The sequence below is a fragment of the Erythrobacter sp. S43 genome (assembly GCF_057364955.1).
In genome coordinates this window covers 227357-335476 of record NZ_CP200285.1, presented here as the reverse complement: position 1 = coordinate 335476, position 108120 = coordinate 227357, and the positions used below count along the sequence as shown (strand labels likewise).

Annotated in this window: 128 protein-coding genes and 1 tRNA gene (2 of these 129 only partly in view); 90 read left to right on the top strand and 39 right to left on the bottom strand. The window is 58.6% G+C overall.

Annotated features, from left to right (window positions below):
* The 4 genes from smc to AC0V6K_RS01725 form a co-directional block, all read right to left on the bottom strand.
* On the bottom strand, positions 1–2588 hold the 5' portion of the coding sequence (smc, locus tag AC0V6K_RS01740) for a chromosome segregation protein SMC (protein ID WP_472624178.1). It extends 835 nt beyond the left edge of the window; 2588 of the gene's 3423 nt are visible here — the first part of the coding sequence; its start codon is at positions 2586–2588; its stop codon lies off the left edge, out of view.
* 24 nt (positions 2589–2612) lie between these two features.
* Positions 2613–3383, bottom strand: coding sequence for a thioredoxin domain-containing protein (locus tag AC0V6K_RS01735; protein ID WP_472624176.1), 771 nt, complete (start codon positions 3381–3383; stop codon positions 2613–2615).
* 153 nt (positions 3384–3536) lie between these two features.
* Entirely contained in the window at positions 3537–4244 is a 708-nt protein-coding gene (locus AC0V6K_RS01730) for a DsbA family protein (protein WP_472624174.1), read from the bottom strand.
* Positions 4245–4288: 44 nt separating this feature from the next.
* Complete coding sequence (locus AC0V6K_RS01725; RefSeq protein ID WP_472624172.1) at positions 4289–4855, bottom strand: DUF721 domain-containing protein; 567 nt, start codon at positions 4853–4855, stop codon at positions 4289–4291.
* Positions 4856–4869: 14 nt separating this feature from the next.
* Here AC0V6K_RS01725 and AC0V6K_RS01720 point away from each other — a divergent pair, with 14 nt between their 5' ends.
* A complete protein-coding gene (locus AC0V6K_RS01720) occupies positions 4870–5907 on the top strand; it encodes an A/G-specific adenine glycosylase (protein WP_472624170.1) in 1038 nt (345 codons plus the stop codon).
* On the opposite strand, the gene AC0V6K_RS01715 is transcribed toward AC0V6K_RS01720, so the two are convergent.
* Entirely contained in the window at positions 5904–6125 is a 222-nt protein-coding gene (locus AC0V6K_RS01715) for a hypothetical protein (protein WP_472624168.1), read from the bottom strand. The genes AC0V6K_RS01720 and AC0V6K_RS01715 overlap by 4 nt on opposite strands.
* A gap of 137 nt (positions 6126–6262) precedes the next feature.
* Here AC0V6K_RS01715 and AC0V6K_RS01710 point away from each other — a divergent pair, with 137 nt between their 5' ends.
* From AC0V6K_RS01710 to AC0V6K_RS01670, 9 genes are all read left to right on the top strand, one after another.
* A complete protein-coding gene (locus AC0V6K_RS01710; RefSeq protein ID WP_472624166.1) occupies positions 6263–7576 on the top strand; it encodes a serine hydrolase domain-containing protein in 1314 nt (437 codons plus the stop codon).
* A complete protein-coding gene (gene nudC / locus AC0V6K_RS01705; protein WP_472624164.1) occupies positions 7576–8460 on the top strand; it encodes an NAD(+) diphosphatase in 885 nt (294 codons plus the stop codon). Before AC0V6K_RS01710 ends, nudC begins: the two co-directional genes overlap by 1 nt.
* Positions 8457–9170: a DsbA family oxidoreductase gene (locus tag AC0V6K_RS01700; protein ID WP_486172535.1), complete on the top strand. Its 714-nt coding sequence runs from the start codon at positions 8457–8459 to the stop codon at positions 9168–9170. Before nudC ends, AC0V6K_RS01700 begins: the two co-directional genes overlap by 4 nt.
* 15 nt (positions 9171–9185) lie before the next feature.
* The gene (locus AC0V6K_RS01695) at positions 9186–10061 is read left to right on the top strand and encodes a DUF1295 domain-containing protein (RefSeq protein WP_472624160.1); all 876 of its coding nucleotides are present in this window, start codon (positions 9186–9188) and stop codon (positions 10059–10061) included.
* Between the two features lie 4 nt (positions 10062–10065).
* Positions 10066–10884 carry an SDR family NAD(P)-dependent oxidoreductase gene (locus tag AC0V6K_RS01690; RefSeq protein ID WP_472624158.1) on the top strand — a complete coding sequence of 273 codons (819 nt, stop codon included), beginning with the start codon at positions 10066–10068 and terminating at the stop codon, positions 10882–10884.
* 87 nt (positions 10885–10971) lie between these two features.
* Entirely contained in the window at positions 10972–11469 is a 498-nt protein-coding gene (locus tag AC0V6K_RS01685) for a c-type cytochrome (RefSeq protein ID WP_472624156.1), read from the top strand.
* A 20-nt stretch (positions 11470–11489) separates the two neighbouring features.
* Entirely contained in the window at positions 11490–11951 is a 462-nt protein-coding gene (locus AC0V6K_RS01680) for a cytochrome b/b6 domain-containing protein (RefSeq protein WP_472624154.1), read from the top strand.
* Entirely contained in the window at positions 11924–12154 is a 231-nt protein-coding gene (locus tag AC0V6K_RS01675; protein ID WP_472624152.1) for a hypothetical protein, read from the top strand. The genes AC0V6K_RS01680 and AC0V6K_RS01675 overlap by 28 nt, the downstream gene beginning before the upstream one ends.
* 147 nt (positions 12155–12301) lie before the next feature.
* Positions 12302–12760, top strand: coding sequence for a hypothetical protein (locus AC0V6K_RS01670; RefSeq protein WP_472624150.1), 459 nt, complete (start codon positions 12302–12304; stop codon positions 12758–12760).
* Here AC0V6K_RS01670 and AC0V6K_RS01665 read toward each other — a convergent pair.
* Together AC0V6K_RS01665 and mgtE are read right to left on the bottom strand one after the other, a co-directional pair.
* Positions 12757–13146, bottom strand: a complete 390-nt coding sequence (locus tag AC0V6K_RS01665) for a DUF1489 family protein (protein ID WP_472624148.1) — start codon at positions 13144–13146, stop codon at positions 12757–12759. The genes AC0V6K_RS01670 and AC0V6K_RS01665 overlap by 4 nt on opposite strands.
* 30 nt (positions 13147–13176) lie before the next feature.
* Positions 13177–14628, bottom strand: coding sequence for a magnesium transporter (gene mgtE, locus AC0V6K_RS01660; protein ID WP_472624146.1), 1452 nt, complete (start codon positions 14626–14628; stop codon positions 13177–13179).
* 113 nt (positions 14629–14741) lie between these two features.
* Here mgtE and AC0V6K_RS01655 point away from each other — a divergent pair, with 113 nt between their 5' ends.
* The 9 genes from AC0V6K_RS01655 (at position 14742) to AC0V6K_RS01615 (ending at position 22519) form a co-directional block, all read left to right on the top strand.
* A complete protein-coding gene (locus tag AC0V6K_RS01655) occupies positions 14742–15188 on the top strand; it encodes a peptidylprolyl isomerase (RefSeq protein WP_472624144.1) in 447 nt (148 codons plus the stop codon).
* Entirely contained in the window at positions 15181–15963 is a 783-nt protein-coding gene (locus AC0V6K_RS01650) for a hypothetical protein (protein WP_472624142.1), read from the top strand. The genes AC0V6K_RS01655 and AC0V6K_RS01650 overlap by 8 nt, the downstream gene beginning before the upstream one ends.
* A gap of 41 nt (positions 15964–16004) precedes the next feature.
* Positions 16005–17345: a tRNA (N6-isopentenyl adenosine(37)-C2)-methylthiotransferase MiaB gene (gene miaB / locus AC0V6K_RS01645; RefSeq protein WP_472624140.1), complete on the top strand. Its 1341-nt coding sequence runs from the start codon at positions 16005–16007 to the stop codon at positions 17343–17345.
* A 133-nt stretch (positions 17346–17478) separates the two neighbouring features.
* Positions 17479–18525, top strand: a complete 1047-nt coding sequence (locus tag AC0V6K_RS01640; RefSeq protein ID WP_472624138.1) for a PhoH family protein — start codon at positions 17479–17481, stop codon at positions 18523–18525.
* A 47-nt stretch (positions 18526–18572) separates the two neighbouring features.
* Positions 18573–19664, top strand: coding sequence for a hypothetical protein (locus tag AC0V6K_RS01635; RefSeq protein ID WP_472624136.1), 1092 nt, complete (start codon positions 18573–18575; stop codon positions 19662–19664).
* Between the two features lie 48 nt (positions 19665–19712).
* On the top strand, positions 19713–20105 hold the full coding sequence (locus tag AC0V6K_RS01630; RefSeq protein WP_472624134.1) for a hypothetical protein: 393 nt from the start codon (positions 19713–19715) through the stop codon (positions 20103–20105).
* Complete coding sequence (gene ybeY, locus AC0V6K_RS01625) at positions 20105–20605, top strand: rRNA maturation RNase YbeY (RefSeq protein WP_472624132.1); 501 nt, start codon at positions 20105–20107, stop codon at positions 20603–20605. Before AC0V6K_RS01630 ends, ybeY begins: the two co-directional genes overlap by 1 nt.
* 8 nt (positions 20606–20613) lie before the next feature.
* The gene (locus AC0V6K_RS01620) at positions 20614–21540 is read left to right on the top strand and encodes a hemolysin family protein (protein ID WP_472624130.1); all 927 of its coding nucleotides are present in this window, start codon (positions 20614–20616) and stop codon (positions 21538–21540) included.
* Between the two features lie 94 nt (positions 21541–21634).
* On the top strand, positions 21635–22519 hold the full coding sequence (locus AC0V6K_RS01615) for a LysR substrate-binding domain-containing protein (protein WP_472624128.1): 885 nt from the start codon (positions 21635–21637) through the stop codon (positions 22517–22519).
* A 3-nt stretch (positions 22520–22522) separates the two neighbouring features.
* Here the strand turns inward: AC0V6K_RS01615 and AC0V6K_RS01610 are convergent, their stop codons facing one another.
* The 7 genes from AC0V6K_RS01610 to AC0V6K_RS01580 all read right to left on the bottom strand — a co-directional run bounded on the left by AC0V6K_RS01610 (position 22523) and on the right by AC0V6K_RS01580 (position 26888).
* Positions 22523–23443, bottom strand: coding sequence for a lysophospholipid acyltransferase family protein (locus tag AC0V6K_RS01610; RefSeq protein ID WP_472624126.1), 921 nt, complete (start codon positions 23441–23443; stop codon positions 22523–22525).
* Positions 23436–23858 (bottom strand): Fur family transcriptional regulator, encoded by a 423-nt coding sequence (locus tag AC0V6K_RS01605; protein WP_472624124.1) that lies wholly within the window; start codon positions 23856–23858, stop codon positions 23436–23438. The genes AC0V6K_RS01610 and AC0V6K_RS01605 overlap by 8 nt, the downstream gene beginning before the upstream one ends.
* A gap of 128 nt (positions 23859–23986) precedes the next feature.
* Positions 23987–24424, bottom strand: coding sequence for a Ros/MucR family transcriptional regulator (locus tag AC0V6K_RS01600; RefSeq protein ID WP_472624122.1), 438 nt, complete (start codon positions 24422–24424; stop codon positions 23987–23989).
* 124 nt (positions 24425–24548) lie between these two features.
* Positions 24549–25016, bottom strand: a complete 468-nt coding sequence (locus tag AC0V6K_RS01595; RefSeq protein WP_472624120.1) for a GNAT family N-acetyltransferase — start codon at positions 25014–25016, stop codon at positions 24549–24551.
* Complete coding sequence (gene tsaB, locus AC0V6K_RS01590) at positions 25013–25633, bottom strand: tRNA (adenosine(37)-N6)-threonylcarbamoyltransferase complex dimerization subunit type 1 TsaB (RefSeq protein WP_472624118.1); 621 nt, start codon at positions 25631–25633, stop codon at positions 25013–25015. The genes AC0V6K_RS01595 and tsaB overlap by 4 nt, the downstream gene beginning before the upstream one ends.
* Positions 25634–25682: 49 nt before the next feature.
* Positions 25683–26291, bottom strand: coding sequence for a malonic semialdehyde reductase (locus AC0V6K_RS01585; protein ID WP_472624116.1), 609 nt, complete (start codon positions 26289–26291; stop codon positions 25683–25685).
* 15 nt (positions 26292–26306) lie between these two features.
* A complete protein-coding gene (locus AC0V6K_RS01580) occupies positions 26307–26888 on the bottom strand; it encodes a NifU family protein (protein ID WP_472624114.1) in 582 nt (193 codons plus the stop codon).
* A 110-nt stretch (positions 26889–26998) separates the two neighbouring features.
* Here AC0V6K_RS01580 and AC0V6K_RS01575 point away from each other — a divergent pair, with 110 nt between their 5' ends.
* The 6 genes from AC0V6K_RS01575 to AC0V6K_RS01550 all read left to right on the top strand — a co-directional run bounded on the left by AC0V6K_RS01575 (position 26999) and on the right by AC0V6K_RS01550 (position 36113).
* On the top strand, positions 26999–30058 hold the full coding sequence (locus tag AC0V6K_RS01575; protein WP_472624112.1) for a M16 family metallopeptidase: 3060 nt from the start codon (positions 26999–27001) through the stop codon (positions 30056–30058).
* A 157-nt stretch (positions 30059–30215) separates the two neighbouring features.
* On the top strand, positions 30216–31601 hold the full coding sequence (locus AC0V6K_RS01570; RefSeq protein WP_472624110.1) for a class II 3-deoxy-7-phosphoheptulonate synthase: 1386 nt from the start codon (positions 30216–30218) through the stop codon (positions 31599–31601).
* Between the two features lie 173 nt (positions 31602–31774).
* Positions 31775–32803, top strand: coding sequence for a GGDEF domain-containing protein (locus AC0V6K_RS01565; RefSeq protein WP_472624108.1), 1029 nt, complete (start codon positions 31775–31777; stop codon positions 32801–32803).
* Positions 32804–32904: 101 nt separating this feature from the next.
* Entirely contained in the window at positions 32905–34125 is a 1221-nt protein-coding gene (gene egtB, locus AC0V6K_RS01560; RefSeq protein ID WP_472624106.1) for an ergothioneine biosynthesis protein EgtB, read from the top strand.
* A gap of 4 nt (positions 34126–34129) precedes the next feature.
* Positions 34130–35116, top strand: coding sequence for an L-histidine N(alpha)-methyltransferase (gene egtD / locus AC0V6K_RS01555; protein ID WP_472624104.1), 987 nt, complete (start codon positions 34130–34132; stop codon positions 35114–35116).
* Positions 35117–35147: 31 nt separating this feature from the next.
* A complete protein-coding gene (locus tag AC0V6K_RS01550) occupies positions 35148–36113 on the top strand; it encodes an NAD(P)/FAD-dependent oxidoreductase (protein WP_472624102.1) in 966 nt (321 codons plus the stop codon).
* A gap of 21 nt (positions 36114–36134) precedes the next feature.
* On the opposite strand, the gene AC0V6K_RS01545 is transcribed toward AC0V6K_RS01550, so the two are convergent.
* The 3 genes from AC0V6K_RS01545 to yghU form a co-directional block, all read right to left on the bottom strand.
* A tRNA-Gln gene (locus tag AC0V6K_RS01545) sits at positions 36135–36209 on the bottom strand.
* 80 nt (positions 36210–36289) lie between these two features.
* A complete protein-coding gene (locus tag AC0V6K_RS01540; RefSeq protein ID WP_472624100.1) occupies positions 36290–37672 on the bottom strand; it encodes an MFS transporter in 1383 nt (460 codons plus the stop codon).
* A gap of 99 nt (positions 37673–37771) precedes the next feature.
* Positions 37772–38638 carry a glutathione-dependent disulfide-bond oxidoreductase gene (yghU, locus tag AC0V6K_RS01535; RefSeq protein WP_472624098.1) on the bottom strand — a complete coding sequence of 289 codons (867 nt, stop codon included), beginning with the start codon at positions 38636–38638 and terminating at the stop codon, positions 37772–37774.
* A gap of 434 nt (positions 38639–39072) precedes the next feature.
* Between yghU and AC0V6K_RS01530 the strand changes: the two genes are divergently transcribed.
* Positions 39073–41130: an NAD(+) synthase gene (locus AC0V6K_RS01530; protein ID WP_472626201.1), complete on the top strand. Its 2058-nt coding sequence runs from the start codon at positions 39073–39075 to the stop codon at positions 41128–41130.
* A gap of 161 nt (positions 41131–41291) precedes the next feature.
* Entirely contained in the window at positions 41292–41537 is a 246-nt protein-coding gene (locus AC0V6K_RS01525; RefSeq protein ID WP_486172534.1) for a hypothetical protein, read from the top strand.
* Between the two features lie 68 nt (positions 41538–41605).
* Here the strand turns inward: AC0V6K_RS01525 and AC0V6K_RS01520 are convergent, their stop codons facing one another.
* The 3 genes from AC0V6K_RS01520 to AC0V6K_RS01510 form a co-directional block, all read right to left on the bottom strand.
* Positions 41606–42034: a DoxX family protein gene (locus AC0V6K_RS01520; protein ID WP_472624094.1), complete on the bottom strand. Its 429-nt coding sequence runs from the start codon at positions 42032–42034 to the stop codon at positions 41606–41608.
* 48 nt (positions 42035–42082) lie between these two features.
* Entirely contained in the window at positions 42083–42673 is a 591-nt protein-coding gene (locus tag AC0V6K_RS01515; RefSeq protein ID WP_472624092.1) for an FMN-dependent NADH-azoreductase, read from the bottom strand.
* An 85-nt stretch (positions 42674–42758) separates the two neighbouring features.
* The gene (locus AC0V6K_RS01510; RefSeq protein ID WP_472626199.1) at positions 42759–43487 is read right to left on the bottom strand and encodes a pirin family protein; all 729 of its coding nucleotides are present in this window, start codon (positions 43485–43487) and stop codon (positions 42759–42761) included.
* Positions 43488–43646: 159 nt separating this feature from the next.
* Between AC0V6K_RS01510 and AC0V6K_RS01505 the strand changes: the two genes are divergently transcribed.
* The gene (locus tag AC0V6K_RS01505) at positions 43647–44555 is read left to right on the top strand and encodes a LysR family transcriptional regulator (RefSeq protein WP_472624090.1); all 909 of its coding nucleotides are present in this window, start codon (positions 43647–43649) and stop codon (positions 44553–44555) included.
* 2 nt (positions 44556–44557) lie between these two features.
* Here AC0V6K_RS01505 and AC0V6K_RS01500 read toward each other — a convergent pair whose 3' ends face one another.
* From AC0V6K_RS01500 to AC0V6K_RS01475, 6 genes are all read right to left on the bottom strand, one after another.
* Positions 44558–44941: a hypothetical protein gene (locus AC0V6K_RS01500; RefSeq protein WP_472624088.1), complete on the bottom strand. Its 384-nt coding sequence runs from the start codon at positions 44939–44941 to the stop codon at positions 44558–44560.
* Positions 44942–45018: 77 nt separating this feature from the next.
* On the bottom strand, positions 45019–45414 hold the full coding sequence (locus tag AC0V6K_RS01495; protein WP_472624086.1) for a hypothetical protein: 396 nt from the start codon (positions 45412–45414) through the stop codon (positions 45019–45021).
* 54 nt (positions 45415–45468) lie between these two features.
* Complete coding sequence (locus AC0V6K_RS01490) at positions 45469–46137, bottom strand: glutathione S-transferase (protein WP_472624084.1); 669 nt, start codon at positions 46135–46137, stop codon at positions 45469–45471.
* Positions 46130–47041 carry an oxygen-dependent tRNA uridine(34) hydroxylase TrhO gene (trhO, locus tag AC0V6K_RS01485; RefSeq protein ID WP_472624082.1) on the bottom strand — a complete coding sequence of 304 codons (912 nt, stop codon included), beginning with the start codon at positions 47039–47041 and terminating at the stop codon, positions 46130–46132. Before trhO ends, AC0V6K_RS01490 begins: the two co-directional genes overlap by 8 nt.
* A complete protein-coding gene (locus tag AC0V6K_RS01480; protein ID WP_472624080.1) occupies positions 47038–47760 on the bottom strand; it encodes a hypothetical protein in 723 nt (240 codons plus the stop codon). Before AC0V6K_RS01480 ends, trhO begins: the two co-directional genes overlap by 4 nt.
* Positions 47757–48362 (bottom strand): aminotransferase class IV, encoded by a 606-nt coding sequence (locus tag AC0V6K_RS01475; protein ID WP_472626197.1) that lies wholly within the window; start codon positions 48360–48362, stop codon positions 47757–47759. Before AC0V6K_RS01475 ends, AC0V6K_RS01480 begins: the two co-directional genes overlap by 4 nt.
* A 581-nt stretch (positions 48363–48943) precedes the next feature.
* Between AC0V6K_RS01475 and AC0V6K_RS01470 the strand changes: the two genes are divergently transcribed.
* Positions 48944–49648, top strand: a complete 705-nt coding sequence (locus AC0V6K_RS01470) for an SPOR domain-containing protein (RefSeq protein WP_472624078.1) — start codon at positions 48944–48946, stop codon at positions 49646–49648.
* Between the two features lie 446 nt (positions 49649–50094).
* Here AC0V6K_RS01470 and AC0V6K_RS01465 read toward each other — a convergent pair whose 3' ends face one another.
* Positions 50095–50676 (bottom strand): hypothetical protein, encoded by a 582-nt coding sequence (locus AC0V6K_RS01465; RefSeq protein ID WP_472624076.1) that lies wholly within the window; start codon positions 50674–50676, stop codon positions 50095–50097.
* 34 nt (positions 50677–50710) lie between these two features.
* Between AC0V6K_RS01465 and AC0V6K_RS01460 the strand changes: the two genes are divergently transcribed.
* The gene (locus AC0V6K_RS01460; protein WP_472624074.1) at positions 50711–51466 is read left to right on the top strand and encodes a TlyA family RNA methyltransferase; all 756 of its coding nucleotides are present in this window, start codon (positions 50711–50713) and stop codon (positions 51464–51466) included.
* Here the strand turns inward: AC0V6K_RS01460 and AC0V6K_RS01455 are convergent.
* Both AC0V6K_RS01455 and AC0V6K_RS01450 read right to left on the bottom strand, forming a co-directional pair.
* Complete coding sequence (locus AC0V6K_RS01455; protein WP_472624072.1) at positions 51463–52134, bottom strand: DUF6969 family protein; 672 nt, start codon at positions 52132–52134, stop codon at positions 51463–51465. The two genes, AC0V6K_RS01460 and AC0V6K_RS01455, sit on opposite strands and share 4 nt — an antisense overlap.
* A gap of 89 nt (positions 52135–52223) precedes the next feature.
* On the bottom strand, positions 52224–52487 hold the full coding sequence (locus AC0V6K_RS01450) for a hypothetical protein (protein ID WP_472624070.1): 264 nt from the start codon (positions 52485–52487) through the stop codon (positions 52224–52226).
* Positions 52488–52767: 280 nt separating this feature from the next.
* On the opposite strand from AC0V6K_RS01450, the gene AC0V6K_RS01445 reads away from it, so the two are divergent.
* The 6 genes from AC0V6K_RS01445 (at position 52768) to AC0V6K_RS01420 (ending at position 58545) form a co-directional block, all read left to right on the top strand.
* Entirely contained in the window at positions 52768–53349 is a 582-nt protein-coding gene (locus AC0V6K_RS01445; protein ID WP_486172533.1) for a TspO/MBR family protein, read from the top strand.
* A gap of 53 nt (positions 53350–53402) precedes the next feature.
* A complete protein-coding gene (locus tag AC0V6K_RS01440; protein WP_472624066.1) occupies positions 53403–53651 on the top strand; it encodes an accessory factor UbiK family protein in 249 nt (82 codons plus the stop codon).
* A gap of 89 nt (positions 53652–53740) precedes the next feature.
* Positions 53741–55738, top strand: a complete 1998-nt coding sequence (locus tag AC0V6K_RS01435) for a S9 family peptidase (RefSeq protein WP_472624064.1) — start codon at positions 53741–53743, stop codon at positions 55736–55738.
* Between the two features lie 10 nt (positions 55739–55748).
* On the top strand, positions 55749–56351 hold the full coding sequence (gene recO / locus AC0V6K_RS01430; protein WP_472624062.1) for a DNA repair protein RecO: 603 nt from the start codon (positions 55749–55751) through the stop codon (positions 56349–56351).
* Positions 56352–56361: 10 nt separating this feature from the next.
* Positions 56362–57423 carry a 3-isopropylmalate dehydrogenase gene (leuB, locus tag AC0V6K_RS01425; RefSeq protein WP_472624060.1) on the top strand — a complete coding sequence of 354 codons (1062 nt, stop codon included), beginning with the start codon at positions 56362–56364 and terminating at the stop codon, positions 57421–57423.
* A gap of 21 nt (positions 57424–57444) precedes the next feature.
* Complete coding sequence (locus tag AC0V6K_RS01420) at positions 57445–58545, top strand: glycosyltransferase (RefSeq protein ID WP_472624058.1); 1101 nt, start codon at positions 57445–57447, stop codon at positions 58543–58545.
* On the opposite strand, the gene AC0V6K_RS01415 is transcribed toward AC0V6K_RS01420, so the two are convergent.
* Genes AC0V6K_RS01415 through AC0V6K_RS01405 form a run of 3 tightly spaced genes read right to left on the bottom strand, consistent with a single transcriptional unit; the run spans position 58495 to position 60735 of the window.
* Positions 58495–58911 carry a hypothetical protein gene (locus AC0V6K_RS01415; protein WP_486172532.1) on the bottom strand — a complete coding sequence of 139 codons (417 nt, stop codon included), beginning with the start codon at positions 58909–58911 and terminating at the stop codon, positions 58495–58497. The two genes, AC0V6K_RS01420 and AC0V6K_RS01415, sit on opposite strands and share 51 nt — an antisense overlap.
* Positions 58912–58926: 15 nt before the next feature.
* Positions 58927–60273 carry a glycosyltransferase family 39 protein gene (locus AC0V6K_RS01410; protein WP_472624054.1) on the bottom strand — a complete coding sequence of 449 codons (1347 nt, stop codon included), beginning with the start codon at positions 60271–60273 and terminating at the stop codon, positions 58927–58929.
* Between the two features lie 45 nt (positions 60274–60318).
* The gene (locus AC0V6K_RS01405; protein WP_472624052.1) at positions 60319–60735 is read right to left on the bottom strand and encodes a hypothetical protein; all 417 of its coding nucleotides are present in this window, start codon (positions 60733–60735) and stop codon (positions 60319–60321) included.
* A 76-nt stretch (positions 60736–60811) separates the two neighbouring features.
* Here AC0V6K_RS01405 and AC0V6K_RS01400 point away from each other — a divergent pair, with 76 nt between their 5' ends.
* The 17 genes from AC0V6K_RS01400 (at position 60812) to AC0V6K_RS01320 (ending at position 76472) form a co-directional block, all read left to right on the top strand.
* Positions 60812–61360, top strand: a complete 549-nt coding sequence (locus AC0V6K_RS01400; protein WP_472624050.1) for a TetR/AcrR family transcriptional regulator — start codon at positions 60812–60814, stop codon at positions 61358–61360.
* 13 nt (positions 61361–61373) lie between these two features.
* Positions 61374–62591 (top strand): trans-sulfuration enzyme family protein, encoded by a 1218-nt coding sequence (locus tag AC0V6K_RS01395; protein WP_472624048.1) that lies wholly within the window; start codon positions 61374–61376, stop codon positions 62589–62591.
* A gap of 1 nt (position 62592) precedes the next feature.
* A complete protein-coding gene (locus tag AC0V6K_RS01390) occupies positions 62593–63552 on the top strand; it encodes a hypothetical protein (RefSeq protein WP_486172531.1) in 960 nt (319 codons plus the stop codon).
* Positions 63553–63572: 20 nt separating this feature from the next.
* Entirely contained in the window at positions 63573–64184 is a 612-nt protein-coding gene (locus AC0V6K_RS01385; RefSeq protein WP_472624044.1) for a GyrI-like domain-containing protein, read from the top strand.
* A complete protein-coding gene (locus AC0V6K_RS01380) occupies positions 64181–65608 on the top strand; it encodes a serine hydrolase domain-containing protein (RefSeq protein ID WP_472624042.1) in 1428 nt (475 codons plus the stop codon). Before AC0V6K_RS01385 ends, AC0V6K_RS01380 begins: the two co-directional genes overlap by 4 nt.
* Positions 65609–65621: 13 nt before the next feature.
* On the top strand, positions 65622–65960 hold the full coding sequence (locus AC0V6K_RS01375) for a hypothetical protein (RefSeq protein ID WP_472624040.1): 339 nt from the start codon (positions 65622–65624) through the stop codon (positions 65958–65960).
* Between the two features lie 75 nt (positions 65961–66035).
* A complete protein-coding gene (locus tag AC0V6K_RS01370; protein ID WP_472624038.1) occupies positions 66036–67553 on the top strand; it encodes a SulP family inorganic anion transporter in 1518 nt (505 codons plus the stop codon).
* Between the two features lie 58 nt (positions 67554–67611).
* Positions 67612–68295: a ferritin-like domain-containing protein gene (locus AC0V6K_RS01365; protein ID WP_472624036.1), complete on the top strand. Its 684-nt coding sequence runs from the start codon at positions 67612–67614 to the stop codon at positions 68293–68295.
* A 10-nt stretch (positions 68296–68305) separates the two neighbouring features.
* Complete coding sequence (locus tag AC0V6K_RS01360; protein ID WP_472624034.1) at positions 68306–68710, top strand: GtrA family protein; 405 nt, start codon at positions 68306–68308, stop codon at positions 68708–68710.
* 89 nt (positions 68711–68799) lie between these two features.
* Positions 68800–69402 carry a 2-hydroxychromene-2-carboxylate isomerase gene (locus AC0V6K_RS01355; RefSeq protein WP_472624032.1) on the top strand — a complete coding sequence of 201 codons (603 nt, stop codon included), beginning with the start codon at positions 68800–68802 and terminating at the stop codon, positions 69400–69402.
* Between the two features lie 68 nt (positions 69403–69470).
* The gene (locus AC0V6K_RS01350; RefSeq protein WP_472624030.1) at positions 69471–71519 is read left to right on the top strand and encodes a S9 family peptidase; all 2049 of its coding nucleotides are present in this window, start codon (positions 69471–69473) and stop codon (positions 71517–71519) included.
* 205 nt (positions 71520–71724) lie between these two features.
* The gene (apaG, locus tag AC0V6K_RS01345) at positions 71725–72132 is read left to right on the top strand and encodes a Co2+/Mg2+ efflux protein ApaG (RefSeq protein WP_472624028.1); all 408 of its coding nucleotides are present in this window, start codon (positions 71725–71727) and stop codon (positions 72130–72132) included.
* 69 nt (positions 72133–72201) lie between these two features.
* A complete protein-coding gene (locus AC0V6K_RS01340; RefSeq protein WP_472624026.1) occupies positions 72202–72993 on the top strand; it encodes a LysR family transcriptional regulator in 792 nt (263 codons plus the stop codon).
* Positions 72986–73498, top strand: a complete 513-nt coding sequence (locus AC0V6K_RS01335) for a GNAT family N-acetyltransferase (RefSeq protein ID WP_472624024.1) — start codon at positions 72986–72988, stop codon at positions 73496–73498. The genes AC0V6K_RS01340 and AC0V6K_RS01335 overlap by 8 nt, the downstream gene beginning before the upstream one ends.
* 213 nt (positions 73499–73711) lie before the next feature.
* Complete coding sequence (locus AC0V6K_RS01330; RefSeq protein ID WP_472624022.1) at positions 73712–75193, top strand: TadE/TadG family type IV pilus assembly protein; 1482 nt, start codon at positions 73712–73714, stop codon at positions 75191–75193.
* A gap of 8 nt (positions 75194–75201) precedes the next feature.
* The gene (locus tag AC0V6K_RS01325) at positions 75202–75822 is read left to right on the top strand and encodes a TadE/TadG family type IV pilus assembly protein (RefSeq protein WP_472624020.1); all 621 of its coding nucleotides are present in this window, start codon (positions 75202–75204) and stop codon (positions 75820–75822) included.
* An 11-nt stretch (positions 75823–75833) separates the two neighbouring features.
* A complete protein-coding gene (locus AC0V6K_RS01320) occupies positions 75834–76472 on the top strand; it encodes a TadE/TadG family type IV pilus assembly protein (RefSeq protein ID WP_472624018.1) in 639 nt (212 codons plus the stop codon).
* Here AC0V6K_RS01320 and AC0V6K_RS01315 read toward each other — a convergent pair.
* The gene (locus AC0V6K_RS01315) at positions 76469–77134 is read right to left on the bottom strand and encodes a hypothetical protein (RefSeq protein WP_472624016.1); all 666 of its coding nucleotides are present in this window, start codon (positions 77132–77134) and stop codon (positions 76469–76471) included. The genes AC0V6K_RS01320 and AC0V6K_RS01315 overlap by 4 nt on opposite strands.
* A 320-nt stretch (positions 77135–77454) precedes the next feature.
* Here AC0V6K_RS01315 and AC0V6K_RS01310 point away from each other — a divergent pair, with 320 nt between their 5' ends.
* The 30 genes from AC0V6K_RS01310 to AC0V6K_RS01165 all read left to right on the top strand — a co-directional run bounded on the left by AC0V6K_RS01310 (position 77455) and on the right by AC0V6K_RS01165 (position 97127).
* Positions 77455–77967 carry a hypothetical protein gene (locus AC0V6K_RS01310; RefSeq protein ID WP_472624014.1) on the top strand — a complete coding sequence of 171 codons (513 nt, stop codon included), beginning with the start codon at positions 77455–77457 and terminating at the stop codon, positions 77965–77967.
* Positions 77951–78994, top strand: a complete 1044-nt coding sequence (locus AC0V6K_RS01305) for a M48 family metalloprotease (RefSeq protein ID WP_486172530.1) — start codon at positions 77951–77953, stop codon at positions 78992–78994. The genes AC0V6K_RS01310 and AC0V6K_RS01305 overlap by 17 nt, the downstream gene beginning before the upstream one ends.
* Positions 78995–79316: 322 nt before the next feature.
* On the top strand, positions 79317–79688 hold the full coding sequence (rpsL, locus tag AC0V6K_RS01300; RefSeq protein WP_007164630.1) for a 30S ribosomal protein S12: 372 nt from the start codon (positions 79317–79319) through the stop codon (positions 79686–79688).
* Positions 79689–79827: 139 nt separating this feature from the next.
* Entirely contained in the window at positions 79828–80298 is a 471-nt protein-coding gene (gene rpsG / locus AC0V6K_RS01295) for a 30S ribosomal protein S7 (protein ID WP_472624010.1), read from the top strand.
* A 106-nt stretch (positions 80299–80404) separates the two neighbouring features.
* Complete coding sequence (fusA, locus tag AC0V6K_RS01290) at positions 80405–82540, top strand: elongation factor G (RefSeq protein ID WP_472624008.1); 2136 nt, start codon at positions 80405–80407, stop codon at positions 82538–82540.
* Between the two features lie 93 nt (positions 82541–82633).
* Positions 82634–83809 carry an elongation factor Tu gene (tuf, locus tag AC0V6K_RS01285; RefSeq protein WP_472624006.1) on the top strand — a complete coding sequence of 392 codons (1176 nt, stop codon included), beginning with the start codon at positions 82634–82636 and terminating at the stop codon, positions 83807–83809.
* A 310-nt stretch (positions 83810–84119) separates the two neighbouring features.
* Complete coding sequence (gene rpsJ, locus AC0V6K_RS01280; RefSeq protein WP_006831877.1) at positions 84120–84431, top strand: 30S ribosomal protein S10; 312 nt, start codon at positions 84120–84122, stop codon at positions 84429–84431.
* Positions 84432–84681: 250 nt separating this feature from the next.
* Entirely contained in the window at positions 84682–85488 is an 807-nt protein-coding gene (gene rplC, locus AC0V6K_RS01275) for a 50S ribosomal protein L3 (RefSeq protein WP_472624004.1), read from the top strand.
* Between the two features lie 3 nt (positions 85489–85491).
* Positions 85492–86115, top strand: coding sequence for a 50S ribosomal protein L4 (rplD, locus tag AC0V6K_RS01270; protein WP_472624002.1), 624 nt, complete (start codon positions 85492–85494; stop codon positions 86113–86115).
* On the top strand, positions 86108–86428 hold the full coding sequence (locus AC0V6K_RS01265) for a 50S ribosomal protein L23 (RefSeq protein WP_472624000.1): 321 nt from the start codon (positions 86108–86110) through the stop codon (positions 86426–86428). Before rplD ends, AC0V6K_RS01265 begins: the two co-directional genes overlap by 8 nt.
* On the top strand, positions 86428–87264 hold the full coding sequence (rplB, locus tag AC0V6K_RS01260) for a 50S ribosomal protein L2 (protein WP_472623998.1): 837 nt from the start codon (positions 86428–86430) through the stop codon (positions 87262–87264). Before AC0V6K_RS01265 ends, rplB begins: the two co-directional genes overlap by 1 nt.
* 6 nt (positions 87265–87270) lie before the next feature.
* Positions 87271–87546, top strand: a complete 276-nt coding sequence (rpsS, locus tag AC0V6K_RS01255) for a 30S ribosomal protein S19 (protein ID WP_472623996.1) — start codon at positions 87271–87273, stop codon at positions 87544–87546.
* Positions 87546–87923 carry a 50S ribosomal protein L22 gene (gene rplV / locus AC0V6K_RS01250; RefSeq protein WP_472623994.1) on the top strand — a complete coding sequence of 126 codons (378 nt, stop codon included), beginning with the start codon at positions 87546–87548 and terminating at the stop codon, positions 87921–87923. Before rpsS ends, rplV begins: the two co-directional genes overlap by 1 nt.
* 3 nt (positions 87924–87926) lie before the next feature.
* Positions 87927–88622 carry a 30S ribosomal protein S3 gene (gene rpsC / locus AC0V6K_RS01245; protein WP_472623992.1) on the top strand — a complete coding sequence of 232 codons (696 nt, stop codon included), beginning with the start codon at positions 87927–87929 and terminating at the stop codon, positions 88620–88622.
* A 29-nt stretch (positions 88623–88651) separates the two neighbouring features.
* Positions 88652–89086, top strand: coding sequence for a 50S ribosomal protein L16 (rplP, locus tag AC0V6K_RS01240; RefSeq protein WP_472623990.1), 435 nt, complete (start codon positions 88652–88654; stop codon positions 89084–89086).
* Positions 89086–89289: a 50S ribosomal protein L29 gene (gene rpmC, locus AC0V6K_RS01235; protein ID WP_472623988.1), complete on the top strand. Its 204-nt coding sequence runs from the start codon at positions 89086–89088 to the stop codon at positions 89287–89289. Before rplP ends, rpmC begins: the two co-directional genes overlap by 1 nt.
* Before the next feature lie 10 nt (positions 89290–89299).
* Complete coding sequence (gene rpsQ / locus AC0V6K_RS01230) at positions 89300–89602, top strand: 30S ribosomal protein S17 (RefSeq protein ID WP_011414553.1); 303 nt, start codon at positions 89300–89302, stop codon at positions 89600–89602.
* Positions 89603–89673: 71 nt separating this feature from the next.
* Entirely contained in the window at positions 89674–90042 is a 369-nt protein-coding gene (rplN, locus tag AC0V6K_RS01225; RefSeq protein ID WP_010411138.1) for a 50S ribosomal protein L14, read from the top strand.
* Positions 90043–90044: 2 nt separating this feature from the next.
* The gene (rplX, locus tag AC0V6K_RS01220; protein WP_472623986.1) at positions 90045–90362 is read left to right on the top strand and encodes a 50S ribosomal protein L24; all 318 of its coding nucleotides are present in this window, start codon (positions 90045–90047) and stop codon (positions 90360–90362) included.
* Positions 90355–90933, top strand: coding sequence for a 50S ribosomal protein L5 (rplE, locus tag AC0V6K_RS01215; RefSeq protein ID WP_472623984.1), 579 nt, complete (start codon positions 90355–90357; stop codon positions 90931–90933). The genes rplX and rplE overlap by 8 nt, the downstream gene beginning before the upstream one ends.
* A gap of 28 nt (positions 90934–90961) precedes the next feature.
* On the top strand, positions 90962–91267 hold the full coding sequence (gene rpsN / locus AC0V6K_RS01210) for a 30S ribosomal protein S14 (protein WP_472623982.1): 306 nt from the start codon (positions 90962–90964) through the stop codon (positions 91265–91267).
* Between the two features lie 11 nt (positions 91268–91278).
* Entirely contained in the window at positions 91279–91674 is a 396-nt protein-coding gene (gene rpsH / locus AC0V6K_RS01205; RefSeq protein ID WP_472623980.1) for a 30S ribosomal protein S8, read from the top strand.
* Positions 91674–92207 carry a 50S ribosomal protein L6 gene (gene rplF / locus AC0V6K_RS01200; RefSeq protein ID WP_472623978.1) on the top strand — a complete coding sequence of 178 codons (534 nt, stop codon included), beginning with the start codon at positions 91674–91676 and terminating at the stop codon, positions 92205–92207. Before rpsH ends, rplF begins: the two co-directional genes overlap by 1 nt.
* 1 nt (position 92208) lies before the next feature.
* The gene (rplR, locus tag AC0V6K_RS01195; RefSeq protein WP_472623976.1) at positions 92209–92553 is read left to right on the top strand and encodes a 50S ribosomal protein L18; all 345 of its coding nucleotides are present in this window, start codon (positions 92209–92211) and stop codon (positions 92551–92553) included.
* Entirely contained in the window at positions 92553–93356 is an 804-nt protein-coding gene (gene rpsE, locus AC0V6K_RS01190) for a 30S ribosomal protein S5 (RefSeq protein WP_472623974.1), read from the top strand. Before rplR ends, rpsE begins: the two co-directional genes overlap by 1 nt.
* A gap of 6 nt (positions 93357–93362) precedes the next feature.
* Entirely contained in the window at positions 93363–93539 is a 177-nt protein-coding gene (gene rpmD, locus AC0V6K_RS01185; protein ID WP_472623972.1) for a 50S ribosomal protein L30, read from the top strand.
* 72 nt (positions 93540–93611) lie between these two features.
* A complete protein-coding gene (gene rplO, locus AC0V6K_RS01180; RefSeq protein ID WP_472623970.1) occupies positions 93612–94115 on the top strand; it encodes a 50S ribosomal protein L15 in 504 nt (167 codons plus the stop codon).
* A gap of 114 nt (positions 94116–94229) precedes the next feature.
* Positions 94230–95594, top strand: coding sequence for a preprotein translocase subunit SecY (gene secY / locus AC0V6K_RS01175; protein ID WP_472623968.1), 1365 nt, complete (start codon positions 94230–94232; stop codon positions 95592–95594).
* Between the two features lie 72 nt (positions 95595–95666).
* Complete coding sequence (locus AC0V6K_RS01170; RefSeq protein WP_472623966.1) at positions 95667–96311, top strand: adenylate kinase; 645 nt, start codon at positions 95667–95669, stop codon at positions 96309–96311.
* Between the two features lie 81 nt (positions 96312–96392).
* A complete protein-coding gene (locus AC0V6K_RS01165) occupies positions 96393–97127 on the top strand; it encodes an SRPBCC family protein (protein WP_472623964.1) in 735 nt (244 codons plus the stop codon).
* Positions 97128–97222: 95 nt separating this feature from the next.
* Here AC0V6K_RS01165 and AC0V6K_RS01160 read toward each other — a convergent pair whose 3' ends face one another.
* On the bottom strand, positions 97223–97396 hold the full coding sequence (locus AC0V6K_RS01160) for a hypothetical protein (RefSeq protein WP_472623962.1): 174 nt from the start codon (positions 97394–97396) through the stop codon (positions 97223–97225).
* 33 nt (positions 97397–97429) lie between these two features.
* Here AC0V6K_RS01160 and rpsM point away from each other — a divergent pair, with 33 nt between their 5' ends.
* The 7 genes from rpsM to AC0V6K_RS01125 all read left to right on the top strand — a co-directional run bounded on the left by rpsM (position 97430) and on the right by AC0V6K_RS01125 (position 103185).
* Positions 97430–97798, top strand: coding sequence for a 30S ribosomal protein S13 (rpsM, locus tag AC0V6K_RS01155; RefSeq protein ID WP_067598475.1), 369 nt, complete (start codon positions 97430–97432; stop codon positions 97796–97798).
* A gap of 58 nt (positions 97799–97856) precedes the next feature.
* The gene (rpsK, locus tag AC0V6K_RS01150; protein WP_472623960.1) at positions 97857–98246 is read left to right on the top strand and encodes a 30S ribosomal protein S11; all 390 of its coding nucleotides are present in this window, start codon (positions 97857–97859) and stop codon (positions 98244–98246) included.
* A 119-nt stretch (positions 98247–98365) separates the two neighbouring features.
* Positions 98366–99421 (top strand): DNA-directed RNA polymerase subunit alpha, encoded by a 1056-nt coding sequence (locus AC0V6K_RS01145; RefSeq protein WP_472623958.1) that lies wholly within the window; start codon positions 98366–98368, stop codon positions 99419–99421.
* Positions 99422–99503: 82 nt separating this feature from the next.
* The gene (gene rplQ / locus AC0V6K_RS01140; protein WP_472623956.1) at positions 99504–99926 is read left to right on the top strand and encodes a 50S ribosomal protein L17; all 423 of its coding nucleotides are present in this window, start codon (positions 99504–99506) and stop codon (positions 99924–99926) included.
* An 86-nt stretch (positions 99927–100012) separates the two neighbouring features.
* On the top strand, positions 100013–101467 hold the full coding sequence (locus AC0V6K_RS01135; RefSeq protein WP_472623954.1) for a serine hydrolase domain-containing protein: 1455 nt from the start codon (positions 100013–100015) through the stop codon (positions 101465–101467).
* 153 nt (positions 101468–101620) lie between these two features.
* Complete coding sequence (locus AC0V6K_RS01130; protein WP_472623952.1) at positions 101621–102178, top strand: hypothetical protein; 558 nt, start codon at positions 101621–101623, stop codon at positions 102176–102178.
* A 215-nt stretch (positions 102179–102393) separates the two neighbouring features.
* On the top strand, positions 102394–103185 hold the full coding sequence (locus AC0V6K_RS01125; RefSeq protein ID WP_472623950.1) for a hypothetical protein: 792 nt from the start codon (positions 102394–102396) through the stop codon (positions 103183–103185).
* 9 nt (positions 103186–103194) lie between these two features.
* Here the strand turns inward: AC0V6K_RS01125 and AC0V6K_RS01120 are convergent, their stop codons facing one another.
* The 5 genes from AC0V6K_RS01120 to AC0V6K_RS01100 form a co-directional block, all read right to left on the bottom strand.
* Positions 103195–103872: a trimeric intracellular cation channel family protein gene (locus tag AC0V6K_RS01120; RefSeq protein WP_472623948.1), complete on the bottom strand. Its 678-nt coding sequence runs from the start codon at positions 103870–103872 to the stop codon at positions 103195–103197.
* Positions 103869–104555 carry a PepSY domain-containing protein gene (locus AC0V6K_RS01115; RefSeq protein WP_472623946.1) on the bottom strand — a complete coding sequence of 229 codons (687 nt, stop codon included), beginning with the start codon at positions 104553–104555 and terminating at the stop codon, positions 103869–103871. The genes AC0V6K_RS01120 and AC0V6K_RS01115 overlap by 4 nt, the downstream gene beginning before the upstream one ends.
* A 62-nt stretch (positions 104556–104617) precedes the next feature.
* Positions 104618–105985: an amidase family protein gene (locus AC0V6K_RS01110; RefSeq protein ID WP_472623944.1), complete on the bottom strand. Its 1368-nt coding sequence runs from the start codon at positions 105983–105985 to the stop codon at positions 104618–104620.
* A gap of 67 nt (positions 105986–106052) precedes the next feature.
* On the bottom strand, positions 106053–107420 hold the full coding sequence (locus tag AC0V6K_RS01105) for a serine hydrolase (RefSeq protein ID WP_472623942.1): 1368 nt from the start codon (positions 107418–107420) through the stop codon (positions 106053–106055).
* Positions 107421–107487: 67 nt separating this feature from the next.
* Positions 107488–108120 carry the 3' portion of an NAD-dependent epimerase/dehydratase family protein gene (locus AC0V6K_RS01100; protein WP_472623940.1) on the bottom strand. It continues 354 nt past the right edge of the window, so 633 of the gene's 987 nt are visible here — the last part of the coding sequence; its start codon lies beyond the right edge, outside the window — the gene reads right to left on this strand; the stop codon is at positions 107488–107490.

The window sequence follows — 108120 nt, the reverse complement described above, 5'->3', positions numbered from 1 at the left end:
GTTTCGCCAGCATCGGCCAGTCTGCGTTCAATCGCTTGCAGCGCTCTTTCACATTCCTCGCGCGCGGCCTGCGCTTTCTCGAGCTCTTCGGTCAGCCGCTTGCGCACCGCATCGCCTTGCTCGATTTCCTCGATCAGAGAGGCAGGCTTGGCGGCGATGATGTTGTGCTCTTCCTCGATTTCTTCGAGGCGCCGAGCGGTTTCGGCGAGGCGCTGAGCGGCTTCGCCTGAGCGAGCCTGCCAGTTGGAGCGGTCCCCCTTTTGCGCGGCCGCCCGCTCGCGCATCACGGCGAGGCTTTGATCGTGCGAGGCGAGTTCTGCCATGGCAGCCTGAACCGCGGCCTTTGTCGCTTCGTTCTTCGCCTTGGCGGCTTCGAGCGAAGCGCGACCGGCATCGGGAGCCGGGAGAGCCTCGCGCGCTGTTTTGGCGGTTGCCAGTTCGGCCTCGGCTGCGGTCACTTGCTCGGCAATATCGCCAGCGCTTTGTTCTAATTCAGCAAGCCGAGTGGCGAGACGCTCTTTGGCCGCTTCGGCCTGATCAAGGCTGCGCAAAGCTTGCCGCTCGGTCTCGATCGCACCCGCAATCGAGCGTTCTTTGGCTACCAGCTCGGTTTGCAGCGCGGACAATTCTTCGCGCGCACCGCGTTCCTGCGCTTCGGCAAGTTCGGCTGCGCCGCGCAGATCGGGCAGTTGGTTCTCTAAGTCTGCGAGACGGTTGGCCGCCTCCAGCCGCGCTGCCTCGGCAGAGCCTTCACCGCGTGCGATAAACCCGTCCCACCGGCGCAGCGCACCAATCTTGGTGACTAGCCACTCACCGGGGCCAAGCGCGCGGCCGTCATCCTCTTCGGCAACGTGGACCAGCGCGAGGCGGGCGCGGAGTTCTGCCGGGCAGTCGGTGACGTGGTCGAGCAGACTATTGCCAACCTGCGCGGGGGCATCGCCTCCGGTCCAGAACCGCCCGTCGGTTGGTGCGGCCGGTTTACCCAGCGGTGATTTTGCGTCGCGGCCCAGAGCAGCGGCGAGGGCGCGTTCATAACCCTTTGCCACGCGCACCTTGTCCAGCGCTTTGGGTAGGCCTTCGCCGCCTTTGGCACTCTTTGCGCGGGCATCGCGGTCACGCACTAGCGCATTGTATTCGCGCTCGATCCCCGCCAGTTCGGCCTTCGCGGCGGCAAAGGCGCTGGAGGCGTCATCGCGGGCTTGTTGCAGATCGGTCTTGCGCGTTTGTTCGGCTTCAAGAGCTTCGCGCAGCCGCGCCAACTCGCTTGCTGCTTCGTTAGCGGCTTCGCGTGCGGCGATCACATCGTTTTCGGGATCACTTGTGCCCTTTAATTCGGTCTGAGCAGCTGCGATCCGGTCGCGTTCAGCGGTGACACGGGCGAGGCGGGTTTCGGCCTGTTCGATTGCCGCTTCGGCCACGCGCCATTCGGCTTCAACGCCTGCATGGTCAGCGGTGGCTTTGGCGAGATCGAGTTCGGCGGTGCGGCTTGCTCGCTCGGCCTGCTCGCTGCGATTGGCGATATCGGGACGCGCGGCTTCGGCAAGGCGCAGCGCCTCTTCGCTCTTGGTCAGTTCGGTTTCGAGCCGCTTGAGCGCCTCTGCCGCGTCGGAAGTCAGGCGGTCAGCCGCCACGCGGTCTTCTTCCAGACGAGTGCGCTGGCGAGAAAGATCGGCAAGGCGCGTTTCGGCCGACTCCAACTTCTCAGACAAGGCCGCCATGCGGTGACCATGCGCGCTCGCATCGTCGCGGCGGTCGGCGAGTTCATCGCGGGCATCGGCGAGTTTCTGCGCTGCCTCGGCCTGCTCCTTCTGGATTGCTTCGACCGCTTTTTGCGCTTCGACCACGGCTGCTTCCGCGCCTTCGGCCGCAGTGCGTGCCTCTTTCGCGGCATAGGCGGCGTCGCGCCAGCGGGCGAACAGAACGCGCGCCTCGGCCAGTTGGATCTTTTCGGTTAGCTTGGTGTAGCGCTCGGCCTGCTTGGCCTGACGCTTCAACGATGAAATCTGCGAGTCCAGACCCGCCATCAGGTCTTCAAGCCGGGCGAGGTTTGCTTCGGTAGAGCGCAGCTTGCTCTCGGCATCTTTGCGCCGGACATGCAGACCAGAAATCCCCGCCGCTTCCTCCAGCATCTTGCGACGCTCGGCGGGCTTGGCTGCGATCACCTGAGCGATTTTGCCTTGGCTCACAAGGGCAGGGGAGTGCGCACCGGTTGCCGCATCGGCGAAGGTCAGCGCGACATCTTTGGCGCGCACATCGCTGCCATTGACACGGTAGGCGCTGCCCGCTCCGCGCTCGATCCGGCGAGTGACGACGAGCTCTTCGCCCTCATCATCGGCGGCGTGCAGCACCACCTCGGCGAAGCCGCGTTCTGGCCGCGTTGATGTACCGGCGAAGATGACATCTTCCATCCCGCCCGATCGCATCGACTTGGCAGAGGTTTCCCCCATGACCCAGCGGATTGCTTCGAGCAGGTTGGATTTGCCGCACCCATTGGGGCCCACGACCCCGGTTAGCCCGGGTTCGATGCGCAGTTCAGCAGGCTCTACAAAGCTCTTAAATCCACTGAGCTTGAGCTTGCTGATCTCCATGGGTGTGGCGTGGCCTCCGGTCGCTTATTCGCTGCGTGCGCCGGCGCGCTGCAAAATAGGCTCGATCTGCTCCCATTGGCGCTCTTCCAGCACCTTGCCATTCAGGAAGAAAGTGGGCGTCGCTTGCACGTTCAGCTCTTTGGCCTGTGTGTCCGAAGCATTTGCGATAGATTCGATCTTATCGGTGTCAGCAAGGCAGGTTTTTGCCTGATCAGCGGACAGTCCGCGCGAAGCGAAAAAATCAATCAAACCCGCAGCTTCCGCCGCAGCTACAAAACGCTGTTCGGGAGGCAGGTTACCTGCGGCGTTGTAAGCTTCTGCATTCGCTTGGAAGCCTTGAATGATCTCTTCAAAGCTTTTCCAAGCCTGATCAGAAAGCGGCTGCATGCTCTCTTTCGGGCCACAGGAAACAAGCGTTGCAATGATCAGATCTTCAAACCCGCGAATTAGCTGGCGCTGCTCAAAGCTGACCACACCGGTCGAGATGTATTTCTCTTTCAGCGTTGGCTTTGCAGATTGTGAGAAGAACGCACAGGCGTTGCATGTATGCGACGCGTATTCGACGAGCTTGATCGGCGCATCAGGGTTACCCACTTTATAGCCCAGCTCTTCCGTGACCGTAACGGTATCAAGCCAGCTTGTTCCTTCAGGAGCAGCGATGTTCGCGATGGGATCACCTGCAATCTCAGCGCCAGCCGCATCATCAGTGCCGTCCCCGCAAGCGGTAAGGGCGAGTGCGAGCGAGGCCACCAGCGTGGTGCCCATTTTCGAAGCGGTGAAACGAGTGGATTTCATCACAAGTGATCCTTCGGTTGAAACTATGGTTCTATAGGGGCGCCCCAAGGGGGGCAAAAGCATGAGTAAAAAGCTTGTGCAAAAATGTTGCAGTTTTGAGTCAAAGCTGGGGAAAGGACGCCGAGCGCGCGATTTTTCCCGATAACTGTCCCGTTATTGGCCGCCATTTGCGGATGGGCGCGGGGCAAAACGCTGTGACAGCACCGGATAGAGCGCGCTCCAATCGTGCACATCGGTCAGCATCTTCCCGTCAAGCGCAAAGCTGGGCGTGCCGCGAACGCCAAATTCGGTGCGGTCAGCCGCGCCGTTGTCGATCAGCTTTTGAGCCGCCGCGTCATCACTGAGGCAAGCTGTGACCTGTGAAGCTGTGGCCCCTCGCGCGATCAGCTTGTCATCCAAATCAAGCGCCGCAGCCATACTGATACGGGCCGATTTGTCGGCACGCTGCCAGATGGCTTGCTGGCTTTGCGGTGATTTGATCGCCTTTTGCAGCCAAATGCTTTGCGACCACATGAAATCGCGGTGACGCGCTTTGAACCCCTTGTCGTCGCCGCATGCGACCAGCATCGATACGGTCAGGTCCAGATAATTGCGGATGACCGGGCGCACTTCGAGGTTCATCTTGCCCGGCACCAGCAAAGTCAGATCAATCGCCGGATCGCCTTGCTTGGCAAAGGTGGCGCAGTGGCCGCAGGTGTAGCTGATAAACTCGATCAGCGTTCCCTCAGCGTCGGGATTACCGACCAGATGCCCGCGCTCAGTGCGCTTGACGTCGCCGCTCCAGTTCTTGTCCTTAGGTGCCTTTTCGAACGCGCTGCTCTGATTGCTCAATCCTTGCTGCGCTCCAACAGAAGCCGTCATGGCGAGTGCACCTGCAAGTGCCGCGGTTCTGGCTAGTGTAGCGATCACGTCTGGTCGTCCTCTTTGGTTTCTTTGTCGCCCAATGATCGGGCGAGGGATTCAAGTACGGTTCTAAGCTCTGGATCACCGATATCGCGCAAGCTGTCACCCAGTTCCATCGGGATCGGTTTGAGCGAGGGTGGCGCCTTCGGTTTCTCACTCGCGCCTGAACCAGATGGTGCCTTAACCTCGCCTTGCCGGATTTTGACCCGCGCCACCGCGCTATAGCCGAAAAAGCGGTTCACCCGCTCGATAATCTCAGGGGTAACCTGCTGGATCAGCGGGGCGTGAGCGGGTTTGACGACGAGTTGCAGGATGCCTTCAGATTTCTCACCGGGAGGAAAGCGGATCGCCTCTGGCGTGCAGACCAATGAGTGGGTGGGGCCGACAATCTCTGGCCAACGCGTGACGACCGAGCTTTGCACAAAGCCGAAACGACGAAAGGCGGTGCGACCAATATCGGGCATCAAATCGCCAATCGGCTTTGCCGCGCCGCCACGAGGGCGTTCGTACTTTTTCGCAGTTTTGCGCGGGCCTTTGGTCTTGTCGCTTCCCATCGTGCGAATGCTCATGGCATAGGCGCGGCGTGACCGCCACCATCTCTGACATTCTTCTCGACTGGTATGACAAGCACGCGCGCGAATTGCCGTGGCGTACGCCGCCGGGTCAGCCGCGACCCGATGATCCGGCATACCCGTATCGTGTGTGGCTTTCCGAAATTATGCTGCAGCAGACCACTGTTGCTGCGGTGAAGCCGTACTTCGCCAAGTTCTTGGAGATTTGGCCAACCGTCGATGATCTCGCGGCAGCGAGCGATGACGAGGTCATGGCCGCTTGGGCGGGGTTGGGATATTATTCGCGCGCCCGCAATCTGGTGAAATGCGCCCGCGAAGTCGCGGCGATGGGCGGATTTCCCTCTGCCGAAGCGGAACTGCGCAAGCTGCCCGGATTGGGTGCCTATACCGCGGCGTCCGTGGCGGCGATCGCGTTTGGTGAGCGTGCGGTGGTGGTTGATGCCAATGTTGAGCGGGTCGTGGCACGGCTGTTCAACATCGAAGAGCCATTGCCCGCGGCTCGCAAGGCAATCCGTACGCATGCTGAGACCATTACGCCCGCAGAGCGCGCAGGTGATCTGGCGCAGGGCATGATGGACCTCGGTGCAACGATCTGCACCAGTAAGACACCGCGCTGCCTGCTTTGTCCCTTGCGAGAGGCGTGTGCTGGGTATGCGTCTGGTGAGCCCGAACGCCTGCCTGTGAAGCCTCCGAAGAAAGCCAAGCCCGAAGTGAAGGGCACCGCCTTCTGGATGGAAAAAGATGCCCATGTCTGGATCGTCACGCGGGAGGGCACAGGAATGCTCGGCGGCATGCGCTCGCTACCCGATGATGGCTGGAGCGCGCGCTCTGACGGCTCAGGCGAGGCACCAGAAGTTGGGGCATGGGAAGAGCTTGGCGCTGTGCGGCACACCTTCACCCACGCGCAACTCACCCTTTCGGTCAGGCGCAGCGAAGTTTCGCGAGAGCCTTCCGGGCAGGGCGAGTGGTGGCCAATTGAGCGGCTCGACGACGCTGGATTGCCGACACTATTCGCCAAAGCCGCGCGCTTGGCGCTGGCGCGCGATTAGATAAATCCGCCGCCAATCATCAGGCGCACAACGGCGATCAATCCGACGAAAAGGCAGAAATTGCGTCCGCTGTCGCTGCGCGAAATCGCGCCGAGGATGACGCCAATGCCGATTAGTGGAAGCGCAAGCCAATTGGCCCAACCCAGGAACGGTATCAAACCTGGTATAACCAAGACCAGCGATACCAGACCGAAGAGAAATGCGAGTAGATTTGCCATGTGTCTTATATGGGTAAGACACCATTCAGGTTCAAGTCTCTAATGCGATTTCATTCTCGCTTCCTGTCCAGTTGCGATTGACCACTCAACGCATCTGCCCCAAACAGCTTTCAAACAAACGTCCGGAGATCCCTGATATGGCCACTCAAGCCCTCAACCCCGCTCTGTCTCGCCGCGCATTGTTCCGTGCGGGCGGTTATGCCGCTGCCGGTGCCGCGCTCACCACGCTGCCATTCGGTCGCAGCCTGTTCGCGCACGATGTGTCGCAGGCGTGGCCCAATGTCGCCGCGATGGCGAACAAGTATGTCAGTGAGGGCAAGGTTGCCAACTTGCTGCTCACTTTCGGCTGGGGTCAGGAAGATCACGCGCACACAGTCGGCGGAGGGAAGTTGTCCTTCACTGAGCAATCAGAAGTGGACGAGAACACACTCTATCGCATCTATTCGATGACCAAGCCAATCACCGGCATGGCAATCATGATGCTGATTGATGAGGGCAAGCTGACCCTCGATCAGCCGCTGCACGAAGTGCTGCCGAAGTTTAAGGACATGCAGGTGCTGGTCGATCCTAAGGGATCGCTTGAGAACACCGTTCCTGCGAAGCAGGCGATCACGATCCGCCATCTGCTGACCCACACATCGGGCCTGGATTATGTACTGGCCGGAACAGACACGCCGCTCTTAAAAGCATACGCCAAAAAAGGCGTAATCGGCGGTCAGGCGAGCAAACTGCCGAACCCCGCCATCGACGGAAAACCCGCAGAAGGCCTTGAGGCGATGGTCGACAACCTTGCCGATCTGCCGCTGCGTTTGCAGCCGGGTGAGACGTTCTACTACTCGATGAGCATCGATGTACTTGGCCGCGTGGTTGAGGTCGTATCCGGCCAAACGTTGGCAGAATTTTTCCAGACCCGTTTCTTTGACCCGATGGGCATGACGAGCACCTATTTCACTGTGCCGCAAAGCGAGGCCAAGCGTCTCACTACCAATTACCTCGTCATGGGTGAGGCGACTCTGCCGATTGATCCGGGTGCATCCTCGATATACGCCGAAGGCCCGCCCATCTTCTGGGGTGGTTCAGGCCTTGTTTCCACACCAAAAGACTATGACCGTTTCCTGCGCATGGTGCTGGGCTACGGCATGCTTGGAAAAGAGCGCATCATGGGTGAAAACGCGGTGCGCAAAGGCGTATCCGACCTGTTCCCGGAAGGTGTGAACCTGAAAGGCACATGGATGGAAGGTCAGGGCCACGGTGCGGGCGGACGTTCGGTCAACGGCACATATGGCTGGGGCGGCGCAGCGGGAACGCTGGGCGCGGTTGATTTCAATCTTGGCCTGCGGACATCGCTTTGGACGCAGTATATGCCAAGCGACGTTCATCCGATCCGCGATGAATATATGGCCGCGATGGAGAAAGACCTCGCCGCAATGAAGGCCAAGAAAGCGGCCTGATGCCAGTATCTGCGCCGATTGCGTTTTCGGGTTCGCCGATAGACCGCGCGGATAATATCAGGGTTGATCCGGAGGCGCTGGGCGCGCGGATGGATTGGCGCGCGCGAGTGCTGAAGCTGGATGGCTTGTTGCCTGAGATCGGCGACCAAGGCGGTCTGGAATGGGGCACGCTTGCCGATGTCCCGCCGGAAGCCGAATTGGTGTTCCTTGGCTTGCTCGATGACAAAGCATGCTTTGCGCCTGTGCCCGATGCAGGTGCGACAGGACCCGCCTATGCCATGCCGCGCGCATGGCAGGTGATGCAGCTGCTGAGCCCCGAGGATCTCGCCATTTACGGTGGCGCGCGCAGCCTGTGTGATTGGCATGCGCGGCACCAGTTCTGCGCCAAGTGCGGTTCAAAGACCAAGATCGCCAAGGGCGGCTGGCAACGTTCCTGCGACAATTGCGGTGCCGAACACTTCCCGCGCACCGACCCGGTGACGATCATGCTGGTCGAGCATGAGGACAAGCTGCTCCTCGGGCGCCAACCGCGCTTTCCGCCAAAGATGTATTCCGCGCTCGCAGGTTTTGTGGAGCCGGGTGAGACGATCGAGGAAGCGGTGGCGCGCGAGATTTGGGAAGAGGCGGGCGTGCGCGCACATTCGGTGGAGTATATCGCCAGTCAGCCATGGCCATTCCCCAGCCAGATGATGATTGGCTGCACGTCCAAGACCGATGATCCGGAACTGACCATCGATGAGACCGAGCTCGACGATGCGCGCTGGTTCACTCGCGAAGAGCTGGAAGATGCGCGCCATGCGGGGCCCAAGGGCAATGAGCAGCTGATCTTCCCCCAGAAGTTCGCGATTGCGCACATGCTCGTAACATGGTGGCTCGACAAATGAGCGGTTGCGCACCTGACCGCATGACTATCGACATCTATTCGGATGTCATGTGCCCGTGGTGTCTGATTGGATATGGCCAACTGACCAAAGCGCTGGGCGCATTAGACGGCGAGATCGAAGCGCAAATCCGCTGGCGTCCGTTCGAGTTAAATCCTGATATGCCTGCTCAGGGCGAGGAGCAGGAAGCGCATCTTCAACGCAAATATGGTCGCTCCAAAGAGGAAGGCGCGGCGGTGCGTGGACAGATGCGCTCGATTGCCGAACAGGCAGGGGTGTCACTCAATTTTGAAGGCGAGGGCGAAGCGCCGCCAGCGATGATGTGGAACACCCGCGATGCGCACAAGCTGTTGAGTTTCGCGCTAGAGCAGGCGGGACCGCAGGTGCAGACCGATCTGAAACTCGCGCTGTTCAAGGCGCATTTCAACGAGCGTCGTGCGCTGAATGATCGCTCCGTTCTGCTCGATATCGCCGCCAGTGTCGGCCTTCACCGCGAAGCGGCCAAGGCCGCGCTCGACGACGCGGAGCTTGAAGCGCGCGTTGTCGCCGAAGAGCGGCAGGCATGGGATCTCAACATCTCCGGCGTCCCCGCGATGATCGTGAATGGCAAATTCATGATCCCTGGCGCGCAGGCTCCCGATGTTTACGTGAATGCCCTGCGGCGTGTGGCGACGAAGTCGCGCGATGCGGCATCGGAACCCAGCAACTCCTGACCCGTTCGGACTGACATGAAAAGCATCCTGATCGCCGCCATGGTCACCATCATCGCCTTCGCATTTGGCCATTTTGCCGGATCAGAGAGCGTCGAGGTGTTCGGCTACTCCGCCTTCTTCCTCTGCGTCGTCATCGCAATGGTCGTAAACTGGCTGGTTTTCCTGCCGTCTGCTGCGGCTAAGTCTGACACGTTCTACGACACAACCGGCGCGATCACGTATCTTACGGTCACGGCCTTCGCCTGCTGGGCCGCGATTAGTGTGCAAGGCTCGCTTGATGCGCGCGGGATCGCGCTCGCGGTCATGGTGGCGATCTGGTGCATCCGGCTGGGCAGCTTTCTGTTTATCCGTATCCACGCCATGGGAGGCACGGATTCGCGGTTTGAAAAGATCAAGGTGAACCCCGCGCGTTTTCTTGTGGCGTGGACGCTTCAGGGGCTTTGGGTGACACTCACCGCAGCGGCGGCGCTTGTCGCCATCACCGCAGAGCAACGCGCACCGATCGGTATCTGGTTCTGGATTGGCAGCGCCGTCTGGGTGTTTGGCTTCGCATGGGAATCCATCGCTGATGCGCAGAAGAGCGCGTTCAAGAAAGACCCGGCCAACAAGGGTAAGTTCATCAATGTCGGTCTGTGGAAGTGGTCCCGCCATCCGAACTATTTCGGTGAGATTACTCTCTGGCTCGGTGTCCTGTTGATCGCCGTTCCGGTGCTGACCGGATGGAGCTGGCTGGTGGTCATCTCTCCAATCTTCGTCTTCCTGCTGCTGACCAAGGTGAGCGGTGTGAACCTGCAGAAGAAGCAGGCGATCGAACGCTGGGGCGACGATCCGGCATATCGCGAATACCTCGCCAATACACCCGTGCTGGTGCCGCAACCACCCAAGGGATGACACCATGACCGACTTCGCCCCGAAAACAGCAGTGATCACTGGCGGGGCGAGCGGTATCGGGCTGGCGCTTGCCAAACGGCTGGCGGGGCAGGGCGTGCAGGTAATGATCGCCGATCTGCCGCGCGACAGCCTTGAGCGAGCAGCCTTGATCGACGGTGTGGTGACTCAGGCGTGCGATGTCTCCGATCTCGCCCAGGTAGAGGCATTGGCGGATGCTGCTTTCGAGACCTTCGAGACCGTTGACCTGGTGCTCAACAACGCTGGCCAAGGCGGGGTTCGCGGCAAGATGTGGGAGGTCGATCCAGACGCCGCCCGTGCGCATTTCGATGTCAATTTCTGGGGCATCTGGAACGGGTGCAAAGCCTTCGCTCCGCGCTTGATCTCGCAAGAGACCGCCAGTGCCATGTACAACACGGGCAGCGAGAACAGCTTCTTCTGTGCCGTGCCACAAACCGCCGCCTATATCGCGGCGAAGCACGCGGTGTTGGGCATGACAGAGAGCCTGCGCGAGGACCTGCCCGATCATGTTCACGCCGGACTGATAGTGCCCGGATGGGTGTTCACCCCGCTGGGGCCAGAGCAATTCATGAAATTCGGGATGGATGTGGATGCCTATGTCGACATCATCCTGCCGCAGATTCTCGCGCGCAAACGCTTTGTGGTCAGCCACGGATACAACACCGTGCGCATTGCCGAACGCATGGATGAGCTGATGGCAAGCTATACCGAGCACGCTTTGCCGGTTGAAGAGGATGCGCGCCATGATGTGCGGTTGGTGTTTGCGCAAATGCGCGAGGCCAGCAAAGCGGGTGGGAACGAATAGCCTCGCCTGCTATTAATCACCTAGGGTCAAGGCGTTGTCGCTGGCGATCTATGGGATGTCTGAAACGACTTTGAGGAGGTTTTTATCGTGATCCGCTTGTCTTCCAAACGCCTGATTGCTGCCACGCCTTTGATTGCTTTGCTTGCTGCTTGTGGCGGTGAAGCGGAGACCGGAGGCGAAACAGCTGCTGCTTCCGATGCGCCAGCTGAGATCGCCGAGCGTCAGGAGAACTTCGAAGCAATCGGAGATGCCTTCAAAGCAATCCGCACACAGTTTGATGCCGAAACGCCTGACCTTGCTGCGATTGCAACCGCCGCCGGAGACATCAACGAGCGTGCGCAGAAAGTGCCGACGCTGTTTCCGGCTAGCACCGGTATGGATGACGGCTACGACACCGAAGCGCTCGCCACGATTTGGGAATCGCCTGAGGAATTCGAGAAAGCGGCCGCCAATCTGGTTGAAGCCAGCGCCGCGTTGAAAGCCGCTGCGGAAAGCGGTGATGCAGCTGCGACCGGTGAAGCAGCAAAAGCCATGGGCGGGACCTGCAAGGCCTGCCACGACAAATTCCGCGTCGACAAAGACTGATCTGCGGATAGCCGCACCGCATGGCGACCAAAGCCGTCAAGATATGGGATTGGCCAGTACGGGTGACGCACTGGTCATTCGCTCTGCTTGTACCGGCGATGTATCTGACCGCCGAGAATTCCGAGTGGGGCCTGCATATGCGGCTCGGCCATGTGCTGCTGGGTCTGCTGATATTCCGCGTGATCTGGGGTTTTGTTGGCACCGACACCGCTCGTTTTTCGAGCTTTGTGAAGGGGCCCAGCACTGTAATCGCGTATTTGCGCGGTGGCTCCGATCCCAAACGTGAAATCGGGCATAGTCCGTTGGCTGGATTGGCTGTGCTGGCTCTACTAGGCCTGATGTTTCTTCAGGTCTCGATGGGCCTCTTTGCCGGTGACCCGTTTGACGGCGCCACGGGTCCGCTCAACGAGCTCGTGAGCATCACCACCGCCGATTGGCTGACCGACACGCACGAATGGTTTTTTGGACGATCTTCGCCATGATTGGCCTGCACCTTGCCGCGATCGCATTCTACAGCGCGAAGCTGCAAAACCTGATCGGTCCGATGATAGTGGGCAAAGGCGAGAAGGCGCTTGAGGTGGAGGGCAATTCTCACCACTCATTAAAGGCGCTGATCGGCAGTATTGCCGTCTCTGCCGGTATTGCGTTTTGGATTTATCTCGGCGCGCCGCCTTTCGCGAACTGACGTATCGAGACTTTGCGCTCGCTAACGATTGGACGCGATTTTACGAGAATTTACAGGGTCTGAGGTGGGGGATTCACACCCTGTTTAAGACAGTCTATGTATGCCACCATGACAGCGGGGCCACCCGCATTGTCTTGGAGATGTATCATGAAAGCGCGTTCCAATAGGTCGATTGCCGTATCGCTTGCAGTGTTGGCGGGCCTGACTTTCTCTCATGGCGCGGCTGCGCAGGATCGCCCGGGCGATGCGGAAACCCCAAAACCCACTCTCAACGAGACAGAGCAGAGCCAAAACCAAGCCGCGAAAAAGCCGGCAAAGATTGGATCGCTGCTCGATGTCGTAAGACCCGACTTTTCGGCTGATGGTGAGGGCGAACAAGCCGGTGAATTGCCGACGGAAAGTGAACCATCCAGGTCGCCTCAAACAGTCGCGCCTGACGATCTGGATGATAGCAGCGGCTCTTCAGATGCGGGCCGGGCGACTGACTACAACTCGTCGCGCTCGAATAAGAGCTTTGCCGCGCCTGCCGATCTTGATGAAGGTGGCGATAACGACGATGCCAACCCCACGTCGACGGTCGAGCGCAAGTCTGAAACTCCGGACTAAACCAGCCCCAGCTTTTCCAGCTTAGCGGCAAGCTTGCCGGGGAGCGCATCGCCGATGTCTTCGCCCGGATCGAGATCGCGCGGGGGTTCGCCTTTCAGATAACGCCAGCCTTGGTGCGCGCGTTTGGGGCGGGGAGAGACACGAACCAATTCCGGTTTCAATTCTATCCGCCAACGTGCGTCATCACCTTGGGTGAAGCCGGTGATCTCCGAACGCGCGACGATGCTGTGTTGGTGAATCCAGTATAGTGATCCGCCGATGCACTGCTCCCACTTCGTCGGGCGGTACTTCGTCGTCAAATAGGGGCTGCGGCGACCCGCATACCAGCTTTCAATATCGGCATAGCTCTTCGCGCCGAACGCGATTTTCGTCAGATGAAGGGGCATGGGATCAAGATAGGCGAACGGCGCCCATGCTCAACCCATCGGCACCAATCCACTCACAACCGCGAGGCCAAGGAACGCGAAAAAGCCCATGGAATCGGTGATCATCGTCACGAAGACCGATGAAGCGACCGCCGGGTCCTGACCCATCCGCTCGAATGCAACCGGCACAAGCACACCCGCAAGCCCGCTGATCGCAATATTGATCACCATGGCGAGCGCGATGACGACGCCCATCTGCCAGCCGAACAGGCCCCAAGCGGCGAGGCCGATCAGCACCGCTACAGTCACACCGTTGAGCAAAGCCACACGCAATTCGCGCCAGACAATGCGCCAAGTGTTCGATTTGGTCAGCTGATTGGTCGCTATCGCGCGCACGGCCACGGCCATGGTCTGCGTGCCTGCGTTTCCGCCAATGCTCGCAACAATCGGCATCAGCACCGCGAGAGCCACAAGCTTCTCGATCGCCGCACCAAAGAAGGCGATGATCGCGGAGGCGACGACAGCGGTGCCAAGGTTTGCGACCAACCAGCGTACGCGGCTGGAATAGGCTTCCTTGATCGGCTCGTTGATGTCGCCATCGCCCGCACCCGAAAGCAAAAGCGCATCCTCGCCCGCCTCTTCGGAGATAATGTGGACGATATCATCCACTGTGATCTGGCCGACCAGACGCCCGCTATCATCCACAACAGCAGCAGAGATCAGCGCGTATTTCTGGAACATCAGGGCGACCTCTTCCTGATCCATCTCTGCCGGGATCAGGGTTTGATCGCGCTTCATGACGTCGGTCAATTTGATGGAGCGCGGGGTGGTGAGGATCCAGTTGAGCGCACAGGTGCCGACCGGATGATACCCTTCGTCAATCACGAAGACTTCAAAGAAATCATGCTCCAGATCGCCTTCGATGCGGAGATAATCGATCAAATCGCCCACAGTCAGGTGCTCGGGCACCGCCATGAAGTGGCGGTTCATCAAACGTCCGGCGGTCTCCTCGGGATAGGCAAGCGCGCTTTCAACCGCGGCCTGCGTTTCCGGTTCCAGCTCGGCGATAATCGCCTTCTGGTCGTCCTCGTCGAGGTCTTCGAGCAGCTGGACCGCATCATCGGTTTCAAGCTCTTCCGCGATGGTGGCGACGTCAGCGGGCTCGAGTGCCTCCATCATCACTTCGCGCACGTGATCGTTGAGTTCGGCGACCACGTCGCTCGACATCAGATCGGTGATAGAAGCGGCAAAGTCCGCGCGGTCATCGCTGTCGAGCAGCTCGATCAAGTCGGCAACATCGGCAGGGTGAAGCGGCTCCACAAGGGCATAGACCGCACCCTTGTCGCCTGCATCCAGCGCGTCACGCACACTGTCGAGAAATTCCGGCTTCAGACGGTTTTCTTCGTCGTGACGCTCGTCATCGATGCGGTCATCGGGGCGCACTTCTTCCTCGCCCGTATCGGCGATAACCGCGTCGTCTTCGAGGAGTGCCGGATCGACCATGGGGCGGGTTTAGAGTCGGCGTTGTGAAAAGCAAGCAGATGGCGATTTCACGCGGGTGACATCGGCTCCCAAAGCGGTTAGGCCGTGCGCAAATTCAACAGGAGATATTCGCAATGGCCGATAAACTGACCTTCACTCTCGAATCCGGCGATGTTGTCATCAAGCTGCGTCCCGATCTGGCCCCGGGCCATGTCGAGCGCATCACCGAGCTTGCCGGTGAAGGCTTTTACGATGGCGTGGTGTTCCACCGCGTGATCGACGGCTTTATGGCGCAGGGCGGTGACCCGACCGGCACCGGCATGGGTGGCAGTGACAAGCCTGACCTGAAAGCCGAATTCAACGCAGAACCGCATGTGCGCGGCACTTGCTCGATGGCCCGTACGCAGGTTCCAGACAGCGCTAACTCGCAGTTCTTCATCTGCTTTGGCGATGCCGAGTTCCTCGACGGTCAATACACCGTGTGGGGCCAGGTCGAGAGCGGCATGGAACACATCGACGCGCTGCCCAAGGGTGAACCGCCCGCAAGCCCGGGCAAGATCGTGAAAGCGACGGTTGCCTAAACAACTGATCCTGATCGGCATTGCGGGGCTTTTCCTCGCGATGCCGAGCGGGGTCTTGGCCCTGCCGTCTGGAGGGCCGGAAAATGAGGGTGTGGCAGTGTCTGATCGTATCGACGCTGTGATTGCGGCGCTGGAAGCCGACCCATCGCCCGAAGCCCTCAGCCGATTGGAAAGCCTTCTCCAGCGGGCGCAAGTCGCAGCGGAAGAGGAAGACAACCCGAACTTTCGCGAAAAAGAGCCGGTCGAACCGCTGTTGCGCGAAGTGAACGCCATCCTGCCGTTTGAAACGGACCGCGCTTACTTCAAGAGCCTGTACGGGTGGACCGACACCGAAACGCTCGCACGGATCTGGGCATTTGAGCGGCCAGAGGTGGTGACGGACCTTTCGAGCAGTGAAATCAGGCAGCTGATCGAAGCCGCTGACAAGCACATAACTTCGGACAAACTCGACCGTTTCATCTGGTTCCTGGACCAGTCACTGCCAGAAGCATTCAACACCGATCTGTTGTTCTACCCTTATGCCCAGTGGGACTATGACGGGGTGACAGACGAGATCATCAAGCGCCGACAAATTTTCGCCGATGGCGGCAAAGAGGCGTTAAAAGCGCACGAACAAGAAACAGCCAGACAGACTTTGCAGGCTGGAACCGCTCCTTTTGCTACTTTGCGCATGGCCTTGACCAAACTGGATGAGGAAGAACAGGCGCAGTTTGCCGCTATGGTGGAGGCGAAGGGCAAGGAACCGGTTCCTGCAGAAGAAGCCATTTCTGACTAGGCTTCAACTCGCGTTCGCTTTGTTGTAGTGGCGCGGCCATCATGAAACCGACCGACACCCCCAAGACCTACCGGGTCAAGAGCTTCGGCTGTCAGATGAATGTCTATGACGGTGAGCGTATGGCTGAATTGCTGGCCGAGAAGGGCATAACCGAAGCGCCCGAAGGCGAGGACGCTGACCTTGTTGTTCTCAACACGTGCCACATTCGCGAGAAAGCCGCGGAGAAGATTTACTCCGACATTGGCCGCCTGACCAAGGGTAAGACGCAGAAGAAAGCGCCGATGATTGCTGTCGCGGGCTGCGTCGCTCAGGCTGAGGGTGAAGAGATCATGGCGCGCGCGCCAGCAGTCTCCATGGTGGTCGGTCCGCAGGCCTATCACCGCCTGCCCGACATGCTGGATAAGGCGGTGAAGGGCGAGCGGGCGACCGACACCGATATGCCCGCAATTGCGAAGTTCGACAGTCTCCCGCAGCGCAAGCGGCGTTCGCCAACGGCATTTCTGACGGTGCAAGAAGGCTGCGACAAGTTCTGCACCTATTGCGTTGTGCCTTACACGCGCGGCGCAGAAATTTCTCGTCCATACAGTGACCTGATCGCCGAAGCGCAGAAACTAATCGAAGCGGGTGCGCGCGAGATCACGCTGCTGGGTCAGAATGTGAATGCTTGGAGCGGCGAGAACGACAAAGGTCAGCCGGTCGGCCTTGGCGGGCTGATCCGCGCGCTGGCCAAGCTCGATGGATTGGAGCGCATCCGCTACACCACCAGCCACCCCAACGACATGGAAGACGACCTGATCGCCGCGCATGGTGAGATCGACAAGCTGATGCCGTATCTCCACCTGCCGGTGCAGTCGGGCAATGACCGCGTTCTCAAAGCGATGAACCGCGCGCATACGGCGGAAAGCTATCTGCGGCTGCTCGAACGCTTCCGGGAAGCACGGCCCGATATTGCGCTGTCGGGTGACTTCATTGTCGGCTTCCCGGGTGAGACCGAGGCGGAGTTTGAGGATACCCTCAAAATCGTCGACGAGGTCCGCTATTCCCAAGCGTTCAGCTTCAAGTATTCTCCGCGCCCCGGCACGCCGGCGGCGACGATGGACAACCAGATTGCCAAAGAGGTGATGGATGACCGCCTCCAGCGCCTGCAAGCGCGCCTCAACCGCGATCAGGAAGCGTTCAATCACGCATTGGTGGGCAAGACCTGCAAGGTCCTGATCGAACGCAAGGGCAAGCATGCGGGCCAATGGCTGGGCAAATCACCATGGCTCACCAGCGTCTGGTTCGAAGGAGACAGTGAGATCGGCGATCTGATCGAAATGGATCTGGTCGAAGCAGGGCCTAACTCTGTGATGGGTCGCCCCAAATCGATTGTGACGACCTGATTTCAGCATTACCATGCGGTGACTTTCCACCGCTGCGATACCCGTGCGAACTTGCCAAGCGGGGAAGGGGCCTTACCTTTCCGACTCGAAGGGCGCGTGAATTGTCGTAGTGCGCCCAAACGCAAAGGAACCTATGGGCCGCAGACCTACCCGCAAAATTGATCCGGCGGTTGTGCCGGAAGCGATCAATCCCGATGACGCCGCGAATGGCGTGATCGGTCAGGCCAAAGCTGAGCTGACCTTTGATAACCAGTCCCTGCTGGGCCCGCTTTTCGGTCAATTCGATGCCAATCTGGTGCAGGTGGAAAACCGCCTTGGCGTGATGATCCATGCGCGCGGCGATCAAATTTTGATCGAAGGCCCCGCTGATGCCGTGGCCCGCGCCCGCGAAACGCTCAACACCATGTATGATCGGCTCGCGCAGGGTCAGGATCTGGATGCGGGAGCGATAGAGTCGCTGATAGCTATGTCGAATGAGCCAACCCTTGAGGGGATTATCTCGGGCGAGAAGAAAGAGCCGCCGATTATGATCCGCACGCGGCGCAAGACCATTGTGCCGCGCTCCGCCACACAGATTGATTACATGCGCGCGCTGGTGCGGGACGATATCGTGTTTGCGCTGGGTCCGGCAGGAACGGGTAAAACCTATATCGCGGTCGCGCAGGCGGTCAGCCAGCTGATCAGCGGCAGCGTGCAGCGCCTGATCCTCTCGCGTCCTGCGGTTGAGGCCGGTGAAAAGCTGGGCTTTCTTCCAGGCACCGAGAAAGAAAAGGTCGATCCCTATCTGCGCCCACTCTACGACGCGCTCAACGATTGCATGCCGCCCGAACAGGTGCAGCGCCGCATCGACAGCGGCGAGATTGAGATTGCGCCTATCGCATTTATGCGCGGCCGGACGCTCGCCGATGCTTTCGTGATCCTCGATGAAGCGCAGAACACCACGCGCGAGCAGATGAAGATGTTCCTCACCCGCTTTGGCCAGAACAGCCGGATGGTGGTGTGCGGCGATCCGAAACAGGTCGATATTCCCGGTGGTGTGCAATCGAGCGGCCTCAACGATGCGGTCTCTCGGTTGGAGGACGTCGATGGATTCGGCACCATTCGTTTCACCGCCGCCGACGTGGTGCGCCACCCGATCGTGGGTCGGATCGTTGAAGCCTATGAAGGACCAAACGCCTGAGATTGCCGGGATAGCGTTCCGCACTCGTCACCGCTACAGACCCACATATGGCCGACCACAAACCCGCTTACGAAATGGCAGCGCCGTCCATTCGGCCTTACGTGCAGCCACTTTATCACGGCGCGCTGCCGATTCCATTTCAGACTACTGATGAAGACGGGCGGGCGATCAGCCTCGCCGATGATTTCCTCTCGGGTCAGCATCTAATCCTCGTGTTTCTCGGCGATCCGGCCAGCGACAAGAACGCGCCGCTGCTGCGCGCAGTGGGCGAACTGGCTGAGCGGTTTGAAGCGGTCAATGCGCGCGCGCTCGCGATCACGGCCTCAACCAATGCGGCGGACAACCGTGCGCTGAAGCGCGACAGCAGCTTCCCGTGGTCAGTGGCCTCCGATGCGCGGGGCGGAATTTTCGCGTCCTATGGTCTGTTCAAAGGCACCGACCTCACCAATCGATTGGTGCTGCTGACCCCGTATCGTCAGGTGCGCGCATGGTTTGATATTGAAGGAGACGCCACGGCGGCGTTGGCAACGGTAATGGAGCTTATGGAAAACTCGACAACCGCTGATGAGGCGAACTGGATCCCCGCCCACGCGCCGATCCTGACCGTGCCCAATGTCCTGACCCCGGAGGAGTGTGCCAAGCTGGTGGAATCGGTTGAGACCGAAACCCCCTTTATGGTGCGTCAGCCTCGCCCCGGAGAGATTGCGGGAAACTACAAGATCCCGGTCTATGATCGCGAGCGGCAGGATCGGATCGACCTGATCGTCAAGGACCAGAACACGCTTGCTTTCCTCGATGGGCGGATTTTCGAGCGGGTGACGCCAATGATCAAGAAGGCCTTTGCCTTCGATGTGCAGCGGCGCGAAGACCTGCATATCGCCCGCTATCACGGCGCGCGCGAAGGGGTAACGATTGGCCACCGCGACAATGTCGAGCCGCCAGGCGCACATCGCCGCTTCGCGCTGTCGATGAGCCTGAATGATGATTACGAAGGCGGTGAGATCACCTTCGGTGAGTTCAGCCAGCGCGGCTATCGCGTACCGGCAGGAACGGCGATGGTGTTCTCATCCTCGCTGCTGCACGAGGTGCAGGAGACGACTTCGGGCGTTCGCTACAATTTGATTTCGCATTTTTTCTGAGGCGCTTGGTTCTGATGCAATGGCACTGCGCGACAAACAGGTGTTGTCATGGATCTTCCCACTAAAGGGAGCCGTGGTTGGAGCGCGTTCTGGTTCGCCAAATACGCGGCCTTTTTTGTTTTCCCAGTCCTGATCCTTGCCGCCATCTTTTTCGAGCATGACGGATGGTTTCTCGGTCTCGCTCTCTATTGGTTCGCGTCGATTTCATTCCTCGCTTGGCGATCTGCATCAGCGGAAGTCGGCTTGGGTTGGCGTTTGGGGCTTGGGTTCGTGATGGGGGCAAGCCTTGCCTATTCGGTCATGCTTGTCTTCGCCGCGCCAGGTGACACGAAGATTTGCTACGATCGGCTGATTGCGCCAACGCGCGCAAGTATGGGATTTAACCTCGGACCTAGCCCCTATTGCGAAGGCACGCGGCTTCAGGATGTGCAGGTCGATTGATGCAGGTTGATATCGACATTGAGGATTGGTCGGCGGGCGATTGGGAAGCCCTCACCGGGCGCGCCGTGGATGCGCTGGGCGAGATTGCACCCGAACTAGCCAATGCCCGATTGATGACGAGCGTGCTTTTCACCACTGACGCAGAGGTTCACACGCTCAACCGCGAATGGCGGGAGAGGGACAAGCCGACCAATGTGTTGAGCTTTCCGATGCTTGAGCGTGAAGAATTGCTCGATCTGGGGTTGGAGGGGGCTCCTGTGATGCTCGGCGACATTGCGCTGGCGCATGAGACTTGCGCGCGTGAAGCGGCGGAAAAAGAGGTCACGCTTGAAGACCACACCGCCCACCTCATCATCCATGGCCTGCTGCATCTGGCAGGCCACGATCATGTCCATTCCGACGCGGAGGCCGAGGCTATGGAAGCGCTCGAAATCGCGGCTCTTGCCAAAATGGGTATAGCAGACCCATATGGTGACCGGTTTTTGAATGGAGGAACCTAAACAGGGCCATGCCCGATTCCAGTAATTCGTCCGCGGGAGACGCGGAGAGTAGCGGCGGCTTTTGGGCCGCGCTTAAGAAGATACTTCGTACCGGCGACAGCGATCGTTCGCTTCGGGCTCAGCTCGAAGAGGCGATCGACGAGCACGAAGACGAAAACGACGATGACGACGATCACGATAATGGCAACGGCAATGGCGACCTTTCACCGGTCGAACGCCAGATGCTGCGCAACCTGCTGCACTTCAGCGAGCACGACGCCGACGACGTCGCGGTCCCACGCGGAGAGATTGTTGCGGTAGACGCCGCGATCAGCTGGGAAGAGCTGGTCGCAAGTTTCAGCGAGAACGGCCATTCGCGCATGCCGGTGTATCGTGAGACACTGGATGATGTGATCGGCATGATTCACATCAAGGATGTTTTTCCCTTCCTCGCCAATGGCAAACCGCCGCCCAAGGACTGGACTACGTTGATGCGTCAGCCGCTTTACGTGCCGCAGGTGCGTGGGGCGCTGGATGTGCTCGCGGATATGCGCTTGCGGCGCGTGCATCTGGCAATTGTGCTGGATGAATTCTCTGGCACTGACGGTCTCATCACCATCGAAGACCTCGTTGAAGAGATCGTCGGCGATATCGAGGATGAGCACGACGAAACGCCTGAAGAACTGATCGTTCCAGTGGGCGAGGGGATGTGGGATTGCGATGCCCGCGCCGAGCTTGAGGATGTGGCCGAACTGGTAGATCCGCGCCTCGAAGAGGTTGAAGAATCAGTCGATACCCTTGGCGGGCTTGCCTTCGTGCTGGCCGAACAGGTGCCACCTGTTGGCACCGTTGTGGAACATCCAAGCGGCTGGCGGATTGAAGTAACAGCGGGTGACGAGAAGCACGTTACCCGCCTGCGGCTGCACGCCCCCGAAGTTGCGAGCGACTTGCAATAATCGCACAAAAGACAAGATAATCTCGCTTTTTCTTCGATTTTTTGCATCCAAATGGCTTTTCAAGCGTATTTCTTTCCATAAAGGAGAGAGAGGAATGCCTGCACGTCGTTTGCCCCCGCTGCGCGCACTCGAAGCGTTCATGCGCACTGTGCGCCTTGGATCGGCGCGCGCTGCGGCTGAAGAAATCGGTCTCAGCCCCTCTGCGTTGTCCCGCCGGATCACCAATCTCGAAGAGTTCGTGGGCAAGAAGCTGTTCACGCGCGCGCGCCAATCGATGCAGCTGACCGATGAAGGCCAGGCATTCTACGAAGCGGTGAATCCGCATATGGAAGCGCTTGCGCGTGCGGTGGAGAGCCAATCAGACAATATCTCGCTGCTGCGTCTGCGCCTTGGTGTTCTGCCGATGTTCGGCAGCAATCGCTTGTTCCCGCGTCTGGGTGAGCTGCGCAAGCGTCACCCGCTGCTTCACATTGATATCGACACAGGTCCGCACCTTGAGGACCGGGTGGGCGACACGCTGGACGCCGCAATCATCCTCTCACGCGGCCCTGCATCTGGCCTGCACGCGGTGCGCCTGGATCACAATTTCGTCCACGCGATTTGCAGCAAAGAACTGGCGAACAAGGTCCCGCCCGAGGGGACGGAGGATCGCTTCGCGAAGCAGACTTTCCTGATCCACAACGAGTTTCCCGAAAGCTTCGTCGCGTGGAAGCGCGCGCATGATCTGGAAGATATGGAGCCTGCGGCGATCGACCATTACGACTCAGGGCAACTGATGCTGGAAGCGTCCGCGCAGGGGCTTGGCATCGCGATTATGCACGACGATCACCTTGGGCGTCTGGCCGACACGCGGCTTACAACCCTTTCGGATAAGCAGGTGGAAAGCCCCTACAGCTATTGGTTTGTGTGCAAGCCGACGGCGCTGGAATCGCGGCCAGTCAGACTGTTCCACGATTGGCTGGTGAGGGCTGGACTCTAAGGCCTACTCGGCTTGGGTCGGGACAGGCTTGTCGCGCGGCGCTTCGTAGCGGATTGGTGCAACATCGTGGTTGAAGTCCCTTGGTGAACAGCCGATCTTCTCGATCATCACTTCCTCGATACGGCGGCGGGCTTCGGCGCTGATCGCTTTGCGACCGCGGAAGTCTGCCGGACTAAACGGCTCCAAGAAGTGCAGGTCGAGCGTGAAGCTGCCCTTGCGAGACAGTACGCGCTTGGCATTGTTCAGACCACCTTCTTCACCGATCCACCCGACCCATTCGGCGACAACGCCGTAATCGATAAACACTGGCTGCACGAGAACGCCCGGCGGCGGCGGCTCCAGCACGCTGAGCATGCTCGATTTGAACGGCAGCAAGGACTGACCGTCGGTTGTGGTGCCTTCGGGGAAGACGGTGACCGACCAGTTGTCCTCCAACGCTTCTTTCAATGCATTGATTTGCTCGGCCACACCCATGCGGTGCTCACGCTTCACGAAAACGGTGCGATTGAGCGAGCAGAGCCAGCCGATCACGGGTGCCTGCGCCAATTCGGCCTTAGCCACAAAGGCGGTGCCCGATGCCCCCGCCATAGAGAGGATATCCAGCCATGAGACGTGGTTGGCGACATAGAACACGTCGCGTTTTAGATGGGTGCCATGGCTGACGACCTTCGCGCCGGAGACCCGCGCGGCATAGCGCAGAAACAGCATCGGGAAGGGCGAGCCATAGGCAAAGATGCGGTAGAGGTAGTGCAGCGGGACAAATATCAGCAGCAGCACAATCAGCCCAATCACGCGCAGCGAAAGACGCAGCCAGCCCATCATCGACAGCGGTGTATCTTCGCCGCGTGCCGCGGCCACCCGCAATTCCCAGGCTTTGGCTTCGGACGGTCGAATTGGGCGATTGGGCGGTGACAACTCAGTCATCGCGGGAAAGCCTGACGCCGTACAACTCCATACGGTGGTCGACGAGGCGATAGCCGAGCTTTTCAGCGATCTGGCGTTGGAGCGATTCCACTTCAGGATCGACGAACTCAACAACCTTGCCGGTTTCCACATCGATCAGGTGATCGTGGTGAGCTTCCGGCACGGGCTCATAGCGGGAACGGCCATCGCCGAAATCGTGACGGTCAAGGATGCCCGCTTCTTCGAACAGGCGGACTGTCCGATAGACGGTGGCGATTGAGATCTTTGGGTCAATGGCGGATGCGCGGGCGTGGAGCATTTCCACGTCAGGATGGTCTTCGCTTTCCGAAAGCACCCGCGCGATTACGCGGCGTTGCTCGGTGATGCGCAATCCCTTCTCTGCGCACAGCTGCTCAAGGTCTATCTTTTGCGTCAAAATGCACTCCGCCAGTTGAGATAGGCCCCACCAAGTGGCTTCGGGCCCAACGGCTGTCCTGCCTTACCCAGAGGTTGCCTGTATCTCAAGCTGGCGCAGTGATTGTTTACCGGCCTAATGGCCGAAGCTTATTTCTTGCGACGTCCGCGACCGGTGCCCGGCTTGCGACCGAGGCCGATTTTCTTGGCGAGATCACGACGCTTGGCGGCGTAATTGGGCGCAACCATCGGATAGTCGGCTGGCAGGTTCCAGCGTGCGCGATACTCTTCCGGTGTCATGTCGTAATTGGTGCGCAGATAGCGTTTGAGCATTTTCAGCTTCTTGCCGTCTTCCAGACACACAATGTAGTCTGGCTTTACCGATGCGCGGATCGACACGGCGGGTTCGGGCGGGGTGTCATCGGCTTCGCCGTCATCGCCTAGGCCAGCCAGCGCAGAATACACGTTGGTGATCAGTTCAGGGACTGAATCCACGGCCACATCGTTGTTGCTGACATGCGCAGCAACGATGTCGCTGGTCAGTGTTATCAGCGTTTCTTTGTTCATCTCCATGTCAAAATCTTGCATGAGTTCCTCGCTACATTTTATTTATTTTTCGGATTTTTCCGATGGATTCGCCAATGAACCCGCCCGCATCAAAGTGCAAGCGTTGGAAAAGGCCATTTTCAGATTAATCTAAAATTGGGCTAGTCTAGATTATACAGCCGAAAGTAATCGCATCGACACGGCTTCCATCTAACATCTTGTAATAGTTTGGACGTTCCCCAATCGGCTGGAAGCCAACTTTACGATACAAAGTCTCAGCAGGATTGCCGCGCCTCATTTCAAGGAAGATACGTTCGGAACTGCGCTGACGGGCCGCTTCGAACAGTTTTTCAATCAGGACTAGTCCGAGCCCGCGTGATCGGAACTGTGGTCTGACTGCAATCAGGAGCAGTTCTTCTTCACCCGGAGCCGCGCGACTGAGGACGAAACCGGCGGGTTCGCTTGTGGTTTGCAAGCTTGCCAGTCCATCCGGGTCGACTAGCAACGCATGCGTTGTCGGCATGACGAGCGCATCGCTAATTTGGCGGCGGTTCCATGCTTCGCCGTAAGCAGGATCAAACGCATCCTCCATGACCTGCATGATCTGATCAATGATGTCGTCGGTGGTGATCATGCTGCTGCCTGCGGCTTGGCATCGGGCGCGCGGCCATAGATGGGAGAGAGCGAGGTGGTCAGCAGATCCTTGGCAATTCTGTTGGCCTTGCTCGCATCAGGGAGCGCGGTGATTGCGGAGGCAGGCTGATCGAGAAGATCGGCAAGATCATTGGCACGGTTGCCGATGATGGTTGTTTGCACGTTGCCAGCAGCGGCTGCTTCCGGTTTGAGCGATGCGAATTCGTCCATCGGGCCGGAAGTATCGAAGTTCTGGACGAAGAATTCACCGTGGCCGCCGTTCATGCAGACCGTCGCGGGGCCGCTTGTGTCCGTGCTGGCATAGACCAGCGCCAAGGTCGGGTAACCGAGCACCCGCGCGCGCCATGCCACGCCGAGCGCCCTTGCGGTCGCAATTCCGATACGCACGCCTGTAAAGCTGCCCGGACCAAGCGAGACCAGAATTCGATCCGCGCGCCCTTTGTCGGGCAAGTAGGCGATCATCGGTACCAGAGTTTCTGCATGGCCGCGCCCGATCTCGCGATGTTCGTTGGCAATCAAATTGTCGCCTTCAAACAACGCAATTGAGCACGCTTCGGTGGCGGTTTCTATCACAAGAGTGCGGTTTGCATCAGGCATGTCTCAGCCCCTGCCGCACACTGCGCACACCTGCAAGGATTGAAACCGCTTAGGCGATGGAATTGAAGGTATCGAATTCTGGGCGAGGAGAGCGATCAAAGATGCTTTCTGGATCGCCATAACCGACTGAACAGATGAAGTTTACGCGGTGGCGCGGTTCATTGCCGAAGAAGGCGGCGTTTACGGCATCTGCATCAAAGCCGGACATCGGACCGCAATCGAGGCCGACAGCGCGTGCAGCGAGCATCAAATATGCGCCCTGCAAAGACGAGTTGCGGAATGCGCCTTCTTCTCGGCCCTTTTCGTCGCCTTCAAACCAGCTTTTCGCGTCCGTATGCGGGAACAGCCAAGGCAGTTCTTCGTGAAAATCGATATCGTATCCGATCACGGCGGTGACGGGGGCTGCAACGATCTTGTCTTTGTTTCCTTCCATCACGCATTCGGCGAGATTCGCCTTGGCGGCGTCCGACTTCACCCAGACGATCCGCACCGGCTGCATATTGGCCGAAGTGGGGGCCATCTTCATCAGGTCCCAGATGGCGTGCAGCTGTTCATCCGAAACGCCCTTGTCGAGCCAGCCATTGTAGCTGCGCGCTTCATTGAACAACTGTGCGAGGGCTTCGTCCGAAAGGACGTGATCGTGGAATTGCTGGGTCATGGTGATCCTTGGATACTAGGCGGCGCGAACTTCGAGCACCTCGGGAACGTAGTGTTTGAGCAGTCCCTCAATCCCATGCTTGAGCGTGGCGGTGCTTGATGGACAGCCCGAGCAGGCGCCTTGCAAAGCAAGATAGACAACGCCGTCTTGAAAGCCGCGATAGGCGATGTCGCCACCATCGCTGGCGACTGCCGGGCGCACGCGGGTTTCAAGCAGCTCCTTGATAGAGGCGATGATTTCGCCATCCTCTTCGCGGTCTTCGACGGCCATGCCATCGTCTTCTGCAGGAACGGAGATGCCGTCCGCGGTGCCACCGGCAAACAGGGGGGCTTCCGACACAAAATGATCGAGCAGGATGCTGACGACCTGCGGCTTCAGTGCGCTCCAATTGCTACCCGGAGCGGCTGTGACCGTCACAAAGTCCCATCCGAAGAAGACGTTGACCACTTCACCCGTGTCGAAAATCGCCTGAGCCAGCGGGCTCGCTTCGGCGGCTTCAGGCGAGGGGAATTCGCGAGTGCCAGTGGGCATTACCGTACGGCCGGGAAGGAATTTCAGGCTCGCCGGATTTGGCGTCGTTTCAGTCTCGATAAACATGGCTTAGTATGTAGGTGGCGCTGGCGGCAGCGGCAATGGGCAATTGGCGGAGAGATTTCCGCTCAAACCATTCACTATCCCTTCACACGATCTGTCCCTATATACTGCCTATGAAATCTCCCTCACGTGCAGCGCGCGCTGCGTTTCTACTCCTCGCCCCACTTTCGCTGGCCGTTCCCGGCATGGCTCAGGAGCAAGCCGCTCCTCCGCCGATCAGTGTTGCGATTGATCCCGAGCCGCAGCCTCCGGAACCTGTTCCCGCGCCGACAGCGCTACAAACAGGTGAAGAAACGCCATGGCTCTACGAGGGCAGCGATGTCCCGATTGATCGCCAGTGGCTGTTTGGGAAGATGGACAACGGCCTGCGTTATGCGGTGCGCCGCAATGGCGTGCCCCCAGGTCAGATCTCGATCCGCGTCCGCGTAGATGCAGGCTCTTTGCACGAAAAGGATGAAGAACAAGGATTTGCACACTTGCTGGAGCACTTGCTTTTCCGTGAGAGCGAGTATCTGGAGCAGGGGCAAGCCATCGCGACCTGGCAGAGGCTTGGCGCGACATTTGGTGCCGACGCAAATGCCGAAACCAGCCCTACGCACACCGCCTATAAACTCGACATTCCTGACATCGATCGGGCCAAGCTGGAGCAGAGTATCAAGCTGCTCTCTGGCATGATCAAAGCGCCGGTTCTGAGTGTTGAGAACGTCGATGCTGAACGCCCGATTGTTTTGGCTGAAAAGCGTGAAAGCGGCGGTGCAGCAGAGCGTGTGGGCAACGTTACTCGCAAAACGTTCTTTGCCGGTCAGCGCCTCGCCACACGCGATCCGATTGGCACGGATGAAACACTAAATGGGGCGACAGCTGCTGGACTGCAGGCGTTCTATGACCGCTGGTACCGCCCTGAAAACACGGTGATCGTGGCATCAGGTGATGCCGATCCTGAGCTGCTGGCCGGGCTGGTCGAAAAGTGGTTTGGCGATTGGAAAGGGAAAGGAGCCGCGGAAACGGCACCCGACTTTGGTGACCCGATTGCTCCTGAAGGCGCAACGCGCGCGGCGGTAACCGATCTTGCGCTAGGCGAGGTTAAGGTAACCGTTGAGCCGGACCTTCCGCGCAATCTGACATATGCGGTCATGCGTCCATGGCGGCAGGTGCAGGACACCATCCTCTACAATGAAGGCCTGATGCTGGACTCTATCGCACAGGCCATCATCAACCGCCGCCTTGAAGTGCGTGCGCGGGCTGGGGGCAGCTATCTGTATGCTCAGGTGCAGCAGGATGACATTTCGCGCTCAACCGACGCAACCTTCGTCAGTTTCGCGCCTCTCACCGGCGACTGGAAGACGGCCCTTAGCGATGTGCGCGGCGTGATCGCCGACGCATTGAAGACCGCACCCACGCAGGAAGAAATCGACCGCGAAGTCGCTGAATACGATGTCATCTTCGCCAATCAGGTTGAACAAAGCCGCGTGCAAGCCGGATCAGAACTCGCCGACCAGCTGGTGCGCGCGGTCGACATTCGCGAAACAGTCGCCTCTCCCGAAACGGTGCTGGACGTTTTCCGTGGCATGAAGAAGCGTTTCACCCCCAAGGAAATCCTCGCGCGGACCAAAGCGCTGTTCGAAGGCGATGTGGTGCGGTCTGTCTATGTGACGCCAGAGGCCGGCGAAGCGGACGAGCAGACGCTCAAACTTGCACTGGCGAGCGAAGCTCTCGTCGACAACACCGCGCGGCTGGCTGAGAAATCGATCTCGTTTGATGAGCTTCCCGCGATTGGTGAGCCCGGCGCTGTTATCGCCAACGGACCGATCGGAATTCTGGGCATCGAGCAGTTCAATTTTGACAATGGCGTTCGTGCGCTGCTGTGGTCCAACGATGCCGAGCCTGGCCGTGTGACGGTCAAAGTGCGCTTTGGCGCCGGTTACCGTGGTTTTGATGCGGACAGCGCAGTATATGCCGGGCTGGGCGAAATGGCGCTGGTTGGCTCGGGTATTGGTGAGCTTGGCCAGAACGAGATCGACCGTTTGGCCACTGGCCGCAAACTTGGTTTCGATTTCGCGATTGATGATGGGGTATTCACCTTCACCGCGCAAACACGCTCTGATGATGTGGCGGACCAACTGTATCTGTTTGCCGCGAAGCTTGGCATGCCGCGCTGGGATGGCGATCCCGTTGTGCGGGCAAAGGCTGCGGCGGAGCTTGCCTATAACACCTATTCCACCAGCCCTTCGGGCATCATCAACCGCGATCTGTCCTATCTGCTCAGCGACAAAGACCCGCGTTTTGCGACGCCGACTCCGGAGCAATTGAAAGGCGTGACACCGGAGCAGTTCCGCAAGGTTTGGGAACCGCTGTTGAAGCAGGGTCCGATCGAAGTGCTGGTCTTTGGTCAATATGATCGTGAGGCGATTATCGAGAAGATCGGCGCGACCTTTGGCGCCTTGCCTGCGCGCGATCCGATTGATCCGGCGGTTGCAGGACGCGTTCCGGTGTTCCCGACCGACACCGATGCACCTTCGGTTCTGACCCACCGTGGCGATGCCAATCAGGCGGCGGCTGTGGTGACGTGGGAGACCGGGGGCGGCGTGCCGAACCTGCGCGAATCTCGCCGATTGGAAATTCTCGCCCAACTGTTCAGCAACCGTCTGCTCGATGCGTTGCGTGAGCAGGCCGGGGCGAGCTATGCACCGCAGGCATTCTCTGACTGGCCCACTGATGTTTCTGCTGGTGGCACGATCACCGCGTTGGCGCAGCTGGAGCCGGAGTTTGTGCCGATCTTCTTTGCCGAAGCGGAGAACATCGCGAAGGACCTGGCCACCAATCCGCCGAGCGCAGATGAGCTTGCACGGGTGACCGAGCCGCTCGCCAACCTTATCCGGCGTGCGTCAACCGGCAATCAGTTCTGGCTCTACAATCTTGAAGGTGCGACCACAGATCCAAGGCGTATCCAATTGCTGCGCAGTGTTCTGTTTGACTATTCACAAACCACACCGATGGCGATGCAAGAGCTGGCAACGAAGTACCTCCTTGGAAAATCGCCTGTGCAGATTGCTGTGATCCCACAAGGGCAATCGCTAGCCAGCCTACCTGCCGATTATGTGCCTTCAGCCCCTAAAAAGACCGAGGTTCAGGGGCCGGGGATCGGTGCTGCGTCACCCTTAGTTGGCCGCTGATCGGCCCATTCGATCAGAGTGGCCCGCGAAATATAGTTGTCGCGAAGCCCCTTACGGCTTTACAGATTGATCATTGCTCCGTACCCGCGCGGCGCAAGGCACGGGCCGATTGGGAGATTGCGGCCTCAAACATTTGATTGGACGAAACGAAACTACAGTGGCTCAGAATTGGACCCCCGACGGCTGGAAAGCCCACGAAGCACGGCATTTGCCGCAATACGAAAGCGCAGAAGAGCTGGCGCAGGCAGAGTCTACTCTGCAGGCCTATCCCCCGCTGGTCTTTGCTGGTGAAGCCCGCGCCCTGAAAGCGGACCTTGCTGAGGTTGCCGCTGGTAAGGCGTTCCTGCTGCAAGGCGGCGATTGTGCGGAAAGCTTCGCCGAGTTTCACCCGAACAACATCCGCGACACTTTCAGAGTGCTTCTGCAGATGGCGGTTGTGATGACCTTCGCCAGCAAGCGACCAGTGATCAAGGTCGGACGCATGGCTGGCCAATTTGCAAAACCGCGTTCCTCTCCGACGGAAACCAAAGGCGATGTAACGCTGCCAAGTTATTTGGGAGACAACATCAACGGCATTGAATTCGATGCCGAGAAACGCCGTAACGATCCCGACCGTATGGTTCGCGCCTATTCCCAGGCGGCGGCGACGCTGAACCTGCTGCGAGCCTTTGCCGGTGGTGGATACGCCAACCTTCGCCGTGTGCACCAGTGGACGCTCGATTTCATGGGCCGTACCTCGTGGACCGACAAGTTTGCCGAAACCGCAGGCCGTATTGGCGAAGCGCTCGACTTCATGGAAGCGTGCGGCATTGACCCGGCGACTGTTCCGCAATTGCAGGGCACCGAATTCTACACCAGCCACGAGGGGCTGTTGCTGCCCTATGAAGAGGCTCTGACCCGTCAGGACTCCACCACGGGCGATTGGTATGCGACCTCCGCCCACATGCTGTGGATCGGTGACCGCACCCGTTTCCCGGGCAGCGCACATATCGAATTTGCGCGGGGCATCGACAACCCGCTGGGCATGAAGTGCGGACCGAGCCTTGAGCCCGATGCGCTGCTTGAACTGCTCGACACTCTGAACCCCGCTCGTGAGCCGGGCCGGATCACCCTGATCAGCCGCTATGGCCACGACAAGGTTGAAGAGGGCCTGCCCAAGCTGGTGCGCGCGGTGAGGCGCGAAGGCCATCCGGTGGTGTGGAGCTGTGACCCGATGCACGGCAACGTCATCAAGTCAGACAGCGGATACAAGACACGTCCGTTCGACCGTATCTTGTCCGAAGTGAAGGGCTTCTTCGCTGTGCACCGTGCAGAGGGCACACATCCGGGCGGCATCCATATCGAGATGACCGGTCAGGATGTGACCGAGTGCGTTGGCGGCGCGGTGGCCATCACCGATGATGCGCTGGGCGATCGTTATCACACCCATTGTGATCCGCGCCTCAATGCGGAGCAATCGCTGGAGCTCGCTTTCCTGATTGCGGAGATGCTGAACGACGAAGCCGCATCGCGCGATGCCGGAGCAGCTGCCGACGCAGCCTGAACCTTTTATAGGTGAATTCCGCTAGCAGCGCATAAGCCGCGTAGTGACGATAGCTGTTTATCGCTCTTGTTGGTCAACGAGAGCGAGACAGCATGATTGCATCTTCCACTTCCAGTCCAAAATTCGAGACTACGCCGTCAGTCCTATATTTGCTCTTCGGCGAAGGGGCATTGTTGATCACCAGCTCGATTCTGGCTGTGATTGCAGTGGTGGCGATGCTTTTCGCCTCTGCTGCTCGCAAAGAGGTGCGTGCCAAGGGGCTGTTGGCGCAATCGCAATTGCGAAAGCTGAAGCAGATGCGGCGCACCGTCCATATGGCCGAAACAATCGCCGAGCTGGGCGTCTGGCAATACAATCCGGCGACCGGCGAACAGGAATGGTCGCGTGGTATGAAGGCGATATTCGGTATCGACGATGATGAGCCTTTTGTGGAAGGCGATGCCGAAACGCTGCTTTTTGCAAACAATGTCGATCTGGTTAGCAGTGTGCTTCTCCACCGGGCAGAAACGGACACCTACAATCTTGAGTTCGACATAATCGACCGGCTTGGCGCGCCGCGATCAATTTTGGTCCAAGCGTACAATTTACGTCATCCCAGCGGCGGCATTGCGAATGTTGTCGGCGTTGTCCGCGACGTGACCGATCAATTGGCGCATCAGCGGGATCTCGAGCTTTCGCGGGAAGAAGCGTTGGTCGAGGCTCGCCAAGCACGCGAGCTTGCAGAAACCGATCCTTTGACCGGTCTCGCCAATCGTCGCCGGGTTATGGCCAAACTGGACCAGTATTTGATGCAGGCCCGGCGTAAAGGAGCAGGATTATCCATGATCCTGTTCGATCTTGATCACTTCAAGGCGGTCAATGACACCTTTGGTCATCCGGAGGGCGACAAGGTACTGCAGAAGGTTGGCAAAATTGCCTTGGCGCAGGCCCGCGCGAGTGACCTTGTTGGCCGTGTGGGAGGCGAGGAATTCGTCTGGATCGTAGAAGGTGCGGATCAGAAAACCGCTCATAGTCTCGCGGATCGATTGCGGCGCGCGATTGCTTTGCAAACCGGAGAAGGCGGAACCCCGGATGTAACCGCGAGCGTGGGATGCGCGCATATGCAACCAGGTGATAGCTCGCTGACTATCTTCTCCCGCGCGGATCGAGCGCTGTATGCGGCCAAAGATGGTGGCCGCAATCAAGTAAGACTAGCCGCGTAGGAGATGGGCACACCGCTCCGCTGTGACTTTCAATTGACGCATCTTTGGGGCATGTCTGCCTGACACCAAGGCCAGATATGGGAGGCTGCGTGCCCCAGTCCATGCCAGATACTGCAAGCCGGGATCGCTTTGATTTGCGCGACAATTTTCTGCGCACGCGGGCTTTGACCGAGGCTCTTGTCGAGCAGCTTTCGGATGCGGACGCAACGATCCAGTCTATGGAAGATGCCTCGCCCGCCAAATGGCATCTGGCGCACACGACGTGGTTCTGGGAGACATTTCTGCTGCGCGATCATGCGCTGGGATATCGGCTGTTCGACGAGCAATGGCCGTTCCTTTTCAACTCCTATTATGAAGCGGAGGGGGAGCGGATAGGCCGCTTTTCGCGCGGCATGTTGTCGCGGCCATCGCTGGCGCAGGTGCTCGACTATCGCGCACACGTGACCAACGCGATGGAACCGCTGCTAGATGATCCGGCCCATGCTGACCTGATCGCTCTCGGCATCGCGCATGAGCAGCAGCATATCGAGTTGCTGCTGACTGATATTAAGCACGCACTGTTCCAGAACCCGCTTGGTGTGGCGATGTGGGAAAAGCAGCCGCAACGGGGCGAAGCGCTGGACAATGACTGGCACCAGCACCCGGGCGGGATTGCCAGCATCGGCCATACGGGCGAGCGCTTTGCTTTCGACAATGAAGGCCCCGCGCACCGCGTCCTGCTGGAACCCTTTGCGCTCGCCAGCACATTGGTCACCAATCGCGAGTGGGACCAGTTTATCGATGAAGGCGGGTATCAGACCGCATCTTTGTGGCTCTCGGACGGCTGGGCGTGGGTGCGGGACAACAATGTCTCAGCGCCTCTCTACTGGCGGCGTGGCGAGCACTTCTCGCATCAAGGCTGGCAACCCCGCGATCCCAACGCGCCGGTGACTCACATCTCCTATTTCGAAGCGGATGCCTTCGCTACTTGGGCAGGCGCGCGCTTGCCGACCGAGTTTGAGTGGGAAGCGATTGCGCAAGGCCATGATGCGGCTACGGGCAATCAACTCGATGCCGCCGCTGCGCCGCTACCAAGCGGCTCAAACGACCTGTTTGGCGATTGCTGGCAATTCACCCGCTCAGCCTATTTGCCGTATCCCCGCTTCCAACCCGCCACGGGTGCGGTGGGCGAATACAATGGCAAATTTATGAGCGGTCAGTTCGTGCTGAAAGGCGCAAGCTGCGCGACGGTGCGTGGCCATTCGCGCGCTTCCTACCGCAACTTCTTTTACCCCCATCAGCGCTGGCAATTCACGGGCCTGCGGCTGGCAAAGGACATTTGATCCCATGACGACAAGTAAGGGCCTGCGACTGGTCGAACACGATGAGGACGGCATCGACACGAAGTTCCGCGCAGATGTTCTTGATGGCCTGTCGCAAGAACAGAAAGCGATCCCCGCGCGCTGGCTCTATGACGATGCGGGCTCGCAATTGTTCGAGGATATCACCCAGCTTCCCGAATACTATCCGACCCGCGCCGAGACAGAGATCTTGACCGAGCGCGCGGTGGAGTTTGCCGAGCAAATTGCGAAGGGCTGTGCGGTCGTGGAGTTTGGTTCTGGCAGCTCAGTCAAAACACCGTTGCTGCTGCGTGCGATTGATCCTGCTGCCTATGTTCCACTCGACATATCCGGTGATTTCCTGCGAGCCGCCGCTGCGGATTTGGCGGAGAAGTTTCCGGGCCTTGCAGTGCATCCGGTCGAGGCGGATTTTATGCGGCAGGTTGAACTGCCGAATGAGGTGGCGGAGCTTCCCAAGCTCGGCTTCTTCCCGGGTTCGACCATCGGCAATATGGTCGCGCGCACCGCGGTCGATCTGCTGCGTTCCATGCGGGAGACTCTGGGCACAGGTGCGCAGCTTCTGATCGGGATGGACCTGATCAAAGACGAAGACGTTCTCGTCGCCGCCTATGACGATGAAGCGGGCGTCACAGCCGAGTTCAACACCAATATGATCCGCCGCATCAATCGTGAGCTGGATGGTGACATTCCGATCGACGCATTGAGCCATGAGGCGCGCTGGAACGATGAAAACGCGCGGGTGGAAATGCATCTGGTGGCGGGTGAAGCGCTTGATTTCAGCGTAAGCGGTCGTGCCTTCACAATGCAGGAAGGCGAGACGATCCACACCGAGAACAGCCACAAATTTAACCGCCGCACATCGAACATGCTCCTGCTCGCAGGGGGATGGGAACCGCAGAAGCGTTGGCTCGACAGCAAGCAGCGATTCTCGCTTATCCTAGCGGAGGCCAAGCCGCCACGTTCGGCGCCCTGAAACTACACGCGGCCCCGCGCGTTGGGGTGGCATGGGATCACATCATAGCGACATTCTCGTCATCGGTGCGGGCATGGCAGGGCTTACCTGCGCAACCCGTCTTGCACACGCAAACAAATCCGTCATCGTGCTCGACAAAGGGCGCGGGCCGGGTGGGCGCATGGCCGCGCGGCGTGCCGAGATCGCCGGAGAAACCGTGTCGTTCGATCATGGCGCGCAATACTTCACCGTGCGCGATCCCGAGTTCACGGCGGTGGTCGAGGAATGGCATCGGGATGGCGTGGTGGCTCCGTGGACCGATGCGGGTGATGATGCCTGGGTTGGCGTGCCAGGCATGAATGGTCCGATCCGAGCCATGGCCAATGCACTTGATGTGCGTTGGGGCGTGCGCGCTGAGCGGCTGTATCACACGGGCGATCACTGGTGCGCGAAGGCCGGAGAAGAAAGTTTCTGCGCTGAGACGATCCTGATCGCGATACCCGCCGAACAGACAAGCGAGCTGCTCGACGAGGCCGCACCTGATTATGCTGCAATCGCTGCTGGCGTAACGTCTCAGCCTTGCTGGGCGGTCATGGCCGCGTTTTCGAAGCGCTTGCCGATTGATGCGGACACACTGCGCGATCCCGACGCGCCGATTTCATGGGCCGCGCGCAATTCAGCGAAACCGCAGCGGGCAGGGGAGGAGTGCTGGGTGCTCCATGCGTCGCCAGAGCACACGCGCGGTCATCTCGATGTGCCAAAGGAAGAGGTCGCGGCGATCTTGCTGGAGGATTTCTTCAAACAGACCGGTTGCCAGCCCGTCGAGCCGATCCACTGCGTTGCGCATCGCTGGCTTTATGCGATGCCGGATAAGGTGGAAGGCGCAGCCGCCCGTTTTGATCCGACGCACCAGATCGGGATTGCGGGCGACTATCTGCACTCTCCGCGTGTCGAAGGCGCGTTTATCTCCGGCGCTGCACTGGCAAAGGCCGTAACGGACGATTCAGAGTTAAGCTGAATTCAGCGATCTAGGGAAAGTTGGCTGGGGTGGCAGGGATCGAACCTGCGAATGCCGGTACCAAAAACCGGTGCCTTACCACTTGGCTACACCCCAGCAGTCTCTCGCAAGAGAGCGCGCTCTATAACGCGGCTGTCACAGATGTGAAGGGCCTGCGAGCGCCGATCAGCGAATTTCTACAGCGGCGTACCGCGCCGCGCGCTGAGATCGGCTTCAACCTGGGCAATTGTGGCCCGGTCAATCTTGTAGAACAACAAGGCGCTTGCTGCCGGAATCATGATCAGAGCAGGGATCAGGGCAAAAGCAATTTGAATACCCATAATCGCGAATTCCGTTTGCTCCGCGCCCGAGACGAAGCCGGTTTGATCCAGAACCACGCCGGGGATGAACGATCCAAATCCAATTCCGGCTTTCACTCCGAATACGGAAGCGGCGACGACCAAAGCCGTCATCTGCCGGTTGTTCTTCCAGTCGATGTACTCGGCGATGTCAGTGAACATGGAATACGACAGGACCATCAAAATTCCGAAGCCGATCCCGACGAGATATTGCACACCTGTCTGCTCCCACACCGCATCGAGTGGCAGGAAATAGAATGCTGTGATCATCGTACCCTTCAGGATGCCCGCCGCGATAAGCATGTGCGCTTTCTCAAAACGCCTTTGCAGGATCGCGCCCAAAACCACGCCCGAGACTTGACCCAGAGCAAGCGCCGTCAAGAACAAGGCGGCGCGGTCAAAGAACAGGAACACCGGCGTTCCATCGTCGCCTACCACATATTTGAAGAAGAACGGGGCCGATGCAGCGCGTGCTGCGATTGATGTCACGCCGAGGATTGCTGCAATCGCCACCACGATCCATGGGATCGAACTCAGCAGTACGCCCAAATCGCCTTTGAGCGAGCCGTTTTCCTGTGTCGGCGGAATACGCTCTTTGGTGGTCGCAAAGGCGGTAAGCAGGCAGAATATTGAAACTGCGGCAATGCAGGTGATCGTAAGCTGCATGCCAAGCCGTTCGTCTCCGCCGCCAAGCTCGCGCACCAATGTCGTCCCCAGTGCCCCGACAAGAATGCCGCCGCTCGCGGAGAAGAACATGCGGAAACCGGTGACGTTGGAGCGCACCTGAGACGACGGCGAGATCACGCCCAACAGGCCGCCATAGGGCACGTTCACGGCGGTGAACGCAAGCATGCACAGAGTGTATGTGACATAAGCCCAAACCAGCAGCGCGGTTGTGCTCAGGTCTGCTGGTGCGCTGAATATCAGCACCATCGACACACCCAAAGGCACAGCGCCGAACAGGAGGTAAGGACGATATCGACCCCATCTCGTTCGTGTGCGATCAGCAATTGCGCCCATCATCGGATCGGTGAAGGCGTCAATCAGCTTGGTGATGAGCAACATCAGGCTGACGGCTGCCGGGGCAAGGCCACCCTGATCGACAAAATAGTAGAGGAGGAAGAACCCAAAGAAGTTGAGCATCAAGCCCGAAGCAAGATCACCCACGCCATAGCCGAGCTTCTCGCCGAGGCGCACTTGGTCAGATGAGCCTGTTGGCAATGCTTACTCCTGTGGGATCGTTAACACGACAATGGGCCGGAAGCCCGCCAACATCTAGCGGAATCTTCCAGCCCATTCTCGTAAGCTATCGATCAAGCGTCAGAAAGACCAGTCGAGCGTCTTGCCATCAAAGTCGGCAGCTGAGTGGCGTTCAAGCAATTGTTCGCTTTCATCGCCCCACGCCTTGTTGACGATCCGCCCGCGTTGGACACCGGGACGTGCGGCAATCTCACGCGCCCAGCGGCCCACGTTTTTGTATTCGTCGATCGAGAGGAAAGTCTTGGCCTCATTGTAGATCGTGCCCGCCACGAATGGCGCAAGCCACGGGAAATTTGCCATATCGGCGATGGTGTAGTCGTCTCCGGAGAGGAAGCGCGTTTCGCCAAGACGCTTGTCTGCCACGTCGAAAATCCGCTTGGTTTCCATCGCGTAGCGATTGATCGGATACTCATACTTCTCAGGCGCATAAGCGTAGAAATGGCCAAAACCGCCGCCGATGAAGGGGCCGGTGCCGACTTGCCAAAACACCCAGCTGAGCACTTCGGCGCGTTCGGCAGGATCGGTCGGAAGGAACTCGCCGAACTTCTCGGCAAGGTGGACAAGGATCGCGCCGCTTTCGAACACGCGGAACGGCGTGTCGCCGCTCTTGTCGACTAGGGCGGGGATCTTCGAGTTGGGATTGATATCGACAAAGCCGCTGGTGAACTGCTGACCTTCGCCGATATTGACGGTGTAAGCGTCGTATTCAGCGCCTTTATGGCCGAGCTCCAACAGCTCCTCGAGCATGATCGTGACCTTCACACCGTTGGGCGTGGCGAGGCTGTGCAGTTGAAAGGGGTTATTGCCTTCTGGCAGCGCCTTTTCCTCGCGCGCGCCAGCGGTGGGGCGGTTGATGCTGGCGAAGCGGCCTCCACTCTCGGTTTCGGCGCTCCAGACTTCGGGTGGAGTGTAGGTTGGATCTGCCATGTACGGGTGCCTCCTGTTGGTGTTCTCTTTGTTGTTTCGAGAGGTGGGGCATCACGGTTACGAGCGCAAGTCAGCGCGGCGTGCGGTTTTGCTTTGCGCGCTGAAAGCCATCCTTGACTGGTCGCTTTCCACAACACTTGCACCGTGTATCCCAAAAGGATACTGACGTCTGCATGCACTTGGCTGGACACAAGATTCGCCTGTGGCGAGAGGCGCATGATCCGCCGCTTTCGGCGGAGGAGTTTGGCGCGCGCGTGGGCGGGCTTGAGGGTGATCCGCCTTGGCCCAGCCGCACCGTCTATGGCTGGGAAGCCAAAGGCAAGGTCGCGCGGCCCAAGGTCCAGAAACGCCTTGCAGACCTTGGCATTTGCGATCCCGCTGACTGGCTTGAACCCGCCCCCGAAAACGAACCACCCGCAAAGAAAGCTCAGCCCATGAGTGATACGCACCCCTTCTATGACATGCACACGCACGGCTTTGTTCGCGTGGCCACGGCAACGCCGGCGCATCGCACGGCGGATGTGGCGCACAACACCGCTGGTGTGATCGCCGAGGCGCAGAAGGCACATGCGCAGAATGTCGATCTGGTGGTGTTTCCGGAGCTGTGCCTGTCATCTTACGCGATTGACGATCTGCTGATGCAGAACGCGCTGTTGGATCGTGTGGAAGAGGCGGTGGCTGAGGTGGTCGAGGCATCGGCCAAGCTTTCGCCGGTGCTCGTCATTGGTGCCCCGCTGCGCCGCACGGGGAAGCTCTACAATTGCGCGCTGGTGATCGCGGGTGGTGAGCTGCTGGGTGTGATCCCCAAATCCTACCTGCCGAATTATCGCGAGTTCTACGAGAAACGGCATTTCAGCCATGGCCGCAATTGTCAGGATCTGTGGATCCCGGTTGCCGGTGAAGAAGTGCCGTTTGGGACCGATCTGGTCTTTTCGGCTGGGAACCTGCCGGGCTTTACCTTTGGCGTAGAAATTTGTGAGGACTTCTGGGCGCCAAACCCGCCGGGCACGCTCGCGGCGCTCGCCGGGGCGCAGATCCTGTGCAACCTCTCCGCCTCTCCCATCACCATTGGCCGCGCGGATGATCGCCATCTGCACTGCCGCTCGATGAGTGCACGCTCCATCTGCGCCTATGTCTATTCGGCCAGCGGCCATGGAGAGAGCACCACCGACCTGAGTTGGGACGGGCAGGGCGTGGTTTATGAAATGGGCGACCTGCTCGCAGAAAGTACGCGCTTCGATCTGGAGCCGGAGCTTTGCGTGGTCGATGTCGATTTAGACCGCATCGCCGCCGAGCGGATGCGCAACCAGACTTTCAGCGATGCCGCCGAAGCCCAAGACCGGCCCGAGGATTCATTCCGCCGCGTCGTGTTCGAGCATGCCTTTGCCGGGGTTGATACGGGGCTGAACCGCCCGATCCGCCGCTTCCCCTTCGTGCCCAACAACACGCAGACGCTGGACGATGATTGCTACGAGGCGTTCAACATTCAGGTTGATGCTTTGATGCGCCGGATCACCGCAACGCATGCCAAGAGCCTTGTCATCGGTATTTCGGGCGGGCTCGATAGCACTCACGCGCTGATCGTCGCGGCGAAGGCCTGCGACCGGCTTGGCCTGCCGCGCACCACCATTCGCGGCTATACCATGCCCGGCTTCGCCACCTCGGATGGCACCAAGTCGAACGCATGGAAGCTGATGGAGGCGATGGAGATCACCGCGGAGGAGATCGACATCAAACCCGCCGCGCGGCAGATGTTGGAGGATATGGATCACCCGTTTGCGGACGGTGAGCCCCAATACGATGTGACCTTCGAAAACGTGCAAGCGGGTCTTCGCACCGACTACCTGTTCCGCTTGGCGGGTCACCATAAAGGCTTCGTCGTCGGCACAGGCGATCTTTCAGAACTGGCGCTGGGCTGGTGCACCTATGGCGTAGGCGACCATATGAGCCACTACGGCGTCAATGCTGGCGTGCCCAAAACGTTGATCCAGTATCTGATCCGCTGGACGATTGAGACCGAGCAGTTCTCGAATGCGTGCGGTGAGGTGCTGGGCGCGGTGCTCGATACAGAGATTTCGCCCGAGCTGGTGCCAGCCGATGCCGATGGAACAATCCAGAGCACCGAGGAGAAGATCGGGCCGTATGAGCTCAACGACTTCTTCCTCCACCACATCATCCGATACGGGCAGCGCCCCAGCAAAGTGGCATTCATGGCGTGGCATGCTTGGCAAGATGCGAAATCCGGCCTGTGGCCCGCGGGCTTTCCCGATGAGCGCAAAAACCAATACCATCTCGCCACCATCGCTGATTGGCTTGAGAAGTTCCTGAAGCGCTTCTTCGGCTTCTCGCAATTCAAGCGGAGCGCGCTTCCCAACGGGCCAAAGGTCAGCTCGGCTGGCGCATTGTCTCCGCGCGGAGACTGGCGCGCGCCATCCGATGCGGTGGCCGATGTGTGGCTCGAAGAATTGCGCGAGAGCCTTCCCAAAGACTAACTTCAGCTAACCTGAACAGAGGCTGCCAGCCGATCTCACAATCGGTTCAGTGCCCCATCTCCATTTGTATCCGGGTGTAACCACACAGGTGCAAATCACACAGGGGAATGGTGGCGATGAACAGGAAAGCGAGAATCTTGGTTTGCGGGGCAGCGGCGGTGATGGTCAGCGGTTGTACGGTTGAGGAGATGCAGTCTTTTGCCTTAGGCGCAACGGTGGCGTTGGTCGCGGCAAGCGCTGCGCAGCAAGACACCTATCAATCGGCCTATGGCCCGACCAGCTGCGACTACGGCTATACGCTTGAGTTGGGTTATGACGAGTATGACAATCCGGTCCGCTTTTGCGCTCCGAACTCGCCTTACATGAGCCAGGAAGAACTGAACGCGCTGGCTGAGCAAGCGGACTGACTTCCAACAAGAAGAAGCCGGAACGCCCAAAGACGACCCGGCTCTCATCTTGCATGGTTTGATTTTACTTACTTCCGATCAAGCGCAAAACGGCCTGGTCCGAATGCGGCAATCGCAAACATGCCGCCGCCAATCGCGAGGTTCTTGAGGAAGCTGGTCATCTGCATCTGGTCGGCAAAGTCATTGTGAAAGACGATGGCACAAGCGATGCTGAACAGTCCCAGCGCTCCTGCGGCGTAACGGGTCTTCAGTCCGACTGCCAAGAACAGACCTCCGATGATTTCCAGCGCGACGGTTCCGGCAAAAACAACTTGCGGGAACGGCAGGCCGACGCTGGCAATATAGCCGATGGTTCCTTCGGCACCTCCGACTTTGTTCACACCTGCGAGAATGAACAGCGCAGCGAGAAGAAGCCGCGCGGCGAGCGCCAATGCGTCTTGCGAACCTGTTTGAGATGATGCCGGAAGCGGGCTGTTGTCTTGAGCGATTGCGGTCATGATAGTTCTCCTGGGGAAGATAGTTGAAACGGTGAGCTGGAAGGCTGCTTAAGCGACCAGAGCAGCGGCTTGGTCCTTGGCTTTGGCGATTGTCTCTTCGCCGCCAGCGCCCATGATGCCATCGGCCGCAACCAATTCGACGTCGGTGATGCCGATGAAGCCGAGGAAGAACTTCAACCAGCTCGACATGAAGTCCATATCGCTGCCAATCGGCGTGCCGCCTGATGCCGCTGCTATGTAGGCCTTCTTGCCGGTCAGCGCGCCGACAGGGCCGTTTTCTGTGTAGTTGAAGGTAGTGCCCGCGCGGGCAACCAGATCGGCCCAGGCTTTGACCACGGCTGGCACTCCGAAATTGTAGACTGGCACGCTGAACACAATCGTGTCGGCGTCCTGCAGTTCTGTGATCAGAGTGTCGGCAATTGCAGCGAGCTCGGCCTGCTCAGCCGTCCGATCGGCAGCGGGGGTCAGGTTGGCGCCAAAACGAGCGCCGTCAACGAATGGAATGTCATTGGCGGATAGGTCACGCGTGGTGACGTTTGCACCTTTGGCTTTCAGACCATCGATAATGATGTTGCCGAGTGTGTTCGAAACGCTTTCGTCGCTGCGAATGCTGGCTTTGATATGAAGGACATTGGACATTGGGAATTCTCCGAATTGGAAGGGAAAAGGGGTGAGCCAGCCGGGCTGAGGGGGATGGGGATACGTCCCGGCTGGCTCTGTAGGGTTAGGCTGCGTCGACCAGCACCACTTCGCTGTCTTCCAGCGCGGTGATGGTCACAGCTTCGGCGCGTGTGATGGCCACGCCATCGCGAGCGTTTGCTTCGACATCATTGACGCGCACCTTGCCGGTGGCCGGCACGAGGTAGAGGTGGCGCCGTTCCGAGGTGATGTCGTACGTCACGCTTTCGCCCGCTTTGATCGTTGCGCCGAGCACTTTCGCGTCGGTGCGGATCGGCAACGGAGTGTTGTCATTCGCGCTATCGTCAGCGGCGCCCGTCGGCACATTGCCGCTGGCGAGTGTCACGAACTGACCGGCACGATCGCCTTTGGGGAACTGCTTGGCACCCCAGCTTGGCTCACCGCCGCGTTCGCTCGGAATGATCCAGATCTGGAACAGAGTGGTGTCCTCGTCTTCCAGATTGTATTCCGAATGCTGCACTCCGGTGCCTGCGCTCATGACCTGCACATCGCCGGCTTCGGTGCGGCCTTCATTGCCCATGCTGTCGCGGTGGGTGATGGCGCCTTTGCGGACATAGGTGATGATCTCCATGTCGTTGTGCGGGTGGGTAGGGAAGCCGGTGCCCGGTGCGATGGTGTCATCGTTCCAGACGCGGATTGGACCCCACTGCACGCGAGCCGGATCGTGATAGCTTGCGAAAGAGAAGTGATGCCGGGCATCCAACCAACCGTGATTGGCGGCACCAAGGCTCTCAAACGGACGCAGTTCGATGATGGGTTGTGTCATTGCATATCTCCTGTTTCGGAGTGGGCTGTCCAAGGGATTGTGGATCGGCCTCGCTCTGTTGAAGTCGGAGATAGGCGGACTCGTTTGCTCGGATAAGTGTGATAAAACTGCTCGAAATGTTCAGATAATCTGAATATAAGGGCTGCGATGAAGCTCGGTGACCCCAGCCTTGATCAGCTCCGCATCTTCCTTGCCGTAGTGGAGCATGGCAGCTTTGGCGGCGCGGCGCGGGCTATGAACCGTGCGGTTTCGGCGATCAGCTATGGAATTGCACAGTTGGAGGCTCAGCTGGCCGTGACCCTGTTCGAGCGGGAAGGCTCGCGCAAACCGGTGCTGACCGAAGCGGGTGAGGGGCTGCTCGCCGAAGCGCGTAGTGTTAGTGACCGGGTTGACGCATTACTTGCCAAAACTCGCAGCCTCCATGCCGGTCTGGAATCGAGCGTCGGTCTGGTGATCGATGTGATGGTGCCCGGTGAAGTCACTGCAAAGGTGCTGCGTGATTTCCGGCAGATGTTCCCAACCGTTGCTCTCTCGCTCAATATTGAAGGGCTGGGTGCAGTGGCGGCCTGTCTTCTCGACAAGGAAGCCGAGTTGGCGATTGGCGGGCCAGTGATCGCCGACCATCCGGCGCTGGAGCGTCAAGTGGTGGGATCGGTGGAGTTGGTGCCGGTCGCCGCGCTTGACCATCCTCTAACGGTTGCGGTCGCCAACGGGGAGGCGAAGCCAGGCACTAGCCGCCAATATCTCCAGCTGGTCCTGTCAGACCGGTCTTCGCTGACGAAAGATCGCGAGTTCTCTGTCCTCAGTCCAGAGACATGGCGATTGGGTGATTTGGGCGCGAAACACACCCTGCTGAAAGAGGGGCTGGGCTGGGGCAATATGCCGCGTGAAATGGTCGCAGGTGATCTGGAGCGCGGACGGTTGGTAGAATTGGACCTGCCGGAAAAGCCCGGCGAAGCGGCGTATCAACTCAGCGCGCTATGGCGCCGCGATACGAAGCTGGGTCCTGCGACCAGCTGGCTGATCGATGCATTCCGCGAAGGGCTTAGCGGCTGAGTTCAGCGGGTACGCTGCGCCCATATGCTGGCTTCGGTGGTCGTTTCGAAGAATTCCAGCTCAAGTTCCGAGGCGAGGCGGCGATATTGCAATTTGACCAGCGGAGACGCGGCAACCAAGGCCAAACGATCAAGCCCATTCTTCTTGGCAAGGCTTAGACTGTTCTGGATCGCGTCGGCTGTCTCGCGGTTCTGCGTCACGAAGTCATTCATGTCGCCGATTGCAGCGAACGGGGCCCCGCTTTCGATGAATGGTTTGGCCGCGCGGCCAAGCTCGACCAAGAAAGCCTGCATCGTTTCCTGATCCCAGAATCCCGAGATCGCGTAGCGCAATTCGCGCCGATCATTGTCGGCAGAAATCGTGTAGCTGTTGTCTCGACTTTGCATTGATCGTGATCCCCTCCTGCGCCGTCGCGTGGGACCGTACCTAAGAGGAGTTAAGAAATTTGATCAGAGCAAAGCGGTTAGGCAGCGTCTGCATAGGGGCGTCGTAGCCATGTAAGGGCTTCGCTTTTACTTTCAAAAAACTCGACTTCGAGACCCTCGCTCAAACGCTTGTATTGGAGCATGACAAGCGAGGCGGCGTTGAGGATCGCCACACGTGTGAGCCCGAAGGATTTCGACATCATCAGATGGTCGCGGATGGCCTCACCCGCTTCTCGGGTTTGGGGGACAAAATCGGTCATATCGCCAAAGGCATGGATACGTCTTTTCTGCTCCACCAGCGGCAGAGACTCTTTGCTCAAGCCCCGAAGGAAAGAGCCCATGCGGTCCAGATCCCAGAAACCGGCAACCGCGAAGTGGATTTCACCGCGCGCGATGTCGCTCGAGATTGTCGATGTCGGTTCAAGGTGTTCCATGCACTTACGGATAATCCCTTGTTCTTAAGATTACCTTTGCTGGTTCGTATGGCTCTAACCAGTCGTGCAGCCCGGCCCGAAGATGATCGGATCATCCCCCGCTTTCCAAGGTGTGAATTTGGGCATGATCGACTTGAACAGATCGCTGGCAAGATGCGCTTCGAGCCACGGGTGGAGATGCGGGAGACCTTGCGCGTCGAACCAGTCGCGATCGGTGTTCGCGAATTGGCGGATAAAGGGGAACAGCGCCACGTCAGCGAGGGTGCGTTCATCGCCGGACAGGTTAGCCCGTGGTCCAAGACGCGCGTCGAGATCGTTCAGGACCGCAAGACCGGCAGAACGGTGATCGAGGCGGAAGGTGGTTTCGTCTCCCGCTGCTTCTTCAGGGTAGCGAGTGGGGTATTTGTAGCGGTCCAGCGCGTGTTTGAATGGACCATCATTGCGCGTAATCAAGGCGTCGTCATCACCCGCCAGCCAGTCTTCGGGATCGTTCTGAGCCAGTGCCCAGCGCATGATCGATATGCTTTCGTCAAACACCCCGTCGGGCGTGACCAGCACAGGCACCGTCGCTTTGGGAGAGGCTTCGATCAACTGCGGCGGTTTGTCGGCCAGCTTTACCTCGCGCAGGATCACCGGAACGCCTGCGATCCAAAGCGCCATGCGCGCGCGCATCGCGTAGGGGCAGCGGCGGAACGAATACAGGATACCTCGTGGTTCAGTCATCGTTTTTCCCACGCTGTCTTGCCAATTCACGCTGACGCTGCCGTTCGGCATAACGGGCGCGTTGCTCGGGCGTTTTCTCGTCAATGCAGTGCGGGCAGCTTACGCCGTCCTTGTATGCGGAAGAGGCCATCTCTTCATCAGTGATCGGGCGGCGGCACGCGCGGCACAGCGAATAATCGCCTTCTTCAAGGCCGTGTTTCACCGTCACCCGCTCGTCAAACACGAAGCAGTCGCCGTGCCATGTGCTGTCTTCCTCGGGCACTGTTTCGAGGTACTTCAGAATTCCACCTTTGAGGTGATAGACATCCTCAATCCCCTCGGCGCGCAGGAAGCTGGTCGATTTCTCGCAGCGAATGCCGCCGGTGCAGAACATCGCGACCTTCTTCTTGCCCTCAAGCAGGTCATCGCGGTGTTCACGGAACCATGCGGGGAATTCGCGGAAGCTCGTGGTGTGGGGATCTACAGCGCCCTCAAACGTGCCGACGGCCACTTCGTAATCGTTGCGCGTGTCGATCACGACCGTATCCGGGTCCGCGATCAAAGCGTTCCAGTCCTGCGGATCGACATAGCGACCGACGCTCGCGCGCGGATCGATGTCGGGTTCGCCCATAGTGACGATCTCGCGCTTGAGCCGCACCTTCATGCGGTGGAATGGCATGTCCGAGGCGGTCGAGAATTTGACCTCTAGGTTCGCGCAGCCGGGGAGCTGGCGGATGTGATCGAGCACCGCTGCAATGGCGTTGTCAGTCCCCGCAATGGTGCCGTTGATACCTTCCTTCGCGAGCAGCAGCGTGCCTTTAACGCCAACAGCTTCGCATTGGGCGAGCAGCGGGTCTTTCAGCGCCGCCGGATCATTGAACGGCGTGAACTGGTAGAGGGCTGCGACTTGGAGGGATTTAGTCATTCCTCGTCTGGGTCTTCAATGGGAATTCGACGCCAAGGGGGTTTGGCGGTGGCGGGCTCCCAGCAATCTTCTAGTTTCGACGCAAAGTCCGTTGCCCAGCCGCTCGGTAGTCCTTCTTCGATGTGCCCGTCATATCGGAAGTCTGTAAAGTAATTCGGGCGAAAGCGGACCGAGGCGGTATCATAGTGGATGATGATCGAAATTTCATCACTTGGGTCGGTGACCAGCGGCTCGCTGAACCAGCTGATATCATCTGTGCTGCGCGCATGGCTTAGCGCAGCGGGACAATCAGCAAGATCGGCCTGCATCCACTCAACTGCGCCTTGATCGAGTGCTTCTCGTAATTCCTCGAGTGAACTGATCCCGCGTTCCGCAAGATTGCCCAGCAATCGGGTTCCCCGCCACCTTTGACGCTCTGGCTCGCCATCATAGGGCGCGCGGATCATGCGAGCCTGCAAACGGTTCCTACACGAACGGTCGCCCTCGGGATCATCGACGTGACAACCCTTAAAGAGAGCTAGAGCATAGACAGGATAGTCCCAATCATCGCCTAAATATCGGATCGTGAGAAGCGGAGCGAACCCATACTCGTCTTGAAACAGTTTCTCAGGGTCAAACGCTTCGGCAAGAACCGCGCTTTGAATGTCAAACCCGGAGGATACATCCGCCGATGCCGGAGTGGCGAGAATGACAAGCAGTGGTCCCAACACGGCTTTCATACCCGCATTACCCAGCCGTGTTTGTCTTCGATCGCGCCATTTTGTACACCGACTAACTTCTCGCGCATCTTGTTGGCCATCTGGCCGATGCCGCCGGTGCCGATGGTGAATTCGCCATCGGGTGAGGCGACGGTGCCGACCGGCGTGACCACTGCAGCGGTGCCGCAGGCGAGGGTTTCGAGCAGTTTGCCGCTCTCCGCTTCCTCGCGCCATTGGTCGATGGAATAAAGCTCCTCCCGCACTTCCAGCCCTTCCTCACGCAGCATCGCAATCAGGCTGTCGCGGGTGATGCCGGGCAGGATCGTGCCGGTCAGCGGCGGGGTGATGACGCTGCCATCGTCGCGGATGAAGAACAGGTTCATGCCGCCCAGTTCCTCAATCCACTTCTTCTCGACCGCATCGAGGAAGACGACCTGATCGCAGCCATGCGAAATGGCTTCGGCCTGCGGGACGAGTGATGCCGCGTAATTGCCGCCAGTCTTGGCCGCTCCAGTGCCACCGGGGCTGCGCGCACGTAATCTTGCGACACCCAGATCTTCACCGGATTGACGCCGCCTTTGAAGTAATTGCCGCTGGAAACGAGGATGACGACGAACTTGTATTGCTTTGCCGGACGCACGCCGAGGAATGCTTCGGAGGCGAACATGAACGGACGGATATAGAGCGAGCCGCCTTCGACCGGTGGCATCCAGTCCGCGTCGGTCTCTACTGCCAGCTTCACCGCATCGAGAAACAGCGCCTCAGGGATTTCCGGCATGGCCATACGACGCGCGCTGGCGTTGAAGCGGCGGGCGTTTTCCTCGGGACGGAACAGGCACATGCCGCCATCCTCATGCTGGAACGCCTTCATCCCTTCGAAGATTTCCTGCGCGTAGTGCAGCACCGAAGCGGCAGGATCGAGCGCGATCTTCTCGCGCGGGCCGATGGTCGCGTTGTGCCATCCGCCTTTCGCCTCATCATAGTCAATGGTGACCATGTGATCGGTGAACACGGTGCCAAAACCGGGATCGGCAATCGCGGCTTTGCGCACGTTATCGTGCGTCGGGGCAGGGTGAGGAATTCGTGTGAACTGCATGGCTTTGGCGATTAGTCTTGTGCGGCGAGCGGGGCAAGAGATCAGTGCCCGATTGCCGCGATGAAATCGGGTGCTACAACTGAGACCTTAAACCGTGGGGGAATTTCAATGTTGTCGAAGAGTTTTGCGTCCATCATCACCATCGCGTTGCTGACGGGATGCAACCAGACAGAGGCAGAGGCGCCGGTCGAACCGACTCAGCCTGAGACCTCTGAACCGGCGGCTGCCGATCCGAAGCCAGCGGAAAAGCCAGAAGATACGGCCGAAGGGCCAACGCCTGCGACAGATCTGACCTGCGGATACCCGGCGAGAGTTGGCGATACAGCCAAAACGATCATGGATCGGTTTGGTGACAACGCCAAGCTTGAGACATTAGGCGGACCGGAAGGAATGGAAATTCCCGGTATCATCCTCTGGGACGGCGACCCCAAACTTGTGGTCGAGATCGGATTTGAAGACGAGGCGCGCACGAAGTTGGACTTCGTTCGGGTTTCTGAAGGCTCGTCCTGGAATATCAAAGACCTGAAATTGGGCGATACGCTTGAGAAAGTGCGTGCGGCGAACGGCCAACCGGTGAAGTTCTACGGGTTCGAATGGGATTATGGCGGCGCAGTGAGCAGCTTTGAAAAAGGCAAGCTGGATAAGAACGGCCAGTGCATCATTCAGATGACGCTGACTTATGACTGGGACAATTTCGATTACTCTGACGGTCTGGCCGGAGATGTGGAGCTGTCATCGGACGACGAGATCGTGAACCAGAAGGCAATCTCGATCGTGCAGATGGGGCTGGGCTATCCGCGGGATGCCGAATAGAGGCCAATGAAAAGGGCCAGACTTCGCCCGTAGGAAGTCCGGCCCTTTCATGGTCAGCGGCGGTAAGCGCCGCTCACGAAGTCTTACTCGGTGTCTAGATCACCGAATATACCTCGCGCGGAAACTTGCCGACCTCTCTACTGAACCATGAGACATCGGATCACCTCCTTTCGCGCTTGTAAGCCAAGACCCTGCCGTATCACCGGGGGCCGAGTGCCGCGTTCGCCGCTGGCCTCACGCACATAATTGAGTCGGAGCGGGTGCGATGACAAGACTTGAATTTTAGTTTTCCCACGTCATACTCTCCGGCCTCGCCAGATGAGATTTGGCTTAGACGCTCGGGGTTCCCCTCGGGCGTTTTTTTGATTCCGGAGGCGCAGCGCGTGCGCATGTGGACAGGCTGTGCAGAAGCCTGTGGATATTAATGTATAGAATCGGGGGCAGGGTTAGCGACAGTCTTCGATCACGCGGCTCACTTCGACCCATGCGGGGATGTAGAGCGGCGTCGCGCGCGGGCTGGTGACGGCAAAGCGCCCTTTGGTGATTGCCATTGCATCAAGGATCGGATCACTCGCCGCGAACTCGGCGGCCAAGATGCTGCCTTCACCCAGCGTGTTTGCATTGAATTCGAGCGAGGCCGTCTCGGTATCGACCCGCATTTTCTGCTCGCCGCGAAGGGTGGTTGGGCGATTGAGGCTGATGCGACGCGCCGCCTTGTCACAGCGCATCATAAAAACTGCGTCGCGCGCAGAGGTGCCGAACACAGCGCGGCTGTCGGCGCTCGTCTGGCTGTAGAACCAAGTCCCGGGCGTGTGCGGTTTGTCGGCGAAGTTGGTGTATTCAGTGGGGTCGATCGACAGCGATATGGGTGCAGGCGGCGCCACCACGACTGGTGCAGGTGTCGGCGATGGAGTTGCAACAGGGGCAGGCGCGGGTACAGCGACATCGGGCACTGCGTTCGATGCGCAGGCTGCCAGAGTGAAGGTGAGGGCAATGGCGCCGACGGCGTGAAGGTAGATCGCTTTCATACCGCCTAAATGCGCGCTAACGCCTGTCTCGTCCATGACCAAACCGAACAAATCCTCCAAAAAGAAACGTGTCGATCACCTGCTCGTCGAACGTGAGCTGGTTGAAAGCCGCACGCGCGCGCAGGCTTTGATAATGGCGGGCACGGTTTTTTCCGGCGAGAGCAAGATAGAGAAGCCAGGTCAGCAAATCCCCGAAGATGCGCCTCTTGAAGTCCGCGGGCGTGATCACCCTTGGGTCAGCCGCGGCGGGATCAAACTTGCCCATGCGATTGAACACTTCGTTCTCGATCCGTCCGGCGCGGTGGCCATGGATGTGGGCAGTTCGACGGGTGGGTTCACCGATGTGCTTCTGACCAACGGTGCAGAGCATGTCTTCGCCGTCGACAGTGGGACGAACCAGCTGGCGTGGAAGCTGCGGCAGGACCCGCGCGTTACGGTGTACGAGCGGACCAGCGCGCGCATTCTGACGCCTGAGCAGATCGATCAGCCGGTCAATTGGGTGGTGTGCGATGCGAGCTTTATCAGCCTATCGAAAGTGCTGGAACGCCCGCTCGAACTGGCGGCGAAGCAATGCCAGTTGGTTGCATTGATCAAACCGCAGTTCGAGGTCGCGCGCGAAGAGGTAGGCAAGGGCGGTGTGGTTCGAGACACCGCCTTGCACGAACGGGTCTGCGCTGAAGTTCGCGAGTGGTTGGAGGGACTTGGCTGGGATATTGAAGGGATCGTCGAAAGTCCGATCACCGGACCTCAGGGCAATGTTGAGTTTCTGATCTCAGCCAAAAGGTCCTAATCCCAATCCAGCGAATTGAGCTTCGCATCCAAATCAATCGGGATTTGTGAGAGCACTTCGATGCCGCTCGCCTTTTCGTATCCGTCCGGACCGTGTTCGGCCTCAAGCTCGGCCTGCTTCGCATCGCGCTCACGCAACAGTTGGGCGATTTCATTCCGATACAGCGCGACCATGGCGGTGACGAAGCGGTTGACCAGATCGTCTTCCTTGGTGTGATCGACGTTGAAGTCGGGCAGGTGCTCAATCATCGTTTCCGCGGGGAACAGAAATTCGTTGGTCACAAAGCGGTTTACCGTGAACCACGATTTCGGGATGCCGCTGGTGTCGATGGACAGGCAGACCAGGTGGGTCACATGAGCGCGGGCATCTTCGCGCTGCGGTGGCCAAACTTTTGGCTCCAACCCTTCGGGCAATTGGGTGCGGTGCAGGAACAGGTGGAAGTGGCCGTGTTCGTCTATGTCCCGCTTGCCCGGCTTGTGGACGTGATAATACCAGCGTGATTTGCAGAACTTATCGCGCGCATCTTTCTTTGGGTAATGCGTCCAGAACGTCGCCCCTTCTTCCGGCACCACGCGCAGCATCAAGGGGCGCTGTTCTTGCGCCATCTGTGTGATGGTTTCGATAACAGTTTCGGCGGCTTTGATCGGGGTCATATCGGGCTTTGTCATATTGCACGGGGTATAGAATCAATTCGGCCGGCAGCAACGTAAGTTACCACCGGCCGAATTTTATCTGATCAGATGATCAAACTGTGCGATTACTCAGCAGCTTCACAGCCTTCAGCTTCGCAACCTTCAGCTTCGCAGCCTTCGCCTTCGCAAGAAGCTTCACAGCCTTCACCTTCGCAAGAAGCTTCACAGCCTTCGCCTTCGCAACCTTCAGCGGTTTCGTTGGCTTCTTCGTCAGCTGCGGTTTCTTCGGTGGTTTCTTCGCCAGCTTCTTCAGCCGGTGCGTTGCAAGCAGCGGTGGTCAGAGCAAGGCCGCCAGCGACAGCGAGCATCGATGCAAAATTCTTTTTCATTGAACTAGTTCCCCTAAGTTTAAGCCCCTCAGTGGGCAGGACGTTGTTAGTGAGGTTCTTGCCTCGGCACGTCCCGAATCGCGGCAAGAATGTGGCGACGCTATCAGAAAGTCGCGCAATGTCGAATGTTGATTGGGATGTTTCTTCAATCACACCACATTTTTTTCGATTTGTGCGCGAAATGGGGACATGAGGTCTTGCTGCGAAGCCGATCTGATTGGCGTGCGCGGTGCAGATGTGTATCGCGCGAGCATTGATTGCGGGTGGTGTGCGATTCTGCATGTTCACCGGTCCCAGCCTTGAGAGAGCAGACATGAACCTTCTGGCATCCAAGTCGCAATTGCGGGCGAGCTTCTTGCGCTGGTCGCTCTTCATGGTGCCCTTGATCGTGCTCCTCGGCTTTCTGTCCGGTGAGTTTGGCAGCCCTGACACTGCATGGTTTGCGGGTCTGAACAAACCATCGATCTTCCCTCCTCCTGCTGTATTTGGGATTGTCTGGGCGGTGTTGTTCACAATGATCGGCTTCTCGGTCGCGCTGGTCGCGAGTGCGTGGGGCGCGCATGGGCGGGGCGTTGCCTTAATCGCCTTCGCCATCCATTTTCCGATCACGCTCGCCTGGACGCCCGTCTTCTTTGGCGCGCAGAATATGCAGGGCGCGCTTTATGTTTTGGGTGCGGCGATCCTGACGTTGATCGTTACGATCTTCTTCTTCGCCCGCGTCCGGAAGCTCGCCGCCGCGTTGTTGGTACCGTATTTCGCATGGGTCTGCTTTGCGACGGTGCTCAATTACGCCTTCATTCTAGATAACCCTGATGGCGGTACCGCGACAGACAGCGGTGCCGTGGAGCGCATCGAGCTCTGATCGTGTGATCAAATCGTCTTGCTCTTTTCCATCGCGATAGCCACATAGCGCGTATGCAAAGCGAAAACCCGATAATCGCCGACTTCGTCAAACTCGCCAACAGCGCGGCAGGTACCATGGCGGGCATGACCCGCGAGGCCCGCGAAAGCGCGCGTGAGCGCATGCGTGAGGCCATGGGCGGTATGGACTTTGTCAGCCGTGAAGAGTTTGAAACGGTCAAAGCCATGGCACAAAAAGCCCGCGAACAGGCCGATACTCTTGAGGCGAAAGTTGCCGAGCTTGAGGCAAAACTGGGCAAGTAAGCCGCTTCAGCTGCTCACTGCGGCTTTGAAACCAAATTCATATCCTCTACGTTTCTCGGGATAGAGATCCCGTCACGATAGAGGCCCCCATGACTCGCAACTCCCTGCTTTGCACTGCCGCCGTCTTGGCTGCGGTGTTGCCTACTAGCGCAATCGCTCAAGACAGCGCGGAGACCTTTGGCGGGGCCAAGGGCGCGGATATGTCGATCGAGGCAATGGAACCGACAAGTGGTGATGTCACCATTGGCCGCGCAGGCGATTATCCGGCGGACATAGCCCGCTATCTCCTCGCAAACGGCCCGGGCAGCGCCAACCTCTCACCTGATGGAAAGACAATCGCTTTTGCGTGGGACGTCACCGGCGAAAGCGAGCTGTGGGTGATGCCCGCCGAGGGTGGTGTGCCACAGCAAGTGACTTTCAAGACCGGCGTAAGTGCGCCGATCTGGACACCGGATGGCAAGGGCCTGTTCTATTCCGCCGATAAGGACGGCAATGAACAGCCGGGATACTTCGTTGTCACCGCAGACGGAACCAAGGAAACGGAAGTTTTGCCGGCTGCGCGCGGAGATTTCCGCCGTTTTGGCGATTTCGCGAGCGACGGCAGCTTTGTCTACGCGTCGACAGCACGCGGCACCGGCGTGTTCGATGTTTATCGCGGAACGATGGATGGGAAGAGCGAGCTAATCGTCGAGGCCGAGCGAGGTCTTGCGCCGCAATCCATCTCTCCCGACGGCAAGTATGCACTCGTGACCGAGACCGTTGGAGAGGATGGTGACAACCTCTATCTTCTGGACCTGACCACCAAGCAACTGAAAGCGATCTCCAAGCCGTTGGAAGAAGACAGGGCCAGTCACACGTTGGGAGGGTTTGAGTGGTGGCCCAATTCAGCCGGTTTCTACTTCTCCACCAACCGTGATCGCGAATTTGGCACTCTTTCCTTCTACAGCATTCAAAGCGGTACCGCACAGCGGGTCTTCGAAACGGGCACTGACGTTGAAAACCTGACGCTATGCGGTGATGGGCCAGCGGGCAGCTATTTGTTCTTCACTCAAAACGCGGACGGGTTCGATAACCTTCGCGGGTGGCACACGACCCAAAAACGGCCGCTCGAAATGCCCGATCTTCCTGAGGGCAATTACACACTTGATTGCGAGGGTGATGCCAACCTGCTCGTTGGCGTAAACGGATGGAAGACACCCGGTGAGTTGTGGATGACTAATCCAATCGCCGGAACCGCCAGAAAGGTGTTCAGCGCGAACTATGCCGGGCTCGATCCCGAACGGCTCGTGCGGCCTAAGGTGTTCCGCCATGAATCGCGCGACGGGGTCTTTTTGCAGGGGCTGCTCTATTTGCCGGAAGGGGCGGAGGCAGACGAAAATGCGCCGCCAGTTGTCTTCTCTGTTCACGGTGGCCCGTCGGCCCAGTCGCAAGCGACCTATGATGCCATCGCACAGTATCATGTCGCGCGCGGCGTCGCGGTATTCGAACCCAATATTCGTGGCTCGACGGGTTTTGGTCGGTCCTATGCGCGCTTGGATGACCGCGAGAAAAGGATCGATTCCATTCGCGACCTTGTGGAGTTGAAAGATGCCTTAGCAGCCAAAGGCCTGATCGATGGAGACCGTGCGGCGGTTATGGGCGGTTCGTACGGTGGTTACGCCGTGAACGCCGTTCTGGCCGAATTCCCCGGCGAATTTGCCGCTGGCGTATCGCTTTATGGTGTGGCCGACTGGGTGACCGCACTGGAGATCGCGTCGCCTGCCCTGAAGGCGGCGGACAAGATCGAATATGGCGACATCTCTGAGAAGAAGTGGCGCGATTTCTACACCGTCAATTCGCCAATCCGCAAAGCGGACCAGATCACGGTGCCGGTCCTGTATTCGCACGGTGTCAAAGACCCGCGCATCGATATCTATGAGACCGAAGTGATGGTGAAAACGCTACGCGCCAATGGTATCGAGGCCCCCTTCATCCGCATCCCGGACGAAGGCCATGGCTGGCGCAAACTGTCGAACCAGCTGTTCTATTATCGCAAGCAGGCCGAGTTCATCGAAGAAAAGCTGGGACTGACCGACAAGGGCGAGTAATGCTGCGCGCATGCAGCTTAGCGCCCGTGCCATCCTTGTCGCCTCGCGCCCGCATGGAGAAACAGCCTCCATCGCGCGTCTGATGACCGAAGAGCATGGGCTGGTCGCGGGCTATGTTGCGGGCGGGCGTGGGCGGCAATTGCGCCCCGTTATGATCCCCGGCAACCGTGTCGCGCTGGAGCTGCGTTCAAAATCGGACAGCCAGCTGCCATTTGCGCGGATAGAGCTGGAGGAAAGCCGCGGACCGTGGATGACCGAGCCTTTGCCCGCCGCAGCAATCAGCTGGGCTTGTGTACTTACCGCCGCTGCGCTGCCCGAGCGTGCGCCGTACCCCGCGCTCTACAGCGCCCTTGATGCACTTCTTTCGGCCATCTGCCACGCGCCATCTGCGCGCGGCTGGCTGGCGGCAATGAACACCTACGAAGCGATGTTGATGAGCCAGCTTGGCTATGGCGGAACAAAGCCTGACGCCGCCGCCGATCTGCCCGCCCAGTTCGAGACCTTTCGCAAATTGCACACACCCTTATCCCGCTACCTGCTTGCCGACAGCAAAAGCGATGTTATGGCCGCCCGCGTGCTGTTGGGCGAAAAGCTCGCCCGCATGATTAAATGAGGAGCCCCTCATGAAGATAGCGGTGTTGCCCGGAGACGGGATTGGTCCTGAAGTCACCAGCGAGGCGGTGAAGGTGCTCGAAGCGCTCGATCTGCCGGGTCTGATATTGTTCGATGGCGATGTGGGCGGGGTGGCCTACAAGCGTCATGGCCATCCGCTTCCTGCCGAAACGCTGACCATCGCAAAGGCTTGCGACGCCATCTTGTTTGGCGCTGTGGGTGATCCGGAATGCGATGACCTCGCGCGGCATTTGCGGCCTGAGCAGGCCATTCTGGGGCTTCGCAAAGAGCTGGACCTGTTCGCCAATCTGCGCCCCGCCAAAGTGTTTGAGGGGCTGGAGCACCTTTCTCCGCTGCGCCCTGAAATCGCCAAAGCGATGGACATGATGATCGTGCGTGAGCTGACCGGCGATGTCTATTTCGGTGACAAGGGCCAACGCGGTGAGGGCACCGGACGCACGGGTTGGGACATGATGTCCTATTCCGCTGCAGAGGCGCACCGCATCGCACAGGTCGCGTTCCGCACATCGCGTGCGAGGAACAACAAGCTGCGCGTCACCAGCGTGGACAAGGCCAATGTGCTCGAAACCAGTCAGGTTTGGCGCGACACGGTGAATGAGGCGGCGGGTTCGCATCCCGACATCGACTTGCATCACATGTATGTCGACAACGCCGCGATGCAGATCATCAGCAATCCCGATCAATTCGGTGTGATCCTGACCGGCAATCTGTTCGGCGATATTCTGTCTGATCTGGCCAGCGCGGCGGTTGGCTCGATTGGTCTGCTGCCCAGCGCCTCTGTCGGGGAACGTCAGACCGATTACGGAATCTTTGGCCTGTATGAGCCGATCCATGGCAGCGCGCCCGATATTGCGGGACAGGGTAAAGCGAACCCGATGGCGACGATCCTGTCGGTCGCGATGATGCTGCGCCATTCGTTTGGCCGTGAAGAAGATGCTCAACGGGTTGAGCAGGCAGTCGAGAAAGCTCTGGCAGACGGCATTCGCGGCGGCGATCTGGGCGGTGAGCACGGCACGGCCGAAATCGGTGAGGCTGTGCTGGCGCGGCTTTGATCCCATAGCGCTCGCTCAGAGATGCTCGAACTCGCCATCATCCTTCCCACGCTGAATGAGCGCGGCAATCTTGGACCGCTGGTCGAGCGTATCGAGGGCGCGCTGGGCAAGGGCGGCTGGGAAGTCCTGATTGTTGACGACAACAGCGCGGATGGCACTGCGGATGAAGCCCGTGAGCTGGCATTGACCGACCACCGTGTGCGGGTGATCCAGCGGATCGGGCGGCGGGGATTGGCCAGCGCCGCAATAGAAGGCTTCTGCGCCACCGCCGCGCCTTATGCTGCGGTTATGGACGCGGACCACCAACACGATCCGGCATTGCTGCCCAAGATGCTGACCGCGCTGAAAGCGGGCGAGGCGGAAATTTGCGTTGCCAGCCGCTTTGCCGAAGGGGCGAGCACCGAGGATTGGGCCAATCCCGAGCGCGAGAAGCTTTCCGGCATGGCCAACGCGATGGCGCGTCGGTTGACCGGTGTGGAATTGTCCGACCCGATGAGCGGGTACTTCATGCTGCCAACCGCCACGGCCCGCGCGCTGGTGCCGCGCCTGTCGGGCATCGGGTTCAAGATATTGCTCGATCTGCTGGCGACCTCCGATCACCCGATGCGGGTGAAGGAATTCCCGCTCAAATTCGCCGCACGCCGCGAAGGGGAGAGCAAACTGGACCGCGCCATCGCCTTCGATTTTCTCGCAGGTCTTTATGACAAGACGCTGGGTCGGCTTATCCCGACGCGGTTCGCGCTCTTCGGCACGGTCGGCGCGTTGGGCGTGATCGTGCATATGGCGGTGCTGGCGAGCGTTCTGTTCGTGTTCGAGCGAACGGCGGGCCTGTCCTTCACCATCGCGCAGGGCATCGCGGTGCTGAGCGCGATGAGCTTCAACTTCTGGCTGAACAACTGGCTGACCTATCGCGACGCGCGGCTGACCGGCTGGGGAGAGGTGCTGCGCGGCTGGGCAGGGTTCTGTGCGACGTGCGCGGTGGGCGGCTTTGCCAACGTGGCGGTGGCGACTTTGCTGCAGGCCAATGGTGTCTACTGGGCGCTCGCAGCCTTATGCGGGATTCTGATCGGATCAGTCTGGAACTTCGCCCTCAGCAGCCGTTTCGTCTGGGGGCGGTATTGAACCTTCGCGAGCGCTCTTTCCGAAATTGAACGTGAGCTTGCTCACCACGCACGGTTGATTGGGCGTGTCTGTTGTCACCGCCTGCAGAGCGCGGAACATGACCTTGGAGAGCGTTACCGACTGCGCGTCGGTGAGGTTGGAACCGGTCCACCATGAACATTCAACGAAGCGTCCTGATCTGTCGACGCGGCACTGAAAATTGACTTCGACAGGAACGGGTAAAATTCGTTCTACATGGCTCGGAAAGGCGCGGAACAGTGCATCCTCGTCGATCGAAAGCTTGCCTGCCGGTCTTGGACAATCGGGGTAGCCGTCTTTCCCCACGGGCGGCGGGGCAATCGCCAGCGAAAGAGACAGAGCTGTCAACAAACTGTGCATCACTTAACCCCACCCATCCAGCCAGCGCCATTTGATGAACGCACGGTCGCTGCCGAGATCGGCTGCGGTGAGGACCGGCCAGAAATAAGCGAACATCAGGACGCTCAGGATCATCACGCCTACGCTGACCCAGCGCCAATTTGGTGCGCGCCACAAATCGCTGAGCGTCAGCGCCAAGGCGCCGAGCAGGAACAGGCTGGGCATCACATAGTGATAATAGAACTGCACCGGCTTGGGCGCGATCAACCAGAAGCCGAAGGCAACGCCATAGCCGACGACCACGGCCAGCTTCGCCCAGTCATTGCGGTGTAGACCCGACACCAGGCACCACAGCAGCGCAGGCAGGCCTAGCAGCATTGTCGCTGGATTGCCGATCAGCAGTACCCCGCGCTGCACGCCTTCGCGCATCTCGTAATAATACCAGATTCCGCGCGTGTTCGTGATCCATTGCTGCCAATTGCTCATGTAGGGATGCGGATCGACGACTTGCTGTTGCAGGTCATACATATGCAGGTGCAACCCAATCAGCCCCTTTTCCGCCACCAGTGACGGGCGCAAATATTCGTGCAGATAGGCTCCGGGCCAATAGGTCAGGGCATAGACCGTCAGCGGCAGCACACCGAGCCACAGGAAAGCTTCGGCCAGAGACACACCCGGCACCGGCATGCCACGTGTGCTGGTGATCAGGTGCTTGCGCCCGGCAGAAAGCCGCGCGGCAAAGAAGGTGATACCCGGCACAATCGCCAGTGGGATGGCGTTCCATTTGGAGGCGAGGGCAAGCCCAACGGCTGCGCCGCAAATGGCCAGCCGCCAGCGGCCTTGCTCCGGCTTTTGGATGGCGGAGGCGAAGAACCATGTCGCCACGCACAAAAACGCCGCCATCGTGATGTCCAGCATCGCAATGCGGGCTTGGATGAACAGGTGAAATCCGGTCGCCAGCAGAATGCCAAACATAATCGTGGCAACGCGGTCATTGCTGGCATGCCACAGAGCGCGCATGCTGGCCCCGACCGCGATGACACCGGCCACCAATGACAGAATGCGCCAGCCAAACGGATTGTCACCAAACCAGTAGATACTGAGCGCCAACAGTTGCTTGCCAAAGGGCGGGTGTTCGGGATTGACGTACTCCCCGTTCTCACCGGTTAGCAGCGTCATCCATTCCTTGGCCGCCGGGATGTAGTGAACCTCGTCAAAATAGGCGAAGTCGAGAACGGTCAGCCGGACGCTCGCCAGCAGGCCGAAGATCAAGGGGATCGCAAGGCACCATATCCATGGATCGCTCAAGGCGAGATGGGTGCCGTGAAACTCCTCGGCGACGGGCTGCGGGGAATAGTCATCCTGCGACATTACGGGCGATGCGTTAGGCAGCCCGCAATGTCGGGGCAAGCGTGTTTACGCTTTTGCTGCCTTTGCAGGCTTTGTTTCGCCAGCTTGTTGACTTTCAAGCCAGAATAGCCGCGCGATCATGGCGAGAAGTCCGATGCTGGCGGTGCAGGCGGCGAGCAGACCCCATAGCGGCACGTTCATGCCCACTGCTCGTGCGCGGGGTGCGATGAAGAACAGCGCGATGACAACGCACATTACGAGATCCCACCACACCTGAATTCCGGTAAGGTTCACTGTGTGGTTGGTCCAGAACATGACCACGCCTTCGGACCAAATCTGAACCGCCGTGTATGCCGCAAAGCCGCCGCATAGCATCGCAGCAAGGGTGGCGTTGCCGCTGACCGGCTTGTTGATGATAATGTGCAGGAAGGCCGGAAGGGCGAGAACCAAGACGGCGACGAAAGTGACTTGCAGGATATCCATGACGGCGAATCTCCGAATTATGTAGCGAGTGCTACAAACGCTGGTAACTGATTGTAGCACTCGCTACAAGGGCAAAATGTCGAGTGCTCAACTCTCTCGTGAAACGCTTTTGCCACGCCTTGCCGCGCATGTCCTCAATAATGGGCTGGGCGGAGCGAGCCTTCGCCCGCTCGCCAAGGCGGCCGGGACCAGCGACCGGATGTTGATTTACCACTTCGGTAACAAGGAGGCGCTGGTTGCGGACCTGCTTGAGCACATTGCCGGCATTTACTCGACCGCGCTCGAAGCAGCGATGGGGGCGGAGCGACCGAAGACCCGCGCCGAGTGTTTTGAGCGTGTTCTTGAACAGGGGCGTCACCCGATGATGCAACCCTTCATGACCTTGTGGTGGGAAATCGTTGCGGGCAGCGCGCGCGGTGTTCCCGGCTACAAAGAGGCTGCGGACGCGATGATGACCAAGCAGCTCGGCTGGCTCGAAACGCAAATGCCTTCGGATGATCCTGATCCCGCAGGAGGCGCGCGCTATCTCATGACGCTGTTGGAGGGGACCCTGATGCTCGGTGTAGTCGGCCATGATGACACTGCAAGCCAAGGATTGGTTGCGGGCGGGCTGTCCGCAGACTAACTCTCCCGGCAAGATGAAGAAAACCACTGGCATGGACCGCGCAAAAACGCGCAAATGGCGACCCGCGACACAATCTGTGCGGGGCGGCACTTGGCGCAGTGAGCATGGCGAGACGAGCGAGGCGCTGTTCCTCACATCCGGCTATACCTATGACGACGCGCAAACGGTAGCAGACCGGTTTGCGGGTGACGCGCAGGGCATGACCTATACCCGCCTTCAAAACCCGACTGTCGCGATGCTGGAAGAACGCATCGCGCTGCTCGAAGGGGCAGAGGCATGCCGTGCACAGGCCAGCGGTATGGCGGCGATGACGGCGGCCTTGCTCAGCCAGCTTTCGGCAGGCGATCACGTGGTCGGCGCGCGTGCGGCATTCGGATCGTGTCGTTGGTTGCTGGACCATTTGTGCCCGCGCTTCGGCATTGAAGTCAGCGTGATCGACAGCACCAACAATGCGGCGTGGGAAGCGGCGATCAAGCCAAACACCAAGGTGTTTTTCTTCGAGACCCCTGCCAACCCGACGCTCGATATCGTGGATCTGCAATATGTATGCGACCTTGCACGGGCACACGGGATCACCACGGTGGTTGATAACGCCTTTGCCTCGCCTGCTTTGCAACGCCCGATGGAGTTCGGCGCGGATGTGGTGGCTTACAGTGCGACCAAGCTGATGGACGGGCAGGGCAGGGTGCTCGCCGGCGCGATCTGCGGGACCGAGCAATGGATCAACGAGGTCCTGATGCCGTTCCAGCGCAACACCGGCCCGACCATCTCGGCTTTCAACGCATGGGTGGTGCACAAGGGGCTCGAAACTCTTGAGCTGCGCGCACACCGCCAGAGCGAGAATGCCGTCAAGCTGGGCGAATTCCTCGAACCGCGCATAACGGCAGCGGACGGTCACATGCGCCATCCCGGTCTTCCAAGCCATGCGCGCCACCAGATGGCTCTGGACCAGATGGATGCGACCGGCCCGATCTTCGCCTTTGATGTTGGGACGCGTGAGCGTGCCTTCCAAATCCTCGACGCGCTGGAGCTGGTCGATATCTCTAACAATATTGGCGATGCGCGCAGTCTGATGTGCCACCCGGCCAGCAGCACCCACGCCAATCTGGGTGATGAGGCCCGCGCTGAAATGGGCGTGTCCGAGGGGCTGCTGCGGATCAATGTCGGCCTTGAGCATATCGACGACCTGCGCGAGGATATGGATCAGGCTTTGAGCAAGGCGGGGATTTAGGATGCGTTCGATCATAGCATTGGTCATGGCGACGCTAGCTGCGCTGGCTCCACAAAGTGCGGCGCTGGCTGAAGAAAGATATGCTGAACTTCGTTCTCCACCCCACCCGGTGATGGTCGAGTTTTTGCAAGAGATTGAAAACGGCGAACTGGAAAAAGCGGCGAGCCGCATTGCCTCTGTGAACGATATGTTCGGTCGCCAGCGTTTCTATCAGTACTTCACCCAAGCCGAGTTGGTCGCATTGCTCGCCAGCTGTGAGCTTGCGGAGCACACCTCGCTCAAAACCGCCGTAGCGATCGAGAAGATGATCTGGGATTGCCCTGACGACCAGCAATATTCGATGATCTTCAATCACGTTGGCGAGGACGCGAACCCGTATTTGTACGTTGGTCGGATTGAGACCTTAACTGCGAAAAAGGCCCGGGAAGAGGAAGTACGGAAGAAGTTTGAATCCGGCGAATTCCCTCCTCCCATTGTCTTGGGTTCTGGCGTCACGACCGAACCGCGCGCGGCTTACGAAGAACGCATGCGGCTGAAGGAGTTGGAGGAGGCCAGAAAGCGGGATTTGCTGGGGGATGCGGTTTTATCCGGCGATCTCGAGAAGCTTGCCGAATTCACCAGTGACGCAACCAACGTCGCGTATATCACTCACGATCGCTACTTCGATGTGGAGATAAAGCACGTCAACGGGTTTGGCATGGCGGATGCGCGCGCAGTCTTTCAACGGGCATTTGAAGAGTTGGGCAAGCCGATTTCGGTCCAGTGCTTCCGGCCAACCGGCAAGTGGGCGCCAGAAAGGTGCGAGTGGCGGTTGGAAGACACTAAGAATTCCCTGTATGCTGAAATGAACTTTGCAGGCGAGGGCGGCTCGATGAACTCGATCCGCGTCTATCGCGAGTCAATCGAAGAGGCGGCAAAACTGCGGCAGCAGGCGGTCGAGCTGGGCGTGATCGAGGGCTGACACGTTCGGGAAGGAGGAAGATGCAGGCCAAGGTCGATCTCAAGAAAACCGAGAAGGCGTATTTCACCGCGCCTTCGAAGGATTTCATCGAGCAGACATTTGGCCCGCATTCCTACTTGATGATTGATGGCCAGGGCTCGCCCGGCGATTCACCAGAATACATCGCTGCGCTTGAAGCACTTTATCCGCTGGCCTTCGCGACCAAGTTCTTCAGCAAGATCGAGCTTGGTCGAGATTACGTTGTGGCCCCGCTCGAAGGGTTGTGGTGGGCCGATGATATGGACGCTTACACGCAGCCCGGACGGCGCGATGAATGGCGGTGGACTTTGATGATCATGCAGCCGGACTGGATCACGGAAGACCACGTTGCTGCGGCGCGTGCCAAGAAGGCAGACTTGGACCTATCCCAAGTCAGGCTGACGCAATTGGAAGAGGGTCTGTGCCTGTCAAAGCTCCATGTCGGTCCGTTTGAGGATGAAGCTCCAGTCCTGCACAGATTGCACCATGAAGTTATCCCTCAGCGCGGATACACCTTCAATGGTCACCATCACGAGATCTACCTGTCCGACCCCAGAAAAACAGCGCCCGAAAAGCTGAGAACGATCCTGCGTCAACCGGTGCGTGCCTTATGAAGCTCATTTCGATCGCGGCCTTGTTCGCCATTCTCGCCACAAGTCTTTCAGCGAGTACGGCGAGTTCGCCCGTCGACGCGTTTGTCGAGGCGGAACTGCCCGGCAGTGCGGCACCCGGAATCGCCTACACGCAGGTGGACGGGGGCCAGATCTTCGCGCAAGGTTCCGGTGAACGGGTCAAAGGAAGCGGCACTCCGGTTGATGCCGACACTGCATTCCCTGTCGGGTCCGTGACCAAGAGCTTCACCGCTTTGGCGATCATGCAACTGGTCGAGGCCGACAAACTTGACCTCGACGATCCGGTTTCCAAGCACCTTGCCGCATTCGCTGCGGGACCGGCGAACGCGGTTACTGTGCGCCAGCTGCTCAATCACACCAGCGGATATTCGACCGTTCAGGGGAATAGCCATCACGGCGAAGTTGATGCCTCACGCATCGGTTTGCTCGAGTACGCCGCGCAGCTGGGACAGGTTGAGCCGGTCCATGCGCCCGGGACAGTGTGGGAGTATTCAAACGCGAATTACCAAATACTAGGCGCGGTGATCGAGCAGGTTAGCGAACAATCGTATCCCGACTACATTGAAGAGAACATATTCGAGCCGCTTGGCATGACGAACAGCTCGATTGCGGTAGATGCAAAGCTTGAGAATGTCGCGACTGGCCACCGCCCATGGTTCGGCGGGGTGCGGGCAGCCGAAGGTGGTGAAGCCTTGGCGATCAATGCGCCCGCCGGTGGTATCATGGCGAGCGCCAACGATATGGGGCGCTACCTGAAAATGTGGCTGAGCGAAGAAGACGACATCGTTTCTGCCAGCGCCAAGGCAAGCATGATTGAGCCATCCAGCGACGTGTCGCCTTTGTACGGGCTCGGCTGGTCGATCGATCCGGAACGCAAGACGGTGTACCACACGGGCCTCGTGCCGGGCGGTGAAACGCTCGCGTCTTTCAGCCCTAGTGATCGAAAAGCTGTGGCAGTGATGGTCAACGCCAATGGCGGCTTGGGCTTCGCGGACACATGGTATTTGATCGGTGGCACCGGCGCGCGGGCGATGGGCCAAAACCACGATGATGATGGCTCACGCATGGGCCCCAAGATCGCCTATCTGTCGGTTGCCCTGCTGCCGCCCTTGTTCGTTTTGCTGATGGTCGTCGGCTGGGTCTCGCGCGCCAAACTGCGCGCCAAACGCGGATCGACAGCCGGAAGGCTCAGCCTTTGGTTCCCCGTGCTGGCGATGTTTGTCCTCGCATGGATTTTTGTTTCCATCCTGCCCGCGATGTTTGGCGGGTCGCTTGCAACGATCCAGCTTTACCAACCTGACTTTGCATGGTGCTTGATAGCGGCGGCGGTGCTCGCTCCGGCTTGGGCGCTGCTGCGTGTTGTATTCGCGTACACTGGCGACGAAACGACGGTCACGGCTGCCTGATCTCTCCGGTTCAGTGTCAAACTTCGACATTTACGAAGACGGCTTGACTGAATATTCACCGACTGTGTTCGATATGCTCTTAGTCTATGCAGCCGCCTGCGTTGCAGGCAGTGCGGTCGCTGCGTTCCTCCGCTCGCGAATGGCTTTTGAGGTGATTGTATTAGCAATCCTGATCGGCCTCGTGCTGGGTGGCGGGGCTTCTTTAAGCTTCTTGCCATTGGTCAATGAGCTGCGTGACGGCATCGCGGGTGTGATGATCGGTGCGAGCATGGTGGCCGGTTTCACAGCGGCCGTTGGAGCTGCGGCCACTTTGGGCATTATCCGTTTGGCACGCGCGATTTTGAGACGGTGAGAACTACTCCGGTGGTTGTGCGTTGCAGCATAAACGACTAGGCGCTGCGCTCCCTCCCGAATTCAGGTAGATTCCATGACTCAAGCCGCCACTTTTGCGGACACCTTCCAGCGTGATTGGCTCGCGCAGCCTCGGCAGGACATTCTTGCCGGTATCGTTGTCGCGCTTGCGCTGATCCCAGAAGCCATTGGATTTGCACTGATCGCGGGGGTTGATCCGAGCGTGGGTCTCTACGCATCGGTTGTGATTGCGATGGTGATTGCATTTACGGGCGGGCGTCCGGGCATGATTTCTGCTGCGACGGCGGCGGTGGCTGTCGTGGTGATCCCGCTGGTGCGCGATTACGGGGTCGAATACCTCTTTGCCGCGACGATCTTGATGGGGATTTTCCAAGGCATCGCGGCCGTGCTGCGGCTTGACCTGTTGATGCAGTTTGTCAGCCGCTCCGTCATCACCGGCTTCGTGAATGCGCTCGCGATTCTGATTTTCATGGCGCAGATCCCTCAACTGAACCCGTACAATGACGGTGTGGGCTGGGAGACCTTTGCGATGGTCGCGGCAGGGCTTGCGATCATTTACGGCTTCCCGCGCATCACAAAGGTTGTGCCGAGCCCGTTGGTGGCGATCGTCCTGCTGACAGCGGCGACAGTGTTCTGGGGCATCGACGTAAAGAACGTCGCGGGCGAGGGCGAGTTGCCCGATGGCCTGCCATTCTTTGCGATCCCGAACGTGCCATTCACGCTCGAAACCCTCCAGATCATCGCGCCATACTCGCTGACGATGGCCGCTGTGGGCTTGCTCGAAAGTCTGCTGACCGCGCAGATCGTGGACGATATGACCCATACGGACAGCGACAAGCGTCGTGAGAGCGCAGGGCAGGGCGTCGCTAACGTCGCCGCCGCCTTCTTCGGCGGAATGGGTGGCTGCGCGATGATCGGGCAATCGGTCATCAACGTCGCATCCGGCGGTCGCGGGCGGTTGTCGACATTCGTCGCGGGCGCTTTCCTGCTGTTCCTGCTCACCGTGCTTGGTCCATATGTGGGGCAGGTGCCCATGCCCGCGCTGGTCGCGGTGATGATCATGGTCAGCATCGGCACGTTCAGCTGGAACTCGATCCCGAACCTGCAACGTCACCCGTGGCAATCCTCGGTCGTTATGGTCGCGACTGTCGTGGTTGTTGTGTGGACGCACGACTTGGCGCTGGGTGTGCTGGTCGGCGTGCTTCTGTCAGGCATATTCTTTGCGCAGAAAGTCACGCAGCTCTTCACCGTCGAACGCGAGCGGAGACCGCATTCGTCGGTCTACCGCGTGCAGGGCGAGATCTTTTTCGCCAGCGTTGACAAGTTCATCGATCAGCTTGGTCCGGAAAGCCAGTACGAAGACGCCGCGCACAACGTAGTGATCGACGTGTCCAAGGCGCATTTCTGGGATATCTCTGCCATCGGTGCGCTGGAAAAGGTGATCGAACGTATGCGTCGCAACGGGCGGCACACGCGCGTTGTCGGCTTGAACACAGCAAGCGCTGACCTGTTCGACAAATTCGCGCTGGAAGACCGCACCGGGATCGAGCTCGGGCTGGATCCCATGAGCTGAGGCTAGAGCAGGCGAGACTTGCTGGCGCGCACCGCCCTTGATGTGATACTATTGCCAAATGAAGCAATGGTTTGCGCGTCGCTATCTCGATCTGCTTGGGTCGATCTACATCTACAACGAACACCGTGGTTACACGGCTCTGGACCGCGTGCTGGATGCCGTTCGCGCAAAACATCCCGAGGCTACCGAGTTCATCGCTGCGGTCGAAAAGCACCGGGCGGACGAGCGCAAGCATTACGTCATGTTCAAGAGGTGGTTTGAATTGCGGGGTCAGATGCCGATCGCGCTCGACAGAACCTTTGGCCATATTGATCGCTTCATTGAGATTACCTTCGGCACTCCGATTGACAGTCTGGACACCGAAGCCATCATCGCGAGCGATGATCTGTTTGAACGGCTGTGCCGCGTTATCTCACTGACCGAGAAGCGGGGCCTCAAACAGGTCGAAAATCTGCTCGATCACCCGATCGTGAAGCAGGATAAGGCCCTCCATAAGATCTTTCAGGTCGTGCATGTTGATGAGCCTGATCACTTTGAGCCCTACGATAAATGGCTCGCCGAAAATGCGCGCCGCACGCCGAACGCGAAGGAACGGTGGATCGACCGGATGATCCATTCCGAGCTGCTCTTCATCAAACTTCCTTTGTTGTTCCTGTGGTTTGGCGCACCGCGTCGCACAGAGTGGCGTGACGCGGGTGAGACCAACCCCAAGCCAATGCCCAAAAGCGTCGCGGTTGCCTGATAGTTAGTCGATGTTGAAACGGTTCTTTACCCGCCGCGCCGGTGGCATGTTGGTGCGCAATACTGTTGTCAGCACCGGCGTATTTGTGATGGGGCTGGTGGTCTTATGGCTGTTCGTGGAGCAGGGCGGGATGAACCCCACGATCGCCACGGGGATCAGCTTTATCCTTGCCAATTCGACCCACTACATCTTCGGCCGGACATGGATTTTCGCGGGGACGGATCGCGACGTGTCGTCCGGCTATGTCTACTTCTTCGCCAATGCCCTTGTCGGCCTGGTCATCACCGTCAGCCTGTTCTGGATCCTCACCGAGTTTACGCCGATCAATTATCTTGTGGCGCGTGTGATTGTGTCCGTGTTCGCAGGGCTCGCCATGTTCGCGCTGAACGCATCGCTCAACTTCAAACAGCTCTAACGGAGCGTCACACCATTGGCTCGTGCGGCGCGGGTTGCTAGGCGTGCTGACACACGCACTGCTTACAGATCTTCAGGGGGATCCACTTCATGTCCAAACGCGTCGAACTCATCTTCGATTTTGTCAGCCCCAACGCCTACCTGATCTGGTGGCCGTTGCGCGATCTGGTGCGGCGCACGGGAGCGGAGCTCGATATTACGCCGGTGTTCTTGGGCGGCATGCACAAGCTTACCGGCAACGCGCCGCCGATGATCCGTGATGCAGAAGTGAAGGGCAAGAACGAGTATTCCGCTCTCGAAATGCGCCGCTTCATTGCCAAGCACAACCTGACCAAGTTCAAGCTGCACCCGCAATTTCCGTTCAACTCCATCACGCTGATGCGCATGCTGACGGCGGCTGAAGAGGATGGCCGCGCGGTGCAATTCGTAGAGAGCATGCTGCCTGCGATCTGGGAAGAAGGCGTGGACATCACCAACCCCGAAACGCTCGGTGCCGCGATCACGGAAGCGGGCTTTGACGCTGCCGACCTGTTCGCGCGCTCTCAAACTGATGAGATTAAGGAAAAGGTGAAGACCAGCACCGCACATGCAGTTGAGCGTGGGGCTTTTGGTATCCCTACCATGTTTGTGGGCGACGAGATGTTCTTTGGTAAGGAGCGCTTGGGCCAGATCGAGGAAGAGCTTACTTCCTAGCGCCTCTCAAACTTGCATTTTCTTCCTCGATTCATAGGCTTGGCCATGTGTTGATTCGGGGTCGTTTCATGAAGCATGGTTTTTCGCGCGTCGGTTTGTGGCTGGCAGGCGCGGTTTCGTTCGCATTGTCTTCAACCAGTGTGCTGCTTGCTCAAGAGCCGGAAGCGGAGGTGATTGATGCTGTTGAGGCTCAGGTCGAAGAAAAGCCAGCGGCAGCGCCAGCTTCAGGCGAGGCGGTCAATCCGCCGCCTTTAATCCCGACAGAGAATTTCGCCGGACGATCGGCATTCTGGAATGCGAAGCTTTCGCCTGATGGTTCGATGTTCTCGTTCCTGCGCAAACGCAACGGGGAAACCGAATTTGTCGTTGTCGATGTGGAGACCAGGAAGGTGGTAACTGCGTTCCGCACGCAGAAGGATGACCAATTGGGTTGGTATCGGTGGGCAGCGGACGACAAGATGCTTATCTCGGTCTCGACCATGGGTAATTTCCTGGGCGATGAGGTTCGGTTTAAACGGCTCATCCTCGTCCAGCCCAGAGCGGGCACGCTCGATTATCTTTTTGGCAAAACCAGCGTGGTTGAAACCGACAACGTAATTCACACCGCTAAAGATGGGTCCTATATTCTCGTTGCGCTGCAGCGGTCGATCTATGACTATCCATCAGTGGTGCGCCATGAACTGGTGCCAGATGGCAAAGTAACGACTGTCGAAAAGCCGAAAGAAGGCGTGTGGAATTGGGTGGCGGACGATGATGGCGTTGTCCGGATGGGCACCTCATACCGTAACAAGCGCCTCCGCATCTATTACCGCCCTGACGCAGGTTCCAAGCTTAAGCTGATTGCCAAGATCAAAGATAGCGACGAGGACGACAAGTACTGGGATGCGCTGCAGATCTTGAGCGGATCCGACACCGGATATGTCTTGTCTGAGGGAGAAAATGGTCGCGTTGGACTGCGCCGGTTCAATTACGCCACACGTGAAGAATTGGACACGGTCTATGAGCATCCCGACTGGGATATCGAAGACGTTGCTCTAAAGGACGGTGAGCCGATTGCGGTATTCTACACCGCCGACCGTGACGAAGTGCATTGGTTCGATGAAGCGCGCCGCAAGCAGTACGCAAGCCTGCGCAAGGCTTTAGGCGATGTGGAAATCTGGGTTACTTCGCGGGCCAGGGATGAATCGCGCCAACTGGTGTGGGCGGGCAGCGAAGCCGATCCCGGTGTCCTGTATCTCTTCGAACCGGGTGCCAACAAGCTTGATCAGATTGCCGAATACCGGCCCAATCTCGATTTCCGTCTGCTCGCAAAGCCCAAGCCGGTCAAATACACTGCGCGCGATGGCACACCGATTCCATCCTATCTGACGCTTCCCAAGGGACGTGAAGCGAAGAACCTGCCGCTAATTATTCTGCCCCACGGCGGGCCCTATGGCGTGCGTGACAAGCTGCAATACAATGATGAAGTGCAGCTTCTCGCGAACCGCGGCTATGCAGTGCTTCAACCAAACTTCCGCGGCTCGGGCGGCTATGGAGAGGCGTTCTTCGAACTCGGCACAGGCGAAATCGGTCGCAAGATGCAGGACGATCTGGATGACGCCATGGATTGGGCGGTCAAAGAAGGCATTGCCGACAAGGACCGCGTCTGTGTCGTCGGCGCGTCCTATGGCGGCTATGCCGCGATGTGGGCAGTGCTCCGGAATCCCGAGCGTTATCGCTGTGCAGCTAGCTGGGCAGGCGTTACCGATCTGGACCGCCAGATGAAATATGATCGCCGCTCTTTCTCCTCGGGTAGCAGTTTCAAACGCTGGCGCAGCCGCGTGCGCGGCGAGGATCAAGAGCACATGAAGAATGTGTCACCCTACCGCACGGCTGCGACGCTGAATCGTCCGCTGCTGTTGGCGCATGGTACGAAAGATGTCGTCGTCCCGTTCCGTCAGTACACACAGTTTGAAAAAGCGGCCCGCAAAGCGCCGGTCAAGCCAACGACCTTGGTAATCAAGGATGAAGGCCACGGCTTTTCGTCAGCCAAAAATGAGAAGGCTTGGTACGACGCGCTTGAGGCGTTCTTAAAGAAGCATAACCCGCCGGGCGAGGCGGCCTCTATGACAAAATAGCCTCTCGCAGGAGCGGCCGGACGACTTTGAGGGCTTTGCGGCCGGCGCGATGCGTCATCATTGCGCGCGGCGCACTAAATCCACGTAAGACTTGCACCAAACGGCGCGATCTGCGGTCAATTCGCAACATTGATCGGGATACAGGGTGGATTAAGCGCGTTGGGTCTCTTGTGAGTGACAAGAGAATCGCTACCTTGGAAATGATATGAAAGAGCTCTTCCAACACGCCGCTGTGACCGACGGGATCACCGTCCGAGTTGCTGTCAATTTTCTTCCCGAGCAATCGCATCCGGAAGCAGGCAAATGGTTCTGGGTCTATCATATCCGGATCGAAAACGGTTCTCATGAGCCGGTGCAGCTCCGCACCCGCCATTGGCGCATCACTGATGCGCGCGGCATGGTGAACCATGTCGATGGCGAAGGTGTGGTGGGCGAACAACCCAAGCTCGCGCCGGGTGAAAGCCACGATTACGTCTCTGGCTGCCCGCTGACGACGCCGCACGGCTCAATGGAAGGGTTCTACACCTTCCTGCGTTCGGATGGCTCACCGCTAGAAGTGCGCATCCCGTTCTTCCCACTGGCGGCGCCGGCTGAAGAAGACCAGCAACGCTAAATTTCGCTTTCAGGTTGAATTGAATCCGTATCTTGCGGGGGCTGGCGCGCGCGCTTAGAGCGCATCATCGTGAAACGCACACATCTCCCCTTGAACGCACTGCGCGTCTATGACGCGGCGGCCCGGCATTTGTCCTTCACTCGCGCGGCAGACGAGCTGGCGGTGACACCGGCGGCTGTAGGACAACAGATCCGCGCGCTGGAGGACCACCTTGGTGTGGTTCTTTTCCGGCGCACGTCCAAGGGTTTGGAGCTTACACCCGAGGGCGCGGCTGGTCTGGATGCCCTGCGCGAAGGGTTTCTGAGGTTCGAAGAAAGCGTGCAGGCGATGCAGGCAGGACAGGCGAGCGATCGCTACACCATCGCCGCTCCGCGCGAATTCTACGCCGAATGGCTCGCGCCGCGTCTGGCGGTGTTTCAGGCTTCGACCCCCGGCGTTCTGTACAGCTTCGTGGCCGACGAAAATGCCGATTTTACTGAAGCCAATCTCGATCTCGCGATCCGGTTGGTGGATGGCCCGGGCGAGTTGGAAGGTGTTCAACTCGCACCTGCCGAACGTGTAACCGTCGCAGCGCCGAAGTGTCGCGATGCATGGATTGATTGGCCTGGCGCGCAACTGCCCGAAGGCACCAAGCCTTGCATCAAAGCGGGCAGTGCAGGGCAGGCGCTGTCCTCTGCGCTCGCGGGCATGGGGCGCACCGTCCTGCCAAAACCTCTGGTTGCCAGCGCGATCGAGGCGGGCACGTTGGAAATGATCGACGGACCCGACGAATCTCTGCGCGCTTACTGGCTCGTTGCGCCCACCCCGCAATGGCGCTCCAAGAAAGTAAAAGCGCTGGTCGCCTATTTGACCGATGCGTGATGTTCCCACTCTGACGACCAAGCGGTTCACTATGCGCCCGCTTCAGTCTTCGGACACAACGGCGCTGTTTCCGACATTGGGTGACCCTGAACAATGTACGTATCTGACACGCGCGGAGTTTAGGGACGAAGAGGAGCTGTGGGATTGGCTATCTTCATCTGAATGGCCTGGGCGCACATGGATTGCCGTCGACGATACAGGTGATGTTGCCGGGCGCTTCACGGCCAGCCCCGGTCACCAGTCTGGCATTGAAGAAATTGGCTATATCGTCTGCAAGCATCGTCAAGGTGACGGCGTTGCGCGTGAATGCAGCGAAGCTCTTGTCGCGCATTTGTTTCAAGACGGCTCGCGCAAACTTACTGCGGAAGTCGACACGCGAAATACGGCCTCGATCCGCCTGCTGGAAAGCCTAGGCTTCACCCGAGAGGCCCACCTGCGCGAACACGATGAAACGCATATCGGTTTGTGCGATGTCTATTGGTACGGGCGGCTCAAGACCGATTAAAAGTTGTCTCATTTAGTAAACGTTGCAGCAAGGATTTGCGACGTATGGCGACTGCCAATGAGACGTTCTCCCCTCGCAACACGGGGTAATTTGGTTGCCGCGCGTCTCTGATAACCTCTTAATCGGGTTACCCTTCGTTAAGCATATCGGTTTCACCATTATTTAATTGCATAGGTCATATGCCATCGGTGAATCTAAACGCCGAGGGCACCCATGAAGTTTAACCTACGCAAATTGTTGGCCGATGAGGCAGGCAACACGCTGGTCATCTTTGCTGCGTCACTTGTACCGCTGACCATGATGGTTGGCAGCGGGCTGGACATCAGCATTACCTACATGGCTCAAGCCAAAATGCAGAACGCATGCGACGCCGCCGTGCTGGCAGGACGCCAGTCGATGGAAGGCAATGCGTGGAACAATGAGGCCAAGCAGGAAGCCGAGAAGTTCTTTGACTTCAACTTCCCCAGCGGCACGCATGGCGTTGAGAACGCAGTCTTCAACGTGGACCAGGATCAAGATGACCGTGCACAGATCACGGGCGAGGCATCCGGAACGGTTCCGACCTCCTTGATGTACATCTTCGGCTTTGACGAACTTCCGATCTCGGCTGAATGCGATGCAAAGCGCGACCTTGGTCACAACGATGTTGTGCTTGTGCTCGATACAACGGGTTCGATGGCGTACGCCCCTTCGACAGGCGGAACGTCAAAGATCACGCGTTTGCGCAACGGCGCAGCCGGCCTCTATCGTGCGCTTAAGGATGATGAGAACGGTTCAATCACCCGCTACGGTATGGTTTCGTACGCGCACACGGTGAATGTTGGACGTTCGCTGGCCAACCGCGATATTCTTACTACCCAGAACTACGTCGATTGGGTCCAGGTATGTGGCTATTACAGCTGTTGGTGGGAGCGTCGCACCAAGGACGTCCATATCGAAGATTCATCTTGGGGTGACCCGAGTGAAACCGCCAACCGGAACAAGCGCAATTTCCGCACCAGCGGCATCGGTTGTATCGAAGAACGCCCCAGCATCGGCAACAGCTACTCTCCGCACCATATCGAGAACACCATAACTCGAGCCGATGTTGATGAACGGGCTACGAACGGAAACGACACCGATCGTCAGTTCGGTCGCTATGATCCGAATGTCCAGGAAGGTGAATCGCAAAGCGGTTGCCCTGGTGAGTCTCGCAAACTGCGAACCTATGGCGGTGAAACTGGCTTCACCAACGCAGTGGCATCGGTCACCGCAAATGTGACGGGCGGTACTTACCACGATGTCGGTATGCTGTGGGGCACGCGCTTTATTTCTCGCACCGGTTTCTTTGGCTCTGATAACCCGACCGAACGCGACGGCATTCCAGTAAACCAGCACATCGTATTTATGACCGATGGTTTGCTCGATACTGGTGGCCGTCTCTATTCTGCGCACGGAATCGAAGATTATCAGCAGCGTACACAGGGCGGCGGCACGTATGAATCACGGCACATTGCCCGGTTCAACGCGGTCTGTGATCTTGCCAAATCCATGGGTGTCACGATCTGGGTGATTGCACTCGACGTGACCGATACGGACGACGTTAAACCGTGCGCGACCAGCGATGCTCACTTCTACACCTCTGATGGTTCTGACCTCGAACAAGTCTTCGAACGTATTGGTCAGGGCATCGGCAACTTGAGGCTGACGAAGTGATGGGCGCGGTGCATTTTCTCCGCCGCCTTGCCGCTGACGAGGAAGGCGCGACGATTGTCGAGTTCGCGATCATCGCGCTGCCGATGTGCACGCTCCTGCTCGGTGGGCTGGACCTTGGGTATCAGAGCTATGTCCGCTCAACGCTTCAAGGTTCGCTCAACGATGCAGCGCGTAAGGCCGCTGTGCGCGACCCGAACTTTGTCGTCGCTGGCGACACCGTCGAAGAGAAGGTTCAGACTTACATCAAAGGTGTCACGAACAAGATTGCCGTGAATGCGACGATCAACGTTTCGCAGAAGAGCTTTTTCGACTTCTCCGATGTGGGCAACCCTGAAAAGCTGATGACTGATGTCAACGGCAATGGTCAGTACGATGAGTTCGATGGCGATTGTTACGAGGACGCGAACGACAATGGTTCGTTTGACATTGACGCCGGCGTCGATGGCCGTGGCGGTGCGAACGACGTGGTGTTCTACTCCGCCAACATCTCGATGCCGCGCCTGTTGCCTTGGCACAATTTCGTGCCGGGCATGTCTGACACGATCGATATGACGCTGGAAACCGCTGTGCGCAGCCAGCCTTATGGCACGCAGGCAACCGCGCCGGTCATCTGCGGGGTGCCGGCATAATGGTTCGCGGCATGATCAGACTTCCCCGTTTCGTCCTCCAGCGCCTGCGCCGGGATGAGAGCGGCCTTGCGTTCATCGAGTTCGCCTTTGCGGCGCCGATTTTCATCACGCTGGTGCTGGCCGGTATGGAGCTGACCAATTTGGCGGTGTCCCACCTGCGCGTCAGCCATATGGCGATGACGGTGGCGGATAACGCCGGGCGCGTCACATCGGGAATTGACGAGGCCAACATCGAAGAAGTTTTCGCGGGCGCCGAGCTGATCGGTGAACCGCTGGATTTTGAGGCGAACGGCCGCGTTGTGCTGTCTTCGCTCGAAGAGAACGGACGCAGCGGGAGCGACGCCGGACAAGTCATCAGCTGGCAACGCTGTTGGGGTGAGATGGATGTCGATCCCAAATACGGTGAAGAAGGCGACGGCAAGAACAACGATCTGCTCAAGGACGGTCTGGGCGAAAGCAGCAATCGCATCACCGCCGGCGCCAACACCGCGCTGATGTTCGTCGAAGTCACCTATGACTACCAACCGCTCGTCGGCACAGGTTTCTTCACCGCGCCCACCATCCGGTATGAAAGCGCGTTTAACGTGCGCGGTCGCCAGAACAACGCGATCACCAACACGCAGAGCCTGACAGTCAACGACTGCGACTAAGCGTCCGGGCCCGGGCTCGCACCGGCCTTCTTCTTCTTTGCCTCAATCTCCAGCCTGATCGCTTCCACCTTGCGGTCAATACTCGCGCGCACGGCTGCGATGTATTCGGGGGAATTGAGCTCGCGCAGCCGTTCCTCCTCCACCTCGCGCCGGATGCGTTCGTAGAGCGGATCACCCGGCCCGACATGCGCGGACGGGGCATAGCGCTCCGCCAGCCGCGTGCGCAGGAAGAACATCACCAGCGCCTCGTTATGCACCCGCTCGGTCGCGACGACCTCTCCGCCACGCACTATGGCCCGTTCCGCCCCCTCGATCGCGCGCGCCAGAGCGGTGTCCTCCAACCGCTCCACGCCCAGCGAAACCGCCCGGTCCCACGCCCGCGCAAAGCCCTCTGCCCCCGGTTGATGCCGCAGCTTGTACAGCGCCTCCATTGATCGCCCGATATGCCGCGCCGCCGATGTGACAATGCCGGTGGCGGCCAGATGCGCGACGAATTCGCGCTGCAAATCCGGCGTGATCGAGTTCGAGCGCGGATGCTTGTGCAGATAGGGCTCAAACGCGAGCAACGGATCGTCGGGCGAGGGCGGCTCCGAGACGAAAGCGACGCGGCTGGTGGCTTGGCGAGGGATTTTGCGGGTGGGGATTGGGGGAGACGCCGCCATCAGACCTTTCGCCCGGCAAGGCGCGTAAAGAGCCGCTCATTCGCCTCACGCCGGGCGGCGACATTGGACAGAGAATGTTGAGAACGATTGTGATCGGAGTGCATCATTTACGTGTGTCCTTGCGCGGAATGGGCAGGGATTGGCGCATGAAGCAGGTTTTTCTTAAGTAGGAAAACTTGGAGTGGGATGCGGTTTAGTTCTTGGCTTTCGCAGGTTTCTTTAGCAGCGCGCCAATGCATGGCAATGTCGGGCAGCCTAGACGAATGAAAAATATCAGCTACTCTGCGCCCAATCATCGCTCTGATTAACTGGGGGAATTAATGAAGACGACCTATGTAGCTTTATCGCTCGGCGCGTTTGTACTTACTTCGGCGTGTAGTCCTGCTGTCAATGACCGGATCATTTATGGGTTGGGGACGCCGCCGCCTGCCGCAAGTGAATTCAAGTACAATGATGATGAAGAATCTGACATCCAGTTGTATACTTCGCTTAGAAACCTAGGTGACGTCTCAGTTGAGTTCACTCCTTCTAATGTGCTGCCATCACGGCTTGGACCATGGCGTAGAGAAGCATCTGAAGCAGGAAACTCAGTTATCGTTTGTGATACAGTAGAGGCAGCGGGTGGTATTGCTCTTGCAATTCCGTCCCTAGCTAAAGAAGCTGCAAAGCTTATCTATGGTGCTGCGAAGTCGCAGGTAATCTACACTCCTGTGAAGGAGTTTAATATCATCGTAGAGTACAGTAGCAGTTCAAACAGACTTACGGGTGCACGCTTCATTGACAAAGCGACACCTCTGGCTGTCGCGAAGAGTGAGTATGGGAACTGTGGCTAATAAGCTCAGAGGCTTGGTGCTATGCGTTAGTTTCCTGGTCACATTCATTCCCGGTCATTTAGGCGCTCAAGAAGGTGGCTCAGTCTATGAGCGAAATGGTCGCTGGGTTGGTATGGGTAGTGGTGGCGAAAGGATATTTTTTCACTATGTGAATTACCGTCCCGAAAGTGCTTTTGGTGCCGTCGTACCTGCGAGCCAACTAGTTTTGGATGGATTTAAGAATCCTGAAACGCCAGCAGGAATGTCGTTAACTGCCAAAGAGCGGGCGATAGTCTCAGGTATACGGATCCGCACGAGCCTTGCTCCGACCACTGGATTTAGGGCGATTCACGATAGAACTGGGCGTTGGATCGAAATACCGGCGCAAGCGGCGGTTTTCCAAGTCTATTTGGTGGGAGCTTTTTCTGACAGTGTCGCCACTAATCATCTTGGGCATTTTAATCTCTTCATGATGAGCGAAGCGGATTTTTGGCAAAATCGTAGCCCACGTTGGTATACTGGGAAGACATACTCAAATTACATCGGAAGTGTTCAAGCGCCAAAAAACTACGATCGTAATCGTGTTTCTGCTGGCGTCACTATGTCGGTGAACTTGTCTATGATGCTGCACGAGATTTGCCACCACATCCTTGGCCATATTGATAGGCCGATGATAGAAAAGTTTCGAAAACTTCGGCGTAATGCTGACAAGGACGGCCTTCGGAATCTCTCGATAGCAAACGAAATGGAGGCAGATAGATGCGCCGCTGAACGGGCTGCGCCCATTGGTCTGCCTCCCGACTTTCCGTTGTTGTTGAACCTTTCGTCATCGATTGTGATGGGCGACAGTCCGACCAACAGCCATCCCACCGGTTCGGAGAGAGTGAGGCAGGCTTACCAATATTCTTCCGAGGCGTTGAGCGTACTTAAAGAGAAGGACGACAGCGTTCGCCTAACCGACAGTGATTACGCGGATATGATTGGTGAGGTTTGGTCTGCTCTACAGAATTGGCAACTTCTTTACGGACCGAAGGAAAAATCCAACTGATCTTGCTCTGTGATGATCGCAATCACTTGACCCGGTCCCAACACTCGCCTAAGCGGCGCCGCATTCGAAGGTAACGTGCGTAGCCGCGCATCGCTTTCGCGCAATTGAGCTGAACATTGGCGGTTCCAGATACCTCCATGCCAAATGGCACGGTAAATGGGTCGGCAAAGTAATCCGGTGCTTTGAATGTGCTGGGTGGAGCGTTTCAGGCTCGTGCCTCTTCTCCGGCTTTCCGCTTTCGCGGAAATGGCAGATGGAGCGCACGAAACTGCTTCTCTTCATCTTCGGTGCCTTCAAACGCCAAACAGGTGAAGAGTAACTTATGCCAACTATCAACCAGCTGGTCCGCAAGGGCCGCACTCCGCAGAAGGCCAAGTCTAAGGTCCCTGCTATGGAGCAGAACCCGCAGAAGCGCGGTGTCTGCACGCGCGTCTACACTACGACGCCGAAGAAGCCGAACTCCGCTCTGCGTAAGGTTGCCAAGGTGCGCCTGACGAACCAGCGCGAAGTCATCTCCTACATCCCGGGCGAAGGCCACAACCTGCAGGAGCACTCGGTTGTGCTTATCCGCGGCGGCCGTGTTCGCGACCTTCCGGGCGTTCGTTACCACGTCCTGCGCGGCGTTCTCGACACGCAAGGTGTGAAGGACCGCAAGCAGTCCCGTTCGAAGTACGGCGCCAAGCGTCCGAAGTAAGTTTTGATCAGGTCCGGCTGCGGACCGCTCCCCCTCTCGGCTACCCTCACGGAGTAGTCTTTGGGTGGCCGGGAGGGGGAGTGGGCCGGAGCCGCAAGGTGGATCGGATGATCCGCCGCACTCCGAAGGAGTTTTAAACATGTCACGTCGTCGTCGTCCCGAGAAACGGGTCATTCTGCCCGATCCCAAGTTTGGTGATCAGGTTCTGTCGAAGTTCATGAACAACCTTATGCTCGACGGTAAGAAAGCCGTTGCAGAAGGTATTGTGTACAGCGCGCTTGATGCGGTCGAGGCGAAAGCCAAGAGCGATCCGGTGCAGCTGTTCCATGATGCGCTCAACAATGTGAAGCCGCAGGTCGAGGTTCGCTCGCGCCGTGTGGGTGGTGCTACGTATCAGGTGCCGGTCGAGGTTCGCCCCGAGCGTGCGCAGGCGCTGGCCATCCGTTGGCTGATCGGTGCGGCTCGCGGTCGTCCCGAGACAACCATGAGCGCGCGTTTGTCGGGTGAGTTGCTGGATGCTTCCAACAACCGTGGCAACGCCGTCAAGAAGCGCGAAGACACGCACCGTATGGCAGACGCGAACCGCGCGTTCAGCCACTACCGCTGGTAATCGGTTGTGGACGGGCAGGGTTGTTGGACTTCTGCCTGTCACAATCATCACTATATGGGGCGCTGACCGTTTCAGGCGGCACCCTCTCACGTAAGGAAACCTAGATATGGCCCGCGAATATCCGCTGGAGCGCTATCGCAATATTGGCATCATGGCGCACATCGATGCTGGTAAGACAACCACGACCGAGCGTATCCTCTACTACACCGGTAAATCCTACAAGATCGGCGAAGTCCACGATGGCGGCGCGACGATGGACTGGATGGAGCAGGAGCAAGAGCGGGGGATCACAATCACCTCGGCTGCGACAACCTGTTTCTGGAACCCCGAAGATCCCGACATGGATCCAATGGGCGATCCGGCAGCTCTGCGCGAAAACACACCCAAGCACCGCATCAACATCATCGACACACCAGGGCACGTTGACTTCACAATTGAAGTCGAGCGTTCGCTGCGCGTTCTTGACGGTGCGGTAGCGTGTTTCGACGGCGTTGCCGGCGTTGAGCCGCAATCTGAGACTGTTTGGCGTCAGGCTGACAAATACAGCGTTCCGCGGATGTGCTTCATCAATAAGCTTGATCGGACCGGCGCTGACTTCAAGTACTGCGTTCAGTCGATCATTGATCGCCTCGGTGCGACGCCTGCTGTGCTTTATTTGCCAATCGGCATTGAGAGCTCGCTGATTGGTCTTGTTGATCTTGTAAACCAGCGTGCGATCACTTGGACCAACGAAGACCTTGGTGCTTCGTACGAGTTCGGCCCAATCCCTGACGACATGGCAGATGAAGCTGCTGAATATCGTGAAAAGCTCATCGAACTTGCTGTTGAGCAAGACGACGACGCGATGGAAGCTTACCTCGAAGGCAATGAGCCTGACGTGAAAACGCTCAAAGCGTTGCTGCGTAAGGGCACTCTGGATCAGGCTTTTGTCCCGGTCATTTGCGGTTCTGCCTTTAAGAACAAGGGCGTTCAGCCGCTTCTGGACGCTGTGATCGACTACATGCCGTCGCCGCTCGACGTTGAAGCAATTAAGGGTATCGTTCCTGGCAAGGAGGAGACCGAAGAATCGCGTCCATCTTCGGATGACGAACCGTTCTCGGCGCTCGCGTTCAAGATCATGAACGACCCGTTTGTCGGCTCGCTCACCTTTACCCGCATCTACTCCGGTCACCTGTCGAAAGGCAGCGTCCTGAACTCGGTGAAGGACAAAAAGGAAAAGATCGGACGTATGCTCCTTATGCACTCGAATGAGCGCGAGGACATTGAAGAGGCATTTGCCGGTGACATCGTTGCTATCGCTGGTCTTAAAGAAACCACGACGGGTGACACGCTGTGCGATCCTTCGAAGCCGATCATCCTTGAGCGGATGGAGTTCCCGGATCCGGTTATCGAGCTTTCGGTTGAACCGAAAACAAAGGCTGACCAAGAAAAGATGGGCGTTGCGCTCAATCGTCTTGCTGCTGAAGATCCGAGCTTCCGCGTGTCGACCGACCACGAAAGCGGCCAGACGATCATCAAGGGTATGGGTGAACTTCACCTCGACATCCTCGTTGACCGTATGAAGCGTGAGTTCAAGGTCGAAGCGAACGTCGGTGCGCCGCAGGTGGCTTACCGTGAATCGCTGGGCAAAGAAGTTGAGCTCACCTACACCCACAAGAAACAGTCGGGTGGTTCGGGTCAGTTCGGTGAAGCCAAGGTTGTGGTCACCCCGGGTGAACGCGGCCAGGGCATCATCTTCGAAGACGAGATTAAGGGCGGTAACATTCCGCGCGAATACATCCCGTCGGTTGAAAAGGGCATGCGCGAGCAGGCTGAAAGTGGTCACCTGGTCGGCTTCCCGATCATCGACTTCACGATCCGCCTGATCGACGGCAAGTACCACGATGTCGACTCGTCGACTGTGGCCTTCGAAATCACCGGTCGCGGCGCCATGCGCGAAGCGGCACAAAAAGCAGGTATCAAGCTGCTTGAGCCGGTGATGAAGGTTGAAGTGGTAACGCCGGAAGATTATCTCGGCGACGTCATCGGCGACCTCAACAGCCGTCGCGGGCAGATCCAGGGCACAGACAGCCGTGGTAATGCTCAGGCCGTTGAAGCGTTTGTGCCGCTTGCCAACATGTTCGGCTACGTCAACGAACTGCGCTCGTTCACGCAAGGGCGTGCGCAGTACACAATGCAGTTCTCGCATTATGACGAAGTTCCGGCCGCAGTTGCGCAAGAGGTCAAGGAGAAGCTTGCTTAACTGAGCAAGCAAGGCTAGGGGCGGCGCCTGATTCAGCGGGGCCGCCTTTTCTCCCGCAAAGAGATCAAAATTTTGAAAGAAGGTTATTGAGAAATGGCGAAGGAAAAGTTTGAGCGTAATAAGCCGCACTGCAACATCGGCACCATCGGTCACGTTGACCATGGTAAGACGACTCTGACCGCGGCTATCACCAAGGTTCAGGGCGCTGCTGTTGATTTCGGCAACATCGACAAAGCTCCGGAAGAGCGCGAGCGTGGTATCACCATCTCGACCGCTCACGTTGAGTACGAGACCGACAACCGCCACTACGCGCACGTCGACTGCCCGGGCCACGCTGACTATGTTAAGAACATGATCACCGGTGCCGCGCAGATGGACGGGGCTATCCTGGTTGTGAACGCTGCTGACGGCCCAATGCCGCAGACTCGCGAGCACATCCTGCTGGCACGTCAGGTCGGTGTTCCGGCTCTGGTTGTTTACATGAACAAAGTTGACCAGGTCGACGACGAAGAAATCCTCGAGCTCGTTGAACTGGAAGTTCGCGAACTGCTTTCGAGCTACGACTTCGACGGCGACAACATTCCGATCATCAAGGGTTCGGCTCTGGCCGCTCTCGAAGGTCGCGATCCTGAGATCGGTGAAAACTCGATCAAGGAACTGATGGCAGCTGTTGACGAGTACATCCCGCAGCCGGACCGCCCGGTTGATCAGGACTTCCTGATGCCGATTGAAGACGTGTTCTCGATCTCGGGTCGTGGTACTGTTGTGACCGGCCGCGTCGAAACCGGTGTTGTGAACGTTGGCGACGAAGTTGAAATCGTCGGTATCAAAGACACCACGAAGACGACCGTTACCGGCGTTGAAATGTTCCGCAAGCTGCTCGACTCGGGTGAAGCTGGCGACAACATCGGTGCTCTGATCCGTGGCGTTGGCCGTGAAGAAGTTGAGCGTGGTCAGGTTCTGGCCAAGCCGGGTTCGGTTACGCCGCACACCGAGTTCAGCGCAGAAGTTTACGTTCTGTCGAAAGACGAAGGTGGCCGTCACACGCCGTTCTTCGCGAACTATCGTCCGCAGTTCTACTTCCGCACCACCGACGTCACCGGTGAAGTGATCCTCCCAGAGGGCACCGAGATGGTGATGCCGGGCGACAACGTGTCGATCAACGTCAAGCTGATCGCTCCGATCGCTATGGACGAAGGTCTGCGTTTCGCTATCCGCGAAGGTGGCCGTACGGTTGGTTCGGGCGTTGTTGCCAAGATCAGCAAGTAAGCTGCTGCCTCGATTGAGGCGCTAGAAAATTCGGGGGCCGGTGCTCAATGAGTGCCGGCCCCCAATTTATGTGAGGTGGGTTTTGTCGCGCGAGCGGGGAGGCCGGTCCTTGGCAGTGATATTTTCGTGCGTGATGGGGTTGCCAGATTCCAACACTCTCGATATACGCGCGCCAACTTCAACGGAGATTCGTTTCCGTTGTTATGAAATTTGATGAGGCCATCCGCTGACGGATTATCCAAAGCGGGTCTGGCCTTTTGTTTTTGAGAGTTGGAAACAGCTCTTTGGCTCTTTCGCATCGGTGTAGGTAATGGAAGCTCAGAATATTCGTATTCGCCTTAAGGCGTTTGACCACCGCGTTCTCGACCAGGCTACTGGCGAAATCGCAGACACGGCTCGCCGTACCGGCGCTCTTATTCGCGGCCCCATTCCCATGCCGACGCGTATCGAGAAGTTCACCGTGAACCGCGGCCCGCACATCGACAAAAAGTCGCGCGAGCAGTTCGAGGTGCGCACCTACAAGCGGCTGCTCGACATCGTGCAGCCCAACGCCCAGACCGTCGACGCTCTGATGAAGCTCGATCTGGCTGCTGGCGTAAACGTCGAGATCAAGCTGGCCTAAGCCGCTCGACATCGTCCCGCTGGTGGGACGTTAAACCGGCCAGACGATTTGGAGCTCCATGGCTCCGCTGAGTGCAAGCTCGGCAAGACATATGGATACCGCCGGTTTTTACCGGGCTGCGTCCTCCGTCTCGCTCAAACAGCCACATGGTTGGGAGGGCGTCAGCCCGGACGGGGTTGCAGCATAAAAATTTGGGTTGGCACGCACCTCTGGGATGGTCCCTTGGGTGCCTCTGTAAGGAGTAAAGACGATGCGCACTGGCGTGATCGCAAAGAAAGTCGGGATGACCCGCCTCTTCCAGGAGGATGGACGGCACGTACCTGTGACCGTGCTCGCTCTGGAAGATTGCCAGGTTGTCTCCCACCGCACCGCAGACACGGATGGCTATTTCGCTGTTCAGCTGGGCGCGGGCGAAGCGAAACAGAAAAACGTAGCAAAACCGCAGCGTGAGCACTTCGGCAAAGCCGGTGTTGGTCTCAAGCAGCGTGTCGCTGAATTCCGTGTTGAGAGCGAAGAAGGTCTCGTACCGGTCGGCTCAAAGATCAGTGCCGAGCACTTTGTTGCTGGCCAAAAGGTCGACATCACGGGCCACACCCAGGGTAAGGGCTTTGCAGGTGCTATGAAGCGTTGGGGCTTCGGTGGTCTGCGCGCTACCCACGGTGTTTCGATTTCTCACCGTTCGCACGGTTCGACGGGTAACCGTCAGGATCCGGGCCGCGTGTTCAAGGGTAAGAAGATGGCTGGTCACATGGGTGATCGTCAGCGGACCCAGATGAACCTCGAAATCGTGCGCACCGACGCCGATCGCGGTCTTATCTTCGTGAAAGGCTCGGTTCCTGGGTCGAAGAACAGCTGGATGCTGGTTCGCGACGCTGTGAAGTTGAAGATGCCTGAGGATCTCCCGTTCCCGGGCGCGGTGATCGACACCACTCCTGCGAAGGAAGAGCCTGCTGTTGAAACTCCGGTCGAGGAAACTCCCGTAGAGGCAACCGCAGCCGCCGACACTCCTGCTCCGGAAGCTGATGCTCCCGCAGCGGAAGAGAAGAAGGAAGACTAAGCCATGAAGGTGAAGGTCCAGAAAATCGACGGGAAGGCCTCGGGCGACATCGAACTGAACGATGACGTTTTCGGCGTAACCCCACGTGCAGACATCCTGCACCGTGTTGTCACTTGGCAGCTCGAAAATCGCCGTGGCACGGCTCGCCCGACGCGTGAGCGGTCGGACGTGGCGCGCACCGGTAAGAAGTTCGGCGCGCAAAAAGGTTCGGGTGGCGCACGTCACGGCGACCGCGCTGCTCCGATCTTTATCGGTGGTGGTAAGGCTCACGGTGCTCGCAAGCGTGACTTCAACCAGTCGCTGAACAAGAAGATCCGTGCTCTCGGTCTCAAAATGGCGCTTTCGACCAAAGCTGCTGACGGCCTCGTCGTCGTTGACAGTCTTGAGCTGAAGGATGCCAAGACGAAGGCGCTCAAGGGTCACTTCGACAAGCACGGTTTCAACGGCAAGGTCCTCGTAATCGACGGTGAAACCGTCAACGACGGCTTCCAGAAGGCCGCTGGCAACCTCGTTGGTGTCAACGTTCTCCCGGCAGCGGGTGCCAACGTTTACGACATCCTCAACCACGACACGCTGATCCTGACCAAGGACGCTGTCGCCAAGCTGGAGGCGCGCTTCAATGGCTAAGAAGCAGGAAATTGACGCCCGTCACTATGACGTGATCCTGGCACCGCACATCACCGAGAAGTCGACACTGGCTTCGGAGAACAACGCGGTTGTCTTCAAGGTCGCTGGCGACGCAACCAAGCCGCAGATCAAGGAAGCTGTTGAAGCTATCTACTCTGCACAGAAGGCAAAGGTTGTTTCGGTCAACACGATCGTGACCAAGGGCAAGACGAAGCGCTGGCGGGGTAAGCCCTACAAGCGCTCTGACGTGAAGAAAGCGATTGTCACGCTGGCTGAAGGCACGATGATCGATATCACTGAGGGTGTAGGCTAATGGCACTCAAGAATTACAAACCAACAAGCCCGGCGCGCCGTGGCCTTATTCTGGTCGACAAGTCCGGTCTCCACAAAGGTGGCCCGGTCAAGTCGCTGACCGAAGGCAAGCGCAAGACCGGTGGCCGTAACAACAAAGGCCATGTGACTTCGCGCGGTATCGCCGGTGGTCACAAGCAGAAGTATCGCTTCATCGACTTCAAGCGTCGCAAGTGGGATGTCCCCGCGACTGTCGAGCGTATCGAATACGATCCCAACCGGACCGCGTTCATCGCTCTGCTCAAGTACGAAGACGGCGAACTGGCCTACATCGTCTGCCCACAGCGTCTTGCTGTTGGCGACACGGTGGTTGCTGGCGAGAAGACCGATACGAAGCCGGGCAACGCCATGCTTCTGGGTCAGATGCCGGTCGGTACGATCTGCCACAACGTTGAGATGAAGCCGGGCAAGGGCGGTCAGATCGCTCGTTCGGCAGGCGCTTATGTCCAGCTCGTCGGTCGTGACCGCGGCATGGTCATCGTGCGTCTCAACTCGGGTGAGCAGCGTTACCTGCGTGCCGATTGCATGGGAACGGTTGGCGCGGTGTCGAACCCCGACAACCAGAACCAGAACTTCGGCAAGGCCGGTCGCACCCGTTGGAAGGGCCGTCGCCCGCTGACCCGTGGTGTTGCAAAGAACCCGGTCGATCACCCGCACGGTGGTGGTGAAGGCCGCACCAGCGGTGGCCGTCACCCGGTTACCCCATGGGGCAAGCCGACCAAGGGTGCCCGCACTCGTAAGAACAAGCAGACGGACAAGATGATTATCCGTTCGCGTCACGCGAAGAAGAAGAGGTAATAGACGATGGCACGTTCCGTCTGGAAAGGTCCGTTTGTCGAACTCAGCCTTCTCAAGAAGGCCGAAGACGCACAGGAAGCGGGCAACTCGAAGCCGATCAAAACCTGGTCGCGCCGTTCGACTATTCTGCCGCAGTTCGTTGGACTTACCTTCAACGTTTACAACGGTCAGAAGTTCATCCCCGTAGCCGTTTCGGAAGAAATGGTCGGCCACAAGCTTGGTGAGTTCGCTCCTACGCGCAACTTCCCGGGTCACGCGGCTGACAAGAAGGGCAAGCGATAATGGGCAAGGCAAAATCACCTCGCCGCGTTGCGGACAATGAGGCGCTCGCCGTCGGCACCACGATCCGTGGTTCGGCGCAGAAGCTCAACCTCGTTGCCGAGCTGATCCGCGGCAAGAAGGCCGAAGAGGCCATGAACATCCTCTCCTTCTCCAAGAAGGCGATGGCGAAAGACGCCAGCAAGGTGCTCGCATCGGCGATCGCCAACGCGGAGAACAACCACGATCTCGACGTCGACGCGCTCGTCGTTGCCGAGGCTTCGGTTGGCAAGTCGATCACCATGAAGCGTTTCCACACTCGTGGTCGCGGTAAGTCGACGCGCATTCTGAAGCCTTTCAGCAAGCTGCGCATTGTCGTTCGCGAAGTAGAGGAGGCCTAATCCATGGGTCAGAAGAGTAACCCAATCGGTCTGCGTCTCCAGATCAACCGTACGTGGGACAGCCGCTGGTACGCCGAAGGGCGCGACTATGCCGGTCTTCTCGCTGAGGACATCAAGATCCGCAAATACATCCTTGAAACGGTGCCGCAGGCAGCGATTTCGAAGGTTGTGATCGAGCGACCGGCCAAACTGTGCCGCGTATCGATCTATGCGGCTCGTCCGGGTGTCATCATCGGTAAGAAGGGCGCGGACATTGAGAAGCTGCGTTCTAAGCTGTCGACCATGACCGAAAGCGAAGTGAAGCTGAACATCGTTGAGATCCGCAAGCCGGAAATCGACGCCAAGCTCGTCGCTCAGGGCATTGCAGACCAGCTGATCCGCCGTGTGGCTTTCCGTCGTGCGATGAAGCGCGCCATGCAGTCGGCCATGCGTCTTGGTGCTGAAGGCATCAAGATCGTGTGTGGCGGCCGTCTTGGTGGTGCCGAGATCGCTCGTGTTGAACAGTATCGTGAAGGCCGCGTTCCGCTGCACACGCTGCGGGCCAACATTGATTACGCTGAGACCGAAGCACTCACCGCTTACGGCATCATCGGGATCAAGGTTTGGGTCTTCAAAGGCGAAATCCTCGGTCACGATCCGACCGCGCAGGACCGTCTGATGATGGAATCGCAAACTTCGGGAGTACGTCCGGCGCGTTGAGCGTGGGACGGCTAAAAAGGTAAGAGAAAATGCTTCAACCGAAGAAAACCAAATATCGTAAGGCCTTTAAAGGCCGGATCAAAGGCGACGCTAAGGGCGGCACTACGCTGAACTTTGGTGCCTATGGTCTCAAAGCGCTTGAGCCCGAGCGTCTTACTGCGCGTCAGATTGAGGCCGCTCGTCGTGCTATCACCCGCGCCATGAAGCGTCAGGGCCGTCTGTGGATCCGTGTGTTCCCTGATGTCCCCGTGTCGAAGAAGCCTGCCGAAGTTCGTCAGGGTAAAGGCAAGGGTTCTGTCGAATACTGGGCAGCTCGCGTAAAGCCGGGCCGCATCCTGTTCGAACTCGACGGCGTTGATGGTCAGTTGGCCGCGCTCGCATTTGAACGCGCAGCTATGAAACTGCCGATCAAAACCAAAGTTGTTGCCCGTATGGGTGACACATCGCACCTGGGAGGCAACTGATGGCCGACATCGAAGACCTTCGCACCAAGACCGATGATCAGCTGTCCGCTGAACTGACCGATCTTAAGCGCGAGCAGTACAACCTGCGTTTCCAGGCTGCGACCAACCAGCTCGAAAAGCCTTCGCGCATCAAGGATGTCCGTCGTTCGATCGCTCAGATCAAGACGCTTCAGACTGAGCGCGCTGCGGCTGCAAAGGCGTAAGGAGTAGACAATGCCGAAACGTATCCTGATCGGAACTGTCACCTCCGACAAGACCGACAAAACCGTGACCGTACTGGTCGAACGCAAGGTGAAGCACCCGCTTTACGGGAAGATCATCCGTCGTTCGAAAAAGTATCACGCTCACGATGAGAAGAACGAATACACGCTGGGCGATGTTGTCCGCATCGAGGAGACCAAACCGATCTCCAAGACCAAAACCTGGGCTGTGAAGGACCGGGTTGTTGCGGGCGGTACGCAGGCGATCGAAGCTGATCTGGACGTGGCAGAAGCCACACCGGGCGGCGCAGAGTAATTTGACGAGGAACTGCTGAGCCCCGGACGGTAATCGGGCGTCCCAGCAAGCCAAGAGAAGGAACCGGATCAATGATCCAGATGCAATCCAATCTCGACGTCGCGGACAATAGCGGCGCAAAGCGCGTCCAGTGCATTAAGGTGCTGGGCGGGTCTAAGCGACGTTTTGCCTCCGTAGGCGACGTGATCGTGGTTTCCGTGAAGGAAGCCCAGCCACGCGCGAAGGTCAAAAAGGGCGACGTTCACCGTGCGGTGATCGTGCGCACCAAGAAGGACGTTCGTCGTCCTGATGGCAGCGTGATCCGTTTTGACAGCAACGCTGCTGTTCTCGTGAACAAGAGCGAAGAGCCAATCGGCACTCGTATCTTTGGCCCGGTGGTCCGCGAACTGCGCGGCCGCGGCTTCATGAAGATCATCTCGCTCGCTCCGGAGGTGCTGTAACCATGGCTGCCAAGATTAAAAAGGGTGACGAAGTCGTCGTGCTTTCCGGCAAGGACAAGGGCCGTAAGGGCACCGTCCAGCAGGTTATGCCGAAAGACGGGAAGGTTGTTGTCGAAGGCATCAACGTCGTTGCGCGTCACCGTAAGCCGAGCCAGCAGAACCCACAGGGTGGCATCGACCGTTTCCCGGCTCCGATGAACATCTCCAAGGTTGCTGTTGCAGATCCCAAGGATGGCTCGCCGACCCGTGTCCGCTTTGAAACCAAAGACGGCAAGAAGGTCCGCGTCGCTGTAAAGAGTGGGGAGACCATCGATGGCTGATTACACGCCTCGCAAGAAGGCCCAGTATGACGACGAGATCGTCAAGGCCATGACCGAAAAGTTCGGTTACAAGAACCGTCTCGAAGTTCCGAAGATCGAAAAGATCACGCTCAACATGGGCGTGGGCGAAGCGAGCCAGGACAAGAAGAAGGTTCAGATCGCTGCTGAAGAAATGGCCCTGATCTCTGGTCAGAAGCCTGTCATCACCAAAGCGAAGAAGTCGATCGCTCAGTTCAAACTGCGCGAAGGCATGCCGATCGGTTGCAAGGTAACCCTGCGCCGTGACCGTATGTTCGAATTCCTCGACCGTCTGGTGACCATTGCAATGCCCCGCATCCGCGACTTCCGCGGCGTAAACGCGAAATCGTTCGACGGTCGTGGCAACTACGCAATGGGCCTCAAGGAACAGATCGTGTTCCCTGAGATCAGCTACGACAAGATCGACAAGGTGCGCGGCATGGACATCATCGTGACCACCACCGCCAAAACCGACGAAGAGGCGCGCGAATTGCTGCGTCTGTTCGGCTTCCCTTTCCAGGGTGAAGCCAACCAAGAAAAGCAAGCGGCGTGAGCCGGTAAAGGAAGAGAGCTTAAGTCCAATGGCGAAACTGAGTTCCATCAATAAGAACGAGAAGCGTAAGGCTCTCGTGAAGAAGTACGCAGCTAAGTACGAGAAGCTGAAGGCGATCGCGGATGACGAAAGCCTTGATGAGAGCGAACGCCTCATCGCGCGTCTCAAGATGGCTGAGATCCCGCGCAACGGTAACCCGACCCGGGTTCGTAACCGCTGTGCCACCACCGGCCGCCCGCGCGGCTATTATCGCAAGTTCGGCATCAACCGTATCGAACTGCGTAACCTCGGCAACCGTGGTCTGATCCCCGGTCTGACCAAGTCGAGCTGGTGAGGAATTAACAAATGGCTATGACCGATCCACTGGGTGATATGCTCACCCGTATCCGCAACGGCCAGCGTGCGAAGAAGGACAGCGTCCTTTCGCCCGCTTCCAAGCTGCGTGCGAACGTTCTCGAAGTGCTTCAGCGCGAAGGCTACATTCGTGGCTACAGCGATGATGCTTCGGGCAAGCACCCGCAGCTGCGGATTGAACTGAAATATTTCGAAGGCGAGCCTGCGATCAAGCATGTCGCGCGCGTTTCGAAGCCTGGCCGCCGCGTCTATTCGGGTTCGCAAGAACTCCCGGTTGTGCGCAACGGACTGGGTATCACCATCGTATCGACCCCGCGCGGTGTTCTTTCGGACGCTGAAGCACGCGACAACAAGGTCGGCGGTGAAGTGCTCGCGGAGGTGTTCTGATGAGCCGTATTGGTAAGAAAGCTGTTGCGATCCCGGGCGGTGTTACCGCTACGATCGACAACGGCCAGCTGACCGTGAAGGGGCCGAAGGGCACTCTTTCGATGGGTCTGTCCGAGCTTATCGACTACAAAGTCGAAGGCGACGAAATCCAGGTCAATCCGGCCAACGATTCCAAGCAAGCACGCTCTTTCTGGGGCATGCAGCGCACGCTGGTGTCGAATTTGGTTGAAGGTGTAACCGAAGGCTTCTCGAAGACGCTGGAAATCTCGGGCGTTGGTTATCGTGCCAAGTCGCAGGGCAAGACCCTGAAGCTTGAGCTTGGTTTCAGCCACGACGTCGACCTGACTGTGCCGGAAGGCATCGAAGTCAAGACGCCAGATCAGACCACGGTAGAAATCAGCGGCATCGACAAACAGGCTGTTGGCCAGTTTGCTGCCGAAATCCGCGAATGGCGTAAGCCTGAGCCTTATAAAGGCAAGGGCATTAAGTATCGCGGTGAATACATCTTCCGCAAGGAAGGGAAGAAGAAGTAAGATGGCAAAACTATCTCTCTTTGAACGTCGCCGTCGCCGTGTTCGCACTGCGCTCCGCTCGCGGGCCGGTGGTAAGCCGCGCCTTTCGGTGCACCGCACTGGCCGTCACATCTACGCGCAGATAATCGACGATGCAGAAGGCCGTACGGTCGCAGCTGCTTCGACGCTGGGCGCGAAGAAGTCGGGCGCAAATGTCGACGCTGCCTATCAGGTTGGCAAAGACATCGCCGCTGCTGCGAAAAAAGCTGGTGTGACCACTGTCGTGTTCGATCGCGGCGGGTTCCTGTTCCATGGCCGCGTTAAGGCGCTGGCCGATGCCGCTCGCGAAGGCGGGCTGGAGTTCTGATGATGGCTGACGAAAAGAAACCAGAAGAAACCGCCCCTGAGGCTGTTGCGCCGGAAGCAACTCCGGAAACCGCAGCACCCGAAGCGGCAGCTCCTGCTGCTGAGGCGGCTCCGGCTGAAGAAGCCAAGACCGAAGCACCCGCTGAAGCTGCTCCTGCAGCTGAAGAGCAAAAGGGTCGTGGTCGTGGCCGTGGTGGCAACCGTGAAGGCGGTCGTGGCCGTGGTCGCGGTGGTCGTGACGGTGGCCGAGGTCGCCGCGAGGAAGAAGATGACGGCATCATCGAAAAGCTGGTGCACATCAACCGCGTCTCGAAAACGGTGAAGGGTGGTAAGCGTTTCGGCTTTGCTGCACTCGTCGTTGTCGGTGACGGTCAGGGCCGCGTTGGCTTTGGTCACGGTAAGGCTCGTGAAGTTCCTGAGGCAATTACCAAAGCAACTGCTGCTGCGCGTAAGAAGATGATCCGCGTTCCTTTGAAAGAAGGCCGCACGCTTCACCATGATGGCAATGGCCGTTTCGGTGCTGGCAAGGTCACCGTTCGCACGGCGCCTCCGGGTACCGGTATCATCGCCGGTGGTCCGATGCGTGCAGTGTTTGAAAGCCTCGGCGTTGCTGACGTTGTGACCAAATCGGTCGGCACGTCCAACCCGTACAACATGATCCGCGCCACGTTCGAGGCGCTGCAGGACCAGACTTCGCCGAAGTCGGTTGCTCAGCGTCGCGGCAAGAAAGTCGCCGACCTTCTGGGTCGCGGCGGCGCTAGCGAAGCCGAAGCAGCAGTCGATGCTGCGGCTGTAGCGGAGTAAGATCCCATGGCTACCATCAAGATCAAACAGATCGGTTCGCCGATCCGTCGTCCCGAAAGCCAGCGTAAGATCCTTATCGGTCTTGGGCTGAACAAGATGCACAAGGTCGTTGAGCGTCAGGATACCCCTGAAGTTCGCGGCGCGGTCGCGAAGATCCCGCATCTTGCGAAGATCGTGGACTAATCAAATCTGGGGCCTCGCAGTTGCGGGGCCTCACTCTTTCAGCGCGAAGAAAAGCGAAAGCGAGTGCAAACTATGAAACTCAACGACATCCGTGACAATGCAGGCGCCCGTAAAGGTCGCATGCGCGTGGGCCGTGGTATCGGCTCTGGCAAAGGCAAAACCGCAGCACGCGGTCAGAAGGGTCAGAAATCCCGTTCTGGTGTTGCCATCAAGGGCTTTGAAGGCGGCCAGATGCCGCTTCACATGCGCCTGCCAAAGCGTGGCTTCAACAACAAGTTCGCCAAGGACTTTGCTGAAGTGAATATCGGCATGGTGCAGAAGTTCATCGACGCCAAGAAGCTCGACGGGAAGAAGGACATCACCGAAGAAGCGCTTCGCGAAGCCGGCTTGGTTCGCGGTGGCAAGGACGGTGTGCGTCTACTCGGCAAGGGCGAGATCAAAGCTAAGGCGAAATTCGTCGTTGCTGGTGCCACTAAGGGCGCGATTGCAGCGGTTGAAAAGGCCGGTGGCAGCGTCGAAGTGACCGCGCCGATCAACGCCGAAGTTAAAGCCGCCAAGCAGGCTTCCAAGAAATAATCGGACAAAATCAGGGCGGGGGGTTCGACAACGGGCCCCCCGCTCCCTATTTATCGTCTCTGACACCGCAGCTGACCTTGTTGGCGCGGCCAAGAATTAGGATCGACGATACCCATGGCATCACGCGCCGATAACTTCGCCAGCAACATGAACTTTGGCAACTTCGCCAAAGCCACCGAGCTGCGCCAGCGCATCTGGTTCACAATCGGCGCTCTGATTGTGTTCCGTTTCCTCAGCTTCATCCCTCTTCCCGGCGTCAACCCGGCTGCTTTGCAGAACCTGGCTGAACTTGGCCGTGGCGGCATCCTCGACATGTTCAACATGTTCTCGGGCGGCTCGCTTGAACGGATGAGCCTGATCGCGCTGGGCGTTATGCCATACATTACCGCGTCGATTGTGGTGCAGATGGCGGCGGCACTTCACCCGACGCTGGCTGCGCTGAAGAAAGAAGGGGCGACTGGGCGGCAGAAGCTGAACCAGTATACGCGCTACGGCACAGTCTTCCTTTGCGCGATCCAAGGATACTTCCTTGCCGCGGGTCTCGAAAGCTTCGCGAGCCAGTCTGGCATCGCGGCGGTGGTGAACCCGGGCTACATGTTCCGCATTGGCGCAGTCATCAGTCTTATCGGTGGTACCATGTTCCTGCTGTGGCTGGGTGAGCAGATCACATCGCGCGGTATTGGTAACGGTGTTTCGCTGATCATCATGGCGGGCATCGTCGCTCAGTTCCCGAACTTTGCCAGCAACCTGTTCGAAGGCGGCCGTACCGGCTCGATCTCTCCGGGCATCATCATTGGCTTCATCATCATGGTCGTGGTGCTGATCCTATTCATCGCGTTTATGGAGCGTGCGCAGCGCAGGCTGCTGATCCAGTATCCGAAGCGTGCGACGCAACAGGGTATGATGCAGGCAGATCGCTCGCACCTGCCGCTGAAGCTCAACACTGCTGGTGTTATTCCACCGATCTTTGCAAGCTCGTTGCTGCTTCTGCCGCTGACGATCACGCAGTTCGCCGGTAACTCGGTTGACACTGAAAGTGGCGTTGGTGCCAGCATCGTGTGGCTCAACCAGTACCTGGCTCATGGCCAACCGATTTACATGCTGCTCTATGCCATCGGCATCATCTTCTTCTGCTTCTTCTACACTGCGGTTGTGTTCAACCCAGAAGAGACAGCTGATAACCTGAAGAAGAATGGCGGCTTCATTCCCGGCATCCGTCCGGGCAAGCGCACGGCAGAATATCTTGAGTATGTGCTTTCGCGCATCACCGTTGTTGGCGCGATCTACCTGACGCTGGTCTGCGTCATTCCGGAATACATGATCGCTCAGACAGGCATCCCGCTGTTCCTCGGCGGCACCAGCCTTCTGATTGTGGTCAACGTGACGGTTGATACGCTTAGCCAGATCCAGTCGCACCTGCTGGCGCACCAGTATGGCGATCTCATCAAAAAGGCTAAGTTGAAAGGCCGCATGCGCTAAAGCATGAAAAGGTTGGTCGGGCGCGCCAACGCGCCTGGGTGACTGTGGCGTGACAATAGGGGACTAGCGCTCGTGAACATCATTCTTCTTGGCCCTCCGGGCGCAGGCAAAGGCACGCAGAGTGCAGGGCTGGTCGAACGCCACGGCATGAAACAGCTCTCAACCGGCGATATGCTTCGTGCGGCTGTGAAAGCTGAGACACCCGTTGGCCTTGCGGCGAAGGCAGTGATGGATCGCGGCGAGCTGGTTTCCGACGAAATCGTATCATCACTGATTGACGAGAATCTGGCGACAATGCCTACAGAGCAGGGCGCCATTTTCGACGGCTACCCGCGCACGGCTGCACAGGCTGACGATCTTGACCGCATCCTTGCCAAGAACGGCCGTTCGCTTGATCACGTGATCGAGCTGGGCGTCGATGTGGATGCTTTGGTGGAACGGATCACCGGTCGCTTCTCCTGCGCCAGCTGCGGTGCGCTTTATCACGACACCGCGAACCCGCCCTCCAAAGAAGGCGAGTGCGATGTTTGCGGCTCTACCGAGTTCAAGCGCCGCCCGGACGACAATGAAGAGACCGTGCGCACTCGCATGGAGGAATATCGCGCCAAAACCGCGCCGATCCTTCCAGGCTATGAAGCGCGTGGCATTGTGAGCCGCGTTGATGGCATGGGCGCAATTGACGAGGTCGCCAGCGCGATTGACGCGATCCTCGGCTAAGGTCGGCGCAGTCTCGTCTTGGGGCTTTTCCAATTCTATCTGATCGCCTAGGTCCGCAATCGGACTTGGGAGACTCCTTCAATGCATAAGACACTTGCCGCTTTCGGCGCCGCGCTCATTTTCACCGCAACTGCTGCTCAGGCCGAAGTGGTTGAGGCCGATGCCAGCGGGTTTGTGACGCGTGACGAGGCTGTTGTTGAGGCGTCGCCCAAGGAAGTGTGGCTGGCGCTGATCGATCCGTCGAAATGGTGGAATTCCTCGCACACGTTCACTGGGGACTCAGCCAACTTATCTTTGACGCCGCAAGCGGGTGGATGTTTTTGCGAGAAAGTCCCAGAGGTCGATGAACCGGGTCGTTTCACGCTGGAAGGCAGCGTGGAGCATCTTCGCGTTGTGAATTCCCAACCCGAAGTCGCAATCCGATTGGTTGGCGCGCTGGGTCCTTTGCAAAGCGAGCCAGTCAATGGAGTGCTGACCGTGGCCTTAACCGAAGTGGAGCAGGGGACGCGGATCGTCTGGGAATACCATGTCGGTGGCCGGATGCGGTTTGAAATTCCGGTTATCTCCAAAGCTGTCGATGGTGTCATGACACAGCAGCTCAATGGGCTATCCAAACTTTTGGGCCGCGTTGATTTGCCTAAGGAGGAGGAATCCTCCGTCGACGGTGAGGAAGATACATCCATAGGGGAAGAAGGCGCAGAAGAAGCCGACGATGCTCCTGCTGATGGGGAAGAGGCGCCGGCAGACGAAGCCAGCGCTGAATTCGAAGATGCCTTTGGCGAGCCAGTTACGAATGAGCCGGAGCTGTTACTGTAATCGGCGCACTTTGCGTTAACTGCCGTCAAGGTGTATGACATCCTTGAAATCGCATCGTAGCCGCCCATATCTGCGGCTCGGTCGATAATGCGCGCCTAAGTGTTGACCTTGCAGGCAGAATCAACGTAAGCGCGCCGCTCATTCGACACGTTCGAAACCAGTCCGGCAGGCACTGCCCATTCGTGGTGTGCCATCCGGACTTTTGCCGTTTTTAGGCTGGTCCAGAACGTTTCGATGAATTGAGCGTTGAGATAGGGCAGGCGGTTCAATCCCGTAAATCCCTGTGGAGCATGGAGAATTAAGTGGCTCGTATTGCCGGGGTAAACATCCCCACAAACAAGCGTGTGATCATCGCGCTGACGTATATTCACGGAATTGGCCGTACCACGGCTGTCCAGATTGCAGACAAACTTGGCATTCCGCACACTGCGCGTGTTCAGGACCTCACCGATGAGGAAGTCCTGCGCATTCGTGAGACAATCGACGCGGATCACATGGTCGAGGGTGACCTTCGTCGCGAAACCGCGATGAACATCAAACGTCTGATGGACCTGCGTTCGTATCGCGGTCTTCGTCACCGTAACCAGTTGCCCGTTCGCGGTCAGCGCACGCACACCAACGCCCGCACCCGTAAGGGTAAGGCCAAGCCGATCGCAGGCAAGAAGAAGTAAGCCAGAGCATTTTGCTCAAGGCTTTTCCCTTCTTCCAAGAAAATAAGGAATACGAGAAATGGCACGCGAACCCGGCAAGGTAAGACGCCGCGACCGTAAAAACATCTCAAGCGGCGTTGCGCACATCAACGCCAGCTTCAACAACACCATGATCACCATCACCGATGCGCAGGGCAATGCGATCAGCTGGTCCAGCGCCGGCATGATGGGTTTCAAAGGCAGCCGTAAGTCGACGCCGTATGCAGCACAGGTTGCTGCCGACGATGCCGGCAAGAAAGCCGCCGACCACGGTGTGCGCACCCTCGAAGTCGAAGTGAAGGGCCCGGGTTCGGGTCGTGAGAGCGCGTTGCGCGGTCTTGCTGCAGTCGGCTTCAACATCACGTCGATCCGCGATGTGACGCCAATCCCGCATAACGGGGTGCGTCCGTCGAAGCGTCGTCGCGTCTGATCCGTAACTGCCCCGGCGGCTTTCGGGCCGCCGAGACTTACTCGGACCGGACGCGCCTCTGACTGGCGTCCCGGTCCGCACACATTTCAACCCGCTGCAAAGCGAATTAGGGGAAATCCATGTCCGTCAACACGAAGAACTGGCAGGAACTCAAGAAACCCAACCAACTCGAAGTCAAAGAAGGCGGAGACAAAGGTCGCAAGGCAACTTTCGTCGCTGAACCGCTCGAGCGCGGCTTTGGCCTGACGCTCGGCAACGCGCTGCGCCGTGTTCTGCTTTCGTCGCTTCAGGGTGCCGCGATCACTTCGATCAAGATCGAAAACGTGCTGCACGAATTCTCTTCGCTCGCTGGCGTGCGCGAAGACGTGACCGACATCGTTCTGAACGTGAAGCAAATCGCTCTCAAGATGGAAGGTGAAGGCGCCAAGCGTCTGCAGCTTTCGGTCACTGGCCCGGCTGAAGTGAAAGCTGGCGACATCGCTGTAACCGGCGACATCGAAGTGATGAACAAGGACCTCGTCCTGTGCCACCTCGATGAAGGTGCGACGCTCAACATGGAGCTGACCGCTGACGTGGGTAAGGGCTACGCTCCGGCTGTTCAGAACCGTCCGGCCGATGCGCCGATCGGTCTGATCCCGGTCGACTCGCTTTACTCGCCTGTTCGTCAGGTGAGCTACAAGGTTGAGAACGCTCGTGTTGGCCAGGAGCTCGACTATGACAAGCTCTCGCTGACCATCGAAACCGACGGGACCGTCACTCCCGAAGACGCTGTGGCTTACGCTGCGCGCATCCTTCAGGACCAGCTGACGCTGTTCGTCCACTTCGAAGACGGCATCCCGCAGCCGCAGTCGGCCATGATCGGTCAGGCTGCTACGCCGCAGGAAGACGACGCCAACCAGCTCAACCGTTACCTTCTCAAGAAGGTCGACGAGCTCGAGCTGTCGGTGCGTTCGGCCAACTGCCTCAAGAACGACAACATCATCTACATCGGCGATCTGGTTCAGAAGACCGAAGCCGAGATGCTGCGTACGCCGAACTTCGGCCGTAAGTCGCTCAACGAGATCAAGGAAGTTCTCTCCAGCATGGGTCTGCGCCTCGGCATGGACATCCCGGGCTGGCCGCCAGAGAACATCGAAGAAATGGCTAAGAAGCTCGAACAAGAGCTGCTCGGCTAATCAGGTTCCGGCGGCGCACCTTAAGCGCCGCCAGTACCGGGCTACCTCATACGGGCCCCTTACAAACTGAAGGAAGAATACAATGCGTCACGGAATTTCACAGCGTAAGCTGAGCCGTAAGTCGGGCCACCGTAAGGCTCTTTTCCGCAACATGTCGGCTGCTCTTATTAAGCACGAGCAGATCGTCACAACTCTGCCGAAGGCGAAAGAACTGCGTCCTTACGTCGAGAAGCTGATCACGCTGGCCAAGCGTGGCGGCCTTTCGAACCGTCGTCTGGCCCAGAGCCGCTTGCAGGACGAAACGCAGCTGAAGAAGCTGTTTGACGTTCTGGCCGAGCGTTACAGCGACCGCGACGGTGGTTACACCCGCATCATCAAAGCCGGCTTTCGCGACAGCGACGCTTCGCAAATGGCTGTCATTGAATTCGTCGACCGTGACGAAGATGCACGCGGTCAGGACAGCGGTCCGGACATGAGCGAAGCTGACGAGTACGAAGACGCCTAAGTCTTCGCACCATGAGATAGAAAGGGGCTGGCAGAGCGATCTGTCGGCCCCTTTTCTTTTGTGCGGGCAGGGTTAGTGTCGCACGCATGAAGAATTTGACCCTCGCGCTCACCGGCGCTGCGCTCGCTCTTTCAACCACCGCAACCGCACAGTCGGCTCAAGACAAACTGGACGAGCGATACAATCGCGCGCTGGCCGCAGGATATAAGGCGCTGTTCCTGTGCGGCGCTCTTGCAAACTCTGAGCGCAATGGGACAAACAGGCTCGAAAACAGCGTGAAGGCGTGGGAGCTGACGGGTGTCTATTCGAAGATCGACCCCATCGTCCGAACTTTGGAGCACCGCGTTATCCGAGCCGAAAATCGCATGATCAGTCACGTTGAGGTCGACTGGGCTGACAATATGCCGCCAAGATTTGCCAAAGCTTCATTTGAAGATGGTTGCCGACTTGCGCCTATTGGTATGGAGCCGGGACCGCCTGAGAGTGATGCCCCGTTCGAGAAGGACAAGCTAAAATCCTGGCCCACTTCGCCAGATGGTGGACCGATGTTTCCGCCGCAAATCTTCACGTTCACCGACCGTAATCCATACCAGACGCAAATGGCGGCAGCGCTTGATGGCACTTATGGTGAGGGATCGCGAACCACAGCAATCGTAATCGCGCAGGGGGAGAATGCGTATTCGCGTTATGTTGATCCAGTAAAGATCGACCGAGAGAACCTGGCGAATTCCGTCGGTGGCTATACGCGCAGCACACCCCAACGCACTTGGTCCGTCGCCAAAAGCATCGCCGCGACCTTGGTAGGAGCCGCGGTTCACAAAGGTCAGATTGATGTAGACGCCGCCGGAGTGCGGGAAGAGTGGAAGGATGATGCGCGCAAGGATATTACCGTCGACCATCTACTGCGAATGGCATCGGGTCGATACTCCGACACTCCAGGCAACCGCACCGATCCGCTCTATGCGGGCGGCTCAACGGTGGAGGAGACCGCGACCGATTGGCCGCTGATCCACAAGCCGGGCAAAGTTTATCGCTATGCCAACAATGACACATTGATGGCGATCAAAGCGATCACCGACCGCACCGACGACTTTGATCCTCAGGCATTTTTCAAAACAGTGGGTATGTTTGGCACCGTCGCCGAAACCGATTGGTCAGGCGATTACATCCTCTCAAGTCAGGTTTGGACAACCGCTAATGACCTCGTCGCGCTAGGTAAACTACACTTGCGCGACGGTGTGCTCGAAAATGGCACCCGTATCCTTCCCGAAGGCTGGACCAAGTATGTCTCCACCCCTTCAGGCCCGCAGCCAGAAGGACGCGGGTGGGGCTATGGTGCGGGGTGGTGGCTGTTCAACAACCATCAAGGCATCCCGAAGGATACGTTCCTCGCGGCGGGCAATCGCGGACAGTATTTGGTGATTGTCCCCAGCATGGATCTGGTGATCGTACGGCGCGGGGAAGACATGGTGGGCACCCGTTTCGATATCGAGGCATTCACCCGCGATGTCATTTCAGCAATCAGCACGACAGACGGCTAATACTGCGACACTTCGTTACTTGCGTTCAGATAAAAGGCATTTAACCTGAACAAAGGCTGCTAGACCCCTTCAGGCTCAACCAATAGCGAGATCATCCATAAGGCCCTTGTAGCCGACGCAATCACGCATCGGCCTAACCCGAGGAAGACCCTTATGACGGATCTGAAGAAGACTCTGACCAAAGGCACGCTCGGGACTGTCGCGGCTGGCGCGATGGCCCTTGCGACTGCCACCCCTGCTGTAGCTAAGGACCGAGATGGTATCGGTGCCGAGGAAGTGATTGCCGGCGCGCTGATTATCGGCGGAATTGCCGCCGCGGCGGGCGCATTTGACGGCGATGGTGATCGCAAGCGGAATTACCGCGACAGACGTTATCACGACCGACACTATGATCGCGGCAATTGGAACCACCGTGGCGATTGGGATCGCGGTTGGCGCGGGATCAACTCTCGCCAAGCTGTCAACCGATGCAGCCGCGTAGCCGAACGCCAAGCGCGTCGATTTGGCGGCTACCGCAACGCTCGGGTGCTGCGCATCCGCGACGTTGATCGCACCCGCTATGGCTACCGCGTTGTAGGTCGCATGGAAGTACAGGGCCTGCGTGGACACGGCTATGGTTATGGCAACCAAGGCTACGATCGCGGCAAGTTCGTCTGCTACTTCAATGGCGGTCGACCCCAGATCGATTTCCGCGGCATTCGCGGCCTCTGATCGAACAGGGCTTTTGGGCCCCTAAGTCCCCGGGGATTCCTCCTGCGCGCTCCAACGCGTGGTCCCCGGGGCACCCCAAAACCAAAGCGGCAAACTCTCCCTTAGATGCCGCAAGTCCCGATAGGCGGTTCAGGTAAGCGTAAGCCTGGGCCGCCTATTCATTTGTGGTCAAGAGAGCGATTGGTGGACGCTCACATCCAAACAGGAGGGAGCACATGGCTCTAATTTCTCGTTTCGGAGCGTCTGTCGGCTTGGCCGCTGCGCTTTCGATGGCTGCAACACCAGCTTTTGCTGCCGAACTTCCGCAAGGCATTGTCAAACAAAGCGCGTCGGGCAACGCGATGTTTGCTGATTTTGATACGTCTCCGTTCGACACCACCACAATCGATGCCGATACCGAGATTTCCGAATGGCGCCGGGGCTGGCGCCGTGGCCGTTGGCGCCGTCATCGCCGGGTTGATGCCGGTGATGTGTTGGCCGGTGTGCTGATCATCGGTGGCATCGCCGCCATTGCGAGCGCGGCCAACAAAAAAGACAATCGTCACCGCGACCGTGATTACGAGCGTCGCGATGACCGGCGTTATGATCGTGACCGCCGTGACAATGGCTCTCGTGGGCTCGACAACGCGGTTGATCAATGCGTGAACCGGATCCAGCGCGATGTACGGGTGGACAGCGTTGATAGCGTTGACCGCACAGCGCAGGGTTGGGTGGTCACGGGCTCGCTGTTCAACGGCACGGGCTTCACCTGCGCCATCGACAACAACGGCAAGATCGACGCGATTGATTATGGCGACCTGGGCGGAGCGAACCTGCGCGGGGTTTCGGCCACAGGTCAGGTTGAAGACAATCAATGGGACGATGACCGTTACATCGCCGCGCGTCAGAACGTGCGGGGCGCACAGCCTTATCGCACCGCAGGCACGCGTTCCGATCAACCGCTTGTGCCACTGACAACTGATCGTCAGCCAGCCTATCCGGGCGGCCCGCTGCCGGGCGACGAATAGAGCGCGGGATTAGTCTTCAGATGAAGAAGGAACGGGGTCGGCTTCGGCTCCGTTTTCTTTTGCGCGATAGGTGGGCAAGCTGATTTCCCAGTGGATTGCGGCGGCACGCAAGATGAAGCCGGCGCCGAACGCACCGATCCAGATTGGCCAATTCGCTATCATCAGTGTCGGTGCGATCAGCATCCCTACCACGGTAATCGACGCACTGAGCGCGGCGGCTGTGACATAGAGTTCCGGCTGCATGATGATCGACGGACGTCCCGCAACAACGTCGCGGATGATACCGCCGACACAACCCGTTATGATACCCATCAGCACGGCGGGGACCGGGGGAATGCCATAGGCCATCGCCTTCGCGCTGCCGAGCACGGCGTAGGCGGCAAGTCCCAAGCCGTCCGCCATATCGAACAGCTTGCCCTGCCACAGCTTAACGGGTGTGAACCATGCGATGAGGGCGCAGGCAAGGCAGACCGCCGCCACCCGTCCATCAGTCACCCAGAACACTGGTGCTCCGATCAAGAGATCGCGCACGGTGCCGCCGCCAACACCTGTCACCAGCGCAAAAAACGCCATGGTGACGAAAGTCTGCTGCTCCCGAGCCGCGATAACCGCGCCGGAGAATGCAAAGACAGCAATCCCAGCGATGTCGAGCACATCGAGGATAGGAGTGAGAATTTCCTCGTTCATACGGTGGGCTCGGGCACCTTCACACGCGTCTTGCGCCGTCTGAACATCAACGCACAGCCGATGACGGCTCCCGTCAGGCCAAGCGCTGCGAACAGGATCAGGATCGGGTGACTGGTGTCCTCACGCTCGGAAATGTCCATGATGTGCAGGCCCCATGCAAAATCGAACCAGCGCCACCAGCGTGTGCGCACCGCCTCAATCTCGCCGCTGTCGCGCCCGACATAGACATTGGTGCCATCCTCCAATGCCACCTGCCAGACGGGGGAGGGGCGACGGAAATCGAATGGCACGCGGTCCGCGGGAAAGAAGGTGACTTTGCTGACTTTGTTGCCGCCTTCGATGCGTCGTTCCACGAGAGTGCGTGCGGCAGCCGCATCGAGAGGCGCAATGGCCTCACCGGTTTCGTAGTCGACCCGCGTCGTGATGCCGTCCAGCGTGGTCAGGATCGCCACAGGACGCCCATCCTGCATGGTTAGGCGCATGTCTTTCAACTGAGCATCTGCATCGGCGAGCGCGCTGCTTTCAATCACCAGCGCCTGATCGGAGATATCCTTGCGCAGGTGATTGCCGCGCACTTCCTCGATCGGCTTGATCACCATGAACAGTCCGGTCGCCAGCCACATTACGATCGGCACGCCTACCAGCCATCCAAGCCAGATGTGCCACTTGGCGAATGTTTTCATGAGATTGGTCTTGGCCAAGGTGCTGCCTTTCCTTGCGTTGGCTGGCCCATGGCGAAAGAGCGCTATCCGTGCAAGAGTTTCCCGAGCTCGTGCGCGGCCTGAATGCAGTCCATGTCGCTCCACCGCGGACCAATAACCTGCATTCCGCAGGGCAGCGTTACGCCCTCCGTATTGCCATCACCGATGGGCAGCACTGTCGCCGGCAGATTGGGGAAGGTCGCGAGGCCCGGCCATGCCAAACCTCCGCCTGCAGGCACATCCTCGCCGTTTATCCGCAGAGTCGAATTGAACACCGAGCCTTCGTGATGCGGGATTGCCAGCACCGGTGCGGGCGGCGCGAGAACGAAATCGTAGCGTTCAAACAGCTGTGCCCACTGGAACTCGCACACGGCCTGTGCATCGAGCAGGTCGAACCAGTCGGTGGCGGTTGCGCGTTTGCCATCGGGGGACGGAGCACCACGCGCCATGGCGATATTGAGCATCCGCAGATAGGCGGCTTGTTGCATGGCGAGATCGGGAAGCAGGTCGGTTTCATACTCGATCTCAACGCCCGCATCCTCGAATGCCTTGAGCGCCGCCATGGTGGGCTCGGCGACACCGCTATCCAACACGCTATCGGGATGTTCGACGAGCGCGAGGAAACGGCAGCGGGAGATGGGCTTGCCATAACGGGTGTGCTGCTTGATCGGGACGGTGGCCCCGATATCGACCAAAACAGACAAATCGAGCGCGTTACGCGCAAGCGGTCCGGCAATTGAGAGAGCGCCGTCATGCGCCGCGACGAAGCCCTTTCGCTTTGCCATTTGCGGGTGGTCGTGCCCTTGTTTGCTAACCAAGCCCCAGCTCGTCTTGTGTCCCCACACGCCGCTGAAGTGAGCAGGCACGCGGACCGAACCGCCAATATCAGTGCCATATTCGCAAGGCACCATGCCGCTGGCGACCGCCGCTGCACTTCCGCCCGATGATCCACCGGGTGAGCGATCAAGATTGTGGGGGTTCTTTGTCCGGCCATAGACCGGGTTGAAGCTTTGCCAATCCGACAGATCGACCGGCACATTGGTCTTGCCGACGATCACTGCGCCCGCCTTCTTCAAACGGCGTACCAGATCGGAATCCCGCGGCGCGATGTAGTCGGTTAGCCGCTCGTGCCCCCAGCAAGACTGCAGTCCTTCGACATCGAAGCTTTCCTTGATGGTCATCGGAACGCCGAACAAGGGCTGGTCTTCGCCGGGGCCCGCCTCGTCCAGCGTCTTTGCCCGCTCATACGCACGCTCGAAATCCGGCACGGCCAACGCGTCAATTTCTGCGTCGAGTTTCTCGATACGGGTGATGGCAGCGTCCACCGCCTCCACCACGCTCATCTTTCCAGCGCGTATAGCTTTGGCGGTCTCCACCGCTCCCGGTTTGTCAGTCAGTTGTTTGTAAGCCATGCAGTGATTGTTCCCTCTCTCACCCGCTTGGTAAGCGACGTGTGAGAGAGGAGCAATCCGCGATCGACTATTCCTTGGGTGCGGGAATTTCCTGTCCGCCCTGAAACAAAGTCAGGCCGGTGACTTTGCCGCCTTCATCGCGGGTAAAGTGGACCTGTGCGTCGACGACCTTCAGGAAATACTTGTCGCCTTCTTCACGGAACAGCTGATTGGCCCCTTGGCCAGTAGCCTGGGCCATCAGCTTTCCGCCGTCTACGAAGATTGTGATCTTGAATGTCGGGGCGAGCGCATAGGTGCCTTCCAGCTCCGCCATACCCGCGTCATCGACTTCGGATGCGACACGATCTGAGTTGAGAACGACACTGCCGCCTTGGGCCACCGTCATCAGGTTTTTGCCGATATTGCTCGCCGCGCCGCCATTGAGATTGGCGAGCACCGCCACGGTCACGTTCCGATCCGTGTCGTACCCCAGCCATGCGTTGAACCCCTGGATCCCGCCGCCGTGCCAGTAATGCGTGCCGGTCTCCGTTTTGGCATAGACCACGCCGTGCGCGTATTTGTCGTCACCAATCGCATCAAGCGGGGTGGGTGTCAGAAACTCCTCGAGGCTTTCTGCTGAGAGCAGCTTGCCCTCATAAAGCGCGGTGTTCCATTTGTGCAGATCGCCCACGGTCGAATACATGGCGCCCGCGCCAGTTGGGATGCCCATGTAAACATAGCTGGCGTTGGCGGGACCTTCGCTGCTTGGCATGTATCCGGCAGCGCGCTTTGGCAGGACGACGGCGCTCACGTCGAAGCCGGTTGCATTCATGCCCAGTGGTGAGAAGAACGCATCGTAGAAGAACTGATCAATCTCCGTATCGCCGACACGCTCCACAATACGGCTAAGCAGAACATAACCAGAGTTCGAGTAGCTCCACTCGCTGCCCGGCTCGAAATCGAGCGGCAGATCCTTAAACGATGCGATCAGCTCGTCCTGCGTGGTGTCCAGCTTGCTGAGGTCGCTGAAACCCTCAAGCGATGTGACATTGGGCAGGCCCGCCGTGTGGCGGATCATCTGACGCACGGTGATCGCTTCCCAAGCATCGGGCGTGTCTTCGAGGTAGGTCGAGATCGGCGCATCGAGCGACAGCTTGCCCTGTTCGGCCAACATCATAATCGCGACGGCGGTGAATTGCTTTGTGACCGAGCCAATGCGGAACTTCGTGTCGGTGGTGTTGGGGATGTCCCACTCCAGATCGGCTGAACCCCATGCGCGCTCAAGCAAAGCGCCTTCTTCGTTGGCGACCAACACCGCACCCATAAATGCGCCCGTGCTCGCTTCGGCCTCGACAACCTCGACCATTCGATCTGCGTTCTGGGCTGCTGCGGGCAGGGCGGTCGCTGCCAAAGTCAGCGGTGCAAAGGCCAAAGCAATAGTGTTCAGGCGGATCATCAGGGGTCCCCTCTAAGGTGTATCATTCGTATAATACACATGCCAAAATGAACGGCAAGCGGAGAGATCAGGTCTTGTCGGCCAGGTATCGGTCCTCGGCCTCGTAGTCGAACAGGTCCCACGGATAGGCCGAGAGCTGCGAGAAAGCCTTCTCCCACTCGTCGAACCGCTGCTCGCGCAGCCATTGTATGCTGTCCTGCACGCTGCGCCGGTGGAGCGACTGGCGTTTGAACCCTGCCTCGTATGCTTTGTCGCTGTTGATGATGAACGGGAAGGGAAGTGACCACGGTGTGCGACCGACGCTGCCGACCGGTTCGTCCTCCGTGCCATAGAACCGCACACGCTTGCTAAAGGCTTCGGCGACCAAAAGTCCCATCTCGCGCACGCTCGGCGCGTCAATATCGGCACAATTGTAAACACCGCCGCGATCCTCCTCAGCGAGAAACAGCGCCAATTCGCCGATGCTGCGTGCGTCTGTCGTGTGGAACTGGCTCTCGCCTTCGAAGGCCAGAGGAATGATGCTTCGGCGATCTTTGAGGCGTTTGACAAACCACCATTCGCGCGGGTGACGGCTCCATGGACCATAGACCGCTCCGGGGCGGATGATGGCGGCGTTGCGCTCGAACCGCTCGGTAGCGGCGCGCTCCATGCGGATTTTGCGGCTGGAATAGCTTTGCGGGCCGGGCGCTACTGTGACCTG

What these genes read in the sequence shown, in the direction of transcription:
- AC0V6K_RS01735 (WP_472624176.1), bottom strand. Translation starts at nt 3,383, where the DNA reads ATGAAATCCACTCGTTTCACCGCTTCGAAAATGGGCACCACGCTGGTG.
- AC0V6K_RS01730 (WP_472624174.1), bottom strand. Translation starts at nt 4,244, where the DNA reads ATGACGGCTTCTGTTGGAGCGCAGCAAGGATTGAGCAATCAGAGCAGC.
- AC0V6K_RS01725 (WP_472624172.1), bottom strand. Translation starts at nt 4,855, where the DNA reads ATGAGCATTCGCACGATGGGAAGCGACAAGACCAAAGGCCCGCGCAAA.
- AC0V6K_RS01715 (WP_472624168.1), bottom strand. Translation starts at nt 6,125, where the DNA reads ATGGCAAATCTACTCGCATTTCTCTTCGGTCTGGTATCGCTGGTCTTG.
- AC0V6K_RS01710 (WP_472624166.1), top strand. Translation starts at nt 6,263, where the DNA reads ATGGCCACTCAAGCCCTCAACCCCGCTCTGTCTCGCCGCGCATTGTTC.
- nudC (WP_472624164.1), top strand. Translation starts at nt 7,576, where the DNA reads ATGCCAGTATCTGCGCCGATTGCGTTTTCGGGTTCGCCGATAGACCGC.
- AC0V6K_RS01700 (WP_486172535.1), top strand. Translation starts at nt 8,457, where the DNA reads ATGAGCGGTTGCGCACCTGACCGCATGACTATCGACATCTATTCGGAT.
- AC0V6K_RS01695 (WP_472624160.1), top strand. Translation starts at nt 9,186, where the DNA reads ATGAAAAGCATCCTGATCGCCGCCATGGTCACCATCATCGCCTTCGCA.
- AC0V6K_RS01690 (WP_472624158.1), top strand. Translation starts at nt 10,066, where the DNA reads ATGACCGACTTCGCCCCGAAAACAGCAGTGATCACTGGCGGGGCGAGC.
- AC0V6K_RS01680 (WP_472624154.1), top strand. Translation starts at nt 11,490, where the DNA reads ATGGCGACCAAAGCCGTCAAGATATGGGATTGGCCAGTACGGGTGACG.
- AC0V6K_RS01675 (WP_472624152.1), top strand. Translation starts at nt 11,924, where the DNA reads ATGGTTTTTTGGACGATCTTCGCCATGATTGGCCTGCACCTTGCCGCG.
- AC0V6K_RS01670 (WP_472624150.1), top strand. Translation starts at nt 12,302, where the DNA reads ATGAAAGCGCGTTCCAATAGGTCGATTGCCGTATCGCTTGCAGTGTTG.
- AC0V6K_RS01665 (WP_472624148.1), bottom strand. Translation starts at nt 13,146, where the DNA reads ATGCCCCTTCATCTGACGAAAATCGCGTTCGGCGCGAAGAGCTATGCC.
- mgtE (WP_472624146.1), bottom strand. Translation starts at nt 14,628, where the DNA reads ATGGTCGATCCGGCACTCCTCGAAGACGACGCGGTTATCGCCGATACG.
- AC0V6K_RS01655 (WP_472624144.1), top strand. Translation starts at nt 14,742, where the DNA reads ATGGCCGATAAACTGACCTTCACTCTCGAATCCGGCGATGTTGTCATC.
- miaB (WP_472624140.1), top strand. Translation starts at nt 16,005, where the DNA reads ATGAAACCGACCGACACCCCCAAGACCTACCGGGTCAAGAGCTTCGGC.
- AC0V6K_RS01640 (WP_472624138.1), top strand. Translation starts at nt 17,479, where the DNA reads ATGGGCCGCAGACCTACCCGCAAAATTGATCCGGCGGTTGTGCCGGAA.
- AC0V6K_RS01635 (WP_472624136.1), top strand. Translation starts at nt 18,573, where the DNA reads ATGGCCGACCACAAACCCGCTTACGAAATGGCAGCGCCGTCCATTCGG.
- AC0V6K_RS01630 (WP_472624134.1), top strand. Translation starts at nt 19,713, where the DNA reads ATGGATCTTCCCACTAAAGGGAGCCGTGGTTGGAGCGCGTTCTGGTTC.
- ybeY (WP_472624132.1), top strand. Translation starts at nt 20,105, where the DNA reads ATGCAGGTTGATATCGACATTGAGGATTGGTCGGCGGGCGATTGGGAA.
- AC0V6K_RS01620 (WP_472624130.1), top strand. Translation starts at nt 20,614, where the DNA reads ATGCCCGATTCCAGTAATTCGTCCGCGGGAGACGCGGAGAGTAGCGGC.
- AC0V6K_RS01615 (WP_472624128.1), top strand. Translation starts at nt 21,635, where the DNA reads ATGCCTGCACGTCGTTTGCCCCCGCTGCGCGCACTCGAAGCGTTCATG.
- AC0V6K_RS01610 (WP_472624126.1), bottom strand. Translation starts at nt 23,443, where the DNA reads ATGACTGAGTTGTCACCGCCCAATCGCCCAATTCGACCGTCCGAAGCC.
- AC0V6K_RS01600 (WP_472624122.1), bottom strand. Translation starts at nt 24,424, where the DNA reads ATGCAAGATTTTGACATGGAGATGAACAAAGAAACGCTGATAACACTG.
- AC0V6K_RS01595 (WP_472624120.1), bottom strand. Translation starts at nt 25,016, where the DNA reads ATGATCACCACCGACGACATCATTGATCAGATCATGCAGGTCATGGAG.
- tsaB (WP_472624118.1), bottom strand. Translation starts at nt 25,633, where the DNA reads ATGCCTGATGCAAACCGCACTCTTGTGATAGAAACCGCCACCGAAGCG.
- AC0V6K_RS01585 (WP_472624116.1), bottom strand. Translation starts at nt 26,291, where the DNA reads ATGACCCAGCAATTCCACGATCACGTCCTTTCGGACGAAGCCCTCGCA.
- AC0V6K_RS01580 (WP_472624114.1), bottom strand. Translation starts at nt 26,888, where the DNA reads ATGTTTATCGAGACTGAAACGACGCCAAATCCGGCGAGCCTGAAATTC.
- AC0V6K_RS01575 (WP_472624112.1), top strand. Translation starts at nt 26,999, where the DNA reads ATGAAATCTCCCTCACGTGCAGCGCGCGCTGCGTTTCTACTCCTCGCC.
- egtB (WP_472624106.1), top strand. Translation starts at nt 32,905, where the DNA reads ATGCCAGATACTGCAAGCCGGGATCGCTTTGATTTGCGCGACAATTTT.
- egtD (WP_472624104.1), top strand. Translation starts at nt 34,130, where the DNA reads ATGACGACAAGTAAGGGCCTGCGACTGGTCGAACACGATGAGGACGGC.
- AC0V6K_RS01550 (WP_472624102.1), top strand. Translation starts at nt 35,148, where the DNA reads ATGGGATCACATCATAGCGACATTCTCGTCATCGGTGCGGGCATGGCA.
- yghU (WP_472624098.1), bottom strand. Translation starts at nt 38,638, where the DNA reads ATGGCAGATCCAACCTACACTCCACCCGAAGTCTGGAGCGCCGAAACC.
- AC0V6K_RS01530 (WP_472626201.1), top strand. Translation starts at nt 39,073, where the DNA reads ATGAGTGATACGCACCCCTTCTATGACATGCACACGCACGGCTTTGTT.
- AC0V6K_RS01525 (WP_486172534.1), top strand. Translation starts at nt 41,292, where the DNA reads ATGGTCAGCGGTTGTACGGTTGAGGAGATGCAGTCTTTTGCCTTAGGC.
- AC0V6K_RS01520 (WP_472624094.1), bottom strand. Translation starts at nt 42,034, where the DNA reads ATGACCGCAATCGCTCAAGACAACAGCCCGCTTCCGGCATCATCTCAA.
- AC0V6K_RS01515 (WP_472624092.1), bottom strand. Translation starts at nt 42,673, where the DNA reads ATGTCCAATGTCCTTCATATCAAAGCCAGCATTCGCAGCGACGAAAGC.
- AC0V6K_RS01505 (WP_472624090.1), top strand. Translation starts at nt 43,647, where the DNA reads ATGAAGCTCGGTGACCCCAGCCTTGATCAGCTCCGCATCTTCCTTGCC.
- AC0V6K_RS01500 (WP_472624088.1), bottom strand. Translation starts at nt 44,941, where the DNA reads ATGCAAAGTCGAGACAACAGCTACACGATTTCTGCCGACAATGATCGG.
- AC0V6K_RS01495 (WP_472624086.1), bottom strand. Translation starts at nt 45,414, where the DNA reads ATGGAACACCTTGAACCGACATCGACAATCTCGAGCGACATCGCGCGC.
- AC0V6K_RS01490 (WP_472624084.1), bottom strand. Translation starts at nt 46,137, where the DNA reads ATGACTGAACCACGAGGTATCCTGTATTCGTTCCGCCGCTGCCCCTAC.
- trhO (WP_472624082.1), bottom strand. Translation starts at nt 47,041, where the DNA reads ATGACTAAATCCCTCCAAGTCGCAGCCCTCTACCAGTTCACGCCGTTC.
- AC0V6K_RS01480 (WP_472624080.1), bottom strand. Translation starts at nt 47,760, where the DNA reads ATGAAAGCCGTGTTGGGACCACTGCTTGTCATTCTCGCCACTCCGGCA.
- AC0V6K_RS01470 (WP_472624078.1), top strand. Translation starts at nt 48,944, where the DNA reads ATGTTGTCGAAGAGTTTTGCGTCCATCATCACCATCGCGTTGCTGACG.
- AC0V6K_RS01465 (WP_472624076.1), bottom strand. Translation starts at nt 50,676, where the DNA reads ATGAAAGCGATCTACCTTCACGCCGTCGGCGCCATTGCCCTCACCTTC.
- AC0V6K_RS01460 (WP_472624074.1), top strand. Translation starts at nt 50,711, where the DNA reads ATGACCAAACCGAACAAATCCTCCAAAAAGAAACGTGTCGATCACCTG.
- AC0V6K_RS01455 (WP_472624072.1), bottom strand. Translation starts at nt 52,134, where the DNA reads ATGACAAAGCCCGATATGACCCCGATCAAAGCCGCCGAAACTGTTATC.
- AC0V6K_RS01450 (WP_472624070.1), bottom strand. Translation starts at nt 52,487, where the DNA reads ATGAAAAAGAATTTTGCATCGATGCTCGCTGTCGCTGGCGGCCTTGCT.
- AC0V6K_RS01445 (WP_486172533.1), top strand. Translation starts at nt 52,768, where the DNA reads ATGTTCACCGGTCCCAGCCTTGAGAGAGCAGACATGAACCTTCTGGCA.
- AC0V6K_RS01440 (WP_472624066.1), top strand. Translation starts at nt 53,403, where the DNA reads ATGCAAAGCGAAAACCCGATAATCGCCGACTTCGTCAAACTCGCCAAC.
- AC0V6K_RS01435 (WP_472624064.1), top strand. Translation starts at nt 53,741, where the DNA reads ATGACTCGCAACTCCCTGCTTTGCACTGCCGCCGTCTTGGCTGCGGTG.
- recO (WP_472624062.1), top strand. Translation starts at nt 55,749, where the DNA reads ATGCAGCTTAGCGCCCGTGCCATCCTTGTCGCCTCGCGCCCGCATGGA.
- leuB (WP_472624060.1), top strand. Translation starts at nt 56,362, where the DNA reads ATGAAGATAGCGGTGTTGCCCGGAGACGGGATTGGTCCTGAAGTCACC.
- AC0V6K_RS01420 (WP_472624058.1), top strand. Translation starts at nt 57,445, where the DNA reads ATGCTCGAACTCGCCATCATCCTTCCCACGCTGAATGAGCGCGGCAAT.
- AC0V6K_RS01410 (WP_472624054.1), bottom strand. Translation starts at nt 60,273, where the DNA reads ATGTCGCAGGATGACTATTCCCCGCAGCCCGTCGCCGAGGAGTTTCAC.
- AC0V6K_RS01405 (WP_472624052.1), bottom strand. Translation starts at nt 60,735, where the DNA reads ATGGATATCCTGCAAGTCACTTTCGTCGCCGTCTTGGTTCTCGCCCTT.
- AC0V6K_RS01400 (WP_472624050.1), top strand. Translation starts at nt 60,812, where the DNA reads ATGTCGAGTGCTCAACTCTCTCGTGAAACGCTTTTGCCACGCCTTGCC.
- AC0V6K_RS01395 (WP_472624048.1), top strand. Translation starts at nt 61,374, where the DNA reads ATGAAGAAAACCACTGGCATGGACCGCGCAAAAACGCGCAAATGGCGA.
- AC0V6K_RS01390 (WP_486172531.1), top strand. Translation starts at nt 62,593, where the DNA reads ATGCGTTCGATCATAGCATTGGTCATGGCGACGCTAGCTGCGCTGGCT.
- AC0V6K_RS01385 (WP_472624044.1), top strand. Translation starts at nt 63,573, where the DNA reads ATGCAGGCCAAGGTCGATCTCAAGAAAACCGAGAAGGCGTATTTCACC.
- AC0V6K_RS01380 (WP_472624042.1), top strand. Translation starts at nt 64,181, where the DNA reads ATGAAGCTCATTTCGATCGCGGCCTTGTTCGCCATTCTCGCCACAAGT.
- AC0V6K_RS01370 (WP_472624038.1), top strand. Translation starts at nt 66,036, where the DNA reads ATGACTCAAGCCGCCACTTTTGCGGACACCTTCCAGCGTGATTGGCTC.
- AC0V6K_RS01365 (WP_472624036.1), top strand. Translation starts at nt 67,612, where the DNA reads ATGAAGCAATGGTTTGCGCGTCGCTATCTCGATCTGCTTGGGTCGATC.
- AC0V6K_RS01360 (WP_472624034.1), top strand. Translation starts at nt 68,306, where the DNA reads ATGTTGAAACGGTTCTTTACCCGCCGCGCCGGTGGCATGTTGGTGCGC.
- AC0V6K_RS01355 (WP_472624032.1), top strand. Translation starts at nt 68,800, where the DNA reads ATGTCCAAACGCGTCGAACTCATCTTCGATTTTGTCAGCCCCAACGCC.
- AC0V6K_RS01350 (WP_472624030.1), top strand. Translation starts at nt 69,471, where the DNA reads ATGAAGCATGGTTTTTCGCGCGTCGGTTTGTGGCTGGCAGGCGCGGTT.
- apaG (WP_472624028.1), top strand. Translation starts at nt 71,725, where the DNA reads ATGAAAGAGCTCTTCCAACACGCCGCTGTGACCGACGGGATCACCGTC.
- AC0V6K_RS01335 (WP_472624024.1), top strand. Translation starts at nt 72,986, where the DNA reads ATGCGTGATGTTCCCACTCTGACGACCAAGCGGTTCACTATGCGCCCG.
- AC0V6K_RS01330 (WP_472624022.1), top strand. Translation starts at nt 73,712, where the DNA reads ATGAAGTTTAACCTACGCAAATTGTTGGCCGATGAGGCAGGCAACACG.
- AC0V6K_RS01320 (WP_472624018.1), top strand. Translation starts at nt 75,834, where the DNA reads ATGATCAGACTTCCCCGTTTCGTCCTCCAGCGCCTGCGCCGGGATGAG.
- AC0V6K_RS01315 (WP_472624016.1), bottom strand. Translation starts at nt 77,134, where the DNA reads ATGGCGGCGTCTCCCCCAATCCCCACCCGCAAAATCCCTCGCCAAGCC.
- AC0V6K_RS01310 (WP_472624014.1), top strand. Translation starts at nt 77,455, where the DNA reads ATGAAGACGACCTATGTAGCTTTATCGCTCGGCGCGTTTGTACTTACT.
- AC0V6K_RS01305 (WP_486172530.1), top strand. Translation starts at nt 77,951, where the DNA reads ATGGGAACTGTGGCTAATAAGCTCAGAGGCTTGGTGCTATGCGTTAGT.
- rpsL (WP_007164630.1), top strand. Translation starts at nt 79,317, where the DNA reads ATGCCAACTATCAACCAGCTGGTCCGCAAGGGCCGCACTCCGCAGAAG.
- rpsG (WP_472624010.1), top strand. Translation starts at nt 79,828, where the DNA reads ATGTCACGTCGTCGTCGTCCCGAGAAACGGGTCATTCTGCCCGATCCC.
- fusA (WP_472624008.1), top strand. Translation starts at nt 80,405, where the DNA reads ATGGCCCGCGAATATCCGCTGGAGCGCTATCGCAATATTGGCATCATG.
- tuf (WP_472624006.1), top strand. Translation starts at nt 82,634, where the DNA reads ATGGCGAAGGAAAAGTTTGAGCGTAATAAGCCGCACTGCAACATCGGC.
- rpsJ (WP_006831877.1), top strand. Translation starts at nt 84,120, where the DNA reads ATGGAAGCTCAGAATATTCGTATTCGCCTTAAGGCGTTTGACCACCGC.
- rplC (WP_472624004.1), top strand. Translation starts at nt 84,682, where the DNA reads ATGCGCACTGGCGTGATCGCAAAGAAAGTCGGGATGACCCGCCTCTTC.
- rplD (WP_472624002.1), top strand. Translation starts at nt 85,492, where the DNA reads ATGAAGGTGAAGGTCCAGAAAATCGACGGGAAGGCCTCGGGCGACATC.
- AC0V6K_RS01265 (WP_472624000.1), top strand. Translation starts at nt 86,108, where the DNA reads ATGGCTAAGAAGCAGGAAATTGACGCCCGTCACTATGACGTGATCCTG.
- rplB (WP_472623998.1), top strand. Translation starts at nt 86,428, where the DNA reads ATGGCACTCAAGAATTACAAACCAACAAGCCCGGCGCGCCGTGGCCTT.
- rpsS (WP_472623996.1), top strand. Translation starts at nt 87,271, where the DNA reads ATGGCACGTTCCGTCTGGAAAGGTCCGTTTGTCGAACTCAGCCTTCTC.
- rplV (WP_472623994.1), top strand. Translation starts at nt 87,546, where the DNA reads ATGGGCAAGGCAAAATCACCTCGCCGCGTTGCGGACAATGAGGCGCTC.
- rpsC (WP_472623992.1), top strand. Translation starts at nt 87,927, where the DNA reads ATGGGTCAGAAGAGTAACCCAATCGGTCTGCGTCTCCAGATCAACCGT.
- rplP (WP_472623990.1), top strand. Translation starts at nt 88,652, where the DNA reads ATGCTTCAACCGAAGAAAACCAAATATCGTAAGGCCTTTAAAGGCCGG.
- rpmC (WP_472623988.1), top strand. Translation starts at nt 89,086, where the DNA reads ATGGCCGACATCGAAGACCTTCGCACCAAGACCGATGATCAGCTGTCC.
- rpsQ (WP_011414553.1), top strand. Translation starts at nt 89,300, where the DNA reads ATGCCGAAACGTATCCTGATCGGAACTGTCACCTCCGACAAGACCGAC.
- rplN (WP_010411138.1), top strand. Translation starts at nt 89,674, where the DNA reads ATGATCCAGATGCAATCCAATCTCGACGTCGCGGACAATAGCGGCGCA.
- rplX (WP_472623986.1), top strand. Translation starts at nt 90,045, where the DNA reads ATGGCTGCCAAGATTAAAAAGGGTGACGAAGTCGTCGTGCTTTCCGGC.
- rplE (WP_472623984.1), top strand. Translation starts at nt 90,355, where the DNA reads ATGGCTGATTACACGCCTCGCAAGAAGGCCCAGTATGACGACGAGATC.
- rpsN (WP_472623982.1), top strand. Translation starts at nt 90,962, where the DNA reads ATGGCGAAACTGAGTTCCATCAATAAGAACGAGAAGCGTAAGGCTCTC.
- rpsH (WP_472623980.1), top strand. Translation starts at nt 91,279, where the DNA reads ATGGCTATGACCGATCCACTGGGTGATATGCTCACCCGTATCCGCAAC.
- rplF (WP_472623978.1), top strand. Translation starts at nt 91,674, where the DNA reads ATGAGCCGTATTGGTAAGAAAGCTGTTGCGATCCCGGGCGGTGTTACC.
- rplR (WP_472623976.1), top strand. Translation starts at nt 92,209, where the DNA reads ATGGCAAAACTATCTCTCTTTGAACGTCGCCGTCGCCGTGTTCGCACT.
- rpsE (WP_472623974.1), top strand. Translation starts at nt 92,553, where the DNA reads ATGATGGCTGACGAAAAGAAACCAGAAGAAACCGCCCCTGAGGCTGTT.
- rpmD (WP_472623972.1), top strand. Translation starts at nt 93,363, where the DNA reads ATGGCTACCATCAAGATCAAACAGATCGGTTCGCCGATCCGTCGTCCC.
- rplO (WP_472623970.1), top strand. Translation starts at nt 93,612, where the DNA reads ATGAAACTCAACGACATCCGTGACAATGCAGGCGCCCGTAAAGGTCGC.
- secY (WP_472623968.1), top strand. Translation starts at nt 94,230, where the DNA reads ATGGCATCACGCGCCGATAACTTCGCCAGCAACATGAACTTTGGCAAC.
- AC0V6K_RS01165 (WP_472623964.1), top strand. Translation starts at nt 96,393, where the DNA reads ATGCATAAGACACTTGCCGCTTTCGGCGCCGCGCTCATTTTCACCGCA.
- rpsK (WP_472623960.1), top strand. Translation starts at nt 97,857, where the DNA reads ATGGCACGCGAACCCGGCAAGGTAAGACGCCGCGACCGTAAAAACATC.
- AC0V6K_RS01145 (WP_472623958.1), top strand. Translation starts at nt 98,366, where the DNA reads ATGTCCGTCAACACGAAGAACTGGCAGGAACTCAAGAAACCCAACCAA.
- rplQ (WP_472623956.1), top strand. Translation starts at nt 99,504, where the DNA reads ATGCGTCACGGAATTTCACAGCGTAAGCTGAGCCGTAAGTCGGGCCAC.
- AC0V6K_RS01135 (WP_472623954.1), top strand. Translation starts at nt 100,013, where the DNA reads ATGAAGAATTTGACCCTCGCGCTCACCGGCGCTGCGCTCGCTCTTTCA.
- AC0V6K_RS01130 (WP_472623952.1), top strand. Translation starts at nt 101,621, where the DNA reads ATGACGGATCTGAAGAAGACTCTGACCAAAGGCACGCTCGGGACTGTC.
- AC0V6K_RS01125 (WP_472623950.1), top strand. Translation starts at nt 102,394, where the DNA reads ATGGCTCTAATTTCTCGTTTCGGAGCGTCTGTCGGCTTGGCCGCTGCG.
- AC0V6K_RS01120 (WP_472623948.1), bottom strand. Translation starts at nt 103,872, where the DNA reads ATGAACGAGGAAATTCTCACTCCTATCCTCGATGTGCTCGACATCGCT.
- AC0V6K_RS01115 (WP_472623946.1), bottom strand. Translation starts at nt 104,555, where the DNA reads ATGAAAACATTCGCCAAGTGGCACATCTGGCTTGGATGGCTGGTAGGC.
- AC0V6K_RS01110 (WP_472623944.1), bottom strand. Translation starts at nt 105,985, where the DNA reads ATGGCTTACAAACAACTGACTGACAAACCGGGAGCGGTGGAGACCGCC.
- AC0V6K_RS01105 (WP_472623942.1), bottom strand. Translation starts at nt 107,420, where the DNA reads ATGATCCGCCTGAACACTATTGCTTTGGCCTTTGCACCGCTGACTTTG.